Below are 91,171 nucleotides of genomic sequence, written 5' to 3' on the forward strand. Positions count from 1 at the left end.
GATGGGTGAAGTCCTCGACGATCGAGGAGGGTCCGTCCTCCGCGGCGGCGCCGCTGCCGGCGGTCAGCGCCAGGCCGCCGACGGTCGCGAGTAGAGCAGCTCCGCAGAGCGCACCGATAACCTTCATGGTTCCTCCCCGTGAATCCCCGTTGTGTCGCCCGGAGTGCACGCGGGCCGACGGCGAGACGATATCGGTAAGGAACTATGGCCACAAGGCCGGGTCGCCCGTCGCGGCGGGCCGTGCTCATCCGGCGGCGTGCGGCACCGCGTCGAAGGCCACCGTGAGCAGGTCGCGGAGGGGCACCGTGCCGCGGCTCCGCGTCCAGGTCTCGCCGGCGGCGTCCAGGCAGGCGATCGCGCTGGCGATGACGGCCCGCGCGCGCAGGGCGGCGGTGGCCTCGTCCGGGGCGGGGGGCAGCCGCCGCAGGACCTCGGGGAGCAGATCGGCCTGCCACTGCAGGTGCTTCTCCACGCTGCGCGCCCGCAGCGACGGTGTGCCGTACATCATCTCGGAGATCTTGAGCAGTCGCTCGTGGTCGGCGGGCACGTCGTCGATGCTCAGGAAGACGTTCCGCAGCGCCGTCCAGGCCGGCTCGCCGGCCGGACGGGCGGCCAGCGCGGCACCGGCCCGGGCGCCGTCGCCGGCCAGGTGGCCCAGGACGATGTCCTCCTTCGTGCCGAAGTACCGGAAGAACGAGCGCCGGGAGATCCCGGCCGCGGCGGCGATGTCGTCGATCGTCGTCGCCTCGAACCCCTTCTCCAGGAACAGGTCCATGGCGACCTCGGTGACCTCCGCGTACGCCGCCCGGCGGGTGCGGCTCCACAGGCTCTCGGTGCTCATCCGGCCTCCCTTCGCGCCGAGCCTATCCGACGGTTGCCCACGATGACTTCTTGACACCGAGTGCCAGAGAGTCATAGCGTGACAACCATGCGACCTGTCGACTACCGCAGCCAGACCGTTCTGATCACCGGTGCCAGCTCCGGCATCGGCGCCGAGTTCGCCCGCCGGCTGGCCGAGCGCGGCGCGGACGTGGTGCTCGTCGCCCGCCGCCGGGACCGGCTCGAGGCGCTCGCCGCCGAACTGACGGCACGGCACGGCGTGGCCGCCACGCCCATCGCCCTCGACCTCGCCACGCCGCGGATCGGCGCCGTCCTGGACCGGGAGATCACCGGTCGCGGCCTGGAGATCACCAGCATCGTCAACAACGCCGGCTTCGCCACCCACGGCGAGTTCCACACCGAGGACCCGGACCGGCTGGCCGCCGAGATCGCCGTCGACGTCACCACCGTGGTCGACATCAGCCGCACCTACATCGAACGGCTGCGCCGCCGCGGCGACGGTTTCCTGCTGAACGTCGCCAGCATGGCCGCCTACCAGGGCAACCCCACGATGGCCGTGTACGGCGCCACCAAGGCGTTCGTGCTCAACTTCACCGAGGCCCTGTGGTACGAGTCGCGGGGCACCGGCCTGCGCGTCCTCGTGCTGTCACCGGGCGCCACCGAGACGGAGTTCTTCGCCGTCGCGGGCGACGGCGCGAGTGGCGGCGCCCGCCGCATGGCCGCCGCCGACGTCGTCACCGCCGCGCTGACCGCGCTCGACCGCCGCAACCCGCCGCCCAGCGTGATCGCCGGCCGGACCAACCGGATCGCCGCCACGCTCGGCCGGCTGGTGAGCCGGCGCCGGGCCACCATGCTGATCGGGTCCCTGATGAGCCGCCCGGAAACGGCGACCTGACCGGTCTCTTCGACCTGCCCCCAGCCATGGCCGGCCGCTGCACCGGCTCAGGCCGGCATCGCGTCGCCCCGACGCGGGTCAGCGGTCCGTCTCGTCCTGCCAGCCGTCGGGTTCGGGGTGGTATCCGTAGGCGGCGGCCCGTACCGCTTCTTCGTCCTCGAGTCCGGAGCCGATTGCTCCGCCGACGGTGGCCAGGGAGCTGATGATCCAGGCGAGGGTCAGGTAGTCGGTGGCGTGGGTGGGTCGTTGCAGGGTTTGTTCCAGCACGGAGGCGTCGATCAGCAGCGCCGCGGCGAGTGCCGTTCCGGCGAAGAGCACGAGGTAGGACACTGCGGTGGCCAGGGCGAGGGTGATGGTGGTGCCCCAGTTGAACAGCCGGGTCAGCTCGGGCGGCGTGTGTGCGTCCGGCTTCTCCCACAGGTCGTGCGCGATGATCAGCCAAGCCACCAGGGCGGTCAGCCCGAGCAGCATGATCACCGTGAGGCGTAGGGGGCCGAGGGCGTCGCCGATCTTCCAGATGGTGTTGGTGGTGAGCGCGAACGCGGCCGTGCCGAACGCGCCGACCAGCAGTTTGGACAGCCCGAGCAGGGCGCGTCCGGGGCGGTTCGCGCGGACCATTCCGGTCAGCAGCCGTACCGGGCCGGTCAGGCGCGAGGCGACGTAGCGCAGTTCTCCGGCGTCGCCCCCGCCGTCCACCCGGTGGACGGCGGTGATCCGGCCGGCCGGTTCGGCCGGTTCGCGATCGACCGGCGGTACCCGTTGATCGGAGGCGTCGGTGAGGATCCGGTCCACGAGGTCCGGGACGACCGCGCGGACGGCCGGGAACTGGCGCAGTCCGAGTGCGGGCAACGAGACGAGCGCCGCTCGGCGCTGGGCTGACGTCTGCGCGACCAGCGGCATCCGGTCGGCGTGCAGCGGCAGGTCGGTGAGACAGACCGCGATGTCCCAGTGGTCGTCGATGCGCCGCCGAGCGAGGTCATCGAGCAGCGCGTCGGCGCCGCCGTCGCGTCGCGGCGCCACGTCACCCCAGCCTTCCCGAACGGTCCAGCGCACGTCGGCGTCCACCCGTTCGGCGAGCCGGTCGGCCAGCTCGGCGCGGAGCTGCGCGGTGACCTGGGCCGGGTGGTCCGGCGGGGTTGCCACCAGTCCGACAACGATCTCCGGACGGTGGGGTCCACTGTGGGTCATCGTCGCCCCTCATTGTCGACTGGTCTTGCTCCGGCAGTGGCGGCCCGGGTCTGGGGCGCACTGCCCTGGTCTACTCATGAGCTTCCCTGCGGCCAACCCGGGAAACGTCTGTCTATTTCGACCCGTAGTCATCGACACACCCACGGTGATGCATCCGTTTGGGTGGGATTTCGCTGGGTAGGCGGCGTCAGACCAGACGCGCCCCGGGTCTTGGAGTACCGGGACGTTCGGCAGGTGCGATCGGATACGGAGGCTGCCATGACGTCACTGGCAACTCGAGGAACAGAGGCACGGCAGACGAGGTACGGCGGCGCAGCCGCAGCCTGGGCTGGATGAGTCTGGGTCTGGGGGTGGCCCAGCTGGCGGCGCCGGACACGGTGCGCCGGATCAGCGGTGTCGACGACTCCCGGAGATCACGGACTGTCGTACCCCTGGTCGGCGCCCGAGAGCTGGTCCACGCGGCCGGGCTCCTGACGAGCCGCCGAAAGGGCGTCTGGGCATGGACCCGGGTCGCGGGCGACGCGATGGACCTGACTTCGCTCGGCATCGCCATCGCCCACCGTGGCGGGCGCCGCCGACGGCGGCTTCTCGCGGTCACCGGTGCCGTCGCGGGGATCACGGCGCTGGACGTGCTGACCGCCGTGCGGGCCACCCAGGCGAAGAAGATCCGCTCCGTGCCGACGGTACGGAGCGCACGCAGAGCAAGCCAAGGAGGGGTCATGGAACTGACGGCCGCGACAACCGTCCGTAAACCGGCGTCGGAGGTGTACGCGTTCTGGCGGGATCTGGAGAATCTGCCGACGTTCATGGCGCATCTCGAGCAGGTTCGTACGACCGGGGACCGGACGAGTCATTGGGCTGCCGCCGCTCCGTTCGGCCGCAACGTCGAGTGGGACGCGGAGATCATCGAGGAGACGCCGGGCGAGAGGATCGCGTGGCGTTCGATCGGTGACGCGGACGTGCCGAACGCCGGGACGGTCCGGTTCGTGCCCGCCCCGGACGGGGTGAGTACGGAGGTGCATGTCGTGCTGGTGTACGAGATTCCGGGCGGCAGCCTCGGCAAGGCGGTGGCGAAGTACTTCGGCGAGGAACCGCACCAGCAGCTCGACGACGACCTGCGCCGGTTCAAGCAGGTGCTGGAGACCGGGGAGGTGGTCCGCTCCGACGGCGCCCCGTGGGGCAAACGCGCCCGCAAGGAGTTCCCGCAACGCCCGGCGCAACCGCTGTCGGACGCCGAACTCGAGAAGGGAGCAGACGCATGAGGGCCAACACCTGGGCCGGTCGCAACTCCGTCGAGGTGCGCGACGTGCCGGACCCGAAGATCCTGAACAGCCGCGACGCCATCGTCCGGATCACCTCGACCGCGATCTGCGGCTCGGACCTGCACCTGGTCGACGGCTACGTCCCCACCATGCAGGACGGTGACATCCTGGGCCACGAGTTCATGGGCGAGGTCGTCGAGGTCGGATCCGGGGTGCCCGCGGACAAGCTGCGTATCGGCGACCGGGTCGTCGTGCCGTTCCCGATCGCCTGCGGCGCGTGCGCGGCCTGCGCCGCCGAGCTGTACTCCTGCTGCGAGAACACCAACCCCAACGCCGGCATCTCGGAGAAGATGTTCGGCCACCCCACCGCGGGAATCTTCGGCTACTCGCATCTGACCGGCGGCTTCGCCGGTGGTCAGGCCCAGTACGCCCGGGTGCCGTTCGCCGACGTCGGCCCGCTGAAAATCGAGTCCGACCTGACCGACGAGCAGGTGCTGTTCCTGTCCGACATCCTGCCCACCGGCTACATGGGCGCCGAGATGTGCGACATCCAGCCGTCCGACGTGGTCGCGGTGTGGGGCGCCGGCCCGGTCGGCCAGTTCGCCATGGACAGCGCCCGGGTCCTCGGCGCCGCGAAGGTCATCGCCATCGACAAGGAGCCGTACCGGCTGCGGATGGCCGAACAGGCCGGTCACGTCCCGGTGAACTTCGACGAGGTGGACGTGCGGTCGACGCTGCTGGAACTGACCGGCGGTCGTGGACCGGACAAGTGCATCGACGCGGTCGGTATGGAGGCCACCCACGGCAGCGCGCACATCGCCGCGTACGACCGGGTCAAGCAGGCCGTACGGTCGGAGACGGAGCGCCCGCACGCGCTGCGCCAGGCGATCATGTCCTGCCGCAGCGGCGGCGTGGTCTCCGTGATCGGCGTCTACGGCGGACTGATGGACAAGTTCCCCACCGGCGCCTGGATGAACCGGGCCCTGACCCTGCGCACCGGGCAGTGTCACGTCCAGCGCTACATGAAGCCGCTGCTGCGGCGCATCGAACGCGGCGAGATCGATCCCACCCGCATCATCACCCACACCCTGCCGCTCGACCAGGCGCCGCACGGCTACGACATCTTCAAGAACAAGCAGGACAACTGCGAGAAGATCGTCCTCAAGCCCTGACCGACCTACGGCATTCGGCCACCGCTCGCCTCCGGTGGCCGAATGCCCACCACATCCGGTGGGGCCGGCCCTACGTCGCCGGTCGTCGAAGCCCCGGGTGCACCCCGGGCGGGTTTCCGGTCTGGTGGGCAAGGCGTTGCAGGAGGGCGATCAGCGCGGCTCGTTCCGGCTCGTCGATGCCGGCGAGAAGTTCCTCCTCCAGTGCGTCGGCGATGGCCCGGGCCTCGGGCAGGAGGTCGTGGGCCCGGCCGGTCAGATGGATCGCGTGGGCCCGCCGGTCGGCCGGATGGCGCCGGCGTTCCGCGAGCCCGCGATTCTCCAGGTCGTCCAGCAGGCCGACCATCACCTTGCGGTGGATGCCCATGGCGTCCGCGAGTTGCTGCTGGGACTGGCCGTCGTCGCGCTCCAGGTGCATGAGCAGCCCGAAGTGGTTCGGCTGGATGCCCAGGGGCGCGAGCCGCTCGGCGAACCGGTGGGCGCTGTGGAAGCCCAGCTGCGACAGCAGGAAGTTGGCCCGGGCGTCCAACGGTCGGGGCGGCGGGACGTCGGGCACGGAGGCATCGTAACTCACCTGGACTGTTCCCATCAGTAACTGTTACCGTCACTCCCTATATTCGACCAGGGGAGTGGGGCGGACACATGAAACTGACGATCTTCGGGGCCACCGGAGGGATCGGCCGGCAGATGGTGAGCCAGGCGGTGCACGCCGGGCACGACGTGACGGCGGTCGTCCGCGACCCGGCGAGGCTGGACGTGACCCACCCGGCCCTGCGGGTGCTCACCGTTCCCGGCCTGACCGACCCCGACCTGCTCCTTCCCGCACTGCACGGCAGCGACGCCGTGCTCTCCGGCGTCGGCCCACGCGGACGCAGGGACGGCCCGGTGGCCTCCACCGCCACGCGCGGCATCCTGCTCGCCATGGCGTGCGGCGACGTGCGGCGCTTCGTGGCGGTCAGCGCGGTGCCGGTCGGGCCGGTCCCGGCGGGGGAGAGCTTCGTCAACCGCCGGATGCTGCTGCCGTTCGTCCGTACCGTCCTGAAGGATCTGTACGCGGACCTGGCGGTCATGGAGGAGGCGGTGGCCGGCAGCGGTACCGACTGGACCGTCGTGCGGCCGCCCCGGCTGGTGAACCGGCCGCTGTCGGAGCGGTACCGGACCGCCGTCGACGACAACGTCGCCCGCGGATACACGATCTCCCGCGCCGACGTGGCCCACGCGATGCTGGCGGCGCTGGGCGATCCGGCGACGGTGCGACGGTTCGTCGGGATCGCGTACTGAACGGTGGCTGTTGTCGCCGGTCCCGCCCGGTCGGGGCGGCCCGGGGGCGAGAGCTTTCAGAGGCTCATCGTGGCGCGAGCTTCGCGAGGAAACGGAAGAAGTGGGGATCGAAGCGGGACCGGTCGGCGTCCCGTAGCTCGGCGGCCGTCCACCACCGTACCCGGCGGAATTCGCTCTGATCGTGCTTCAGGGGCTGGTCCCGCCGGCAGTGCAGCACGTACCAGAGGCTCACGTCGGTGTGCCCGGCGTCCAGGCCGACGGTGCGGGTGACGGTCAGGAAGATCGGCTGTTCGTCGAGAGCCTGATTCCCGGCGACCAGGCCGAGTTCCTCCCGCACCTCGCGCCGGGCGGTCCGCGCCGGATGCTCGTCCACCTCGACATGCCCGCCGGGCGGCAGCCACAGGCCGGCGTTGATGTGGTCGACCAGCAGGATGCTGCCGTCCGACGGGTCGACCGGCACCACGTACGAGACCAGGTGCTGCGGTGGCACCGCCGGCTTGACCCGCCGGAACACGTCATCGGTGTGGCTCAGCCAGCGCAGCACCTGATCGCGGTGTGTGTCCTCCACCGCGTCCACCGGCTGGAGCTGCGAGACCGCGTCGTGCACGGCCGTGACTGAGGAACGCATGCGGAATGCCCCTGTCCCACCCTCGTCGTCGTGATCTGCACGCGGCCGTGTGCCGTGCCATGTGCGCCGTCACCAGTGTGCCGTGGTGGGCGTGCGATGTGTTCCGGGGAGTCGAACCCCCGCGCCTGCGTCCCCGGTCGCGGTGTCTTCGGCCGGCGCCTCGCCCTCCTGGTGGCGGGCGCTGCCGGTGATGCGGGAGCGGAGTCGCTCGGCGCGGCGCGCCGCATCCGCGCGCAGCGCCAGGGCCTCGGCAAAGTTTCCGGGTCGGCAGGATGGCGGACATCGATCCACCACGCCCCCCATTTCTGGGGAATGGGGACGTGGGCTCCACTGCATTCCTTACCGGGCGCCGTGCCCGGGAATGCATATCGGTGTCGGCATTCTTCCGGGTGTTGCGGGTGGTTGGCCGGTCGACGGCGCACGGCACCGGGCGGGTCGACGGCGCACGGCACCGGGCGGGTCGACGGGCCGGGTGCACCGCGGTCAGTCGGTGATCAGGACCGAATCGAACGACGCGGTGGTCCAGGTGGTCACGAGTCCGGCCGGCCCGCCGTGCAGGAAGCCGTCGGAGGCGGTCACGGTGACGCCACCGACCGTGCCGGTGAGCCGCTGGCCCTCGACCTGGAGCGAGAGCCGGTACCAGGTGCCCTGTTCAACGGCGAACCGAGCGGTGTCCAGTGTCTGCGTGGTACCACCCACGGTGCGGGTCAACGCCACGGTGTCGTCCGGGCGCAGCACCAGTGCGTAGTAGTTACTGGTCGAGTTGGCCCGCGCCACCACGCCGGCGAATCCGGGCATCCCGTTGAACGACTCGGGCCGCACCGAGGCGGTCACCGTGTAGTTCCGCCAGCTGATCGCGCCGGTGCGCGCCAGGGCGTTCGCGGCGGTGCTGGACTGGCGCAGGACCCGGGTCGACCCGTCCCGGTTCACGATCCAGGTGCCGCCGGTGGTGGTCCAGCCGGCGGAGTTGCCGTCCTCGAAATCGTCGGCGCGCAGCGTTGCCGCCGAGGCGGTGCCGACCCCGGTGAACCCGACCAGCAACGCGGTCAGAATCACCAGTGGACCGCTGAAGCGAGCCCATCTCTTACCGGATGAAGTCATCGCAATTTGCTCCCTTGTTCGTTAGGGCATTGACAAGGGTCGATTGTGTTCCTGGATTCGATGACCGTCAACCGGCGGCGCTGCGCGCACCGGGCCGGCCGTCCGCGCTGGTCAGGGTGTCCAAGCCGAAGGTCGGACAAACTCCGCATCACGCGCCTCGAAACACGACGTGGAAATGATACGGGCAAAACGTTTTGTTAAGCCACTTAGGAATACTTTCTTCGACAGATGGGCGTACTTCGTCACCGGCCCCGGCCGGGGTGTCGGCCGGTGCCGGGGGCCGGCGGCTCTACGCTGTGCGCCGTGACCGATGTGGAAAGCAAGATCGAAGACGAGACGACCGGCGAGCCGACCCCCGAGCTGATCGCCACCCACTACCTGTCCAGCGTCGACGAGCTGGTCGAGCACCTGCGCGCGGCCGACCAGCTGGGCCTGGGCGTCCGGGTCAGCTCGTACCTGGTGGCGGACGAGGACGCCGGAGGGTTCGCCGGCCGGTGGGAACTGGAGCTGCTGATGTCCTCCCCGGTGCATCAGGAGGACGAGGCCGAGTAGACCGCCGTCGCCGACCGCACGGTGTCCCCGAGACGGGATGCCGTGCGGCCCGGGGACGACTGCGGGTCGCTCCCGGATGTGCCCGCCGCCGTCGACGTCGATGCTCGTGGCATGGGACGAAGACTTCTCGCCGGACTGGCCGCCGTGCTGCTGTCCGGGTCGCTGGTCGCCGGAGTTCCGGGCCCGGCCGCCGGTGCACCCGGCGCCCGGGTGATCGCCGAGGCCACGGTCGGTGACCGGCTGGTCGACCTCACGATCGACTCTCCGGCACTGGGGCGTACCGCGACGGTCCGGCTGCTGACACCGGCCGGCTGGGACCGCCGCGACCGGGACGATCGATGGCCGGTGCTCTACCTTCTGCACGGGGTCTCCGGGTCGCATGCGGACTGGACCGCGGACTCCGACGTCGAGGACATCGACGCGCTGCGCGACGTCCTGGTGGTGATGCCGGACGCCGGTGAGGGCACCTACACGAACTGGTGGAACCGGGGCCGCCACGGGCCACCGGCCTGGGAGACGTTCCACCTCGACGAGCTGCGCACGATCCTCGAGGGGCGCTACGGGGCAGGCACCGCCCGGGTCGTGGCGGGCCTGTCGATGGGCGGTTACGGCGCCCTGCTGTACGCGGCCCGCCGGCCCGGAATGTTCCGCGCCGCGGCCAGCTACAGCGGCCCGGTCCACCTGCTGCACCCCGAGTCCGTGTCGCGGTGGCGGGCGGTGTTCGCCGACCCGGAGTACGCGCGCTACCTCGACGTGTGGGGCGACCCGGACGCCCGGCGCGGCAACTGGGCGCGGCACGACCCGTACCATCTCGCGGACCGCCTGCGGCCCACGCCGATCTTCCTGGCCTGCGGCGACGGCACTCCCGGGCCGCTGGACGTGACCGAACCCGACGAGTGGGACATCGACGCCGAGACGTTCGACCGGGCGCTCAACGAATCGCTCCTGCCCCGCCTGCGCCGGGCCGGGGTCCGCGTCGTGACGGACTTCTACCCGGGCACCCATGTTCCGGCGTACTGGGAGCGGGAGCTGCACCGGTCGCTGCCGCTGCTGCTGGACGCCGTGCATGGGAGAACCATCATCCAGCGGTAGGCCCCCTTCGATATGTATCGACAGGCGTCATTTTGTCGCTACGGTTTGGCCGGGCACCCCGCCCGCCGTCATCCCCCAACGGCACAGACAGGACGACGCCATGCGTACGCTCGCCCGAACCCTCCTCGCCGCCGCAACCACCGCCGTCGCCGCCGGCCTCCTCGCCCCCGCCGCCGCCGTCGCGGCCGAGCCGCCCAGCCCGCAGATCGTCAACGGCCGGCCCGCCAGCGAGAACTACTCCTTCATGGTGTACGTGTCCGGCTGCAGCGGTTCGCTCATCAAGGCGAACTGGGCCGTCACCGCGAAGCACTGCCCGACCCCCGGTTCGGTCCGGGTCGGCAGTATCGACCGCAGCAGCGGCGGCACCGTGGTCGCCGTCCGGCGGGCGGTGAACCACCCGCAGATCGACGTCAAGCTGCTGGAACTGGCGTCGTCCGTGAGCTACGCCCCGGCCCCGGTCCCGACGTCGTCCGGTGCGGTCGGCACCGCCACCCGGATCATCGGCTGGGGCCAGACCTGCCCGACCCGGGGATGCGGTTCGGCGGCGCGCGTCGCCAACGAGCTGGACACGTCGATCGTGGCGGACGGCCGTTGCTCCGGGATCAACGCGGCGTACGAGATCTGCACCAACAACACCAACGGCAACGCCGGCGCCTGCTACGGCGACTCCGGCGGACCGCAGGTACGCCAGGTCAACGGCCGCTGGGCGCTGATCGGCGTGACCAGCCGCTCCGGCAACAACAACGCGACCTGCGCCACCGGACCGTCGATCTACGGCGACCTGTCCTCCGTCCGCGCCTGGGTCGACCAGCAGGTGGGCGGCCTGCCGGCGGCCTGATCCGGGCGGGCCGGGGCGATCCGTCGCCCCGGCCCGGTCAGGGCAGGTACCGGGCGATCGTGTCGGCGACCTCGGCCCGCATCGGGTCCGGATCGGCCCAGCTCCAGTTCGGGTGGGCGCGGTTGGTCAGCAGCGCGAGCACCAGCTTGCGGCCCGGATGCACCAGCAGCGAGGTGCCGGTGAACCCGGTGTGCCCGAACGTGGCGGCCGAGGAGAGCCGTCCCATGAACCACGGCTGCCGCAGCGTGACGCCGAGGCCGTGATCGGAGGGCCGGCCCGGCCGGTCCGGGTCGACCGCGGGCCGGCCGCCGTTCTGGTTGGTCAGCATCTCCCGGACGATCGCCGCGGACAGCAGGCGCTTGCCGCCGTAGGTCCCGCCGGCCAGCAGCATCTGACCGACGACGGCGACGTCCCGGGCGGTGCCGAACACCCCGGCGCTGCCGATGATCCCGCCCATCTGGTTGGCGACGTCGTCGTGCACGACACCGCGCAGCAGGCCGCGTGAGCTGCGGGCGTCCGTGGCCACCAGCCGCGCGGCCTGATCGGCCCGGCTCAGCCAGCGCAACGGCGTGAATCCGGTGGTACGCAGCCCGAGCGGATCGGTGATGCCGGCCCTCAGCGCGGCGTCGAGCCCGGTGCCGGTGACCTTCTCGACGAGTTGCGCGGCCACCATCAGCCCCACGCTGGAGTAGCGGAAGGTGGCGCCCGGCACGGCGCCCCGGACCAGCGGCGTGGCCAGCACCGCGGCGCGCTTGGCGGCCGGCGACGGCAGCCCCCGCACGGTGGCCCCGACCGGCAGGCCGCTGGTGTGGGTGAGCAGCATCCGTACGGTCACGGCCGCCTTGCCGCTGCCGGTGAAGCCGGGCAGGTACCGGGCGACCGGCGCGTCCAGGTCGACGGCGCCCCGGTCGACCTGTTGCAGCAGCAGGATCGAGGTGTACACCTTGGTCAGCGAGGCGAGGTCGAACACCGAGTCGGTGCGCATCGCGACCCGTCTCGCGGCGGGCAGCTCGACCGGACCGGCGCCGTACCGCAGCGCGTGCCCGACCGCCACGCTGACGGTCGTGGTGTTGTTGACCATCACCCAGGCGACCGCACCGGCGTACGTCGGATGCCGGGGGTTGGCCGTCGTGGTCTTGAGGTACTTGGTGAGCACGGCCTTCAGCGGCGCGGCATAGGGCGGGACGGCCGCGGCTGCCCGCACGCCGGACGCACCGGCCCGGACGCCGGACGCGGCGGCTCCCTGACCGCCGGCGCCCTGCTCGACCCACGAGCCGCCGCCGGAGTTGCCGCACCCAGCCACCACGGCCGCCGCACCGGCACCCAGGACGCTACGACGAGTAATCGACACGACGCAGATCATGCCACGGCGCCGCTCAGGACGGCTGGAGCCGGTCCAGCCAGTGGTCGATCGGCGCGGCCACGTCGGCCGCGGCGCGCCGGGCCCAGGAAAAATGATCGACGGGTACGCCGGGCACGCGCACCTGCCGCCGCTCGGCCCGGGCCGCCCGGCGGGCCAGCAGCGCCACCGCCCGCGGGTTGATCAGGTGGTCGCCGTCGATGCCGAGCAGCAGCCGCGGCGTGGTCATCTCCGACAGCGCGCGCTCGTAGTCGAAGGGGTCGCCGTGCAGGCGGAACCGGCCGTGGCTCGCCTCGTACGCCCAGTCGCGCATCACCGTGCTCGGCTGCCGGCCGCCGAACCCGAAGCGGTGCCCCGGCCAGTAGCCCAGCGTGCCGGTGATGGCCCGGACCACGCGCACCCCGACATGCCGTTGCGCCCGCCGCAGGGCGCCGAACTCGGCGGCGCACCAGCTCGTACCGGTGGCGATGGTGACCACCGCGTGCGGTGCGACCAGGCCCGCGGCGGTCGACAGCAGAGCCAGCGCACCGCCCATGCTGTGACCGACCAGCACCACGCGGGGGGCCTCGCGCACCTGCGGGACCGCGAACACCGCGGGCAGGTCATGGCGGACCATCTCGCGGTAGCCGAACCGGCCGCGCCGGATGCCCGCGATCGGGCTCAGCGGCTGACCCCGGTGCTCCACCCCGACCACCCGCCGGCCACCGCCGGCCCAGACGTCGAACAGCCGCGTGTAATAGGACAACGGGACCCCGAGCGCGGGCAGGAACACCACGGTCGTCGGCGGGTCGCCGGGACGGGCCGGCTCGCGGACCTCGTACCCGATGGTGTGCCCATCGCCCGCCACAACGGTCGCGGTGTTCGTGCTGCCGGTCCGCATGCCGTGCCTCCGCCCGCCGGGTCGTCGCAGAAGCATACGGTGTACGGGTGCGATCACGGACCAAGGGCATGTGGTGGGGCACCGCGATCGAGGCGCCGGACCCCGGCGCCCTGGCGCGGTTCTACGCTGACCTGCTGGGCTGGACCATCGGTCACGAGGAACCGGGCACCACGATCCTCGCCGCCCCCGAGGGCCCGGTCTACGTGGTGTTCCAGCAGGCGGCCGACTACCGGCCCCCGGTGTGGCCGCCCGCGGAGGGACGGCAACGCCCGATGATGCATTTCGACTTCCAGGTCGGTGACCTCGAGTCCGCGGTCGCCGAAGCGGTGGCACTCGGCGCGTCGGTTGCGGAAAATCAGCCGCAGGAGAACGTCCGGGTGCTTTTCGACCCGGCCGGCCACCCGTTCTGCCTCTGCCGCGACGACGGCTGATTCACCCTGCCTCTGTCTCGCCGCACTGGCGGCTGATTCACCCCCGCTTCTATTTCCCGCGCGGCGGCGGCTTTTGCTTGTCGAATGCGGGATTCGGTCAGCGCTTGCTGTGGAACGCGTCGACGATCGCGCTCGGGATGCGGCCGCGCTCGGACACCTCGTAGCCGTTCTTGGTGGCCCATTCCCGGATGGCCTGGTTCTGGTCGCGGTTGGTCCGGCTGGGTGCCGCAGCCGTGCTCCGGGCCGGAATGCGCCCGCTGTTGGTCCGGCCGACCCGGGACGCCGCGGTCAGGTACGGGTCGAGTGCCTTGCGCAGCTTTCCGGCGTTCTTCTCGGAAAGGTCGATGGTGTACGTGACGCCGTCGAACCCGAATTCGACGGTGCGATCGGCGTCGCTGCCGTCGATGTCATCAGTCAGCAGGGTGACGATCTGCTTCGCCATGGTGTGGTCACTCCCGAAATTCGGCATCGTGAGGCACCGTGTGAATGCCCCATTCCGATAACCATAGCGGTCGACCGCCGGAAGATCCGTTGGCGCGCTGAATAACACTGTTCCGTTACCGCGACATCACGCAGCGGTAGTTCGGCAATCGGGAACGGCCGGTTCGCTTTTGCCCTTCGTCGATCGATATCAGGCTCTTTCTGCCGATCGTTCGGTGGCGGGGTCCGCGCCGTGGATCCGCACGGCGTTGGTCGCTCACCGGGGCGTGTGCAATTGCGGTCAGGACCGTGCCACGGGCCCACACGGTGCCGGCGGCCCCTGAGGCGTGTGGAGCAATGGTCGGCTGTGCGCCGCAGATCCACACGCGCTGTTGACGTTGGTCACCGCGTCTGCGCGGCCGTCGCATTGGCCAGAGCGCCCCGGTCCATCCCGTTTCCGGGCCACTGTGGACACTTCGTTGCGCTGACGGCGTGACGGCGATCGGGCACCGAGCCGAGAAGGGGATCGAGGCGGCGGAGTGCCGCCCCTACGATGCTGTGCATGGCGTTGCTGCACCGGGCGGACATCTCACCCTCCAAGCTTGAACTCGTCGGCGCGTGGCTGCCCGGCCGGTCCTGGTTCGGCGGGGGTCCGGTCGACGGCCTGGTGCGGGTCGCGGCCTACCGGTTCGACGACCCGGCGGGCGAGGTGGGCATCGAGACGTTGCTGGTCCGGGCCGGCGACGGGCCGATCTGGCAGGTGCCGCTGACCTATCGGGGTGCACCCCTGGACGGCGGTGACGCATTTCTGATCGGCACCACCGAGCATTCAGTCCTCGGCCGGCGCTGGGTGTACGACGGGTGCGGCGACCCGGTGTACGCCGCCGCCCTGGCCACCGTGATCCTCACCGGTGCCGGGCAGGCGGAGGAGTTCGTCGACGTCGACGGCCGGCTGGAACGCCGCGAGCCGAGCATGACCGTCGCCGTGGACGGCGCCGCGCGATCGGCGGGCCCGGACGTCGGCCCGATCCGGCAGGTCACCGAGGGCGATCCCACGATCGTGGCGACGGACGCCGTGCGTCTGTCCATCTTCCGCCACCTCGAAACCGCCACCGGCGCCGGCACCGGCCCGGATGGCAGCCCGCGCGGGGGCCCGGGCGCCAACACGAGCCCGGGCGCCAACACGAGCCCGGGCGCCGACACGAGCCCGGGCGCCGACACGAGCCCGGACGCCGACACGAGCCCGGACGCCGGCACTGGCCCGGACGGCGAGGCCGGTGCGCGGGCCGGGGCCGGTGGCGGACTGGCCGGCACCTGGGGCGGGCGACCGACGCCCGTCACGCTCGCGCGCGCGTCACTGCGCTGACCTCCACGTCCAGCCCCGCCCGACCGACGTGCGGCAGGCGTCGGGGTCGTCCCCGGTGCCGATGAACAGCGCGGTCAGGAGCGGGATGCCGTGGTCCAGCGTCTCGCGGGGCAGCGGCCCGGTGGCGACCAGGGAGACCAGGCCGTGGCCGATCACCCAGCTCTGGATGGCCAGTTGCAGCGGGTCGGTGTCGGCGCGGAAGCGGCCGGTGTCGCGACCCCGGCCGGCCGCGCGGACCAGGTACTCCAGGGTGTCGTCCGCGGCCTGGAGGTCCTCGAGTTCGACGGTCGCGTCGAACATCACCCGGTACAGGTCGGGGTGATCCAGGGCGTTGCCCAGGTACGCGGCGACCAGGGCGGTGAGGTCGCGGACCGGGTCCCGGGTGACCGGCACGGCGGCGAGCCGGCCGGCCAGGCGGGTGAAGCCCTCCTGCCGCAGCGCCTTCCACATGCCGTCCATGCCGCCGAACCAGGTGTAGACGGCCATCGTGGACACCCCGGTTCCGTCGACCAGGGAGCGCAGCGTGATCGGCTCGCGGGTGCGCAGCATTCGCGCGGCGCGTTCGAGGAGCAGGGTGCGGACCGCGGGGTCCTTCGTCCTCGCCATGCCACCAGAATACATAGCATTGCACTGCTATAGTATCGCGGTACGGAGCCGGTCCACGGCTCCCCGAGCGAGGAGGCAACATGGCCGTCACCCTGGTGAACCCCGAAGGACTGCCGAAGGTCGACATCTACCGGCAGGTGTCGGTGGCCACCGGTTCGCGGATGGTGTTCATCGCCGGCCAGGTAGCCCGGGACGCCGACGGTGGCAGGGTCGGTGAGGGCGACCTCGCCGCGCAGGTCGAGCAGTGCTACCTCAACCTCGGCACCGCGCTCGCCGAGGTCGGCGGCTCCTTCGACGACGTGGTGAAGCTGACCGTCTACCTCGTCGACTGGACGCCGGACAAGATGCCGCTGTTCGGCGCGGGGGTCGAGCGGGCCGCCGCCAAGCTGGGTGTCACGCCGGCCGCACCGCTCACCGGGGTGGGCGTGTCCGCGCTGGCCGAACCGGATCTGCTGGTCGAGGTCGAAGCCGTCGCGGTGCTCGACTGAGCGTCCGCGCCGAGGGTCAGGCGCCGGACGCGGGGTCGCGCAGCAGATAGCCGACCCCGCGCACGGTGTGCAGCACCGGTGGCGGGCCCAGCTTGCGGCGCAGCTGCGCGATCAGCACGTCGAGCACGTTGGAGTTCGGCTCGACCAGTTCGTCCCACGCGGCGGCGATCAGCTCGGACCGCAGCACCGGCGCCCCGCGCGCCGACACCACGCGTTCCAGCACCGCGAACTCCTTGGCGGTCAACGTGAGCGGCCGGCCGCCGCGGCGTGCCTCGTAGCGCTCGGGATCAATCTCCACCCCGGCGTGCCGCAGGGCCGGCGCGGTGACGGTCGCGCCGCGGCGGCACAGGCTGCGCACCCGGACCACCAGTTCGGCGGTGGCGAACGGCTTGCTGAGGTAGTCGTCGCCCCAGGTGAGGCCGGCCACCCGCTCGTCGGTGGCGCCGCGGCCGGTGAGGAACAGCACGGGGACCTGCCAGCCGGCGCGGCGCCGCCGGGCCACGTACTCCAGCGCGTCGCCGGCCGGCAGCATGCGGTCGAAGACCGCGCAGTCGTACACGTTGACGCTCAGCGCCTCGTCGACCTCGGGCAGGTCACCGGCGGTGTCCACGGCGAAGCCCGCGCCCCGCAGCGACGCATCGACGGCGACGCGCAGATTGTCGTCGTCCTCGGTGACCAGAACCCGCACGATCCATGACGATACGCGTCACCCGGCGTGGGCGAGGAGCCCTCGGTCGGCCGCCTTCAGTCCGGCCTGGAAACGGCTGCGTGCACCCAGTCGCGTCATGATCGCGGCCATCATCCGGCGTACCGTGCGGACCGAGATGCCCAGCCGCGCCGCGGCCGACTCGTCCGTGCAGCCGGCCGAGAGGAGCGCCAGCAGCTCCCGCTCGCGGGCGGTCAGCCCGGCGCCGGTGGCCGCCTCCGGCGTGGTCCACGGCGCCGCCGTCACCCACAGCTGATCGAACAGGGCGGTGACCGCACCCACCACGCTGGACAGCCGGACGATGGCGAGGTCGTGCGGCCGCCGCTCACCGGGCAGCATCGCCAGCGCGTCGTCCACGACGGTGGCGTCCGTCGGCACCACCGGCAACGTCCGTACCTCCACGCCGGTCAGCGCCAGCCGGCCCAGGCGCAGGCCCAGCACCGGCTGCGTGCGGACCTGGTCGGGCAGCAGAATGCGGTACCGCACCCCGCGCCGCAGGTTGTCGTGGTCGGCCCGGCGCAGCGGCTCCGCCGGACCTGGCGGCCGGCTGCGGGCGACGAGCACCTCCCGCGACGCGACGGCCAGGGCGGCGTCGATGCCGGCGTCCGTGCAGAGCAGGGTCGGCCGGACCACCGGCAGGGTCTGGACGGTCATCGACGGGTTCCTCCGATCGGTAGTGAAGCGGTGACGGCCGGTCCGTGCCGGCCGTCCAGCCGGTGCAGGCGCACACCCAGGTGCGCGCCGAGGTCGACGAGCCGGGCGACGGCCCGGTCGGCCGCATCCGGTGAGGCGGCGGCCACCCGCAGCACGCCGTCGCCGCCGGCCCGGACGGCGGCCGTGACGGTGGCGTCGCCGGCTCCCACCAGCAGGTGCCGCAGCGCGGGGGAGGGCCCGGCGGCCAGGCCGAGCCGCAGCGTGACCTGGGTGACCGGGCCCGACTGCCAGTAGCGCCAGGTCTCCCGGGACGGCCCGGCATGCGCGAGGTGGGCAAGCGTGCTGCGCAGGTCCGGCGATGACAGCACCCCGATCTCCCGGCCGCTGCGGCGCAGCCGGCGCAGGGCGTTGCCGAGCGTCACCCGCAGCGTCTCGTCGTCGGGGGCGTCCGCGTCCCGCCGCACGCCGACCGCCAGCCAGGCGGCCGGCTCCGCCAGCCGCGCACCACCGTGCATCACCAGCTGCAGGTCGAGCCCGGGACCGCGGGCGTCGGCCTCGAGGGCCGGGATCTCCCACCTCCGGGTACGGGCGACGACCGCCAGGCCGCCCGCACCGACCAGCACGCCGTCCGGCGCGATCGCGGTGCCGGCCGGCAGCGGCAGACAGGTGCCGTCGTGCACCCTGCGCCGCACCATGAATAGCGCCCAGTGCCCGGCCCAGGCGGAGAGCCAGGTCCCGCGGATCCGCACGGCGCTCAACGCCAGCAGCGCTGCGGCCGCGAACCCGATGGTCACCCCGACCGCCCAGCCGCGCCCGGCGGCGATGAATCCCAGCACCACGGCCACCTGCCAGGCGGCGATCCGCAGCGCGGACACCGGCTGGGCCGCCCCGGAGGCCGCCGGGACGGACGCGGCGAGCGGCGCGAGCGGCAAGCCGGCGGGTGCGAGGGGGCTGGTTGCGGAGGGTCCGACGGGTGTGGAGGGCGAGGGTCCAGTGGTTGCGGCAGCGCCGGGCGTGAAGGGTCCGGCGGGTGCGGAGGGGCTGGTTGCGGAGGGGACGGTCGCGGAAGGGCCGGCGGTTGAGGGGCCGGCCGCGGAAGGGTCGACTGTCGAGGTGCCGGCCGTTGCTGGGGTGGCCGCGGCGGGGCGCGCCGGTGTGCGGGCCGCCGCGACCACGAAGCGCGCCGCGGGGCGCGGCTGCGGGGGATCGGCGCTCATACCGCGACCCGCCGCCGCGCGGTCGCCGTCGCCGCGGCCTTGAGCAGTGCGCCCGGCACCCCGCCGCAGGCCCGGATGCGCAGGTCGTCGGTCCAGCCGGCCGCGGCCGCGAACAGCGACGCCGCCGCGCCCGGCCCGAGCGGTCCGAGCGGTACCCGGGTGGCGCCGTCCAGATGCAGGCCGGGCCCGCGCGTGGTGATCAGCGTCAGGCCGCCGGCGCCGGCCGGCAGCAGGGGCCACACCTGGTCGCGGTCCGGCGCGCCGTCCAGGACCAGCAGCAGCCGGCGCCGGGACACCTCCGAACGCCACAGCGCGGCCTTCTCGTCCGGATCGGACGGCAGGTCGGCGGCCGGTACGCCGATGCCGCGCAGCAGCCGGTCCAGCAGCAGCTCCGGGCAGAGCCGCATGCTGACGAAGAACTGCCCGTCCGGGTACGCCGGCGCGAGGAGATGCGCGGCGTGCACGGCCAGGGCGGTCTTGCCGATGCCGGCCGGCCCGTCGATCAGGATCACCGGCGCCGACCCGGACGCGGCGTGCCGCACCGTCGCCAGTTCCGCGGTACGCCCGAACAGGCGCACGTCGCGGGGCAGCTCCCGGCGGATCGGCGAGGTCCGCGATCCGGCCAGCACCAGGCGTTCCGCGGCGGCCAGCGCGGGACCGGGCGCGACGCCCAGCTCCGCGGCGAGCACGTCGGCCGCGCGCCGGCAGGCCACCAGGGCCTCGGTGCGCAGACCCGAGGCGTGCAGGGCGCGCACCAGGTGGGCCCAGGCCGACTCGCGCAGCGGTGCGTCGGTGGTGACGCCGCGCAGCGTACTCACCGCCCGGTCGTGCTGACCCAGCCGGAGTTGCAGCTCGGCGAGGTGCTCGCGCAGCTGCAGATGCAGTTCGTCCAGGGCGGCCGCGGCCGCGGCGGCCGCCTCGACGCCGCAGAACGGCCGGCCGCGCCACAGCGCCAGCGCCTCCTGCACCAGGTCCAGCGCGGCCGGTGCGGCCAGACCGGTCCGGCGGGCGGCCACCGCGAGGGTCCGGGCCCGGTCGGCATCGATCTCGCCGGGCGCCACCTGCAGCCGGTACGCGTCCGCGCGGCGCTCGATGCGGCCCCCGGTGTCCGGGCCGGACAGCAGGCGGCGCAGCTGCCACACGTACGTCTTGAGGTTCGCCTCGGCGGACGCCGGCATGTCCGGTCCCGGCCAGGTCGCCTCGATCAACTGGTCCACCGTGACCCAGGCGTTAGGCTGCTGCAGCAGGGTGGCCAGCACGGTGGCCGGTTTCCCGGCGCCGAGGTGGTGCACCGCGGTGGTGTGCACTTCGAGTGGTCCGAGTACGCGATACAGCACTTGCCTGCCCTCCTGCCGCTCCGGTGCCCATCACGATCCGCCGGCGCGCATGAGAATCCGATGACACGTCCGAGGGGAGGCGGCGGTGCGGGTGATGGTGGTCGAGGACGACGACAATCTGCGGCTGGCGGTGACCATCGAGCTGGCCCGGGCCGGCCTGAGCGTGGACCAGGCGGCGGACCTCGCGGCCGCGGACGCCGGGCTGTCCGGCGGCGGCTACGACTGCGTGGTGTTCGACCGGATGCTGCCGGACGGTGACGCCATCCACTACGTGCACCGGCGCCGGCAGGAGGGCTGGGCGGTACCGGTGCTGTTCCTGACCGCGCGGGACAGCATCGCCGATCTGGTGGCCGGCTTCGAGCACGGCGGCGACGACTACCTGGTGAAGCCGTTCGCGGTGGCCGAGATGACGGCCCGGGTGCTCACCCTGGGCCGGCGCGCCGGCAGCGGGCGGCCGTCCGTGCTGCGCCACGCCGATCTGGAACTCGACTCGGCGCGCCGTCAGGTGCGCCGCGCGGGTGTGCTGCTGGGCCTGACCGCGAAGGAGTTCGCGGTGCTGGAGCACCTGATGAGCCGGCCGGGCCGGGCGGTGAGCCGCACCGAGCTGATCGAACACTGCTGGGACAGCAGCACCGACCCGATGTCCAACGTGGTGGACGTGGTGATCAAGCGGCTGCGCGGCAAGCTGGGCGAGCCGGAACTGCTGCACACCGTGCGCGGGCGGGGCTACCGGATCGGCGGCGGGGACGGCTGACCGGCGTCGGATGGACCGGTTCTGTACGCCCGGTTCCTAGGCTCGGCCGGTGACCAGAACATCCCAGCTGATCCGGGCGCTGCGCCCGCGCCGCGGGGGCCGGCTGCCGCTGGCGCTGCTCGTCGCGGTCGGCGCGGTGGGCGTGACGGCCGCCGTGTCGGACGCCGGCACCGCCCCGCCCGGCCTGCGGTTCGCCCAGATCGGACACTGGATCGCCAGCCCGGCGCAGGGCACCGTCTTCCACGTCAACGGCGCCTCCCGCACGGTGGACGCGCAGGCCCGGGTCGACGGCATGGACCGCGGCAGCCAGGTGGTGCAGGGACCCACCAGCGGGTACGTGGTCAGCAAGGACAAGATCCTGGAGTTCGGCAAGTCCAGCCTGGCGGTGGAGCAGTCGATGACGCCGCCGACCGGGGAGCAGCCGGTCGCGGTGGAGGCGAAGGGCGGGCCGTACCTGGTGTACCGCGAGGCCGGCACCGTGGTGCGCCTGGGCGGCGGGGAACCGGCCACCATCCCGGCCGGCCGGGGCCTGGGCCAGCCGGTGGTCACTCCGGACGGCACGCTCTGGTTGCAGCGCACCGACAGCAACGTGCTCTGCCTGCTCACCGCGGACACCGACCGGTTGTCGTGTCCGGCGTCCGCGCCGGTCGGGCACACCGGCGCGCTGAGCGTGGTGGGGCGGCAGGCGGTGTTCGTGGACACCCGCGACGACACGCTGACCCCGGTCTCCGCGGGCGGGCTGGGCCGGGCCACGAAGGCCGGCGTGGACCTGCCGGCCGACGCGAAGATCGCGGGCGCGGACGTGGGTGGCCGGATCGCCGTGGTCGACCCGTCGGCGGGCCGGCTGCACCTGGTGGACGGGTCCGGGGTGCGCGACGGCCGGGCCGGCCGGCCGCTGACCCGGGAGCTGCCGGCCGGCGAGTACGCCCCGCCGGCCGCGGGCCGGTCCTCGGTGGTGCTGCTCGACCTGCGCGGCAACACGGTGCGCACGTACGACCGGGAGGGCCGGCCGCAGCGGGTCACCGCGGTGCCGCCGGAGGCCGGCGAGGCGCGCCTGGGCCGGGGCGAGGACCAGCGGGTCTACGTGGACGGTGGCGAGGGCCGGCACGTCCTGGTGGTCGGCGACGACGGCAGCGCCGGCGCGGTCCCGCTGATCGGCACGCCCACCTCCGGCGCCGCACCGCGCCCGCAGGCCCCGCCGACTGAGAAGCCGGCCGGGCCCGCCACCCCACGGCCACCTACCCCGGCGGCCGGGCCACCGGCGCCCGGCGCGCCCCGGCCGCAGGTGGAGACGCCCACCCGGGACCGCGCCCCGCGCCGGCCGGCGACCGCCGACCGGCCACGGTCCCGCACGACCAGGCCCTCCGGGGCGACCGCCCGGCCGCCCCGGGCGACCGCCCGGCCGCCCCGGGCTACGGCCACGCCGCCGTCCCGGCCCGGCATGCCGCGCGGCCTCGCCGCCTCGGCGCAGGGCACGACCATCCGGGTGACCTGGCGGGCCGCCGCCGCCAACGGCGCCGCGGTGACCGGCTACCGGGTGACCTGGACGGCGGCCTCCGGCGGGGGCGGCGGCACCGTCAACCGTTCCGGCGGCAGCCGGTCGGCCACGCTCACCGGCCTCACCCGGGGCGTGTCCTACCGGATCACGGTGGCCGCGCAGAACTCGGCCGGCCGGGGCGCCGCGGCCACCACCCGCGCCACCGTGCCGCGCCCGGCCCGGTCGGTCACCGTCTCGCGCGGTCGGACCACCTCCCACTCCGACGACTGCACGCCGCCGGACTGCGCGTACATCCGGGTGGAGATGCGCGGGTTCGCGCCGAACCGGTCGTACCAGATCGAGGTCTTCTCCTCGGAGTGGGGGAACTTCAACCCGGGGGCGCGGCTGCGCACCGACCGCAGCGGAACGCTGATCGTCAGCGACCGGTTCCCGTTCAACGGCGTCGGGCAACGGGTCTGGGTCACGGTCGACGGCCTGGAGTCCAACCACTACCGCTGGCCGCGCGGATGAGCGCCGCCGGCACCGCCGCGGCGATCGCGGAGAACGTGCAGCGGGTGATCCGCGGCAAGGCCGAACTGGTCCGCCTCGCCGTGGCCGGGCTGCTCGCCGAGGGACACCTGCTCATCGAGGACGTGCCCGGGCTCGGCAAGACCACGCTGGCGCAGGCCGTGGCGCGCAGCATCGGCGGGCGGTGGAGCCGCATCCAGTTCACCCCGGACCTGCTGCCCGGCGACATCACCGGGGTCAGCGTCTACCGGCAGAAGGAGGAACGGTTCGCGTTCCACCCCGGCCCGGTGTTCGCCAACGTGGTGATCGCGGACGAGATCAACCGGGGTACGCCGAAGACCCAGTCCGCCCTGCTCGAGGTGATGAGCGAGCGCCGGGTCACGGTGGACGGCGAGACGCACCGGGTGCCGCGGCCGTTCCTGGTGGTGGCCACGCAGAACCCGATCGAGCTGGAGGGCACGTACCGCCTGCCGGAGGCGCAGCTGGACCGTTTCCTGATGCGCCTGTCGGTCGGCTACCCGGACCGCGGGTCCGAGGTCGACGTGGTGCTGGGCGACGCCGCCGCCGCCACTCCGGACGACCTGAGCGCGGTGGTCGACGCGGCCACCCTGGAGCGGGCCGTGGCGGAGGTACGCGCGCTGCACGTTGCGCCGGGAATCGCCGACTACGCGGTACGCCTCGCGGAGGCCACCCGGGAACACTCCGCCCTGCGTTACGGCGCCAGCGTCCGGGGCAGCATCGCGCTGATCCGGGCGGCCCGGGCGGTGGCCGCCGTGGACGGCCGCGGCTATCTGACGACGGACGACGTCAAGGCCGTGGCCGTCCCGGTGCTGGCCCACCGGCTGGTCCGGACCGCGGAGGCCGAACTCCACCAGCGCGGCACCGCCGGGATCGTCGCGGAGGTGCTGGCCGCGGTACCCGTGCCGACTGCGAGCGGGTAACCGTGCGGCCCACCCGCCGCGGCGTCGCGGTGACCGCCGCCGCCGGACTGCTGCTCGCCGCCGGGCCGGCGCTGCGCTACCCGGGGCTGACCGTGCTCGGCGCGATCCTGGCCGCCGCGGTGCTCGCCGCCGTCGGGTCGACCGCCCGGAAACTGCGCCTCGAGGTGCACCGTTCGGTGCACCCGGACCGGGTCGAGCGTGGCCGGCCGGCGCTGGCCGAGCTGCGGGTCCGCAACACCGGCCGCCGCCGCCAGGCCGGTTTCCTGGCCACCGACGCGGCCGGCGGTGCGGCCCGCACGGTCCGGCTCACCGGCCTGCTGGCCGGCGCCGAGGCGGTCCGCCACTACGAGCTGCCGACCGGCGCCCGCGGCCGGGTCACCGTCGGCCCGCTGGTGCTGCAGCGCGCCGACCCGTTCGACCTGGCCCGGCACCGGCTGTCGACCGGCGTCACCGCCACGCTGTGGGTGCATCCGCGGCAGTTCCCGGCGCGGCCGCTGACCGCCGGGGTGCCCCGGCACCACCACGAGGGCCGGCCGGACGGCGCACTGCGCGGTTCCGCCGAGCTGCTCGACGTGCGCGAGTACGTGCCCGGCGACGAGGTGCGCCACCTGCACTGGAAGGCCACCGCCCGGACCGGCCGGCTGATGGTCCGCGACCTCACCGACCCGCACCGCGGCCGGACCACCGTGCTGCTGGACAACCGGCCGGGGGTGCTCGGCGACGCGGAGTTCGAGGAGGCGGTGGACGTGGCCGCCTCGCTGCTGTCCGGGTCGGCCCGCGCGGCCCAGGACACCCGGCTGCGCACCTGGTCCGGCCTGGACGTGGCGGTGCCGGGCGGCCCGGACGGGATCCGCCTGCTGCTCGACGAACTGAGCCAGGTCCGCCCGGAGACACCCGGCGCCGACCCGGTGATCCCGGCCGGCGGCGGCCTGGTCGTGGTCACCGGCGCCGGCGCCGCGCTGGAGGCGGTCACCGCCCGGCGGCCGCGGTTCGGCACGGTGGTGGTGGTCGCGCTGGGCGGGCCGGTGCCGGTACCGGCCGGCATCCGGGTACTCCGGGCGGACAGCGCGAAGGAGGCGGTACGGCTGTGGAACGAGACGATCGCCTAGCCACCGGTGTGGTGCTGGCCGCCGCCGTCGCCGGGTTGCACTTCACGCCGGTGTACGGCCTGGTTCCGCTGCTGCTCCCGGTCGGCGTGCCGGCCGCCGCGGTGCTCACCGCCACCTGGCTGTGCGCGCGCCGGCCCGGCCTGGTCGACTGGCGTCCGCTGCTGACCGCGCTGGCCGGGTTGCTGACGGTGGCCGAGACGGCGCTGTGGCACACCACGCTGGCCGGGCTGCCCACCGGGCGGACGGTGCGCGCGCTCGTGGCCGGCGCGACCGGCTCCGGGGAACTGGTGCTGCAGTCCACCTGGCCGGCCCGCGCCGACCCGGAACTGGTGCTGTTCGTGCCGCTGCTGGTGACCCTGGCCGCGGTGCTCGGCGTGGAGGTGCTGCTCCGGTTGCGGTCCCCGCTGGTCGCGCTGCTGCCGAGCCTGGCCGTGCTGGTGCTCGGCCAGGTGTACGCGCCGCTGCCGCCCGGGCCGGCCGGGCTCGCCGCGCTGGCGTACGCGGCGGCCGGCGCGACACTGCTGGCGGCGCGGGCCACCGTGGTGCGGATCGCGGCGTCGGCCGCGGTGGCCGTACTCGCGGCGGGGTTGACCGTGGTGCTGCTGCCGGACGGGCCGGCCCGGTACACGGTGCGCGACGCGCGGGCCGCCCCGCTGGACGGGACGCTGCCGGCGAACCCGCTCGACGAGATCGCCTACCGGCTGGCGCATCCGTCCGCGGAGGCCTTCCGGGTCGACCGGGCACCCGCGGTGGACCGCTGGCCGCTGGTCGTGCTGGACGGCTTCGACGGGGTGAACTGGACCGCGGCCGGGTCGTACCGGCGCCTCGGCGCGGAACTGCCCCGGGACGGGTCGGTCACCGTCGGCGTGCGCCGCGAGTCGGCGGACCTGACCGTCACCGACACCGGCGGGCCGTGGCTGCCGAGCCAGCCCGGACTGGCCGCCGTGGAGGGCGCCTCGCCCCTGGTCGCCGAGCGCTACCGGACCCTGGTGCGCCCGGACGCGGACGGTGCCCTCCGGTACCGGCTGAGCTGGTGGCAGCCGCAGGTGGACGCGGCCACGCTCGGCGACGCCGCGGTCGACCCGGACGCGCCGGGTGGCCTGGACGGGGTCGGCGAAGTCCCGGACGCGGTCGCCGACCTCGCCGAGCAGGCGGTGCGCGGGCTGCGCCCGTCCTTCCGGACCGCGCTGCTGCTGGAGAACCATCTGCGCACCAACTACCGGGCGGCGGTCGGCCAGAACCTGCCCACCGGGCACGCCTGGCCCCAGCTGACCGACTTCCTGCTGGTCAGCAAGCGGGGGACGAGCGAGCAGTTCGCCGCCGCCTACGTCGCGCTGGCCCGGGTCGCCGGCATTCCGGCCCGGCTCGCGGTCGGTTACCGGATGCCCGCGCGGCGCCCGGCGGACGGTCCGGTGGTGGTCCGCAACGGCGACGTGCTGGCCTGGCCGGAGGTGGCGGTGCGCGGCGTCGGCTGGGTGCCGCTGGATCCGATCGGTGCGGCCGCGGGCGCCGCCGCGGGGGCCGGGCTGGCCGCACCGACCGAACAGGCCCGGACGATGCTGGCCGCGCCGGACGACCTGCGCGATCCGCCGCCGCCGACCGCCGCGCCCGCGCCGGCGCCGCGACCGGACCGCGGCGCCGGGCTTCCGGTGCCGTGGGCGGCGCTGCTCGCGGCGCCGCTGGTGCCGCTGCTCGGCTGGCCGGTGGGGGTGCCCGTGGCCTGGCTGGTGCGGTCGTGGCGGCGCCGGCGACGGCCCGGCGCCGCGGCGGTGGTGGGCGCGTGGGAGGAGGTCCGGGACCGGCTCCGGGCGTACGGCGTGGCGACGACGCCCGCGATGACCGTCCGCGAACTGGCCGTGGCGGCGGGCGCGGTGGCCGACGCCGGCACCGTGGGCGAGATCGGGCGGCTGGCCACGGTCGTGGACCACACCCTGTGGTCGGCCGCCGGCGACGTGGACGACGACGTGGTCCGGGCGTGGGCCTCGGTGCGGGTGGTGCGGCGCGGGCTGGCCCGCCGGGACCGGCGTACCCGCCTGCGGGCGCTGCTCGATCCGCGCCCGCTCCGGCCGCCGCGTCCGGTCAGCGGCCCTCGATGATCCGGCGGATCTCGTCGCGGGCCGAGCCCGGATCGAAGGACGCGCTGTGCGGGTCGATGCCGCCCGCGGCCGTCTCGAACACCCGCGCACCGAACTCCCGGTCGGTCGGGTTGTTGCCGTACCGCCAGGTGCCCGCGGCGGAGAGCGCGTCATCGGGGGCGGCCGTGGCGTGGACGTGCTCCCCGATCCGGTCCGGCGGGACGCCGTCCAGGCGGTACTCGCCGGCGTTGTCGACACCGGGATCGGTGCTGGCGACCAGGATCAGGTCGTCGGCGGCCAGCCCGAAGTCGCGGGCCGCCTGGCCGGCCACGGTGGTGCCGTAGCTGTGTGCCACCACCGTGTTGTGCGACGGCTCGCCGTTGTGCGTGGTGCGCAGACCCTCCTGGAAGCGGGCCAGATCGGCCTTGGCGGCCTCGGCCCGGCCGTCGTCCAGCACCGAACCGAAGCCCGGCAGGCCCATGTCCGGCGTGTCGTAGCCCAGCCAGGCGATCGACGACGTGTCCGCTCCGGGCCGCAACGAACCCGCGCGGTCGATCAGCGGGCCGACGTCGCCCAGGTCGTTGTAGATTCCGGGCACCAGGGTGGCGACGTTGCGCGCGGTGTCCGGGTTGCCGACGGCCACGATGGCCCGGCCGTCGCCGGTGGTGTCCAGGCCCAGCAGCAGCGTCTCGGCGCCGGGCGCCTGCACCCGTAGCCGCTCGTCGATGGCCCGCAGCCCGGTCAGCCGGTCCCGCACCTGGTCCAGTTCGCCGTCCGCGGCGGGCGGCCCGGTGCCGCCGGTGATCTCCCGCTCCCGCTGTTCCAGCCCGGCGATCCCGGCCGCCAGCACCGGCAGGTTCGCCTCGTGGCGCACCGACGCCGGAATGCCGTCCAGGTTGCGGATCGCGTCGGGCAGGCCGCGGGCGTAGGTCTCGCGGTCCTCGTCGCTCAGCCCGTCCCACCAGGCCCGCACCTCGTCGGGCGTGCCGCCGACCGGCGGGCCGGGCGGGAACGGCGGCCAGTCCGCGAACGCCTGGACCGGGGCGGCGCCGGTGCCGGCGGCCGCGATCCGGTCGGCCGCGTCGCGCATCATGGTGTCGACCATCGCCGCCACCTGCTGCACGAACGCCGCCTGCGCCGGCGCCTGGGCCTCCGGTGCCAGCGCGGCGATCTGCGCGTACCCGGCCGCGTTGGCCTGGATCAGCGCGTTGATGCCGGCCTTCACGCCCATCACCTCGGCGGCGTAGGTGTCGGCCATCCGGGCCATCTCACCCATGCGTGCGCCGAGATCCGCGGTGGTGCGCAACTGTTCCCCGGCGCGGGTCTGGAACGCCTGGCCCGCCGCGTCCGGCCACGCCTCGGCGACCGGCGCCACGTCGTACCCGCCGGCCCGGGCGAAGCGCTCACCGCCGCCGCGCCAGCCCGACGACAGTGCCCGCAGCGCGTCCTCGTCGGAGTCCGGCCAGCCGGTGAGGGCGCGTACCCGGGGCCACAGCTGCGGATCGGACGGCTCGGCGATCGGCATGCGGTCACCAGCCCCCGGCCGGGCCGGCCGGCATCGCGGCGGCCGCCCGGCGGTCGGCTTCGAGATAGTCCGCGCAACAGGCCAGGCCCACGCCGCCGGACTCGCTCAGCGAACCGGGCATCCGGCCGGCGCCGGCCCGCAGCTGCTCGGCGGCGCCGCCGTAGACGCCGCGGAACGCCTGGCCCAGCAGGTCGCCGCCGATGCCGGCCTCACCGGCGTCGATCTCCGCCCGGCACGCCTGCCAGGCGGCATCCAACTCGTCCCCGACCGCGGTGAGCCCCCGCATCACCGGCTCCGTCAGGTCCGTCTCCATGTGCACGAAGTCGCTGCCTGCCATGGGGACCACCGTGCCGCACGATCCGGGCCGGCGACGCCGGCTGGCCGCAAGATGCCGCTACTGGGCACAGGTGGCGCCGCGGATCGCCTTCGGTGGGCTGATGAACAGGCCCTGCCCGTTGGTGCCGCGGATCTCGAAGCAGTAGCGGCGCACCGGATCCACCTCGACCCGGTACGTGGTCGCCTGCTGCACGATGATGGTCCGGCTGGACTCGCCCTCCGGCGCCACGGTCACCGCGAACTGCAGGTCGGCGCTGCTCGACCAGGACAGGTCGACTACGTTGCCGCGGTCGGTCGGCTCGGCCAGCTCCAGTTGCACCGCCGGGCCGCTCGGTCCCGGTGCCGCGCTCGCGGTGGCCACCGGCGGTGCCGCCGATGGCGGTTCCGGGTCGCCGGGCCGGCTCATGAACAGCAGGACCGCCACGACCGCCACCAGCGCGACCACCGCCGCGCCGGCCAGCACCGGCCGCCGGCGACCGCCCCGGTCCGGCCCGAACTCCAGGATCGGCCTCCCGGCCAGGACCGGCGCGGGGAGCACCGGCGCGCCGGCCGGCCCGGCCACGGCGGGCTCCACCGCGTCCGGTGTGGCCAGTCGCGCCGCCACCGCGGACGCCTCCGCGGGCCGCTGCTCCGGGTCCTTGGCGAGCAGCGCGGTCACCAGCTCGCCGAGTCCCGGCGGCAGGTCGTCGCGCTCCGGGCGGGGCGGCGGCTCGGTGAGCACCCGGAGCAGCCGGTCGCCGTCCGGCTCACCGGGCCGGGCCGGGAACGGCGGCTGCCCGGTCAGCGCCAGGTACAGCACGGCGCCCAGCCCGTACAGGTCGGCGCGCTCGTCCAGGACCCCGTCGCGTACCGTCTCCGGCGCCCGGAAACCCAGCTCCCGCGCCGGATCGGTGGGGAAGGCCCGGCGCAGCACCGGCCCGAAGTCGGTCAGCACCGGCTCGCCGGACGCCCGGAACAGCACGTTGCCCGGCGTCACCCCGCCGTGCGGGACCCCGGCCGCGTGCGCCGCGGACAGCGCCTCCGCCAGCGCCGCGCCGAGCGCCAGGGTGTCCGCCACGGACAGCGGCCCGAAGCCGGCGATCAGCTCCGGCAGCGACTGCGCGCACAACTCCCGGCGCAACGCCCGGCGGCCGTCGTCCAGCTCGACGATCCGGTCCGCCACCACGATCGGCGCCCGCGCGGCCGCGCCGGCCAGCCGGCGCAACTCGCCCTCCACCTCGGTGCGGGTACGCCGGTCCAGCCGTCCCGGCAGCACCTTGAGCGCCCAGGCCTGCCCGCTGCCGGCGTGCACCCCGGCCAGCGCCGAACCCGCCTCGTCGCCCAGCGGCACCAGGTCGCGGTACTCGTCGTCGGTCGTCATGGTGGCGCTCATCCTCGTGTCCGCTAGCGGCCGTGCCGGTTCCGCGGCCCGTCCGGCCCGACCATCGTAGGAAGGCCGCCACCACGGCGGCACCACCCCGGCAGGATGCTGCCGAGTCCGGAAGGGACAACCTCGACGATGACGACCGCCAGCGTGGTGCGGGTGACCATCGCGGCACCCACCCGGCGGATCGACCTGGCCCTGCCGGAACGCGCGCCGGTCGCGGAGATGCTGCCCGGGCTGCTGCGCCGGGCCGGGCAGACGCTCGCCGACGACCTGCCGGACGGCGGCTGGCTGCTGCGCCGCGCCGACGGTACGCCGGTGGACGCCGCCCGTACGCTCGCCGCCCAGCACGTCCGCGACGGCGAGGTGCTGCACCTGGTGCCGGGCACACTGGACTGGCCGGAACTGGAGTACGACGACCTGGTCGACGCGATCGCGGACGGCGCCGGGCGTACCGGGCGGCGGTGGGCCCCGCGGCACACCCGGCTGGCCGGGCTGACCGCCGCCGCGCCGGCCGTGCTGCTCGCCCTGACCGCGGTGCTGCGGGCCGGCCCGCCCTGGCCCGGGCCCGGCCGGGCGGCGCTGCTCGTCGCGGTGCTCCTGCTGGCCGGCGGGATGCTGCTGGCCCGGGTGGCCGGCGACGCCGGTGCCGGGGCGGTGCTCGCCGCGCTCGCCCTGCCGGCCGCTTTCCTCGCCGGGGCGTTGCTGCTCGGCGGTCCGCTGCCCGGCGGTCCACCCCGCGACGGTCCACTGCCCGGCGGCGCCCTGTTCGACGGTCTGGCGCGGGACGGTTCGCTGCCCGGCGGTCCGCTGCCGGACGGAGCCGGCCCGCTGCTCGGCGGATGCGCGGCGCTGCTGGTCGCCGCGGTGCTGGCCGGGCTGGGCGTGGTGGACCGGCTGCCGTTCTTCGTCGCCGCCGCCGTGGCCGGGCTGCTCGGCGCCGCCGCGGCGGCCGCGGTGACGCTGGGCTGGACCGGCCCCGACGGTGCCGCGGCGGTGACCGCCACCGTGGTGTTCCTGTTCTCCCCGCAGCTCGGGCCGCTCGCCGCCCGCCTCGGCCGGGTACCCACCCCGATGCTGCCGCGCACCGCCACCGACCTGGTCCGCGACGACCCCCAGCCGTCCCGGCGGGCCGTCGACCTCGCGGTGCTGCGCGCGGACGCCCTGCTCACCGGCATGCTCGCCGGTGGCGCGCTGGCCGCCGCGGCAGCCGCCACGGTCCTGGTGCCGGACGCCGGACTGCCGGCCACCCTCCTGCTGGCCCTGCTGGCGCTCGGTTTCGGCGTACGCGCGCGTCTCTATCCGGCCGTGCGCCACCGCCTGCCGGTCCTGCTCGCCGCGGCCGCCACCACCGCGGCGCTGGCCGTGGCCGGCCTGGCCGGGCAACCGCTCAGCGTCTCGGTCCCGGTCCTGCTGGCCGCCGCCGGGCTGGCGACCGGCGCCGCGCTCCGGTACAGCCGGCGCCCGGCCGGCGCCGCCCTGGCCCGCTACGCCGAGGTGCTGGAGGTGCTGCTCGTCCTGGCCTGCGTGCCGGTGGTCTGCGCGGTGCTGCAGCTGTACGGCCTGGTCCGCGGGCTCGGCGGCTGACATGGCCTCCCGCCGCGACCAGTTGCAGGCCCAGCGTTTCCTCGCCCAGCGCGTGCACTCGGCCCTGGTGATCTGCGAGACCGACCCGGAACAACCGCCGTTCCGGCGCCCCACCGGCGCCGCGTTCGGCAGCGTCGCCCTCGCCCTCGTCGCCCTGCTCGCGGTCGGCGCCTACGGCTTCCTGCACCCCGGCGCCAACCGCTCCTGGCGCACCGGCGACGCGGTGATCGTGGTGAAGGAGACCGGCGCCCGATACGTCTACGTCGGCGCCCGCCTGCACCCCGTGCTGAACTACACGTCCGCTCTGCTGGCCCTCGGCCGGCACGCACCCACCCGGTCCGTGTCCCGCAACTCGCTGGTCGGCGTGCCCCGCGGCCCGCGCATCGGCATCCCCGACGCACCCGACGCACTCCCCGAAGCCGGCCGCCTGCTCACCGCCGCCTGGACGCTCTGCTCCAGCCCCGCCGCCGACCGTACCGGCGCCGCGGTCGACGAGTCGGTCCTGCTGGCCGGTGCCGACCCCACCGGCGCCCGCCCGCTCGGCGACGCCGCGCTGCTGGTGGAGGTGCCCGAGTCCGGCGACCAGTACCTGATCTGGCGCGGCCACCGGCACCGCATCCGCCAGCCCGACCGGGTCACCGTCGGCCTCGCGCTACGCGCCGAAGCCCGGGCCCGGGTGGGCCCCGCGCTGGTCGACATCCTCCCGTCCGGCGACCCGATCGCCCCCCTGGCGGTACGGGACGCCGGCAAACCGTCCCGCGCCGTGCCCCGCCGTACCGACCTCCGGATCGGGCAGCTGCTCGTGGTGCAGACCCCCGGCGGCGGCGTGCAGCACTACCTGGCCGAGGCGGACCGGTTGCGCGCCATCACCGAGCTGCAGTACGACATCCAGCTCGCCGCCCGCTCCACCGCCGCCGCGTACCCCGGCGACGAACCGGTCGGGCTGCCGCTCGGCCTGACCGCCGCCGCCGAGGCCCGCCAGGAAGCCGTCCCACCCGCGGCACCGGCGGCCGCGCCGGCCCGCAGACCACCCTTCGCGGGTACCGGAACCGGCCCGATCCCGGTATGCGTGACGTACGACGACGGGATGCCCGTACCCCGCATCCGGGTCGGCGGACAACTCCCGCCACCCGGCGCGACCGTCGCCACCCCCGGCCGGACCGCGGCCGGCCTGCCGCTGGCCGACCGGGTGCACCTCCCCCCGGGCCGGGCCGCCGTGGTCGAGGTGCTGCCGAGCAGCCAGGCGCCGTCCGGGACGCTGGTGCTGGCCACCGATCAGGGTCGCGCCCACCCGCTGGCGTCCCGGGAGGTGCTCGGCATGCTGGGATACGGGCGGGCGCGTCCGGTGCGGCTGCCCGCCTCCCTGGTCACCCGCCTGCCGATGGGCAGTGGCCTGGATCCGGCGGTCGCTGCCACATCTCCGCGTTGAGGGTCCGCTTCGCGCTCACCGTGGCACGCTGTCGCGCAGATCTTGGAGGCGACCGCAGATCTTGGAGGCGGAGGCAGATCTTGGAGGCGTGCGGCCCCCAGGAGGGCGTTTTCGCTCCAAGATTCGACCGAGCCTCCAAGATCGGCGAGGAACTCGATAGCGGTATCGTGCTAAATAGCCATCAATTACCGCACCCGGCGACCACTTGAATCGACGGCTGGCTGATCGCCGCCGACCCCCTGTGCTGCCGCGGATCCCCGTGCCGCCGGCGACTCGGTGAGAGCAACGTGCCCCTGCGGCGGCGGTGCGTGGCAAGCGGTGAGGCGCCCGCCGCGCCACGTTTGCGGCGGCGGTGCGTGGCAAGCGGTGAGGCGCCCGCCGCGCCACGTTACTGAGATCACCCCACTAAGGGCGATCTCAGCAAGGCCGGTGCTGCTGCCGCGGTCTCCGGGCATGCAGCGCAACTTGGCGTCGGACGTCCCCGGGCGGTCGGTCTGCCGCGAATGCGCTACCTCGGGACTCCGGGGCGCAGCCATCCGGCACGGCAGGCCTTGTGGGGACACAACCACACTGGTGTGCCACCGAGGCCGGTCGTGGCCGCCGACCTTACTGAGATCACCTCTTTGGAGCACCAGCGCTGTTGGCGGGCGCAGTGTGTGGTGGTGTGTCGCGTGTGGAACTGCGGTGCGGCCCCTGTCCGAACTCCGCACGCGCCGCCGTCCTCGAAATCCGCACGCGCTCGTTCGTTGCCGCGACGCGGCCGTGCCGGTCAGGGACGGCGGCGTGGTGACTCGAGCGGGGTCGCCGGTGGCGGCGTCTGCCACAGCTCCTCGTCCAGGGGTTCCGCCGCCTGCTCCTCGTCGTCGCGGCGTGATCCGGTGAGGAACGTGGGGGTGCCGGACAACGTGCCCGCGCGGCCACGCAACTCCGGCGGCACCCCCGGCAGCGCCCGGAGCGGCCGTTCGTGGTGGTCGCTCTCCCGGTTGCCGGGCCTCGGGCCGAGGGAACCGCCGCCGGGGGCGTGCAGCCCGGAACCCAGCATCGGCGGAACGGAACGCGAGGACGTGGTCGCCGACGAGCCGGCCGCCGCCGAGGTGGGTGGGACCGCGGCGGACGGCGGCATCTGCGCGGCGGCCAGTGGCATGCCGCCGACGGGACCGCCTACCGCGCGGGGGATCGGACCGCTCGCCGCCTCGGGGATCGCTGCGGTCCGCGCGCCCCCGATACCGGCCGCGGATGCACCCCGGATCCCCGCCCCCGATCCGCCCCCGATCGGCGAGCCGCCGAGCCCGGCAACCGGAACGCCCACCCCACTCACCGGCGGCACCACAGCCCCCTGCCCGGCAACCGCCGAAACCGGCGGGATCCCGGCCGGAGCGATCGGCGTCGGCGCGCCCACTCCGGCCAGACCAGGCCCGCCACCGTTCACCACTGAAGGAACCGGCCCGGCACCGCCGGTCGCACCGGCACCGCCCCCACCCGCGGATTCGAGCCCCGCGGCAACCGGCACGGCCGCCCCGGCCCCGCCGGCCCTGGCCATGTCGGCTCCGGCCCCACCAGCACCGGCCCCACCAGCACCGGCCCCACCAGCACCGGCCCCACCAGCACCGGCCGCGCCCGCACCGGCCGCGCCCCCACCAGCCCCGCTCGCGCCAGCCCCGCCCGCGCCAGGCGCAGCCCCACCAGCCGCGCCCGCCCCGGCCGCCACCATCGAAGCGCCAATCGCCGCCCCAGCCTCAGCCCCGGCCCCAGCCGGGCCGTCCCAAGCCGTCCCGTCTCCCGCCCCGGCCACCCGCCGGGCGGCGTCCGCGAACTGCTGGTCCAGCCCGCGCAACAACTCCGCCGCCTCCGCCACGATTCCCGACAGCTGCGCGACGATCGCGTCCACCGCGGCCGCCGCCCCCGCCCCGGCCGCTACCCCGGCGACCTGACCGACCAGCGCGACGAACTGTTCCCAGAGCGCCCGTACCCCATCCACGGTGGCCCGGACCGCCGCCGCCAGGTCGGTGACGACCGTGGGCAGGTCCGCCGCGGCGAGGGTCTCCGCCCACGCCTGGACCGTGGCGGAGCTGTGTTCGAGCCGTTCGGCGTACCGTTCGCCGGCGAGGTCCGGCCAAACCGATCCGACGTCGCCGGACTTCTGCCGCAGCAGTGCCGACGTGTCCCGCAGCCCGGTCTCCACCGCCGCCCACGCCTGGCGGCTGCGCTCGAGCGGTTCGACGTGCTGGAGTTGTGCTTCGGCGCGGCGGTACAGCTCCTGCATGAGCCGGATCAGCTCGGCGATGCCCATGGTCCACTCCTGAACGTGACGCGTGCGGTGTCGTCGGCGGTGCGGTAGCGGTCGGCGGTTTCCCGGGCCACCGCGGCGTACGCGGCGATGCCCTGCTCGACGTCCGTACCGAACGCGATGATCTGGTCGGTCAGCTGGACCACCGCGGCGCCGAACGCCTGGCAGCCGGGTGTCGGGTCGCCGCAGGCGGGCGCGGATTGCCGTGCCTCGGCGGCGGCCGTCTTCGCGCCGGTGGCCGCCGCCGGGTCGAGCTGGTCGGCGAGGTCGAGCAGATAGCCGGTGTCGGCTTCGAGAAATCCCGCCATGGTTCCTCCCGGGCGATGTCCTGTGTGCCCAGCCAATCAGCCCGCGCCGCGGCGCCGGGGTGGACGGCCGCAACCGGCCACGGTCACTCGGATTCGGGGAGCCAGGCCAGTTGCAGCAGGCGCGGTGGCTCGCCCCGGGTCAGCAGCCGGCCGCGTCCGGCCGGCAGCACCTCGGGTTTGAGGCCGCCCAGCAGCGGGCCCTCGCCGCGGTCGCCGGAGAGCATCAGGCCGGGTGAGCCGATGTCGCGCAGCCGGGCCAGGAACGGTTCGAACAGGGCCCGGCCGGCGCCTCCGCTGCGGCGGGTCACCACCACGTGCAGGCCCAGTTCGCGGCCCTGGGGCAGGAATTCGAGCAGCGGCTGCAGCGGGTTGTCCAGGGCGCTGACCACCAGGTCGTAGTCGTCGATCAGGAGGAACAGTTCCGGGCCCTGCCACCAGCTGCGGCGGCGCAACTGGTCGGGGGTGACGCCGGGGCCGGGGGCGCGTTCCCGCATGCCCTGGGCGGCCTCGGTGACCAGGCGGCGGGTCGCGGCGCCGTCGGTTCCGTGGCCGAGCAGGTGGGTGTCCGGGATCTCGCCGAGCAGGCCGCGCCGGTGGTCGACCAGGACGATCCGGGCCTGCGCCGGGGTGCGGGTGGCGGTGATCCGCCGGGCCAGCATGCGCAGGAAGCCGGTCTTGCCGGAGCGGGCGTCGCCGAGCAGCAGCAGGTGCGGGTCGGCGGCGAAGTCGAGGCGTACCGGGGCCAGGTCCGCCTCGCCGATGCCCACGCTGACCGCCAGGCCGTCGTCGCGGTCCGGCAGCGCGCTGAACGGTACGGTCGCGGGCAGCAGGCGTACCCGTGGGGCCCGCTCCTGCGGCCAGTCCGCGGCGACCGCCCGCACCAGCGCCGCGGTCGCGTCCCGCAGCCCGTCCTCGGACCGGACCCCGTCGGTCCGGGGCAGCGCCAGGTGCATCTGGTGTTTCGTGGCGGCGACGCCCCGGCCCGGTGCGTCCTTCGGCACCCGCTGCGCCGCCTCCCGGTCCACCGCGGTGTCCACCGGGTCGCCCAGCCGCAGTTCCAGCCGGCTGCCGAACAGGTCGCGGACCGCCGGGCGCAGGTCGAACGAGCGGGCGCAGGCGGCGACCACGTGGACGCCGTACGCCAGCCCGCGGGCGGCCAGGTCGACCGCGGTCTCCTCGAGGTCCTCGTACTCCTTGCGCAGCGTCGGCCAGCCGTCCACGATCAGGAACACGTCGCCGTACGGGTCGTCGGGGAAGTCGCCGCGGGCCCGCGCCGCGCGGTAGGCGGCGATGCCGTCCACGTCGTGTTCCGCGAAGCGCCGTTCCCGTTCCGCGAGTACGCCGGCGACCTGCGCCACGGTGCGCCGGACCGCGCCGGTGTTCTGCCGGTGCGCCACCCCGCCCACGTGCGGCAGCCCGCGCAGCGCCGCCAGCCCGCCGCCGCCGAAGTCGAGACAGTAGAACTGCACGTCGCGGGGCCGGTTGGTGAGTGCCAGCGCACTGATCAGGGTGCGCAGCGCGGTGCTCCTGCCGCTGCGCGGGCCGCCGGTGACCAGCACGTGGCCGGCGCCCGCGGACAGGTCCAGGTCGAGCGGGTCGCGGCGCTGGTCCAGCGGCCGGTCCACGATGCCGGTCACCGCGTGCAGCGCGCCGGTCAGGTCGTCCCGGCCGGCGAGCAGGCCGTCCAGGGTGGGCGGGTCGTCCAGCGGCGGCAGCCACACCGGGTGGGCCGGGGTGCCGTGCCCGGCGAGCCGGCCGACCAGGACGTCCAGCAGGCTGTCGCCGTGGTCCGGCTCCTCGGCGGCCGGCGGGGCGGTCGCCGGCGGCGGCAGGTACGCGGTGGTCCACTCCAGCATCTGCACGTCGTCGTCGGGGTCCGCTGAGCCCGGTGCCGTACCGGGCCGCCGGTGCACCCCGGACACGTACGCGGACCGGAAGCGGACCAGCGGCTCGGTGCCGTACAGGAAGTAGCCGTGTCCGGGTGCGCGGGGCAGCTGGAACGCGTCGGTCACGCCGATCACGCTGCGGCTCTCCGTGGCGGAGAAGGTGCGCAGCCCGATCCGGTACGACAGGTGGCCGTCCAGCCCGCGCAGCCGGCCCTCGTCCAGCCGCTGGCTGGCCAGCAGCAGGTGGACGTCCAGGGACCGGCCGACCCGGCCGATCTGGACGAACATGTCGATGAAGTCGGGCTTCTTGAACAGCAGTTCGCTGAACTCGTCGCACACCACCAGCAGCGTCGGCACCTCGGGCAGCGGTGCCCCGGCGGCCCGGGCCCGGTCGTAGTCGCGGAACGAGGAGAAGTTCCCGGCCGCGCGCAGCAGTTCCTGGCGCCGGATCAGCTCGCCGTTCAGCGCGTCGGCCATCCGGTCCACCAGCGGCAGCGCGTCGGCCAGGTTGGTGATCACCGCGCTGGTGTGCGGCAGGGCGTCCATCCGGGCGAACGTGGCGCCGCCCTTGAAGTCGATCAGCGCGAAGTTCAGCGTGCTGGGGGAGTGCGTGACCGCGAGCGCGAGGACCAGCGTGCGCAGCAGTTCGCTCTTGCCGGAACCGGTCGCCCCGATCAGCAGCCCGTGCGGTCCCATGCCGTCCTGCGACGACTCCTTGAGATCCAGTTCCACCGGTACGCCGTCCGCGCCGATGCCGAACCGAACCCGCAGCCGGTCCCGTCCGGGCCGGGGCCGCCAGGCGCGGTCCGGGTCGAACGTCCACGGGTCGCCGAGGTCGAGCAGGTCGGCCAGGCCCAGGTCGGCGGCGAGTACCGGCTCTCCGGCGTCCGCGCCGCTGAGCCGCAGCGGCGCGAGCTGGCGGGTGAGTGCCGCCGCACCGGTCGCGGCGAGCCCGTCGGCCGCGCCGATCCCGGTCCGCCCGGCGTGGGTGACCACGCCGAGCCCGCCGCGGGCGTCCACGTCCAGCACCAGCGTGGACCGGTCGAGGGACCGCAGCGGCGCCGGGCTCAGGTCGAGGACCACCACGCCCTCCAGGCCGCCGCCGGTGCCCAGGTGTTCCGAGCCGTGCGTACCGCCGCCGTCGCACACCACCACCAGGTGCGGGCCGCCGGCCGGGTGCAGCGCGTCCGGGTCGAACCGGGGTCGCGCGGCGAGCAGGCCGGCCAGCACGGTCTCCAGCACCGCCAGTTCCGGCGCCACCAGCCGGACCGGCCCGGCCGCGTCGGTCAGCTCCGGATGCCCGGCGTGCGGCAGCCACTTCACCCAGTCCCAGGCCGGCAGCCGGTCCGGTGCGGCGCACACCGCGACCCGGAGGTCGTCCGGCGCGTGCATCGTCACCGCCTGGCCGAGCATGGCCCGCACCAGGGCCACCGCGCGTTCCCGGTCGCCCTGCACGTGGACCCGCGCGAACCCGGTGAGTGGCATCGCCAGCGGCAGCCCCGGCACCTGCGCGTACGTCCGCAGGAACCGCCGCAGGGCCAGCGCGGACAGCGGTTCCAGCATCTCCCAGGACTGCGTGCTGGGCGGCACCAGCGCGGTGGCCGGCTGCTGCGGACCGGTGCCCACCCGGACCACCGCGAAGTCCTCGTCGTCGCCGCGCCGCTCCCACAGCCGCGGGCTGGCCGCCACCGCCCACAGCTGGTCCGGTTCCGGGTGCAGCCACGCGGTCGCCGCCCGCTGCCGGCCGATGTCGCGCCGGATCCGGCTGCGGTGCTGTGCCAGCCGCCGCAGGTAGAGCCGGCGGGCCTGGGCCATGCTCGGCCCGCTCGCCCCGCCGCCCCGCAGCAGCGTGACCAGCAGCATCACCACGATCACCGCGCCGAACAGCCCGTAGATCACGAGCCGCCCGGTGCCGGTCGCCGAGCCGGCCGACATCAGCAGCACCGCGGCCAGGACGACCACCATCGGCAGCAGGGTGAGCAGCTGCGTCCACTGCCGCTCGGCGGGCGCCGGAATCTCCGGCGGCGCCTCCAGCACCAGGTCGCCCGAGGGCATCTCCGGTGCCGGGCGCCGGGCCGGTCGCCGTACCGTCACGGTAGCCATCCCGGCATCCTCACCCGCCCGGCGGCGGCGTCTGCGCGACTGGCAGGAAGGTGACGGCGCCGGTCGGCCGCTCCCGGACCCGCCTAGCTTCGGTGCAGACCAGACGTACCAAGGGAACGGGAGAAGCTTGTGGCGGGAGACCAGCTGCACGGTATGACCGAGACCCTCGAGCGGGCCGCGTCCGTGGCGGGCAACGTCGCGGGCAGCATCGACGGCCACCGCGCCTCGCTGCGACCCACGGTGGAGGCGCTGCGGGGCCAGTGGGAGGGCACCGGCCGGGTCGCCTTCGAGGGCGCACACCAGACCTGGGAGGAGGGCATCAACCGGCTCGTCGCGGCGCTGCGGGCCCTCGGTGAGAACACCGCGTACTCGGTCAACACGTACGTCGCGGCGGACGAGACCAACCGCGCCAACTTCGAGAAGGTCCAGAACCTGGGTGCCTTCGGCGGCGCTCTGCGGTCCTGACGGAAGGGGACGAGACATGCTGATCAAGGGAAACTTCGGGCAGTTGGACGGCCTGGCCGACCAGATCGTCGCCACCGTCGGCCGGGTGCAGCAGGAGATGGACACCTGGGGCAGCACGGCCGGGGCCACCTCGGCCGACTGGCTGGACCAGGCGGGCGGGCAGTTCGAGGAGGTCAACGCGGCCTGGAAGCAGGTGTCCGAGGCGCAGCAGACCATGCTGGACGCGCTCAAGGGCGGCGTGCAACAGGCCAATCAGGAGCTGCAGCAGGCGCTTTCCGCGGCGGTCGCGCGGGTGGGCAGCACCACCATTTAGGGGTACGCCGAACGAAAAGGGGAACCGCCGCCGGCTGGTTCCCCTTTCGTCGTGCTCCGGGCCGCGTCCCACTATCGCGTGCCGTCGTGGTCCGGCCCCCACCCGAAACCCCCCGACACCGGAGCCGCGCGCCGCACCTGCCATCGCCTGCGCCGGCCCCGCCCGAGCAGCGCGGCGCCGAGCAGCGCGAGTACCGTGACCGCCACCGCGGTACCGAGGATCCGCAGCGCGGGCAACGGTTCCGGCGCCGGTGGCGCCGGCTCCCGGCGCAGCGGTGGCGGCACCGCCGGCGCCGTGTCGACCAGCCCGTCGGTCACCGCCCGGTACGGGTTCACCAGCCCCGCCCCGTAGGCCGCGCTGCCCGGGCCGCCGGGCGCCGGCGTGGCCGTGGCCCGGATCCGCGCCGCCACCTGGTCGGCGGTCAGTCCCGGCCAGGCCGCGCGCACCAGGGCCGCGGTCGCCGCCACGAACGGCGCCGCGAAACTGGTGCCCTGCCAGTACTGGTGGCCGCCGGCCCGGGTGGCCGCGAGCACCCCGCCGCCCGGCGCGACCAGGTCCACGTGCGGCCCGATCTGCGAACCGGGCAGCCGCACCCCGGACTCGTCCACCGCGCCCACCCCGAGCACCCCGTCGTACGCGGCCGGGAACGACCGCCGCGGCGTACCGCCCTCCTGCCCGTTGCCGGCCGCCGCCACCACCAGCACGTCGGCGTCCCGGGCGTGCGCCACGGCGTCCCGGATCAGCGGGCTGTCGCCGGTGCCGGCCAGGGACAGGTTGATCACCTTGGCGCCGTGGTCGGCCGCGTACCAGATGCCCCGGGCCAGCACCGCCGGGTCGATCATCGTGACCCCGCCGGTGTCGGTGTAGCCGCGGTCGCTGACCCGTACCGGAAGGATCCGTGCCCCGGGCGCCAGCCCGGCGAAGCCCACCCCCGGCACCGGCCGTGCCGCGACGATGCTGGCCACCGCCGTGCCGTGCGAGTCGCAGTCGAAGTCGCCCGGCAGGTCGCCGACGAGATGGAAGTCCTCGCCGCGGCGCACCACGCCGTCCGCCCGCAGCTGCGGATGGTCGGCGTCCACGCCGGAGTCGACCACCGCGACGGTGACCCCGGCGCCGGTGCTGAACGGCCACACCGACGCCGGGTCCAGCACCTGCTGCGCCCACGGCCGCGCGGTGACCGCGGGCCGGGCCGGGTCCGGGTCGGCGCAGGCACCGGCCGGCGGCGCCCGCAGCGGTACCGGGCCGGCCGTCAGCGTCACGGACAGCAGAACATGCGCGAGCCCCATGACCGGCCATCGTCTCGGCCCGCCGGCCCGGGCGACGCCCACTGGCCGCAACCGGCCACGGCCGGCCGCGTCACTCGAGCGTCACCAGATGTGCCAGGTCGTCGCGGTCGCCGGACAGGTGAATCATCACCCGGTCGTCCCGCTGCGCCAGTTCGATGCAGGCGGTGGTCCGGTCCAGGAGCCACCCGGCCCGGCGGCAGCCGCGGCCCCAGCCGCGGTCCGCGACGTGCCGTCGCACGGCGGCGTACACGTCGGCACCGGGCTGACCGGGAGGGCCGGTGACCGTGATGGTCTGCGTGCACGAGCCGGTGCCACAGCTGCCGTCGTCAGGCGGCTCGACGGCGGCGTGCAAACCCGCCGGCAGCGGCAGCACGGTGTCGGTGGACGGCAGGAACGGCCCGGGGCGGAGTACCACCGCGATCGCGCACAGGCTCATCACCAGCAGACAAGCGGCGATCCGGAAGGGCCACCGCGCCCACGACGCCGGTGCCGGGCCGAGCCGCCGGCGCTGCCGGGCACCCGCCACGGCGACCACCACCATGGCGACCGCCATCGACATCAGAGTGATCTCCACAAGGGCCGGCGGGAACGCCGTGGCGAGCAGGGCGGCGGCGGCGGCCAGAGCGGCCAGCCCCGCGGCGACGAGCCACCGCAGTCGCCGGGTCCGAGCCGTCGACAGCCAGAGCACGAGGACGAGACCGATCAGGACCGAGGGAACCATGCCCCCGATCATGCCGACGGGACACAACCTCCACGACCGGGGATTGATCCCCGGCCACCCTGGCCGATCAGACGGTCGACGCGACGATCGAGGTCACCGGCACGTTCGACGGGGCCGGCGGACGGTTCGTGGCCGGACCGGAACTCGGCGACGGCGGCCAGTCCGAGGGCCAGGACGCGACGTTCGAGCTGGCCGACGGTGCCGCGCTGACGAACGTGATCCTGGGCGTGCACTGCCTCGGCAGCTGCACGCTGCGCGACGTGACCCGGGAGGACGTCGGCGAGGACGCGGCCACGTTCACCGGCTCCGGCGCCACCGTGCTGGTGGAGGGCGGTTCCGCGGCGAAGGGGACCGACAAGGTCTGCCAGGACAACCGGCTGGCCGGTGGTTCGGTGACCATCCGGGACTTCGCGGTGAGCGACTTCGGCAAGGCGCTCACCGGTGCGGGCGCCGACGACATCGGCCTCTGCGACATCTTCGAGGGCGACGACACCGGCGACGAGCCGACCAAGATCGGGTCGGAGCCGGACGGCGTCACCTGCGTCGCGGAGGGCGTCACCGTCGAGTGACCGGGCTCAGAGTCCGTCGCGTTTCATCGCCGCGACGATCAGCACGTGGCGTTCCGCGCTGGTCTGGCTGAACTCGTTCTCGTAGTTCAGGCCGTACGGCCAGAAGTGCCCGCCGCCGGTGTGGATGACCGCGCTCGCTCCGTCGTACTGGCGGACGAGCGCGGTGGCCTGCGCGCCGCGCCACGGACCACCGGCGGAGAGCGTCTGCCAGCCGCTGCTCAGGCCGACGCCGACGGTGTGCGCGATCTCGTGCAGCGCGGTCCGCTCGGTCATGTAGCTGCGGTTGCCGCCGAACCGGATGGAACCGTTGAGGTTGCCGTCCGCGGTCGGCACGCCGGGCACGTAGGAGACCGTGACGACCTTGCCGAGGTCGCTGAGCGCGTTGTAGCGCGCGACCGCCGCGTCCATGGCCGCACTGATCCGGGCGTACGCGTCCTGCTGGTCCGGGGTGGGGTTCGGTACCCGGTTCAGGGTCCACGTGATGACCTCTTCCGCGGCCCGGGCCGGGACGGCGTGCGCCACGCCGGGCGCGGCCAGCGCGGCGGCGGCGAGGACGGCGACCGCGACGTACTTGAGGCGGGACAGGGTCACGGACGTCCTCCGCTGCCGAGAAGATATTTATCGACATGAATGTAGCAAACGCCTGGCCCGGCCCGGGAGACGCGGAATCCGTGCGGGGCGGCCGCCGCGGAGCCGGACCGCTATTATGTGTCGCATGATAGCGGCGGACGATCCGGCCTCCGACGGCGACCGGCAGACCCAGCTGCTGCGCGGTGCGCTGGACATGTGCCTGCTCGCGCTGGTGGCGAATGCGCCCGCGCACGGCTACGAACTGGTCCGGCGGATGGAGCGGGCCGGCTTCGGCGCGGTCGGCTACGGCACGATCTATCCGCTGCTCACCCGGATGCGGCGGCTCGGGCTGGTCGCCGACGAGCAGCAGGCGAGTGCCGCCGGCCCGCCCCGCCGGGTGTACGCGCTCACCGACGCCGGCCGGGCGCGGCTGGCCGGGTGGCGGCAGCAGTGGAACCGCTTCAGCGGCACCGTGGACGCGATCCTCACCGACTCAGACGAGCGATCCTCGAGGAGCTGACCGTGAATCCGATCGACACCGCCCTGACCGAGGCCGACCGGGCCTGGCGCCGGTACGGGATCAGCCCGGCGGACCGGGCGAGGCTCGCCGCCGACCTGCGCGCCGACCTGGAGTCGGCCGCCGCCGACGGGCGCGGACCCGGCGAACTGCTGGGCCCGGACGTGGCGTCCTTCGCGCGCCGGCTCGCCGCCGAGGCCGGTCTTCCGCGGGTGGTCCCGGAACGCCGCCGCCTTCTCGAGACCACGTTCTTCGGCGCGGCGGTGGGCGCCTTGATCGGCTTCTTCCTGCTGGAGTGGGCTGCCGGGGCCTTCACCCGCGCGATGATGCCGCCGGAGCCGGTGCCGGTCCAGGTGGCCGTCACGGTCTACTACGGCATCCCGGCCGCCGTCGTGGTGGCCGGCGCGATCATCGCCGTGCGGGTCCAACTGCGCGACCTGTCCCGGATCGGGCCGATCGCCCGGCGGATGACCGTGCTGCTGCCCCTGGCCGGTGCCCTGATCACTCCGGTCACCATGGCGTTCGCCTGGTCCACCGGCTACAGCACCGCGGCGCCGGTCATCCTCGCCGAGGTCGCGTTGGTGCTCGGCGCGCTGGCCGGGGCGACCGTGCTGGCCCGGGCGTGGGCCCTCCGGGAGAGCCCGCCCACCGTCTCGCCGGCCGGTGCCCGGTGACGACCGGGCGCTCCCACCGTCTCGCCGGCCGGCGCCCGGTGACGACCGGGCGCTCCCACCGGTGATCACCAGCTGACCACCGGCGCCGACGTCGCCGGTGGCGGTGGTCCCGGTGCGCGTACTCAGCCGTCGGCCGGGTCGGATTCGTCGGGGTCCTCGACCGGCGGCGGCGGTGCGGTGGTCGGCGGCGTCACGGTCGGTGTGGTGGGCGGCAGGGTGGTGGGCGGGGTCTGCGTCGGCGTGCCGGGCGCCGGCGGGGTCGGGGGCCGGCTCGTCGTGGGCAGCGTGGTCGCCGGCGCGCCGGCCGAGCCGCCCCGGATCCACACCTGGAGGCTGCTGTGCGGGATCCGGACCGCCGCGGAGTGGCACGGGACGGCGGCGCCGCCGGTCGCCCGGAAGGTGATCGCCATGGTGCTGGTGGTCAGCGCCGCACCGGCGTGGAGTCGGCCGGCGTAGGCGTCGTCCTCGTCGACGGTGAACGTGCCGATCGTGGTGAGCGGCGCGAACGTGACGGTCAGGACCCCGGTGCCCGGCGCGCAGGAGACGCCGGTGAGACCGCTGCCGCGGAAGACGCCGCCGGACACGATCGCCCACCGGCGGGCGGAGGAGTCGTACCGGACGATCCCGTACCGCTCCCCGACGGCCGTGTCCGGTGTCCCGGCGGTCGGCGACCGGCCGTCCGACGCGACCGCCAGCGAGGCCGGCGCCGCGGCGGCCGTACCGATCAGGGCGGTGATGAGCAGAATCCGGCTGCGCCGCATGCGACGGCCTCCTCGGTGGGGGTGGGTGACAGCGTCCTTTGTGTACGCGACGCGCCCACCCCCGGGCCAGGAGACGCGCCCGAAACTGGACCAGGGGGTGCATCTCTCGGCCGGACGGCGGCGGACCCGGAATTCGGGGTCGGAGATCCGTCCACTCGGCGCATTGCGCCGCCGGGTCATCCGGCCGGCGGATGCGCGCTCAGCCAGGCCGCCGCGCGCCGTGCCGAGGCGCGGGACAGCCACGCGTCCTGGATCACCTCGGCGAGTTCCCGGTGGGTCAGCTCACCGATCCGGCCGGCCCGCAGCAGCACCGTCGGGTAGCCGTCGAAGTGCGCGGTGGTGAAGAACGGCGAGTCCGGGTCCTGCACCAGCGCCTGCTTGTCCGCCTCGGACCCCACCCGGAACACCACCACGTCCGGGTAGCGCTCGCCGCTGACCGGGTCGACCGCGTCCGGACGCGGGGGGCGGAAGAACACGAACCACTTGCCGCCCACCTGATAGGCCGGCCTGTCGTCGGTCCCGTGCACGACGGTGACGTGCGGCATGGCCTCGGCCAGCTCGTGCACGTCCTCGACCCGGGCGGGCCGGCTCCGGTCCTGGGGCATCCCGTCACGGTAGTCGATGCGGACGGTCATCCGGGCCGTACCGGGCGGGACGCCGGGCGGACGGCGACCAGCGCCGCGGCGGCGAGCGCGCAGGCGACGGCGACCGCACCGAACACCGGCGCGTAGCTGTCGGCGTAGGTGTGCGCGGCCGCGGCACCCAGCGGTGCGGCGGCCTTCGCGACGGTCATCGGCACCACCAGGACCCCGGCGATGGTGGCGTACCGGCGGGTGTCGTACCGGTCGGCGAGCAGGACCGGCCTGGCGATCGACCCGACCCCGAAGCCGAGCCCGAACCCGATCACGCCGGCGACCGCCGCCACCGCGTCGCGCCCGGTGAGCGGCAGCCCGGCCGCCGCCACCGCCTGCACCGCGAAGACCGCCGCCACGACGCCCGCCAGCCGGTGGCGGCGCTGCAGGCCGGTGACCGCGAGTCGGCCGGCGACCGAGAGGACCCCGAACAGGCCGGCGGTGGTGGCGGCGAACGTGGCGGAGTGCCCCCAGCTGGTCAGCGCGGCGACGAGGTGGACGTTGACGACGCTGACCGCGGCGGTGTGCGCGGTGAAGCCGGTCCCGAGCAACCAGAAGCCGCGGTCGGCGAGCACCGCCCGGAGGTTCGCCGGACCCGGCCCGGTGACCGGACCGGGCGCCACGGCCGGGCGCGGAACGGCCCGGAGCACGACGGCGTGCAGCGGTACGGTCAGCACCGCCTGCACCCCGGCCAGCACCAGCAGCGCGGCGCGCCATCCGTGCCGGTCGACCAGCCAGCCGGTGAGCGGCAGGAAGATGGTGCTGGCGAAGCCGGCCACCACGGTCAGCGCGAGCAGTGCGGCGGACCGGCCGGCCGGGGAGTGCCAGGCGATCACGACCGCGAACGCCGCCTCGTAGAGGCTCGCCGCCCCGGCCGCGCCGAGTCCGATCTGCACGGCGTACAGCTGCCAGGTCTCGGTGATCTGCGCCCAGGCCAGCAGGAGCAGGGCGCCGGAGAGCGAGCCGGCGGTCATCAGGGCCCGGCCGCCGTGGCGGTCGAGCCACCGGCCGACCGGCACGGCGAGGGCCGCGGAGGTCAGCACCGAGGCGGTGAACGCGCCGGTGACCGTGGTGGTGGACGTGCCCAGGTCCGCGGCCACCGGGGTGAGCAGGACGGCGAAGGCGTAGTGGAGCGTGCCGTAGCCGACGGTCTGGGTGACCGCGAGCGCCGCGACGATCCTGCGCCGCCGGGACCGGCTCACCCGGCGGCCGCCCGAGACGTCAGCCGCAGCAGCCACCGGTTTCCGCGCCGTCGGTGCCGGCACCCAGCGACACCAGGGTGAGCGGCGCCGCGAGCAGTCCGCCCGGGACGCCGGTCGCCAGGCCACGGCCGGCCGGCGCGGCGGAACTGTCCGCCGCCGGGCCGCAGCAGTCGTCGCCGACCGCGGAACCGCTGCTGCAGACGCCGGTCTCCGGCAGGTCCAGTTGCACGTCCCGCGCCGCCGCCCAGTCGCCGTCCAGGGCGGCCACCACGGAACGGGCCTGCTCGTACCCGGTCGCCAGCAGGAACGTCGGGGCGCGGCCGTAGCTCTTCACGCCGACGGCGTAGTAGCCGGCCTCCGGATGGGCCAGCTCGTCGGCGCCGTGCGGCGGGACCGTGCCGCAGGAGTGCTCGTTCGGGTCGATGAGCGGGGCCAGCGCCCGGGTGGCACCCATCACCGGGTCCAGGTCGAGGCGCAGTTCGGCGGCGAGCGTGTGATCCGGCCGGAAGCCGGTCGCCGACACGATCCGGTCCGCGGTCACGGTGCGGCTGCCGTCGGAGACCTCCACGGCCCCCGCCGGCGTGCCGGTGAGCCGCTGCACGCCGAAGCCGGTGAGCAGCGTGATCCGGCCCGCCTGCACGTGTTCGCGCAGCCGGCTGCCGAGCGCCCCGCGGGCCGGCAGGGCGTCGGCGCTCTCCCCGCCGTAGGTGCGGGCCGGCCCGGCCGAGCGGATCGCCCAGGCGACCGTGGTGCCCGGCACCTGCTCGGCCAGCTCCACCAGGGCCAGCAGGGTGTTCGCCGCGGAGTGCCCGGCACCGACCACCAGGGTGCGGCGTCCGGCGAACCGGTCGCGGTCGCGGCCCAGGACGTCGGGCAGGGCGTTCTCGAGGTACGCCGCGGCGTCGGCCTCGCCGTGCGCCGGGATGCCGGACGCGCCCAGCACGTTGGGGGTGTACCAGCTGCCGGAGGCGTCGATCACCGCGCGGGCCGGCACGTCGTCGCCGGTGGCGAGCCGGAGCAGGAACGGGGCCGCGTCCCGGCCGGTGGTGCGCAGCCGGTCGAGGCCGAGGCGGGTGATCGCGGTGACCCGGGCGGCGTACCGCACGTGTGGCTTGATCGCCGGCAGGTCGGCCAGGGGCTGGAGGTAGTCGGCGACGAGGTCGGCGCCGGTGGGCAGCCGGTCGTCGTCGGGTCGCACCCAGCCCGCGTCGGACAGCAACCGGGCCGCGGCGGCGTCGATGTCGAACCGCCACGGGGAGAACAGCCGGACGTGCCCCCATTGCCGGATCGCCGCGGCCGGTCCGTCGCCGGCCTCCAGCACGGTGAAGGCGATGCCGCGCTCGGCCAGGTGGGCGGCGGCGGCCAGGCCGACCGGGCCGGCGCCGATCACGACGACCGGGAGGGTGGTGGTCTCGCTCATCGCAGGCTCCTCGGTGGAGAGGGGGCGGGTCACGGCCGGAACCGGACCTCTCCTAGACCCCCTTCGAACTGACGTGCCCACCTTGCCCGAGGGTTAGACATCTGTCAAGCTAGTGAGCGGCTTCAAGGGGCCATTTTCGTGCCGTAGGGCGAGATACGCATCAGGATCTAGTGATATCAGAGAACGCTGATGAGGGCTGCCCATGAGCTCCGGATAGTGCGGTTTCCGCCCGGTTTCGGCGGGTGCGACGGTACGTTGCGCGTAGTCCGTGGGAGGCCGGGGTCGCTGTGGTGCTGACGTTGATCGCTGAGGCGCTGTTCGCCGCTGTCTTCGCCCGGGTCCTGCTGGCCTACCTGCGCCGGCGGGACCCGTTGCAGGCGGCCGTCGCGGTGATGTTCTCGGCCGCGTCGGTGTTCTTCGTCCTGGCCGTGCTGCGGCAGACCGTGGGCGAACCGCCCCGGCTGGTCACCCTGCTGGTGTCCGCGCTGCTGCTGGGCCAGGCGTTCCTGACCATGCGGGTGGTGCGGCGGGTCGGCCCGCTGCCCGGCTGGGTCTACCACGGCGCCCTGGTCGCCTGGCTGGCGAGCGCCGCGGTGCTGGTGTCCGGACAGGCGAGAACCCGCGCGGTGGTACTGACCGTGGTGGCGATGTTCGTCGTCGCCGAGCTGTGCGCGGCGGCGTTCCTGGCCCGGCTGGCCGGCAGCCGGCGAGGCTCGCCGCGGACCCGGTTGTGGCTGGCGACCGCGGCCACCGTGCTCTTCGCGGCGGCGGTGCTGGTGGCCGGCGTCGGCAGCCTCGACGCGGACCGCGTCGCGTCGGTGCGTCAGCTCACCCAGCTGCTGGTGCTGCTGTCGGCGGCCGGGTACGTGATGGCGTTCACGCCGCCGGCGTTCCTCCGCCGGTCCTGGTCCAGCCGCGCCGCCTACGGCGTGGTCCGCCGCCTGCTCCAGGAGCCGCCGGACGCGGAACCGGAGCAGATCTGGCGCTGCTACGCCGAATCGGTGCGCGCCGCCACCGACGCCGGCGCGGTCGTGGTGCTGGTCCGCTCGCCGGAGGACGACGTCCGCGAGCTGGCCCGGGTGGGTGTGCCGGCGGCGGCCGTACCGGGGCCGGCGGTCGGGGAGGTGACGACGTTGCGGGGCCTGACCGGCACGGTCGACCTGTCCGGTGGCGGACCGGCCGCGGAGGGGTTGCCGGCGGCCCGCGCGTACGCCGGCCTGATGGACGCCCGGTTCATCACCACGGCGCCGATGGACCTGCCGGCCGGGCAGGGCGTCCTGCTGCTGCTGCACCAGTACCGGAGCCTGTTCGCCGCGGACGACGTCCAGCTGCTCGGTGATCTCGGCGGGCAGGCCGCGGCGCTGGCGCAACGGGCCGTGCTGCTCGCCGACCGGGACCGCCTCACCGCGGAGCTCTCCGCGTCGGTCACCGCGCTGACCGCCGCCAGCGAGGCCAAGAACGACTTCATGGCGAACATGAGCCACGAACTGCGGACGCCGCTGAACGCCATCATCGGCTTCAGCGACCTGATGCGGATCGAGGAGTCCGTCGACGGCGAGACCAGGGTGCCGACCGACTGGATCCAGCACATCCACTCCAGTGGGCAGCACCTGGTCGGGCTGATCAACGAGGTGCTCGACCTGGCCAAGATCGAGGCGGGCAAGGTCGAGCTGCGCCGGGAGACGCTGGACCTGTCCACCGAACTGGGCGAGGTGGTGACCACCCTGGCGGCGCTCTCCCGGCACAAGAGCCTCGAGGTCACCGTGGCGGCGGCGCCGTTGCCGGTGTTCGCCGACCGGGTGCGGCTGCGGCAGATCGTCACCAACCTGCTGTCCAACGCCATCAAGTTCACCCCCGAGCACGGGCGGATCTACCTGGCCGCCCGGCGGGTCGGCGCGGACATCGCGATCAGCGTCGCGGACACCGGGCCGGGCATCGCCGCGGCGGACCAGCAGCGGGTCTTCGACGAGTTCCAGCAGGTCGGTGAGCCGCACGCGGCGGCCGCGGGTACCGGCCTGGGGCTGGCCCTCGCCCGCCGGCTGGTGCAGGCGCACGGCGGGCGCATCGAACTCGAGTCGATCGTCGGGCACGGCGCGAAGTTCACCGTCTACCTGCCGGCCACGTCCGCGCACACCGCGTCGCCCGGGGACCTCGCCGGTGCCTGCCCCGGCGTCCTGATCGTGGAGGACGACCCCGCCGCCGCCCAGCTCCTCTCCGCCTACCTGGAGAAGGCCGGCTACCGGCTGCACGTGGCGCGCACCGGTGAGGAGGGGCTGGCCGCGGCCCGCGCCTGCCCGCCCGAGGTGATCCTGCTCGACGTCCAGTTGCCCGGCATCGACGGGTGGGAGGTGCTGGCGCGCCTGAAGGACGACGAACGGCTGCGCAACGTTCCGGTGGTGATCGTCAGCGTGCTGGACGACGCCGAGGTGGGACTGGCGCTGGGGGCCGCGGACTACTTCGTCAAGCCGGTCGACCGGCGCGCGCTGCTCAGCTGGCTGGCCCGGCACGGGCTGGTCCCGCCGGGCGGTGGCCCGGAACTCTCCGTGCTGGTCGTCGACGACGATCCGGTGTGCCTCGAGCTGATCGAGGCGGCCCTGAGCGGTTCCGGCATCCGGGTGACCCGCGCGGGCGGCGGCGCGGACGGCGTCCGGCAGGCCCGCAGCCACCGTTTCGACCTGGTGATCTGCGACCTGCTGATGCCCGAGGTCGACGGTTTCGACGTGGTGGCCGCCCTGAACGCCGACCCGGCCACGCGGGACGTGCCGGTCCTGATCCTGACCACCCACGACCTCGACGACGCGGAGAAGGAGCGGCTGCGGGGGAGGGTCGTCGGCGTCACCGCCAAGGACCGGGCGGAGAACCTGACCGACCTGGCGCGAACCGTCGCGGAGCTGACCGGCGTGGCCGCCGCCCGGGACCCGGTGAGCGCATGAGCTCATGCCCGCCCGTTTTAGACCGATGAGAGTAGTAACAGGTGCGTGCGGCGCAGGCCGGCGTGATGGAAGGGGACGCGCGGTGCGGAACGGGCTCACCATCGGTGTCCTCTCCACCTCGTTCGGTGGCACGTACTTCGGGCGCATTCTGGGCGGCATCAAGCGCGCCACGGTCGCGGCCGGGGGCCGGATCATCGCCATCCAGACCCTCGACGCCGGTACGGTCAACGTCGACCTGTCCGACCCGCCGGAGTTCCGCCACCCGGTGGCGTGGGACCACATCTCCGCCTTCGTCATCGTCCTCAACGCGGTCGACCGGGAGTACCTGACCGCGATCCAGGCGACCGGCAAGCCGGTGGTCATGGTGAGCGACGACCTGGACGGATTCCCCTGCCCGGTGGTGCTGCCCGACAACCGCGCCGGAGTCCGCGAGGCGGTCATGCACCTGGTCGAGCACGGCCACCGGACGATCGCGTTCGCCGGCAACCCGGCGCAGCGCGACCTGCGGGAGCGGTACGAGGCGTACCGGGAGGCACTGCTCGAGGCCGGCATCCAACCTCGGCCCGACCTGCTCTTCGACACCGGCGACAACCAGGAGACCGGCGGCGAGCGGGCCGGCCGGGCGATGATCGCCGCGGGCATGCCGTCCACCGCGGTGATCGCCGGCAACGACTACAACGCCATCGGCCTGATGCGCACGCTGACGACCGCCGGTTACCGGTTGCCGCAGGACCAGGCGATCGTCGGGTTCGACGACATCGACGGCGTGGTGTACCTGACGCCGAGCCTGTCCAGCGTGCGGCAGTCGTTCGACGAGATCGGCAGCCGCGCCGTCGAGATCCTGCTCACCCAGCTCGACGGCCGGGAGGTACCGGCCGGGTGCTACCACGTGGCGACCCCGTTCGTGCCGCGCGAGTCGTGCGGGTGCCCGGACACGCTGGCGCTGGGCAACCCGGCGGCCACCGCCCCGCGCTCCGTCACCGGCGCCGACGACCTGGCGGCCCACCTGGCCGCGATCCTCGAGGGGACGCAGGTCGACCCGGGCGCCGGCGCCGCGATCCGCCGCGGCGCGGACCGCATCACGGCGGCGATCCAGGCCGCCGCGGACGGGGTGCCCGGGCCCGACTCGTTCGAGTTGCGGAAGGTCCTGGCTGATCTGCACGGGCTCCAGCAACGACCGGAGAGCCTGGTCGAGATCATGCGCTGTGTCCGTACGCTGGGCCGGCACATGGTGGCCACGGCCCGCAACGCCGGGGACGACGTCACCGCCGAACGGGTCGAGAACTGCACCGACGAGATCGTCGCGGCCCTCGGGCAGAGCGAGGCCCGGGCGCAGTACTACGCCGGCAACGCCTTCGCGCACACGCTGAACACCCAGTACCAGGTCAGCATGAACCTGCTGCGCAGTCACGAGGAGGGACCGCGCACGCTGGCCTGGATCGAGGGCACCCACGCCCGGGGCGGATGCCTGGGCCTGTGGTCCGCGCAGTCGGCCGACGCCGCGCCGGCCGACCGGACGCTGGACATCGTCTCCATGTTCCAGCGCGGCGGGCCGAACGGGATGCTGCCGGCCCTCCCGGTCTCCACGCCGCGGTCGTTCCCGCCGCCCGAGGTGATCCGCTGGGCCGAGCTGACGGCCGACGACATGGTCTTCGTGGCGCCCATGAAGGTCAACGCCAGCGACTGGGGCATGCTGGCGATCGTCGGCCCGATCGAGGCCTGGCTGTCCACCGGCCGGGAGATGATGAACCAGTGGACGGCGTTGCTGACCATCGCGCTGGACCACGAGGCCGTCCTGGAGTCGCTGCGGGAACGGGAGGAGTGGCTGCAGTACGCCGCGCTCTACGACCAGCTGACCGGGCTGGCGAACCGGACCCTGTTCATGGAGCGGCTCCAGCAGTCCATCGCCCGAGCCGAACGACGGTCGAACTACCAGTTCGCCGTGCTCCTCCTCGACCTCGACGGGTTCAAGCGGGTCAACGACAGCCTCGGCCACCTGGCCGGCGATCAGCTGCTGGTGCAGGTCGCGCAGCGGATCAAGGAGTGCACCCGGGACGCCGACACCGCGGCCCGGTTCGGCGGCGACGAGTTCGCCATCCTGCTGCACGGCCTCGCCGGACCGGAGTGGCCGGTCGCCGTCGCGGAACGCATCCACGCCGCCCTCACCGCGCCGTTCCGGCTGGGTGACGAGGAGGTGGTGGTGTCGTCGAGCATCGGCATCTCGCTCAGCGCCACCGGTTACGCGCAGGCCGAGGACATCATCCGGGACGCCGACACCGCGATGTACTCGGCGAAGGGCGGCGGCAAGGGCTCGCACACCATCTTCAACGTGGACATGCACGCCAAGGCGGTGGCGCGGCTGCGTACCGAGGCGGACCTGCGCCGGGCGCTGGAACTGGACGAGCTGGAGGCGCACTACCAGCCGATTGTGCGCCTGGACACCGGCGAGGTGGCGGCCGTCGAGGCGCTCATGCGCTGGCGCCACCCCACGCTGGGGCTGATCCCGCCGGCCGAGTTCCTGCCGATCGCCGAGGAGACCGGCCTGATGCTGCCGATGGGGCGGTGGATGCTGATGGAGGCGTGTGCCCAGCTGCGGCGGTGGCACGGCGTCGTACCGGACGCCCACAACCTGCGGGTCAGCGTCAACGTGTCGAACCGCCAGTTCTGGCACGGGCGCCTGCTCGAGGACGTCCGCGACTGTCTGCGGATGGCGGACCTGGAGCCGCACCGCCTGGCGCTGGAAATCACCGAGGGCGTCATCATGCACGACGTCAAGCAGGCCCGCCGGATGCTCGCCGAGCTGCACGAGATGGGCGTCGAACTGCACATCGACGACTTCGGCACCGGATACTCGTCGCTGGAGGCGCTGTACCACCTGCCGATCGACGCGCTGAAGATCGACCGGTCGTTCGTCTCCCGGCTCGGCACCGACGAGCGGAGCGCCGAACTGGCCCGCACGATCGTGCAGATGGGCACCAACCTGGGCCTGGAGGTCATCGCGGAGGGCATCGAGACGACCGGCCAGCGCGACCAGCTGCGGCAGACCGACTGCACCTACGGCCAGGGCTACCTGTTCTCCCGCCCGGTCGCTGCCGACGACGCGGCCGAGTTCCTGTGCTCGGCCGCACTGCGGAACCACCACGCCCACTACGCCGTCGAGTACCGGGTATAACACCTAGCGGGCCGGGCAGACCACCAGGTTCGGCGGCGCGGGTACCCGCGCCGCCGGGGCGCAGTCGAACCGGGACGCGATCAGTGACCGCACCACCGGATCGGCCCCGGTCAGGTCGAACCATCCCGGCTGCCACACCAGATAGCGGGCCCGCCGGTCGCCGGTCAGGCAGCGCAGGTTGTCGGCGTAGCTGGGGTAGTCCCGCACCAGCGGATGCCGGGACGCCCGCTGCAGCCACTGCGGCGACGGATACCGGCAGGTCGTCGGATTGCCCATCACGTGCCCGACACTGCCGAACGCCAGGTACAGCACCGGCGTGTCCCGGCCGATCCGGTCGCTCAGCCGGTCGTACCCGTAGCTGGTCGGCGGCTTGTTGACGATGGTGTGGTTGTGCGCGCTGAACGCGACCGCGCTGCCGGGCAACGACGCCGGGAGCAGCACCGCGCACATGGCGACGGCGCACACCACCCACGACGGACGTTGCGGCCCGGCACCGGCGGCGCGCCCGGCCGCCACCCACACCACACCGGCGGCCACGGCCGCCACCAGCGCCGCCCCGGCCATCACCGGTTGCAGGTGGTGCAGGCGCCAGTCGGCCGGCAACCGGAGCAACACCACCGCGGGTACGGCGACCAGCACCGTGGCGACGACCAGCGGCACCCGGGCCGGGGCGCAGAGCGCGAACGCGGCGCCCCAGACCGCCGCCGCCAGAACCGGGACGACCGCGAAGTGGTACATGAAGAACTCGCCCTGCCCGTACGCCGAGGCGACCGACACGCCCGCCGCCAACACCGCGAAGCCGGCGGCGAACCAGCGCCCGCGCCCCGGCGGCAGCCGCCGGATCAGCGCCGCCACCGCGGCCGGCGCCACGACCACGACCGGGCTGAGGATCGCCACGTTGCCCACCGCGTCGCGCAGGTGGTAGGCGTCCCGCCAGCGGAGCCCATGATGGATCGGCGACTGTCCGACCAGGCTCGCCTGATCCCGCAGCCACCACCACTCCCACGGCAGGAACTGTTCGGTCAGCACGTACCAGACGACCGTGACGACCGCGGTCACCGCCGCCGCCCACCCGGCCCGGCGCCGGCTCAGCACCGCCACCAGCAGCAGCGCCAGCAACCCGATCGGCGCGGTGGCCAGCTTGACGGCGACGGTCAGGAACGCGGCGGAACCGCCGAGCAGCGCACCCAGCCAGACCCGGCGGGGAGCGCACGCGGCGCCGACCGCGAGCACGGCCGCCAGCGCCGCCGCCCAGTCCGGCTCCAGGAAGTGCCAGGGCGGCGCGGCCACCAGCGCCAGGCCGGTGGCGACGGCGATCACGGCGGCCGGCCGGGTGCCCAGGAAACGCCGGACGCCGAGGAACAGCACCACGGTCACGGCCAGCACGAGCAGCCCGGCCTCGATCCGTACGACCAGATGCGAGACGGTCAGCGAGGAGTCACCGACCAGCACGCTCCGGCCCGCTTCCAGCCCGCCCACCAGCAACCGGTACGCCAACGGCCGCGCCACGAACACGTCCCAGACGCTCACCCCGCCGCGGCCCGCCGTCGCGATGCCGCCCAGCGCGTACGTCACGTCGCCGTTGAGCGCCGACCACCACGTCAGCGCGAGCGTGGGCACCAGAACCAGCGCCGCGACGACCAGGCCGACCGTGCGGTGGAGGCGCGTCCGGCCGGCGCTGCCCCCGGCGTTCAGCCGAGCACCTGGTGCGTCACACCGGCGGCCACGGTGACCGCGCCGGCGGCGAGGAAGGCGACGGTGCACCGCTCGGTGTGGCGGTCGTCGCGCGACTGCGGCCGGTCGAGGGCGGCCAGCAGGACGCCGTAGCAGGCGGCCAGAACAATGACGACGAAGGCAATCATGACCGTCGCTCGCTGGTGGGTCGGCGGAGGTAAGGAACGAACGCCGTCCATGGTGCCCCTCCGCCGGCGCCCGCGGGCGACCGTGGGCTGACCAGAAGATGAACGTCACTGTCCCGCCGGGCCCGGCTCCGTCCCGCGCGCAGATCCCGGCGGCGGACCTTCTTGCGGGGGGGGGGGGGGGGGGGGGGGGGGGGCCGGGGGGGGGGGGGGGGCGCGCGGGCGCGCGGGGCGGCCGCCCCCCCCGCCCCCCCCCCCCCCCCCCGGCTCCAGGATTCGGCCAGCCGTCAAGATCCGGCCTGGCGCCGCGGACGGATCAGGACCAGCCGGGGTGCCCTTCGCGGGCGTTGCCCGGGGTGAGGACGCGCTCGTCGGAGCCGTCCGCCTTCACGATGGTGATCTTCGGCCGGGCCAGGTCCCCGCGGGCCAGCCCGATCCAGCTGCCGTCGGGGGAGTAGGTCGGGTCCATCTCCCGGTCCGGATGGTCGGTGAACTCGCGGGCGTTGCCGCCGTCCGTGTCGACCAGCCAGATGTCGGACTTGTCGCGACCGGTGATGTGCGTGTACGCGATCGTCGAGCCGTCCGGCGACCACGCCGGGTCGACGCCGGGGCCTGCGTCGCCGGAGGTGATCTGCTGTCCCGGCTCGTCCGGGTCGTCCACCGACAGCAGGTGGAGCTGGGGTACGCCCTTGATCTGCACCCAGTACGCGATGGTCGAGCCGTCCGGCGACCACGCCGGATCGTCCTTCACCGCGTCCGACCGGGTGAGTTGCTTCGGCTCGGACTCGCCGATCGTGATCGTGAACAGTTGCGAGACGTCGCCGACCCGCCGCATGAAGGCCAACTTGGTGTCGTCCGCGGACCACGCGACCCGCCCGGCGACGTCGTCCACAATCTTCTTCGCGTTGCCGCCGTCGGCGTCACGGACCCAGATCGACGCCGTGTCGCCGTCGCGTTTCGTGGTGGCGATCCGGGTACGGTCGTTCGACCAGTGCGGCAGCGCGTGGCCCTCGGTGCCGGGCAGCGTGGTGCGTTCGGCGGCGCCCGGGGTGAAGCTGACGATGTGGTAGCTGCTCGCCGGGAACGCGTCGCCCTGGTCCGCGCGGGCCAGCATGGTGTCCGTCGGGAACGGCGGCGGTTGCGCCGGGGCCGACGCGGATGCGGCCGCCGAGGCGGGGCCGCCGGGTTTCGGGTCCGGGTCGTCGCTGCGGCTCATCGCCACCGCGGTAGCCGTGCCGGCCGCGAGCACCGTCACCGCGGCCGCGGCGATCATGATGAGCTTGCGGCTGTTGCCCTTGCCGCCGCCGCCGAATGTGGTGCCGGTCGCCGGCGGAACGGGCGGCGTGGGCGCGTAGTCGATCGGGCGGCCGGGGGCGAACGGCGCCGCGACGAACCCGGGCGGGCTCTGCTGGGCCGGGTCGGCGAAACCCGGGCCGACGGATCCGGCGGGGTGCGGGTTGCCGATCGGCCCGGCCCCGGCCGTCGGCGCGCTCCCGGCTGCGGGCACGGCCCCGGCGGTGGCCCCGGCTGTGGGCGTGGCCCCGGCGGTGGTCCCGGCTGTGGGCGCGGTCCCGGCGGTGGCCCCGGCTGTGGGGGCGGTCCCGGCGGCGGCGCCACTCGGCTGAGTGTCACCGGGTCGGGCCGGAGCGGGTCCGGCCGGGTTCTGGACCTGCGTCCGGCCGGCCGTTCCTGCCACGACCGGGGTGTTGATCCGGGGCGCGTCCGTGCCGCCGCCCGCACCGGAAGGACTGCCGGGAGACACCGCCGGACCCGTGCCGGACTGGACGACCCGCCCCACCGCCGCACCGCCACCCGCCGCAGCAGTCTGAGCCGCACCGGCCGGCGTCAGACCGCCGCCCGCCGCTCCACCGGCACTCGCCGGCGCACCGCCGCCCGCCCTCGCCACCCCGGAAGCCGCGCCCGCCGAACCGGCGGCGCCCGCAAGCCCAGCCGCACCTACCGCGCCAGCACCAGCAGAACCAGCGCCAGCAGCAGAACCAGCGCCAGCAGCAGAACCAGCGCCAGCAGCAGAACCAGCGCCAGCAGCAGCAGAACCAGCGCCAGTAAGCCCAGCCGCACCAGCGCCGGCAAGCCCAGCCGCACCAGCAGGGCCACCCCCCGCGCCCCGCTCGGGTTCCGGCGCCACCGCCGCCGCGAACGGCGACGCCCCGCCGACCACCGCCGCCGTAGCCACCGCCGCGCCCAACGCGATGCTGTGCTCCGGATGCGGATCGGCGACCACCGGACGTTCGAACGCGGTGGACAACAGCTGCGCCACCAACGGGATCCGGGACGAGCCACCGGCCAGCAGCACCGCGCTCAGTCCGGGGGCGTCCACCTGGGCCGAGCGCAACGCCCGGCGCATCGCGTCCACCGTGTCCTCCAGGGACGGCGCGATCATCGACTCCAGTTCGGAGCGGTTCAGCCGGACCCGGGTGTGCAGCCCGGGCAGCGCCACCGGGATCATCACCTCGGTGTCGAAGGAGAGCGCCTCCTTCGCCTCCACGCAGTCGCGCCGGAGCCGGGCCAGCGCGGTCACCGCGTCGGGGTCGTCGGCGTCCAGGCTTTCCGCCCGGCTGCCCAGCACGCCGATCACGTGGCCGAAGACCGCTTCGTCGAAGTCGATTCCGCCGAGTTGTTCGATGCCCTCGGGCTCGCCGAGCAGCACGAAGCCGTCGCCGTCGCGGCGCAGCACCGCGGCGTCGAACGTGCCGCCGCCGAGGTCGTACACCGCGACCGTCTCGCCGGAGGCGATCCGCCGGGCGGTGGCGTGCTGCAGCGCGGCGGCCTCCGGTTCGGTCCGCAGCACCACCGGCCCGGCGTCGGCGAGCCGCACCGCCTGGTCCAGTTGCTCGCGCTTGTACGGTCCCCAGTTGGCCGGATGCGTCACGGTCACCGCGGTCGGCGGCCCGTCCTGGAGTTGCTGCACGCTGTCCAGCACGTGCCGCAGAAGCTTGGCGGTGAGCGCGTGCGCGGAGAACGGTGAACCGCCGACCAGGATCGGCACCGGGTCGCCGATCCGCCGCTTGAACTCGCGTGCCAGCCGGGCGGGCTCGGCCTGGCCGCGGCGTTCCGCGGCGTCGCCGATGAGGAGTCCGCCGTCCGGTTTCACGAACACCAGCGAGGGAATCTCGGGACGACGGGCGCCCAGGCGCACGACGTCGACCCGGCCCTCCGCCCGGACCGCTGCCGCCGTCTGGGTGGTGCCGAGGTCGATGCCCAGGCCGTACTGAATCACCACGGTGTCGACCTTAGGCCCAACCACCCGGCTCCGGCACCGCCGGACGGGCGTCCGTAGGTGCATGTCGCGGTCACGGCGTGACCGCGCACTTGGGCGCCACCACCCGCCACTGTGTGCAGAACGCCTGTGCCGCCTCGGGGTTGGCGAATCCGTCCTGCAGCAGAACCCAGAAGCCGGTGCCCTTGTCCTCCAGCACGTCCGAGGCCAGGCTGTCCACCAGCTTGACCGGCATGCCGGCGGTGTCCAGCCGGGCCCGTTGCGACTCGGCCTCGGCCTTGCCGCCGTCCGGGCCGCGGTGCGGGAACACGTCGACGAGCGCGTAGGGGCGGGACACCGCGGGGGTGGTCGGGGTGGCCGCGGGTTTGGCGGCCCGTTTGGTGCCGGGGAGCGGCAGTCGGACATCCGACAGGGCGACCGCGGCGGTGGCGGCCAGCGCCAGCACGACCGCCGCGGTGCCGGCCATCCAGGACCGGACCCGCGGTTTGCGGCTGCCGTTGCCGGTGGCGGTGAACAGCGGCGGGCGGTCCGGGTCGTGGGCGTCGGTGACGGCGACGACCACGAAGTACGGCTTCGGCGTACCCATGAAGGGTCTGGCGGGTTTGGCGCGCACCAGCGCGGTGCGCGACTCGCCCGGCTCGAGACGCACCGCGGCCGGCTCGGCCGCGATGCTGCCGGCCGGCGGATCCAGCTCGGCCGTGATCCGGACCGGTGCGGGGCGGTCGCTGTCGTTGACCAGACGCAGGTCGAACGCGTGCGGTTCGCCGGTCCGCGCGGTCAGGGCACCGGACACGGGTACGGGCAGCGCCACCGTCAGCAGCCCGGTGGCGAATCCGGCCGGCTCGCCGGTGGCGGCGTCCAGCGCGTGCACCGTGAACGGCACCAGCGACGGGCTGGGCGGCTGGTCCGGCGGCGTCTGCAGGACCAGGTCGACGCCGGTGGTGGCGTACGGGTCCACGGTGACCGCGGGCGGGTCGACGGCCCAGCCGGCGGCCCGTCCCCGGGCCACGGCGAGGCGGAGGGCGGCCGGCGCGGCGGCGAGGTTGCGGAGTTCCACCGGGACCCGGGTGACCACGCCGGGTGCCAGGGTCACCGGCTCGGCCGGCAGGGTGAGTTCGACGGTCACGGCACCGGGTCATCGGTCGCGGCGCCACCGGCGGCGGTGCCCCCGGACGGCAACGGCGCGCCGGCCGGGGTGACGCCCGGCAGGCCGGTGCCGGGCAGCTGGCCGATGGCGAGCGGGTCGGTGCCGGGCTGTCCGGTGCCCGGCTGGGCGGTGCCGAGCGGCTGGGCGGTGCCGGGGCGGTGCATCATCGGCGTGTCCAGGGCGTTCATCGCACCGGCGCCGGAGCGGTACTCCAGGCCGTCGCTGAAGCCGTCCGAGTCGCTGTCGCTGAGCTTGGCGTTCAGGCCCATGACCTGTTCCAGCGCGTCGTCCATGCCGTCCGCGTCGGTGTCCACGCGCAGCGGCGCGAGGCTGCCGTCGAGGTGACCGTCGGCGTCGCTGTCCGGCGCCAGCGGATTGAGGCCCTGCGCCAGTTCGAACGCGTCGTTGAGCTGATCGCCGTCGGTGTCGGCCTTGCGCCCGTCGGTGCCGTGGGTGATCAGCTCCTGGGCGTCGGTGAGGTTGTCGCCGTCGGTGTCGGCGCGCAGCGGGTCCAGGCCCAGGCGGCGTTCCAGCGCGTCGCTCAGGCCGTCCCGGTCGCTGTCCGGGCCGCCCAGTTCGGGTGGTGGCGGCGGGGGCAGCGGCGCCGCGACCGGCTCGACCACGGGAACCGGTGCGGGCACGGGCGCCGGGCCGGCCAGCGGTGTGGCGGTGCCGTCGGAGATGCCGGGCAGCACGGCGGCGTACTCGAAACGGTCGCCGGCGGTGGACTCGCGGACGCCGGCCCGGCGGTTCGCGGCCTCCACGATCTTGCCGTCGCCGAGGCTGATCGCGACGTGGGCGCCCGGCGTGCGGCCGTCGCCGGGACGCGGCTCGCGGTCGAACGAGAACAGGAGGGCGCCCGGCGTGTCCTTCGCCTTCTCGACCGGGATCAGCATCCCGCGTTCCTTCAGATGGAGATATTGGGCGGTGGCGCCGTCCGGGATTTTGGTCCCGGCCTGGTGGGCGGCCCACTGGGTGAATTCCGAGCAGTCGAATACGTCCGGGTTGTCGTCGGAGAGCTTGACCTCCGCGCCGAACACGTACGGGTCGCCGACCTGCGCCCGGGACACCCGCAGGAAGGTTTCCAGTGCGGCGTTGTCCCCACCGCCCGGATTCGCCTGCGGAGCGTCGTTCGTCCCACTGTCCGAACTGGACCCGCCGGACGCCGCGACCGGGTGGCCGTACCCGGGGGTGCCGGTCCAGACCCCGCGCCCGGGCCCGTCACCGTTGGCCACCGCGGCGTTCTGCGCCTCGTCCTTGTATCGCAGGTAACGCGCGCTGTTTCCGCCGTGCGTCACCGTCCACGGCGAAATGTCCTCGCCTTTGCGGGACACCAGGAACGCCGCCTTCGCGTTGTCCTGCGGGTCGAACAGGTTGAACCGGGCCACCAGGTCCGGATGGGCGCGGCCGTTGATCTGCCACAGCCCGCGCGAGTCCTCGCCGCGGGGGTTGTGGGCGCGGCTGTTCCCGCCGGACTCGGCCAGCGCGATCGCGGTCATGGTTGCCGCTTCGTCGGGGTTGAACCCGGCCCGGCGGGCGAAACCGTAGATCTGTTCCGCTGCGTACCTTGGCATGAGCGCCAGCGTAGGACCCACAATCCACCGGTGTATAGCAGCCATTCATCTTGCACCCTAAGAATGCATTATTACCCGTCCGAGTTGGATCACCGACACAGCCGAAAGAGCTATTGTTCTGATCGACTCGCGGGGCGCATCATGTCCAGGCGTGCGGCGGGGGGCGCCGCCTACCAGGGGGAAACATGCCTTCGCAACGGCCGCCGACGGTCTGGATCGATGACAGTCATGCCATCGTCCGACGCGGGATGGCGGCGTGTCTGCAGAGCGCGGACTTCGTCGTCCGCGGCGAGAGCGCCACGCTCGCACCGGTTCCGGTGCTCACCGGGCTCGACATCCTCGTGTTCGAGTACGCCGGACCGACGCTCCGGCGCGCGGTGCGGCTGGCCGACGGCGGTCCCACCCGCCTCGTCGCCACCGTGCGCGACGTCAGTGAACAGGCGGTCCGGGAGATCGTGGACGCCGGGGTCGGCGCCGTCCTGCCACACACGACGCTGACGCCGGAGACGCTCGTCGCCAGCCTGCGCGCCGTGGTCGCGGGCACCGTGGCGATGCCCGCCGACATGCTCAACCGTCTCCTGCTGCACGTCACCCAGACGTCCCACTTCGGCCCCACCGGACTCAACCCGCGGGAGCGCTCGGTGCTGCGGCTGCTCGCGGACGGCCTGGACACCCGCGGGATCGCCGAGGACCTCTGCTTCTCCGAGCGCACCGTGAAGAACGTGGTGCACGACGTGCTCACCAAGCTCAACTGCCGAACCCGGGCCCAGGCGGTCGCCGTGGCCACCCGCGAAGGGGTGATCTGACCGGCCATGGTGGCATCGGCGGAACCCTGGGCCACGCTGGCCGACACGCTGCTCCAGCGGGAGGCCCTGATCTGCCGGCTCGCCGAGGGCCGCCCGCCGCGCGACTTCGCCGGCCTGTACGTCGCCGACGAGGAGGTGGACCGCGTCCTGGCCGCGCTGCCCGGCCTGGACGGGCCCGGACCGGACCGCGCCGCCCGGGTCCGCGCCGGGCTGGCCGAGCAGGTGGACGCGGCACGCCAGGCGTTCGCCGCGTCGCTGCGCGGCAGGTCCCGGTTCGCCACCGTGGTCCGCACCGCCCATCTGCCGGCGGGCGAGGCCGAGGTGCTGGCGCTGCTGCTGGCGGTCGAGCTGTCGCCGGCCCGGCAGCGGCTGGTCGCGTACGTGCAGGACTCGGTCCAGCTGCCCCGGGTCACGCTGTCCACGCTGGCCCGGCTCTTCGTCGAGCCGGACCACGTCGGCGACCGCGCGCTCGCCCCCGCCTCCCGGCTGCGCCGCGCCGGGCTGGTCCGGCTGGGCGGCGACGGTCCCTGGGCCACTCTGGTGGGTGAACCGGCCGCCCGGCTGGTCTGGCATCTGCGCGGTGACGCCTCGCCCGACCCGCAGCTGCCGCCCGGCACCACGGTGTCCGCGGCCGCCTCGCCGCGCCGGCCCGGCGGCCTGCTGCTGGTGCACGGCGGCGACCGGATGAGCCGGCTGCGGGCGGTCCGGGCCCACCGGCCCGGCGCCGGACTGCTCACCTGCGCACCGCCGGCGACGCCGGAGGAGTGGGAGGCGGTGGTCCGCGAAGCCACCATCGGCAACCTGGTCGTGGTGCTCGACCTGGTTGCGCCGCTGAGCCCGGCGGGACGCGACGCGGTCACCCGGGCCGGGCATCTGGACTGGGTGCTGTCGTCCACCGGCGAACAGCCGCTGGAGTCGGTGCCGGACCGGCCGTGGCGCGAGGTCCGGGTGGACGACGGCGAGGCCGACGCGGACGACTGGCAGCAGGCGCTGGGCACCGGGCCGGACCCGGCGTACCGGCTCAGCCGGGAACAGCTGCGGCTGGTCGCCGCGGCCGCCGCCGCGGACTCCGGGCAGATCGCTCCGGCGGTACGCCGGCTGGCCGGCGGTCACCTCGACGGCGTGGCGGTGCGGATCCGTCCCCGTCGTGCCTGGGACGACCTGATCCTGCCGGCCGACGAGGCCAGCCAGTTGCGCGAACTCGCCGCCCGGCACCGCGGCCGCGACACCGTGTACGGCCGGTGGCAGTTCAGCCCGCTCCCGTCGGTCGGTGTGGTGGCGCTGTTCGCCGGCCCGTCCGGCACCGGCAAGACGCTCGCCGCCGAGGTGGTGGCCGGCCACCTGGGCCTCGATCTGTACAAGGTCGACCTGTCCGCGGTGGTCAGCAAGTACATCGGCGAGACCGAGAAGAACCTGGAACGCATCTTCGGCGCGGCGGCGGCCGGCGACCTGGTGCTGTTCTTCGACGAGGCGGACGCGCTGTTCGGCAAGCGGTCCGAGGTGAGCGACGCGCACGACCGGTACGCCAACATCGAGGTGGCGTACCTGTTGCAGCGGCTCGAGACGTACGACGGCCTGGTGGTGCTCGCCACCAACCTGCAGCGCAACATCGACCCGGCGTTCCTGCGCCGCATCTCGGTGGCGATCGACTTCGTGGCGCCCGAGGAACCGGAACGCCGCGCGATCTGGGCCCGCGCGTTCCCGCCCACCGCGCCGACCGCCGACCTGGACCTGGACTTCCTGGCCCGGCAGTTCAAAATCACCGGCGGCATCATCAGCAACGCGGCGCTCGGCGCGGCGTTCCTGGCCGCCGCCGAGGACAGCCCGATCACCATGCGGCACGCCGTGCTCAGCGTGAAACGGGAGTTCCAGAAGCTCGGGCGCCTGCGCACCGAGAAGGAATTCGAGCGCTACTTCGATCTGGTGAACAGGGGAGTCGATGCTGCACCTGCTCGATGAGACGCTCGAGGCGTTTCTGCGGTCCGTGGTGCCGCTGCCGGCCCGCGACGTCGACGTCGCGTTCGACGCCCCGGACGGCGAGTGGTCCGCCGCGCTCTCCTCCCGGCCGACGGTGGACCTCTACCTGTGGGACATCCGGCCGAACCTCACCGAGCGCGACTTCGGCGAGATGATCGTCGAGGAGGCGGACGGCCGGCGGTTCCGGCGCGACCCGCTGCCGCGGATCGACTGCCGCTATCTGGTGACGGCCTGGACCAGTGAGGTACGCGACGAGCACTCGCTGCTCGGCGACGTGCTGTCCGCGCTGCTGCTGCATCCGGTGATCCCGGCCGAGCATCTGCAGGGCGTGTTCGCCGAGGTGCGGCCGCTGCCGGGCCTGCGGTTGCGGTCCGGCGACGGCAGCGAGAACTCGGACTTCTGGTCGGCGCTGGGCGGGCAGCTCAAGCCCGGCCTGGACCTGGTGGTGACGGTGACGCTGGACGCGGCGCTGCGGGCGTCGGCCGGCCCGCCGACCGAGCGGATCACGGTACGCACCACCGGCGTCAGTTAGCCTCCGCCGCCGCGGCTGAGGCCCAGCGTGGCGATCAGGTCCTCGTGCAGCTCGAACCAGACCACGTGGCAGGAGTCCGCGCCGGACCGGTCGACCCAGGACGGCTCACCCGCGGTGGCGCGGGCCAGGGCGGCGGCGAACCTGGTGTCGTACCCCCGGAATCTCTCCAGGGTCGCGGTCAGCTCCGCGACCAGCGGGGCGACCTCGGCGGCCAGCGTGCCCAGCTCGCGCAGCACGCGGCCGTCCCAGGCCGGGTCCCGGTGGTCGTTGGTGGCCAGGGGCGCGCCGGGCGCCGGGCGGATCTGCCAGTCGGTGCAGGCGCGCTGGAGGCGCCCGTTGAGCGGCAGGAAGGCCGCGTGCACCCGGCGGACCGTCGCGTCGCCGCCGGGCACCTCCCGCAGCTCGGCCGCGAGCCGGCGCTCGTTCTCGGCCCGGCCGCGCCCGGTGAGCGACCAGCCGCCGGAGCCGGCGAACTCGGACCAGGTCACCCACCCGTACGCCTGGTGATCGAGCAGCAGTTCGTCGGTGGCCGCCGGGTCGAGTCCGAACCGCCGGGCCACGGCGCGGTTGCCGGCCATCCCGCCGAGCCGGACCGCGTGCAGGACCAGCAGGTCCGGCGGCGAGGTGCGGCTCACGGCGCGCTCCGCCGCTCCTGGCGGGACAGCAACCGGTCCAGGCGCTGCTGGGCCGCCTGGGGGGAGTGCAGCCCGAGCGCCTGCGCGGTCTGCGCCCAGGTCAGGTCGAGCCCTCGAGCGGTGAACAGCAGACCGGCTTCGAGCTGGTCCAGCTCCGCACGGGCCGCCGGGAGCAGTTCCAGCGCGGCCACCGCGGCCGCGCGCCGGTCGGCGTCGTCGCCGTGGTCGGGCCGGCCCGACCACCAGAGGAAGAACTGGATCAGGTCCACGGCCGAGGGCGGCACCGGCGGCGGGCGCCACGGTCGCGGATCGAGCCGGCCGGCGCCCAGCCCGGTCAGGAGTTCCCGCGCGGCCCGCTCGCGCTGAGCGGCGGCCTGGTCGAGTCGGTGGTTGTCCGGCACGTACCGACCGTGCATCATCAACGAAGTGTTGTCAACATTCTGTTGAAGGTGGTGCGGGTGATCCTGGATCTGCGCGAGGCGACGGCGGGGACCGGGGGTGCCAAGGGCGGTTCCCTGGGGCGCCTGGTCCGTGCCGGTGCGCGGGTGCCGGCCGGATTCGTAGTCCCGCTCGACGCGTACCGGGCGGCGGTCGCCGGGCTGGACCTCTCCGCCGCGGACGCCCGCCGGCGGGTCGAGACCCGGCCGCTGCCGGCCGGTCTGCACGGCGAGGTGGCGCGGTGGCTGGCCGCGCGGGGCGACCCGCCGGTCGCGGTGCGATCCTCGGGGAGTACGGAGGACACTGCCGCCGCATCCGGGGCCGGGCAGCACGACAGCTTCCTCGGCGTCGTCGGGGCTGGACCGGTCACGGCGAAGGTGCGCTCGTGCTGGGGCTCGCTGTGGTCGCCGGGCGCGGTCGCGTACCGCCGGGCCCGGCGGCTGCCCGCGGACCCGGCCATGGCGGTGGTCGTCCAGCGCCACGTCGACGCGGACGTGGCCGGGGTGCTGTTCACCGGGGACGCCGCGCGCGTCGAAGCCTCCTGGGGTCTGGGCGAGAGCGTGGTGTCCGGCCGGGTCACGCCGGACTCGTGGACCGTGTCGCCGACCGGAGTCACCCGGCACACCACCGGGGACAAGCACACCCGGATCGACCGCGCACCGGCGGGCACGGTCACCCGGGCGGTGCCGACCGCGGACCGGCGGCGGCCCTGCCTGGACGACGCCGAGGTGAGCCGGCTGGTCGCGGCGGGCCGCGAGGTGGCCCGGCTGTTCGGCGCGCCCGTGGACGTCGAGTGGGCGCTGGCGGACGGCGAGATCTGGTTGCTGCAGGCCCGCCCGATAACGGCGGCGCCACCGCCCGCACCGGCCGGTGGTGGGGCGGCGGCTCGCGCTGGTGGTGCTGCGGTGCTTGCCGGCGTACCCGGAAGTGCCGGCATCGCGACCGGCCCGGCCCGGCTGATCGCCGGGCCGGGTGACTTCGGCCGGGTCACCGCCGGCGACGTCCTGGTGTGCCGCTTCACCGATCCGGCCTGGACGCCGCTGTTCGCCGTCGCGTCGGCCGTCGTCACCGAGATCGGCGGGGTGCTGTCACACGCCGCGATCGTGGCCCGGGAACATCGCATCCCCGCCGTGCTCGGCGCGGTGGGCGCCATGGCGACCCTCCGGGACGGGCAGACCGTCGTGGTCGACGGCGACGCCGGCACGGTTCACCCGGAGCGAGACCGCTGAGGGCGGCGGATCAGCCGAGCGGAGTCGCCGGGATCATGAAGACCGCCCCGTGCGAGATCATCGCGCAGCTCACCGCGCCCTGGGTGGCCGCGTAGTCCAGCGCGGTGCCGCGCCAGATGCCGCGGACGGCGATCGTGACCGGCTCCCAGACCGGCAGGCAGCCCATGGTCCGGTTCGGCGGTACCGCCGCGATGTCGCCGCCCGCGGCCGCGATCTCGTCGCACGCCTGGGCCGCCTTGGGGTGGGTACCGCCGGCCGGGTCGCAGGTCAGCACGGCGTACCGCGGTGTGCTCGGCATGCCGCCGGGCAGCGGGGTGATGGTGATCGCCAGGACGGTCTGCTCCGGGCCGGCCGTGGCCGGTGCGGCGGCGACCAGACCTCCGGCGACGACGGCCAGGACGGTGGCGGCGAGCAGGCGGATCATGCGCATGTGGGGTCCTCCGTGAGCGATGGTGCAACACATTGACAAACATCATTGCATTGCGTGCCCAGCGGCGGGATCGGCCGCGCGGTCTACGGCCGGGCGCCGATCACCCGGTCGAGTGCGGTGCGCAGCCGCGGGGTGAGCGTGCGGGCGTAGGTCGCGGTCAGGTGGTTGCTGTCCCGGTAGACCAGCGCCCCGCCGATCACCGAAGCGCACCGGTCGGCCGGGCAGATCGCGTCGGTCAGGTCGATCATCGCCACCTTCGGCAGCCCGCGCACCGCCTCCGCCTGCGCGGACGCGGCGCTCGCGCCGACCGCGACCTCCCGGGGGGTGGTGCACCGGGTCAGCTTCCTCGGGTTCGCCGAGACGCACTCCGCGACCCGGACGTCGAGATGCGGCGTGTCGCGCAGCACCACCGTACGGATTCCGGCGTCGGTCATCGCGGTCCAGGTCCGGCGCATGGACTGGACCGTGACGTCGTGCGCCGGGGGTCCGCTGATCGGCCTGCCGTCGCGGATCGGCAGGTAGAACGCGCCGGTGGTGAGCAGCACGTCGGGCCGGTTCGCCCCGGTCAGTTCCGCCCGCACGTTGCGGTTCCAGGTGGTGCACGCCGGCGCCGGCCGCAACAGCACGGAGATCTCCAGGTCCAGGAAGGGGCAGGCCTGTTTCAGGTACGTCACCAGCCGCCACTTCCGCTCGGCGGCCACCGCCTGCAGCGCCGGGAACCAGTTGCCGACGTGCGAGTCCCCGACGGCGGCCACCGTGAAGTCCGCGTTCCGGTCCCCGTACACGCAGGTCAGAACGGCGGTCTTGGTGGTGTCGGAGAAGCACCCGTCCCGGTGTACGTCGGGCAGGTCGTCCTTCGCGGCGAGTGCGTCCGGCACGAAGCCGGGCACCTTGTCGACCGGCACGCCGGCCCGGCTGGTCCGGGGGTTGCCGCCGAGGGCCGCGGCACCCGGCGGGCCGGACGGTGTCGCCGGTCCCGCGGCTCCGGGAACGGTGGCCGCCCACGAGATGCCGGCGTCCGGCGCCGGGCGCGGCGGCCAGACGGTGAACTGGAACATCTGCCCGGCCAGCACCGGCACGGCCGTGAAGATCAGTCCCAGCCGCAGCGCCTGGACCGGGTGCAGCGCCAGCCGCTTCGATCGCCGGATCGGGTTCTCCAGGTAGTGGTACGTGGCGGCGGCCGGCAGCACGGAGAACAGGACCACGGCCAGCCCGGCGGTCACGCTCAGCTCGCCGAACCGAGCCTCGGCGGTGACCAGCAGCGGCCAGTGCCACAGGTAGAGGGAGTAGGACAGGGCACCGATCGCGCGCATCGGGCGCCGGTCGAGGAGCCGTCCGGGGCCGGCCGGGGCCGTACCGGCGGCGATCACGGCGGCGGCGCCGAGCGTCGGCACCAGGGCCAGGTAGCCGGGGAACGCCGTCGCCGGTGTGATCCAGAGTGCGGCGGCGACGATCGCGCCGAGTCCGGCCCAGCCCAGGCCGGCGGCGACCCGGTGGGGTAGCCGCGCCAGCCGGTGCCCGAGCAGGGCCAGGGCGCCGCCCAGCGCCAGCTCCCAGATCCGGGTGGTGCTGACGAAGTACGCGCGGGCCGGGTCGGACGCGGTGAGGTGGACCGACCAGGCGAACGACGGGACGGCGATCAGCGCGAGGGCGAGCAGCAGCCCGCGCGGCCGGCCGGTCCACGGACGGCCGGCATCGCGGCCCCGGCGCCGGCGGGCGGTCCAGCCGACCGCGAGCAGCAGCAGCGGCCAGGCCAGATAGAACTGTTCCTCGACCGCGAGCGACCAGTAGTGCTGCAGGATGCTCGGCGCGTCCCCGATGGCGAGATAGTCGACCGCCTGCTCGGCCAGCCGCCAGTTCATCGCGTACAGGCCGCTGGCGACGACGTCCCAGCCGGTCTCCGCCCAGCGTGTCCTCGGCAGGAAGAACAGGGTGAGCAGCATGCTGACGACCAGGACCAGCCCGGCGGCCGGCAGCAGGCGCTTGGCCCGCCGGGCGTAGAACCCGGTCAGCGAGATCCGGCCGGTGCGGTCCCACTCCGCGACCAGGAGCCCGGTGATGAGGAACCCGGAGATGACGAAGAAGACGTCCACCCCGACGAAGCCGCCGGGAAGGAAGTCCAGGCCCGCGTGCGACAACAACACGAGTACGACGGCCACCGCGCGTAGCCCTTGGATGTCGCCGCGATAGGGGATGCGGCGGTCGGCCTCCGTGTCCCGGCCGGTGTCCCGGTGAGTCATGTTCACAGCGGCACACTAATCGCTAAACCGGCCAATGCTACATATCGGACTAGTTGCCTCGCGTGTCGGGCCACCCGCCGGACCGGCCCCACCCTGGAGGAGCCGCACCCGAACCCTTACCGTGAGCGGCGGAGCGGCCCGACCCGGTGGCCGCCCGACGAAGAGCGGGGATCATGGTCTCGACAGGAGTCCGCCGGCGTCCGACCCTGGCCCGGGCCGGTGCCGTACTGGCGGCAGCATGCCTGGCCGCCGCGGGGTGCACCGCCGACAGCAGCGAGCCGGCCGAGGAGATCGACTGGAGCACGCGGGTCCAGGCGTGCCCCAACCCCGGCCAGCCGGTCATCGTCCAGCACGTGGCCACCGGCGACGTGGACGGCGACAGGGAGCCGGACACCGTGGTGGCCCGCACCTGCGAGCCGTCGACGTCGTACTGGCCGTCCACGGTCGAGGTGTTCGGCTCCGCCGAGGACAAGCGCCGGCGGCTCGGCGTGCTGCTGGAGGACGTCGGCGCCACCGACCGGCCGTGGGTGACGAAGGTGGCGGTCGACAACGGCACCGTGGTGGTCGAGGCGTACGGCGTCGACGAGACCAGCGAGGGCAACTGCGCGGACCTGAACTTCACGTACCGCTTCCGCTACGCCGCCGGTGCGTTCACCCGCGAGGCCCGCGACGTCGGCAACGCCAACAAGTGCCAGCCGGTCGGCTGAGCGGACGGCACCCGCCCGCACCCCCTCCTTGCGGAGGTGGTCAGGACATGAGTGCGGCGGCGTGCGGCTCTACGCCGACTTCCGGATTGACGACGACGTTCCCGTTGAACAAGCGCTGGAACTGGGCGACCACGAATGCGCACGACTCGCACATCCGGTAGTCGGTGTGCATCTGCACCATCCCGTGCACGTCGTCGTACCGCTCGGTGTTCCGGGCGTAGTCGGTGCCGGCTGCTGCCCGGGGTGTGAACTTCTGGGCGACGTACTCCAGGATCTTGAGTTCGCTGTCGGTGTGCCGGGGCACCATCGCGGGAGTGGCGCCCTTCCGGATCGACTTCTTCGACGGCAGGATCAGGCTGCTGAAGAACAGGTTCATGCCCTGCTCGTACTCGACTTCCTCGGCCTGCCCGCTCCGGGAGACCGGCTGGTCGATTCCGCTGCCACTGACCGCGGCGACGGTGCCCCGCTGTCCGTTGATGTCATACCAGGCCGTACCCACGCTCTTGCTGCGGGCATTCGGCAGCTTCTTGTAGTCCATCATCATGACGAGTCGCTTGATCAGACCGGCCAGGACGCCGAGCAGCATCCGGCGCTGGGTGGGGTCGACCGTGGTGGCGATGCTGGGTAGGACCCCGTAGATCTGGGCGGCAACCTGGCGGGCCTGTGCCTCGCGCGGTGGCCATACCGCTTCCAGGATGTTGGCCACCAGCTGTGGGACCGGCTGCGGCGTACTCGACACGATCAGGGCGCCGCCCTCAAGAGAGACCTTGTGGTCGAAGCCGTCAACGTCAAACGGCGCGACGTTCTCCGTCGTTGCGGCCGGATTCTCCGCAGCGTCTGCGGGCCGGCCCACACCGAGCGCGTTCAGCGCCGCCCGCCCCAGTCGCATCGCCTGCTGGAACAGCCAGTCCAGCGCCTTGTCCACCAACTCCCGCAACTGCCCGATCAGCTCCACCAGCTTCTCCGGCACGTTGCCCAGCCCGGCCTGGTTCGCCAGGAAGCCGATCGCCACCGGGATCGCGTTCGCCAGCCCGCGTTCCACCTTCGCGGCACCCGCCGAGATGTTGCCGGCCGCCACCGCCGCCAGCGTGGTGACGTAGTCGTTGACGATCTGCAGGATCTCCCGGACGTACTCGATCACCGACTGCACCGCGTTGAAGAACGCGATGCCGCTGTTGACCACGGCCATGATGCCGGTCGGGTCCAGCATGGACAGCAGCTTCGCGGTGGCCTTCTCGATGATCGTGGTGACGATCCAGTCCTTGGCCATGCCCAGCAGCGTGTCCCACAGGTTGCCGAGCTGGCTCTCGATGTGCTTCCAGATGGCGGCGACGCCGTTCTCCTGCACGTCGGAGATGAACTCGAACGCGTCGTCGGCCAGGTCCAGGCCGGCCCGGATCTTCTGCACCGTCTCCGGGCCGATCTGCTCGCCCAGCTTCTGCCAGAGCTTGTCCGCGGTCACGTCGAGCACCTGCAGGACCAGGGTCAGGATCGACCGGAACGACAGGTCCGGCGGCTTCTGGATGCCGAGCGCGCCGAGCCCGCGGAACAGCCAGTCGGCCAGCCCGCTCAGCAGGTAGTCGAGCACCTTGTCGAGGAAGCTCAGGAAGCCGCTCTTGAGGGCCGCGATCAGGTTCAGCAGGAACGCCACCGGGTCGCGCTTGATGTCCTCGATGGCCGCCATCGCGTTGCTGATGATGCTGCCCAGCAACTCCGACGGGAAGTTCATCAGCTTGAGGATCAGCGTGATGACCACCTTGATCACTTCGCCGGCGAACTCGACGATGCGGCCCAGCGGCTCGCCGAACTTCTCCAGCACCCGCAGGAACGCGCCGACCGGGTTCAGCAGGTCCTCGAGCGTCAGCGAGTTCCACACGCCGAGGAACGTGTTGACGATCAGGTCGAGCGAGATGCCCAGGCGCGACATCGCGCCCTCGATCTGGGCCGCGGCGTCCGCGATGACGCCGGCCTCGGCGAGTTTCCGGTACGTCTCCTCGCCGCCGGGAAGCAGCGCGATGAAGCCGCCGATCAGATTCTCCGCGGTACGCGGCACCGCCCGGTGGGTGAACGGGTCCTCGCCGATGATGACCGTGAGCAGCCGGAAGCCGCGCATCCCGGACGCCTCGCGGGACAGCCAGTCGAGCAGCGCGTCCTTGATCAGCTTCAGGACGGTCACCATGATCTCGCCGGTGAACGCGCCGACCCGCTGCACCAGGCCGACCGCGTCCCGGGCGAGCTTGCTCAGGTTGTCGGCCAGGTTGGCGAGGTTGGCCGGCTGGATCGCGTTCCAGCCGGCCTCGAACAGCGCCATCAGCTCGCCGATCAGGCCGAGGAAGCGGGGGATCTGCACGTCCAGCCAGTCCGCGGTCTTCTGCAGCGTCCCGCGTTCCTGCATCTGGGCGAGCGTGTCCTGCTTGCCGATGAGCTTGAGGAAGTCGGCCAGGATCTCCACCGTGGTGGCCGCCACCGGCGTGCCGCGCAGCGGGTCGTGGTGCAGCACCTTCTTGGCCAGGTCCCACACCGGCGTGCCGACCAGGTAGGTCTCGGCCAGGCCCACGGCCGCGTCCCGGATCAGCTGCACGATCGCGTCGAGGATGCCGCGGACGAACGCCAGCGCGTCGTTGTACAGGCCCTCGACCCGCCGGGTGATGACCGCGACGTTGCCGTCGATGCCCTTGTCGATGGACAGCTCGTTCCAGGCCTGGTCGACCTCCCGCTGGATCCGCTCCAGGGTCAGGTTGTGGCTGGTCAGACCGGCGTCGATCAGGCGGAAGGCGTCCTGCAGGATGCCGAGTTCGAGCAGCTTGGCCGCGACCACGTTGCCGAACGGCACCAGTCCCATGACGCCCCGGACCAGGTTCTCCGGGCTGCGGTCGACGGTCCGGTTGGCGATCGGGTCGTAGCCGGCGACCACGGTCAGCATGTCGTAGCCGGGCACCGCGCGGGCGAGGTCGCGGACCCCGTCCATGATGAAGTCGGGCAGCAGGCTGTCGCTGTCGCGCTGCAGCCGGAACACGCCGACGGACTGCTGCTGCACCACGTGCGTGGCCTCGTGGGCCATCAGCGCGAGGTCGCTCGCCGACTCGCCGGGGCCGAGGAAGATGTGCCCGCCGGAGGTGAACGCGCGGGCGCCGAGCTGCGTGGCGGCGGCCTGGGCGCGCTGGTCGCCGTGCACCTGCACGGCGCCGAGCCCGAAGCCCAGGTGCGGTTCGATCCGGGCCCGGACGTCCGGCGGAATCGCCGCGCCGGGACCGGGATCGGCCAGCAGCGCCTCCAGGCCGGGCGGACCGGACGGGTCGCCGGGCGCCGCGGCCGGCGCGCTCAGCCGGGCGACGGCGGGCGCCGGACCGGCCGGCGCGTCACCCAGACCGACCTGGGCGGCGACCGCGTCGGCCTGCGTCTCGAACCGGTCGCCGGGCTGGCTCACGCTCAGTTTGGGCTGCACGGGCGCGTGCAGCCGGCGCAGCGCCCGGCCTCCGCCGGCGGAGAGCAGGCCCAGCGCGGCGGGCGCCGGGCCGTGGCCGGTGGCCAGGCGCTGGATGGCGGCATTGCCGCCGGCGGCCGGCGCCAGGGCAGGTGCCGAGACCGACGGGGTACGCGGAGACCGCGCGACCGCGTGCACCGGTTCCGGCGCGTGCACCTCACCCAGCGGTTCCTGCCGCGCCGACAACGTCACCTGGCCCGTCCCTCCTCGCCGGTCCAGCTTCGGCCCCTCGCGCCCGCGCGAGCAAGTGTTCTCCGACGGACTGCACCTTCGGCTGCACTGCCGCACCTTCTCCCGGAGCGCCGCACAAGGCACGCTCAGCGGCGGCGGCGGAGTCGGAAGGTGAGGCGGCGATGACGCGGGTCCTGATGGGCGACTTCAGTGCCCTGCACCGCCTCGGACTGGAGGAGATCCTGCGGGTGGACGGCATCGAGCTGATCGGCACCGAGGGCAGCGACGTGCTGGCCCGGGTGCTGGAGGCGCTGCCCGACGTCGTCGTGCTCGACCTCGACAAGCGCACCACGACCGATCTCGTGCACGTGATCGTGCACCGGTTCCCCGCCGTCAAGGTGGTCGCCTGCTCGGCGAGCCACCCGACCATGCGGATCTTTCCACCGCTGCACTACGGCGAATTCTACGAGTCCGACCTTGACCCCGCGCTGCTGACCAGCGCGGTGCAGGCCTGAAGACGAAGGGTGTCACCCAATGGCCGCGTCGTACGGAGCCCCAGGCGTCTACATCGAGGAGCAGCCCAGCGGCTCCATGCCGATCGAGGGGGTGGGTACCGCCGTGGCGGCGTTCGTCGGCTTCACCGAACGCTACGACCGTGACGAGGGCGACCCCACCGACCCCGACGGCGTGAAACCGCAACTGGTCACCAGCTGGCCGCAGTACGAACGGGTGTACGGCGGCTTCGTGCGTGGCGCCATGCTGCCGCACGCGGTCCGCGGGTTCTTCGAGAACGGTGGCAGCGCGGCGTACATCTGCCGGATTCCGGGCACCAACGGCGGCGAGGACGGCGACGGCGGCCGGCCCACGCTGATGCTGCCCGCCGCGGAAAACCCGCAGACGCCCAGCATGCGGCTGGCCGCGGTGCAGCCCGGCGCCCACCTCGAGGTCGAGGTGGTGGCTCCGGCTCCGCCGCCGGCACCGGCCGAGGGCGAGGGTTCCGGCGACGGCGCGGCCGCCAGCAACGGCGGCGGCGAGTACACCCTGCGCGTCTACGAGGGCGGGCAGCTCCGCGAGGAGCTCGGCGGCCTGCAGTTCAGCGGACGCAGCACCCGCACCGTGGAGCGGACCGTCAACGAGCGCTCCAAGTTCCTGCGGATCGAGATGCAGCCGCTGCAGGGCGCGTCGCTCGCCGAGCGCACCCCGGCGGCCGGCCGCTACACGCTCGAGGCGCCGCCGGTGTCGACCGTCTCGGTCACCCCCGCGGATCTGGCCGGCAACGAGTCCGACCGCACCGGATACCAGGGCCTGGCGATCGCCGAGAACGTCACGATGGTGGCGATCCCGGATCTGATCACGGTGGCCTCGCGCGAGGACGGTTCCCTCGACGAGGAGGTCTACCTGGGTGCGCAGAAGCAGCTGATCGACTTCTGCGAGGCGAGCCACAACAAGATGGCGATCCTCGACACCCCGCCCGGCCTGAACGCGACCCGCGCGCTGGAGTGGCGGTCCCGGCTGGCCCGCGACTCCGCCTTCGCGGCGCTGTACTACCCCAACGTGGTGGTACCGAACCCGCTGGCCCGCCCGGGCGCCACCAACGGTGAGCTGTTCCTGACCGTGCCCACCGCCGGGCACGTGGCCGGGGTGTGGGCGCGCACCGACGCGGCCCGCGGCGTGTGGAAGGCACCGGCCAACGAGGCGGTCCGCGGCATCGCCCGGCTCGAGACCAACGTGACGAACGGCGAGCAGGACCTGCTCAACCCGGAGGGCGTCAACTGCATCCGGTCGTTCGGCAGCTACGGCACCAAGATCTGGGGTGCCCGTACCCTCGCCAAGACCGACCCGAGCTGGCGCTACATCAACGTCCGGCGGCTGTTCAACTTCGTCGAGGAGTCGATCCAGCGGGGCACCCAGTGGGCGGTGTTCGAGCCCAACGACTTCGACCTGTGGCAGCGGGTCAAGCGCAACATCACCTCGTTCCTGCGCGGGCTCTGGACCCAGGGCGCGCTGGTCGGCGCCACCCCGGAGCAGGCGTTCTACGTCCTCTGCGACGCCAGCAACAACCCGCCGTCGTCGGTGGACGAGGGCAAGCTCATCGTCGAGATCGGCATCGCCCCGGTGAAGCCGGCCGAGTTCGTGATCTTCCGGATCAGCCAGTGGCAGGGCGGCGGAGCCGCAACCGACTAATCGAAGGGGGCCTTTATGCCTGACCTGATGACTACCTTCAACTTCGTCCTGGAGATCGGCGGAGTGGAGATGGCCAGCTTCCGCAAGTGCTCCGGCGTCGAGTCGGAGACCGAGACGATCGAGTACAAGGAAGCCACCAAGGACGGAAAGATGATCATCCGGAAGGTTCCGGGGGCGATGAAGTGGAGCGACATCACCCTGGAACGCCGGATCGACGAGTCGAAGGCGCTGTGGGAGTGGCGCAAGCAGGTCGAGGACGGTGACGTGGACTCGGCCCGCCGGGACGGTTCCATCGTCATCAAGGACTCGATGAAGGCCGAGGTCGCGCGCTGGAACTTCGAGCGCGGCTGGGTGTCCAAGTGGACCGGCGCCGAACTCGACGCCGGCGGCAACGAGGTGGCTACCGAGAAGGTGGTCATCACCCACGAAGGACTCCACAGGGCTTGATGGCCTCACTTCGTTCGAGGAGCAACGCAGCATGAGTTTGCAGACCGAATTTCCCTTCACCCTCCCGAAGGGGTATGTCGACGAGCACGGCACGTTGCACCGCACCGGCGTCATGCGGCTCGCGTGCGCCCGCGACGAGATCGAGCCGTTGCGCGACGGCCGGGTCAAGGAGAACGAGGCGTACGCGACGGTCATCGTGCTGTCCCGGGTGGTGACCGAGTTGGGTACCGTGCAGCGGGTCACCACCAAGACGATCGAGTCGTTGTTCGTCAGCGACTTCAGCTATCTGCAGGACCTCTACCGGATCGTGAACTTCCAGGACCCGAGTGTCCTCGACGCCCTGGAGCCGGGCGCCCCTTTCCCGCTGACATCCGTGGAGGTGGGTTAGGGCACTACGCCCACGACGAGCTGTGGCAGGAGATCGCCTTCCTGGCGTACCACCTGCACTGGGACCTCGACCGGCTGCTCGACCTGGAGCACGGGGACCGCATCCGGCTGCTGCAGGAGGTCGGCGGCCTGAACGAACGCGCATGGCAAGGAGTGCAAGGTGGCTAAGGCGTACACCGTCGATCCGCCGTTCGTCGGCAAGTTCAAGTTCGAGATCGACGGCACCACCATCGGCGCGTTCACCGAGGTGTCCGGGTTGTCGGTCCAGCTCGACGTGGAGGAGCTCGCCGAGGGCGGGCAGAACGGGTACACGCACAAGCTGCTGGGCCGGATGAAGTGGCCGAACCTGGTGTTCAAGCGTGGTCTCACCGACACCGACGCGCTGTTCGAGTGGCTGATGACCGCGTCCGGCGAGGGCCTCACCGCGGCGGGCAACCGGGTGAAGCCGCGCAACGGCCGGATCAGCGTGCTGAACGCCGCGGGGGAGAGCATGCGGACCTGGTCCATCCTCGAGGCCAAGCCGGTGAAGTGGACCGGTCCGCGGCTCGCGGCGTCGTCCCGCGACCTCGCCATCGAGGAGCTGGAGGTGTGTCACAGTGGCTTCCGCTCCGGCACCTAGGCGCCGGCGCCCGGTGTTCCGGCCGCGCCTGCTGCGCAGCGTGGTCCGCCGCCTCGTCGGCCGCCTGCTGACCGACCGCCGCCCGGCGGCCGGTCCGCCCCCGGTCGCGGCCGGGGTGGTGCAGCGCGCCCCGGTGCGGGCGTCGTGGCCGGTGCTGCGCTGGTGGCATCGGGTACGCCAGGAGTCCGCGCCGGCCCGGCCCGCCGGTGCGGAGGCCGCCACGACGCCGCCGCGCCGCCCGATCGGGGCGGCGCCCACCATGCTGCGCGCGACCCGCCCGATGCTCGGACACGGCCCGATGCTCGGACATGGGCGGATGCCGGGTCCCGCGACCGCCGCACCGGCCCGGGGTGGTCCGCCGGCCGCACCGGCTGGGGGCGGTCCGCTGGCCGCACCGACCCGGGGTGGTCCGCTGGCCGCACCGGCTGGGGGCGGTCCGCTGGCCGCACCGACCCGGGGTGGTCCGCTGGCCGCACCGGCCGGGGGCGGTCCGCTGGCCGTGCCGCCGAACGCCGGGCCGGACGTGCGGCCCGGCCACGAACTGGTGCTGCGGCCCGCCTTCGGGCTCCCGGGCGGCGACGGCCGGGCACCCGGGCCCGCCGGCCGGAACACACCCTCGAGCGGCCGGGCCACACCCGCCGGCGAGCATGGATCCGGCCCGGTCGGGACGACCACCGGCGGGCGGAACGACGCCGAGCCGGCTCGCCGCGGCGGCCGGGCATCCACCGGGTCCACGACGACCACCGGCGGTGCCGGACCGGCGGCCGGCGGATCGTCGTCGGCCGCGTCGATCGGCGCCGCCCTCCCGGGCGACGACGGCCGCGGGTTCGGACCGGGCGGCGCCTTCGCGGGCGGCGCGCGGCTGACGGCGGGATCCCGCCGCGGTTTCGCCGGTGAGGCCGCCGGAGCCGGACTCGGCGCCGGAGCCGGACTCGGACCTGGACACGGCGCCGGAGCCGGACTCGGACTCGGACTCGGACTCGGAGCTGGACACGGCGCCGGAGCGGGACCTGGGTCCGGGGCTGGAGCCGGCAGCCTGCCCGGTGAGACGTTCGGTGCCGACCTCGCCGGCGGGCTCCCGGTGGCCGGCGTGCGCCGCGGCGCCGACGAGCCCGGTTCGCTCCCGGCAACCCCGGCCGGCACCGCCGCCGGCCGGGCGGCTCCGGGCTCGACAACCACGGGCTCGACAACTACGGGCTCGACAACCACGGGCTCGTCCAGAGCGGGCACCGCGAGCGCGACCACCGGCGCCACCGCAGGCCGCCGGCCGGTCACCGCCGCGGCGTCCATCGGCCGGTCCGGCGCCGGCACACCCGGCCCGGACACCGCGATCGGCGCCGCCACCCGGCTGCGCCGCGCCGTGACCCGGGCCGGCGGGCTCGCCGCCCGGCTCTCCCGGATCGCCGCCGGACCCGTTCGCCGGGACGGGTCCCTCGCCCGGCCGCCCGCTGCCGGCCCGTCGGTACACAGCCCCGAACCGGTCGGATACCTGCGGGTCCTCGGCGCCGCGCCACTGCCGCCGGGCCAGGTGCCCGATCCGGCCGGCGCGGTGCGGCTCAGCCCGGCGGCCGGGCATCGGCCGGGAGGGCCCGCGGACCGGGCCGGTGGCGGCGGTCACCGGACGTCCCCCGTACCCGGGATGTCTCCGCGGCAGCGGTGGGAAGCGGCCGTCGCCGCACGGCCGCTGGAGGCGCCCCGCTCGCTGCCCACCGCCCTGCACGCGATGGCCACGGCGATCACCGGGCGCACCCGGCCGCCGCAGTACACCACCGGCCCGGCCACCCGGCACGCGCTCGCCGCGGCGGGCGCGCTGGGCGCCACCACCGGCACGGTCGTGCACCTGCCGGGCCCGCCCGCGCCGGGGCCGTCGGTCTCCGCGGTGCTCGCCCACGAGCTGACGCACACCCGGAATCCGGTCCGGCGCCCACGGTTCTTCCTCGGCGGCGCGTCCACGTTGCTCGACGACGACGAGCGGTCCGCGCTCAGCGCCGGGCGGCAGGCCCTCGGCGGCACCGTCGACCAGGGCCGGGAGGCGGCCGCCGGGATCGTGAACCAGCTTCCGGTGGGCGGCGGCCTGGGCGCGGTCGGCGAGGTCGCCACCCGCGCGGCGCGAGCGGCGGTGCTGGAGGCCACGGCCGGGCCGATGGCGGCGGCGTCCGGGCTCGCCGGCGACGCGACGGGCGCGGTGTCCGGCGTGCTGAACAGCGCGTCGGGGGCGGCGAACACGCTCTCCGGTGCCGTCGACTCGATGTCCGATGCGGCCTCGGGCGCGGTGGACACGGTGAGCGGCGCGGCGTCCGGGGCGGCGTCGCAGGTCGCGGGCGCGGCCGGCGGGGCGGCCGCGGCGGCGAAGGCGGCGCTGGACCCGGACAAGGTCGTGGAGATCGTGGAGCAGCGGCTACTGCGCGAGATCGAGCGCCGTGGCGGCCGATGGGCAGGAGTGTTCTGATGACCGCACCGAGTGCGCCGGTGAAGGCGTTCCTGCTGACCGAGAAGAAGGTGCAGATCGACTGCCTGTTCAACCCGGCGGAGCTGACCATCGCCAAGTCGAACACCTGGAACGCCGCGGAGAACAAGGGCGGCAACGCACCCGAGCTGCGGTTCCAGGCCGGGCAGTCGGGCACGCTGACGCTGAGCCTGACGCTGGACACCACGGCCAAGGGCGAGGACGTCACCACGTACACCAACAAGCTGCTCGACCTGCTGAAGGTGGACCAGTCGCTGGCCGGCTCGGACCGGCAGCGCAACAAGGCGCGGCCGCCGTGGGTGGAGTTCCACTGGGGCAAGTTGCACTCGTTCAAGGCCATCGTGGAACGGCTGCAGATCAAGTTCACCTACTTCGCCAGTGACGGCATGCCGTTGCGGGCGAAGGCCGACATGACGTTGAAGCAGTACAAGGACGAGGCCGAACTGCCGCTGCAGAACCCGACGTCGCACACCCCGACGCTGCACACCGTGCACCGGCTGGGCCACGGCGAGACGCTGGACCGGGTGGCCGCGCAGCACTACGCGGACTCGACCCGGTGGCGGCTGATCGCGGAGGCGAACAACGTGGTCGACCCGCTCGCGCTGGAACCCGGCGCCCTGCTGGTCATCCCGGAACTCCCGGTGCGCCGCCGTGGCTGACGCGACGCGCCGCCTGGACGGCGTGGTGCTGACCGTGGACGGGCGACCGCTCGCCACCGAGTTGTACCCGCGGGTGTCGCTGGTGCGGGTGGAGGAGTCGGTGCACCTGCCCGACTACTTCGTCATCCACTTCGACGACCCGCACTTCGAGCTGTTCGACCGGGGCACCTTCACCATGGGTACGCGCGTCGAGATCGCGTTCCGGGCCGAGGGCGACCCGACCGTGGTGACCGCCGGCGAGATCACCGCGGTGGCCGTCGAACCCGGCTCGTCCGGCCGGCACGAGCTGGTGCTGACCGGCTTCGACCTGACCCACCGGATGGCCCGGGAACCGAAGTCGCGCAGCTTCCAGCGGGTCACCGACGCCGACATCGCCAGCCGCATCGCCGGCGAGTACGGCCTGGACGTGGACGTGGACGGCACCGGCGCGCCGCACGACTACGTGCTGCAGGCCGGCGAGACCGACTACGCGTTCCTGCGGCGGCGCGCGGCCCGGATCGGCTTCAACGTGTGGGTCAGCGAGCGCACCTTCCACTTCAAGCGCACGCCCCGGTCCACCGCCACCCCGCCGCGCCTGCGGTACGGGCAGAACCTGTCGAAGTTCGCGGTCCGGTTCTCCGCCGCCGAACGCAGCGACGAGGTGCAGATCCGCGGCTGGGACCAGCTCGGCAAGGAAGCCATCGCGGGCCGGTCCACCGAGACCGACCCGGGCACCGAGGCGCCCGCGGCCCGGGAGATGACCGACGCCGCACGTCGCGCGTTCGGTCAGGTCAAGCGCAACGCCGGACAGTTCCCGGTGACCGACCAGTCGGAGGCCGACGCGCTGGCGAAGTCGTTGCTGCTGCGCGCGTCCGGCGAGGAGGCGGTGCTGCGTGGCGAGGCGGCCGGTGACCCGCTGATCGGCGCCGGGGCGAAGATCCACATCGAGGGCATCGGTTCCCGGATGACCGGCGACTGGCGGGTCACCGGCGTCGAGCACGTGTACGGCGCCGGCCGCCCGTACGTGACCCGCTTCATCTGTGGCGGCAAGGAACCCGGCGGGCTGGCCGACCTCACCACCTCCGCACCGGCCGGCGGCGACCGCCGCGGCTGGAACGGTCTGGTGATCGGCATCGTCACCAACAACGACGATCCGGAGAAGCTGGGCCGGGTCCGGGTGAAGTTCCCGACGTTGTCCGCCGACGACGAGAGCGCGTGGGCGCGGATCTCCACCCCGGGCGGCGGTAAGCAGCGCGGCCTGCAGTGGCTGCCCGAGGTGGACGACGAGGTGCTGGTGGGCTTCGAACTCGACGACCACACCCGCCCGGTGGTGCTGGGCGGCCTGTGGAACCGGCAGGACGCCCCGCCCGACCCCGGCGCGGTGGCCGGCGGCGTGGTCAAGCAGCGGTTGCTGGTCAGCCGCACCGACTCCCGGCTGGTGCTGGACGACGACCAGCCCTCGGTGTCGCTGATGCTCGGCAACAGCCCCTGCCTGGTGAAGCTGGAGAAGTCCGAGTCGTCCCTGGTGGGTGACCAGAAACTGGTCGTGTCCGCCAACCAGATCGAGATCAAGGCGACCCAGAAACTGATGCTCAGCGGGGCCCAGGTGGAGATCACCTCGTCCGGTCCGCTGACCGCGTCCGGCAAGCCGATCCGGCTCAACTAAGAGGTGCACCGTGCCCCAGCCCGCCGCCCGACAGAACGACCCGGTCACCGGCACCGACACGCACATCCTGATGGTGCCGTCACCGGGCGGACCCGTGCCCACCCCGACACCGTTGCCGTTCGTCGGGCAGCTGATGACCGGGCTCTCCACCGACGTGCTGATCAACGGCCGGCCCGCCGCCGTGCAGGGCAGCATCGCGCAGAACATGCCGCCGCACATCGCGCCGCCGCCGGCCACGTTCAGCAAACCGCCCACCAACCAGGGCCGGGTGATGATCGGCTCGCCCACCGTGCTGGTCAACGGCAAGCCGCTGGCGCGGGTCGGCGACCAGGTCGCCACCTGCAACGATCCCGCCGACCTGCCGGTGTGCACGATCACCGCGGGCTCGGCCGACGTGCTGGTCGGGTGAGCATGCGACGCGACGACTTCATCGGCAGCGGCTGGGCGTTCCCCGCGGCGATCTCGCGTACCGGGTCGGTCCGGCTGGTCACCGGCGTCGACGAGATCGACGCCGCGATCCGGATGATCCTGTCCACGGTGCCGGGGGAGCGGGTGATGCGCCCCGACTTCGGCTGTGCCATGTGGGAGATGCTGTTCGCCCCGATCACCGCCGGCACGCTCGGCCTGGTCGAACAGGCGGTCCGGGAGGCGCTGGGCCGCTGGGAGCCGCGGATCACACTGCAGTCCGTGCTGGCCACCGGCGAACAGGGCACCGGCACCATCCACATCACCATCGGCTACCGCGTCCGGGCCACCAACGACGTCCGCAATCTGGTGTTCCCGTTCTACACCATCCCCACTGAGGAGCCCGCGCCATGAGTGAGCGAAGCGAACTCATCATCCAACTCAGCGTCGTAGTGCCTCATGCCGGCGCGGAGCGAAGCGGAGCGCCGGCATGAGCTTGCCCGCGCCCGACCTGGATGACCGCCGGTTCCAGGACATCGTCGACGAGGCGAAACGGCGCATCAACCGGCTGTGCCCGGAGTGGACCGACCACAACGTCTCCGACCCCGGCGTCGCGATGATCGAGCTGTTCGCCTGGATGACCGAGATGACGCTGTACCGGCTCAACCAGGTGCCCGACCGGCTGTACGTGAAGTTCCTGGAACTGGTCGGGGTGGAACTGTTCTCCGCCGTCCCGGCCCGCGCCGACCTGCTGTTCACGCTCACCGCCCCGCGCGACGAGGCGGTCCGGGCACCGGCCGGCACCCAGGTCAGCACGGAACGCCGCGACGACGAGGAACCGGTCGTCTTCCTCACCGACTCCGAACTGGAGATCCGGCCGCCGAAGCTGGTCGCCTGCCTGACCCACGCCGGTGACCGGTACGCCGACCACTGGGAGTCGCTGCGCCGCGAGGCGTCGTCGGTGCGGCTGTTCCCCAACGTCCGTCCGGACGAGGCGGTCTACTTCGGGCTGGCCGACCCCGCGGGCGGCCACCTGCTGCGCCTCGACGTCACCACCGGCCCGGAGGGTGCCGGTGTCGACCCGCGCCGCCCGCCCCGGGTCTGGGAGGCGTGGGACGGCCAGCAGTGGGCGTCGGTGCGGATCCTGGAGGACACCAGCGCCGGGTTCAACAGCCCCGGCCAGGTCACGCTGCTGCTGCCGGCCCGGCACGAGGCGCTCGCGCTCGGTTCCAAGCGGGCGCACTGGCTGCGCTGCCGGCTGGTCCGCGCGATCGAGGGCCAGCCGGAGTACACCAACCCGCCGGAACTGGAGTCGCTGTCCGCGGTCGCGCTCGGCGGGGCGGTGCCCGCCCACCACGCCGAACCGGCCCCGGCGGAACTGCTCGGCACCAGCACCGGCAAGCCCGGTCAGGTCTTCCAGGTACGCCGGGTGCCGGTGCTGCCCCGCCGGCACGACGAGACGGTCCGGGTGGTGCTGCCCCGCCACGAACGCACCGGCGAGCCGGAGGAACAGGAGTGGACCGAGGTCGCCGACCTGGCCGACGCCACCGCCGACGACCGGGTGTACACCTGGTCCGGCGCCACCGGTGAGATCCGGTTCGGGCCGCGGGTGCTGGACCGGCACGGGCAGGCCTGGCAGCACGGCGAGATCCCGCCGATCGACGCGCAGATCTACGTGACCGGGTACCGCTTCGGCGGCGGTCGCCGCGGCAACGTGGCCGCCGAGCGGCTCACCGTGCTGCACACCTCGATCCCGTTCGTCGCGTCCGTGGTCAACCTGGACGCGAGCGTGGGCGGGGTGGACGCGGAGACCGTGGAAAACGCGAAGATCCGTGGCCCGCTGCTGCTGCGCGGCGGCCGGCGGGCGGTCACCGCGGAGGACGTGGAACGCCTGACGCTGGACGCCGCCCCGAGCGTGGCCCGGGCGCGGTGCCTGCCGCCGTCGTCGCCCGGGGAGCCGGCCCGGCTGCTGGTGGTGCCGCGCGTCGACGTGGCGCCGGAGAACCTGACGCTGGACGACCTGGGGCTCACCGACGAGCTGGAGGAGCAGATCAAGGCGTACCTGGAGCCGCGCCGGCTGCTCACCATGCGGCTGCGCATCGAGGCGCCGCGCTACCAGGGGGTCAAGGTGGTCGCGGAGGTGCGGGCCGGTCCGGGGGTACGCACCGAGACCGTGCGGGAGCGCGCCGAGCGGGCCCTGTACGAGTACCTGAACCCGCTCACCGGCGGGCCCAGCGGTCAGGGCTGGCCGTTCGACACCGACCTGCGGCTCGGCGACGTGTACGGCGTGCTGCACGGCTCGTTCGGCGTGCAGGGGGTGGAGGCGGTGCACTTCTTCTCCGCCGACCTGCGCCGCAAGCAGACCCTCGACCAGGTGGAGCAGCGGCTGCGGCTGCAACCGGAGGCGCTGTTCATGTCGTACGAGCACCGGGTGGTGGTCCAGCAATGAGCGGAGCGGGGAGGCTACGGTCTGTACCGGCGCGGTGGATGAGCGCCGAGTCGCGGAGCGGGGGCAGGCAATGAGTTGGCTGGTGTCCCAACTGCCGCGCACCATGGCGCTGGATCCGGTGTTGCACGACTTCGTCTCGGCGTTCGAGGAGGTGGCCGACACCGTCCGGGAACGCATCGACAGCATCGAGCACCAGATGGACACCGGGCTGGCCAGTCCGGAGATGCTGCAGTTCCTGGGCGCCTGGCTGGGTCTGGAGCTGGAACCCACCGACCCGGCGGAGTACCGCCGCTCGATGGTCCGCGAGGTGGGCCGCCTGCTGGGCTGGCGCGGCACCCGTTACGGTGTCGAGGCGCTGCTCGAGGCGGCCACCGGCGCGCGGGTCACGGTGATGGACGTGGGCGGCGTGTACGGCCGCAACGACACCGTCCCGGAGGAGAATCCGGTGGTGGTCGTGCAGATGGATCACACCGGCCACCTGACCGAACGTCAGGTGCTCGGCTTCCTGCAGAGCGAGCTGCCGCTCGGCGCGCAGGTGCAGCTGGACGTGCGTTTCCAGCCGCAGAAGGCCCAGGGCCGCGCCCGTCCGACCACCGGTGGTGAGTGAGATGACCGACCAGTACGGCGCGGCACGCCAGATGCCCTGCCCCGACTGTGGTTCACCGGTGCGCCCGGACGCCGAGCAGCTCTGCCCGACCTGCGGCTACCCGCTGATGTTCCTGCGCCAGTCGGCGGAGAACGACGCCCGGTCCATTCCGCGTTCGCCGAACGAGCAGCTGGACCCGACCGGCATGACGTCGCTGGGCCCGCGGCCGACCGACACCCGCCAGTTCCCGGCGGCCACGTACGGCCGGGGACCGGCGCCGGCCGGCCAGGTGTCCTGCCCGGCGTGCGGGTATCCGAACGAGACGGCCCGGATCCGGTGCGAGCGCTGCGGATACGAGCTGCGCACGGCGCAACCGCGGGCGGTGGTACTGGGGCCGCCGGTGAGCCAGGCGCCGCCCCGGCGTTCCGGGATGTGGTGGCTGATCGTCCTGATCGTGCTGGCGGTCCTGTCCGTGCTGACGCTGGTGATCACCCTGATCGTGACCCGCTGACCTCGGAGCTTCCGGCTGCCCGCCACGGTGCGTCACTGAACCGTGGCGACCTGGCTGTTGCGCGGCGGTACCGCCTGCTGGATAGTGAACCCGACACCAATTGACAGTTGTCAATCGGCTATTCGTCGGAGGTCCAGGTCATGCGCCGCAAGGTCGCCTTCTGGGGCACGCTCGTCGCGTTGTCGTTGCCCGGCTCGGTCGCGGTCGCGCAGGCCGCCGAGGGCCCGCCGCCCCGGGCCGCCGCGCTCGCCCCGGACTTCGGTGCGCCGGAGGTCGTGGCGACCGGACTGACCGTACCGTGGGGCCTGGGGTTCCTGCCGGACGGCAGCGCGCTGGCCGCGGAACGGAACAGCGGCCGTGTCCTGCAACTGCGGCCCGGCAGCGCGCCGACCCCGGTGGCCACCATCAGCGGGGTGGTCCCGGGCGGCGAGGCCGGCCTGCTCGGCCTCGCGGTGTCGCCGACGTACGCCCAGGACGGCTTCGTCTACGTCTACTTCACCGCCGCGTCCGACAACCGGATCGTCCGCTTCCGGCTCGACGCGCCGCAGAACCAGACCGTCATCCTCAGCGGACTGGCGAGGGCGAACTTCCACGACGGCGGGCGCATCGCGTTCGGCCCGGACGGCATGCTCTACGCGGGCGTGGGCGACGCCGGTGACACCGCCAGCGCGCAGAACCAGCAGAGCCGCAACGGCAAGATCCTGCGGATGCGGCCGGACGGCGGCGTCCCCGCGTCCGGCAACCCGTTCGCCGGCTCCCTGGTCTACAGCCTCGGTCACCGCAACGTGCAGGGCCTGGCCTGGGACGCGCAGGGCCGGCTGTACGCCTCGGAGTTCGGCCAGAACACCTGGGACGAGGTGAACCAGATCGTGGCCGGCGGCAACTACGGCTGGCCGACGGTCGAAGGCCGCGGCAACGATCAGCGGTTCCGCAACCCGATCGTGGTCTGGTCCACCGCCGAGGCCTCGCCCAGCGGCGCCACGATCGACGGCAGCACGCTGTACGTCGCCGCGCTGCGCGGAACCCGGCTGTGGGCGGTGCCGCTGGACGGCAACGGCGGGGCCGGTACCCCGACCGCGCTGCTGCAGGGCCAGTACGGCCGCCTGCGCACGGTGGAACGGGCGCCGGACGGATCGCTGTGGGTCGCCACCAGCAACCGCGACGGCCGGGGCAGCCCCGCCGCCACCGACGACCGGGTGATCCGTTTCCCGGCGGCGGGCGGCGCCACCCCGCCCAGCACGCCCCCCAGCACCCCGCCGTCCACCCCGCCCAGCACGGGGCCGTCCACCCCGCCCAGCACCCCGCCGTCCGGCGAGCCCGGGCCCGCCGCGTGCGCGGTGACCTGGGAGACCGACGAGTGGGGCAGCGGCTTCGTGGCGAGCGTGGCGCTGACCAACCGCGGCGCACCGCGCACCGGCTGGACGCTGACCTTCACGTTCCCCGGCAACCAGCGGGTCACCAACGCCTGGAACGCCACCGTGACCCAGTCCGGGGCCCAGGTGACCGTGCGCGACGCCGGCTGGAACGGACCCCTGGCCACCGGCGGCACGGCCACCTTCGGATTCCAGGCGACGTACAGCGGGAGCAACGCCCGGCCCACCGACTTCAGCGTCGACGGCACAGCCTGCACGGCCGGCTGACCGGCGGGCTACCGGTCGGCCGGCTGACCGGCCTCGTCGAGGTCGGCGGCGAGTTCGTCGGGCGCCCGCATCCGCCACGCGTCGGTCACCAGTTCGCGCAGGCGGCCCACGTCCACCCGGGGCAGCCGCAGCATCACCAGCGGCAGCCCGTCGTACCCGGTGGTGGTGAAGAAAAGGTCCGGTTCGCCGAGCAGCAGCGCCTGTTTCTCGGCCTCGTCGCCGACGAACAACACCGCGACATCGGTACGGATCGTGCGCGGCTTCCCCGGCCGGCGTTCCGGATAGGACCAGACGAAACCCTTGCCGCCGACCCGGAAGTCGAAGCCGTCGCTGTCGATCTCCACGGTGTGCGGCAGGGCAAGCGCCAACCGGCGTACGTCGTCGGCGTCTGCCACCGCAGTTCCTCCCCGGGCGAAGGTGCCCGCGACGCGGGCCTGCCGAGATGGTACGGCGAAGCCGGCCGGGAATCAGCAGGGCCTGGTCTGCAGGTGGTACTTGACGCCGTACAGGCCGTGGAGTGAATCCAGGCCGGCGAAGCTCGTCTCGGTCGTCGGGTCCGAGGTGCCGGCGTCCAGCCGGAGGATGAAGGCGGTGTTGAAATACGGATTGGTGCCGCACGGCGGGAAGTGGAGTTCCTCGGCGGGGATCGGGTAGACGGCCTGCCACACGTCGTCGAACGGACCGGTCCAGCTGTGGTCCGGCGCGGGCTGCGGGGATTGCCCGCTGCGATAGTGCCGGGACCGTTGGGTGAATACCGCTCCCGGGGCGAGCGCGGCGTAACCGCCGTATTCGACCCGGTCGATCGCATAGGCGGCGCCGTCCGGCACGTGAATGCTGAGCACGACCTGGCAGGTCTTTCGCGCGGCGGTAGGGTGGACGTCCGGGCCGATCTGCACCTGGATGCTGTGGAACGAGAGGTGGACGGTTGCGTTGTCCGTCGAGCCCGCGACCCCGACCGAGCCGAGGGGGCAGCCGGCCACGGTCACGAGGTCGACCAGGAGCTCGTCGGTGTGCGCCGGGCCGGAGGCGGTCGCGGAGGCCGGGGGCGCCGCCGCCGAGGTAGCGGCCAAAGCCGTCAGAATAGTCGCGATAAGTGCCGTCTTTCGCATGAAAGTACCTTCCGCCGAAAGATAGGATTCGGGGACGCCCGGCGACCATAACATAATTGATTTGCGTCAATGTAGATCAATGTATTACGCATTCTCGAAACGATTCCACCGAGGTATGGCGATCATCGCAGGTCTAGGGGCGGCGTGCGGATCGTGGACGAGGCGACCGGTGCGCCAGCGGTGAGACGCCCGCCGCAGCACGCCGCTGACGCGACCTGACCGGAAACCAACTTGAGTGGGGGCATGGGTGATGGCCCGGGGTGGCCCGGGTGGTGGAGAGGTGTTCAGGCGGCGGCGGGGGTGAGGGTGACCTGTAGGCCCAGCGCTTCGAGTTGTTGGATC

At 73.9% G+C, this 91,171-nt stretch carries 83 protein-coding genes; 44 read left to right on the top strand and 39 right to left on the bottom strand.

The features are described from left to right. Window positions 1-244: 244 nt before the first annotated feature. The gene (locus tag LDL48_RS35725; protein ID WP_225259571.1) at window positions 245-841 is read right to left on the bottom strand and encodes a TetR/AcrR family transcriptional regulator; all 597 of its coding nucleotides are present in this window, start codon (window positions 839-841) and stop codon (window positions 245-247) included. 87 nt (window positions 842-928) lie between these two features. Here LDL48_RS35725 and LDL48_RS35730 point away from each other — a divergent pair, with 87 nt between their 5' ends. Then, window positions 929-1,735: an SDR family NAD(P)-dependent oxidoreductase gene (locus LDL48_RS35730; RefSeq protein ID WP_225259572.1), complete on the top strand. Its 807-nt coding sequence runs from the start codon at window positions 929-931 to the stop codon at window positions 1,733-1,735. A 78-nt stretch (window positions 1,736-1,813) separates the two neighbouring features. Here the strand turns inward: LDL48_RS35730 and LDL48_RS35735 are convergent, their stop codons facing one another. Beyond that, entirely contained in the window at window positions 1,814-2,878 is a 1,065-nt protein-coding gene (locus tag LDL48_RS35735; protein ID WP_225259573.1) for a hypothetical protein, read from the bottom strand. A gap of 377 nt (window positions 2,879-3,255) precedes the next feature. Here LDL48_RS35735 and LDL48_RS35740 point away from each other — a divergent pair, with 377 nt between their 5' ends. Beyond that, window positions 3,256-4,185, top strand: a complete 930-nt coding sequence (locus LDL48_RS35740) for an SRPBCC family protein (RefSeq protein WP_225259574.1) — start codon at window positions 3,256-3,258, stop codon at window positions 4,183-4,185. Continuing rightward, entirely contained in the window at window positions 4,182-5,357 is a 1,176-nt protein-coding gene (locus LDL48_RS35745; protein ID WP_225259575.1) for a zinc-dependent alcohol dehydrogenase, read from the top strand. Before LDL48_RS35740 ends, LDL48_RS35745 begins: the two co-directional genes overlap by 4 nt. A 70-nt stretch (window positions 5,358-5,427) precedes the next feature. Here the strand turns inward: LDL48_RS35745 and LDL48_RS35750 are convergent, their stop codons facing one another. After that, window positions 5,428-5,910, bottom strand: coding sequence for a MarR family winged helix-turn-helix transcriptional regulator (locus LDL48_RS35750; RefSeq protein WP_225259576.1), 483 nt, complete (start codon window positions 5,908-5,910; stop codon window positions 5,428-5,430). An 86-nt stretch (window positions 5,911-5,996) separates the two neighbouring features. Between LDL48_RS35750 and LDL48_RS35755 the strand changes: the two genes are divergently transcribed. Then, the gene (locus LDL48_RS35755) at window positions 5,997-6,635 is read left to right on the top strand and encodes an NAD(P)-dependent oxidoreductase (protein WP_225259577.1); all 639 of its coding nucleotides are present in this window, start codon (window positions 5,997-5,999) and stop codon (window positions 6,633-6,635) included. Between the two features lie 64 nt (window positions 6,636-6,699). Here LDL48_RS35755 and LDL48_RS35760 read toward each other — a convergent pair whose 3' ends face one another. The 3 genes from LDL48_RS35760 to LDL48_RS35765 form a co-directional block, all read right to left on the bottom strand. Next, window positions 6,700-7,263 carry an NUDIX domain-containing protein gene (locus tag LDL48_RS35760; protein ID WP_225259578.1) on the bottom strand — a complete coding sequence of 188 codons (564 nt, stop codon included), beginning with the start codon at window positions 7,261-7,263 and terminating at the stop codon, window positions 6,700-6,702. A 69-nt stretch (window positions 7,264-7,332) separates the two neighbouring features. Next, a complete protein-coding gene (locus tag LDL48_RS45250; protein WP_372472268.1) occupies window positions 7,333-7,599 on the bottom strand; it encodes a DIP1984 family protein in 267 nt (88 codons plus the stop codon). A 147-nt stretch (window positions 7,600-7,746) separates the two neighbouring features. Beyond that, window positions 7,747-8,319, bottom strand: a complete 573-nt coding sequence (locus LDL48_RS35765; protein WP_225259579.1) for a 3-keto-alpha-glucoside-1,2-lyase-like domain-containing protein — start codon at window positions 8,317-8,319, stop codon at window positions 7,747-7,749. Between the two features lie 348 nt (window positions 8,320-8,667). On the opposite strand from LDL48_RS35765, the gene LDL48_RS35770 reads away from it, so the two are divergent. The 3 genes from LDL48_RS35770 to LDL48_RS35780 all read left to right on the top strand — a co-directional run bounded on the left by LDL48_RS35770 (window position 8,668) and on the right by LDL48_RS35780 (window position 10,846). After that, a complete protein-coding gene (locus tag LDL48_RS35770; RefSeq protein WP_225259580.1) occupies window positions 8,668-8,916 on the top strand; it encodes a hypothetical protein in 249 nt (82 codons plus the stop codon). A 111-nt stretch (window positions 8,917-9,027) separates the two neighbouring features. Continuing rightward, the gene (locus LDL48_RS35775; RefSeq protein ID WP_225259581.1) at window positions 9,028-10,008 is read left to right on the top strand and encodes an alpha/beta hydrolase; all 981 of its coding nucleotides are present in this window, start codon (window positions 9,028-9,030) and stop codon (window positions 10,006-10,008) included. 100 nt (window positions 10,009-10,108) lie between these two features. Continuing rightward, complete coding sequence (locus LDL48_RS35780; protein ID WP_225259582.1) at window positions 10,109-10,846, top strand: S1 family peptidase; 738 nt, start codon at window positions 10,109-10,111, stop codon at window positions 10,844-10,846. A 37-nt stretch (window positions 10,847-10,883) separates the two neighbouring features. Here LDL48_RS35780 and LDL48_RS35785 read toward each other — a convergent pair whose 3' ends face one another. After that, window positions 10,884-12,197, bottom strand: a complete 1,314-nt coding sequence (locus tag LDL48_RS35785) for a serine hydrolase domain-containing protein (RefSeq protein WP_225259583.1) — start codon at window positions 12,195-12,197, stop codon at window positions 10,884-10,886. A gap of 25 nt (window positions 12,198-12,222) precedes the next feature. Further along, window positions 12,223-13,086: an alpha/beta fold hydrolase gene (locus LDL48_RS35790; protein WP_225259584.1), complete on the bottom strand. Its 864-nt coding sequence runs from the start codon at window positions 13,084-13,086 to the stop codon at window positions 12,223-12,225. 68 nt (window positions 13,087-13,154) lie between these two features. Between LDL48_RS35790 and LDL48_RS35795 the strand changes: the two genes are divergently transcribed. Further along, window positions 13,155-13,517 (top strand): VOC family protein, encoded by a 363-nt coding sequence (locus tag LDL48_RS35795; protein WP_225259645.1) that lies wholly within the window; start codon window positions 13,155-13,157, stop codon window positions 13,515-13,517. A 97-nt stretch (window positions 13,518-13,614) separates the two neighbouring features. Here LDL48_RS35795 and LDL48_RS35800 read toward each other — a convergent pair whose 3' ends face one another. Then, a complete protein-coding gene (locus LDL48_RS35800) occupies window positions 13,615-13,959 on the bottom strand; it encodes a histone-like nucleoid-structuring protein Lsr2 (protein WP_225259646.1) in 345 nt (114 codons plus the stop codon). Window positions 13,960-14,499: 540 nt separating this feature from the next. Here LDL48_RS35800 and LDL48_RS35805 point away from each other — a divergent pair. After that, window positions 14,500-15,303 carry a CG0192-related protein gene (locus LDL48_RS35805; protein WP_225259585.1) on the top strand — a complete coding sequence of 268 codons (804 nt, stop codon included), beginning with the start codon at window positions 14,500-14,502 and terminating at the stop codon, window positions 15,301-15,303. On the opposite strand, the gene LDL48_RS35810 is transcribed toward LDL48_RS35805, so the two are convergent. Then, window positions 15,292-15,909: a TetR/AcrR family transcriptional regulator gene (locus LDL48_RS35810; protein WP_225259586.1), complete on the bottom strand. Its 618-nt coding sequence runs from the start codon at window positions 15,907-15,909 to the stop codon at window positions 15,292-15,294. The genes LDL48_RS35805 and LDL48_RS35810 overlap by 12 nt on opposite strands. A gap of 80 nt (window positions 15,910-15,989) precedes the next feature. Between LDL48_RS35810 and LDL48_RS35815 the strand changes: the two genes are divergently transcribed. Next, on the top strand, window positions 15,990-16,397 hold the full coding sequence (locus LDL48_RS35815) for a RidA family protein (protein WP_225259587.1): 408 nt from the start codon (window positions 15,990-15,992) through the stop codon (window positions 16,395-16,397). 16 nt (window positions 16,398-16,413) lie between these two features. On the opposite strand, the gene LDL48_RS35820 is transcribed toward LDL48_RS35815, so the two are convergent. From LDL48_RS35820 to LDL48_RS35835, 4 genes are all read right to left on the bottom strand, one after another. Further along, window positions 16,414-17,085, bottom strand: coding sequence for a response regulator transcription factor (locus tag LDL48_RS35820; protein ID WP_225259588.1), 672 nt, complete (start codon window positions 17,083-17,085; stop codon window positions 16,414-16,416). A gap of 18 nt (window positions 17,086-17,103) precedes the next feature. Continuing rightward, a complete protein-coding gene (locus LDL48_RS35825) occupies window positions 17,104-17,757 on the bottom strand; it encodes a helix-turn-helix transcriptional regulator (RefSeq protein WP_225259589.1) in 654 nt (217 codons plus the stop codon). Further along, window positions 17,754-18,689 (bottom strand): hypothetical protein, encoded by a 936-nt coding sequence (locus LDL48_RS35830; protein WP_225259590.1) that lies wholly within the window; start codon window positions 18,687-18,689, stop codon window positions 17,754-17,756. The genes LDL48_RS35825 and LDL48_RS35830 overlap by 4 nt, the downstream gene beginning before the upstream one ends. Before the next feature lie 281 nt (window positions 18,690-18,970). Beyond that, complete coding sequence (locus LDL48_RS35835; RefSeq protein ID WP_225259591.1) at window positions 18,971-20,311, bottom strand: AfsR/SARP family transcriptional regulator; 1,341 nt, start codon at window positions 20,309-20,311, stop codon at window positions 18,971-18,973. 94 nt (window positions 20,312-20,405) lie between these two features. Between LDL48_RS35835 and LDL48_RS35840 the strand changes: the two genes are divergently transcribed. The 5 genes from LDL48_RS35840 to LDL48_RS35860 are packed head-to-tail and all read left to right on the top strand — an operon-like array spanning window position 20,406 to window position 27,216. Beyond that, window positions 20,406-21,065 (top strand): response regulator transcription factor, encoded by a 660-nt coding sequence (locus LDL48_RS35840; protein WP_225259647.1) that lies wholly within the window; start codon window positions 20,406-20,408, stop codon window positions 21,063-21,065. A gap of 49 nt (window positions 21,066-21,114) precedes the next feature. Further along, the gene (locus LDL48_RS44795) at window positions 21,115-23,073 is read left to right on the top strand and encodes a fibronectin type III domain-containing protein (protein ID WP_225259592.1); all 1,959 of its coding nucleotides are present in this window, start codon (window positions 21,115-21,117) and stop codon (window positions 23,071-23,073) included. Beyond that, window positions 23,070-24,011, top strand: coding sequence for an AAA family ATPase (locus LDL48_RS35850; protein ID WP_225259593.1), 942 nt, complete (start codon window positions 23,070-23,072; stop codon window positions 24,009-24,011). Before LDL48_RS44795 ends, LDL48_RS35850 begins: the two co-directional genes overlap by 4 nt. 2 nt (window positions 24,012-24,013) lie before the next feature. Next, window positions 24,014-25,120: a DUF58 domain-containing protein gene (locus LDL48_RS44800; RefSeq protein ID WP_225259594.1), complete on the top strand. Its 1,107-nt coding sequence runs from the start codon at window positions 24,014-24,016 to the stop codon at window positions 25,118-25,120. After that, a complete protein-coding gene (locus tag LDL48_RS35860; protein ID WP_225259595.1) occupies window positions 25,099-27,216 on the top strand; it encodes a transglutaminase-like domain-containing protein in 2,118 nt (705 codons plus the stop codon). Before LDL48_RS44800 ends, LDL48_RS35860 begins: the two co-directional genes overlap by 22 nt. Here the strand turns inward: LDL48_RS35860 and LDL48_RS35865 are convergent. From LDL48_RS35865 to LDL48_RS35875, 3 genes are read right to left on the bottom strand one after another with little or no spacing between them, the layout of a single operon-like run. Further along, window positions 27,200-28,720, bottom strand: a complete 1,521-nt coding sequence (locus tag LDL48_RS35865; RefSeq protein WP_225259596.1) for a WXG100-like domain-containing protein — start codon at window positions 28,718-28,720, stop codon at window positions 27,200-27,202. The two genes, LDL48_RS35860 and LDL48_RS35865, sit on opposite strands and share 17 nt — an antisense overlap. Window positions 28,721-28,724: 4 nt before the next feature. Continuing rightward, complete coding sequence (locus LDL48_RS35870; RefSeq protein ID WP_225259597.1) at window positions 28,725-29,057, bottom strand: hypothetical protein; 333 nt, start codon at window positions 29,055-29,057, stop codon at window positions 28,725-28,727. Window positions 29,058-29,114: 57 nt separating this feature from the next. Continuing rightward, window positions 29,115-30,416 (bottom strand): serine/threonine-protein kinase, encoded by a 1,302-nt coding sequence (locus LDL48_RS35875; RefSeq protein ID WP_225259598.1) that lies wholly within the window; start codon window positions 30,414-30,416, stop codon window positions 29,115-29,117. Between the two features lie 138 nt (window positions 30,417-30,554). Between LDL48_RS35875 and eccD the strand changes: the two genes are divergently transcribed. Further along, window positions 30,555-32,006 (top strand): type VII secretion integral membrane protein EccD, encoded by a 1,452-nt coding sequence (gene eccD / locus LDL48_RS35880; RefSeq protein WP_225259599.1) that lies wholly within the window; start codon window positions 30,555-30,557, stop codon window positions 32,004-32,006. Between the two features lies 1 nt (window position 32,007). Further along, on the top strand, window positions 32,008-33,435 hold the full coding sequence (eccB, locus tag LDL48_RS35885; protein ID WP_225259600.1) for a type VII secretion protein EccB: 1,428 nt from the start codon (window positions 32,008-32,010) through the stop codon (window positions 33,433-33,435). Window positions 33,436-34,204: 769 nt separating this feature from the next. On the opposite strand, the gene LDL48_RS35890 is transcribed toward eccB, so the two are convergent. The 3 genes from LDL48_RS35890 to eccCa form a co-directional block, all read right to left on the bottom strand. Then, window positions 34,205-35,725 carry a hypothetical protein gene (locus LDL48_RS35890; RefSeq protein WP_225259601.1) on the bottom strand — a complete coding sequence of 507 codons (1,521 nt, stop codon included), beginning with the start codon at window positions 35,723-35,725 and terminating at the stop codon, window positions 34,205-34,207. After that, entirely contained in the window at window positions 35,707-36,030 is a 324-nt protein-coding gene (locus tag LDL48_RS35895) for a type VII secretion target (RefSeq protein ID WP_225259602.1), read from the bottom strand. Before LDL48_RS35895 ends, LDL48_RS35890 begins: the two co-directional genes overlap by 19 nt. Before the next feature lie 83 nt (window positions 36,031-36,113). After that, window positions 36,114-40,019, bottom strand: coding sequence for a type VII secretion protein EccCa (eccCa, locus tag LDL48_RS35900; protein ID WP_225259603.1), 3,906 nt, complete (start codon window positions 40,017-40,019; stop codon window positions 36,114-36,116). Between the two features lie 129 nt (window positions 40,020-40,148). Between eccCa and LDL48_RS35905 the strand changes: the two genes are divergently transcribed. Next, window positions 40,149-40,484: a WXG100 family type VII secretion target gene (locus LDL48_RS35905; RefSeq protein ID WP_308016535.1), complete on the top strand. Its 336-nt coding sequence runs from the start codon at window positions 40,149-40,151 to the stop codon at window positions 40,482-40,484. 16 nt (window positions 40,485-40,500) lie between these two features. Then, complete coding sequence (locus tag LDL48_RS35910) at window positions 40,501-40,797, top strand: WXG100 family type VII secretion target (protein WP_225259605.1); 297 nt, start codon at window positions 40,501-40,503, stop codon at window positions 40,795-40,797. A 71-nt stretch (window positions 40,798-40,868) separates the two neighbouring features. Here LDL48_RS35910 and mycP read toward each other — a convergent pair whose 3' ends face one another. Both mycP and LDL48_RS35920 read right to left on the bottom strand, forming a co-directional pair. Next, the gene (mycP, locus tag LDL48_RS35915; protein WP_225259606.1) at window positions 40,869-42,083 is read right to left on the bottom strand and encodes a type VII secretion-associated serine protease mycosin; all 1,215 of its coding nucleotides are present in this window, start codon (window positions 42,081-42,083) and stop codon (window positions 40,869-40,871) included. A gap of 70 nt (window positions 42,084-42,153) precedes the next feature. Beyond that, the gene (locus LDL48_RS35920; protein ID WP_225259607.1) at window positions 42,154-42,804 is read right to left on the bottom strand and encodes a hypothetical protein; all 651 of its coding nucleotides are present in this window, start codon (window positions 42,802-42,804) and stop codon (window positions 42,154-42,156) included. Window positions 42,805-42,863: 59 nt separating this feature from the next. Here LDL48_RS35920 and LDL48_RS35925 point away from each other — a divergent pair, with 59 nt between their 5' ends. Then, window positions 42,864-43,373 (top strand): pectate lyase, encoded by a 510-nt coding sequence (locus tag LDL48_RS35925; protein WP_225259648.1) that lies wholly within the window; start codon window positions 42,864-42,866, stop codon window positions 43,371-43,373. 6 nt (window positions 43,374-43,379) lie between these two features. On the opposite strand, the gene LDL48_RS35930 is transcribed toward LDL48_RS35925, so the two are convergent. Then, complete coding sequence (locus LDL48_RS35930; RefSeq protein ID WP_225259608.1) at window positions 43,380-43,964, bottom strand: hypothetical protein; 585 nt, start codon at window positions 43,962-43,964, stop codon at window positions 43,380-43,382. A 124-nt stretch (window positions 43,965-44,088) separates the two neighbouring features. On the opposite strand from LDL48_RS35930, the gene LDL48_RS35935 reads away from it, so the two are divergent. After that, on the top strand, window positions 44,089-44,463 hold the full coding sequence (locus LDL48_RS35935; protein WP_225259609.1) for a PadR family transcriptional regulator: 375 nt from the start codon (window positions 44,089-44,091) through the stop codon (window positions 44,461-44,463). A gap of 2 nt (window positions 44,464-44,465) precedes the next feature. Continuing rightward, window positions 44,466-45,134: a DUF1048 domain-containing protein gene (locus tag LDL48_RS35940; protein WP_225259610.1), complete on the top strand. Its 669-nt coding sequence runs from the start codon at window positions 44,466-44,468 to the stop codon at window positions 45,132-45,134. Window positions 45,135-45,256: 122 nt separating this feature from the next. Here the strand turns inward: LDL48_RS35940 and LDL48_RS35945 are convergent, their stop codons facing one another. The 4 genes from LDL48_RS35945 to LDL48_RS35960 form a co-directional block, all read right to left on the bottom strand. After that, window positions 45,257-45,895, bottom strand: coding sequence for a hypothetical protein (locus LDL48_RS35945; protein ID WP_225259611.1), 639 nt, complete (start codon window positions 45,893-45,895; stop codon window positions 45,257-45,259). Window positions 45,896-46,071: 176 nt separating this feature from the next. Further along, window positions 46,072-46,500 carry an MmcQ/YjbR family DNA-binding protein gene (locus tag LDL48_RS35950; protein WP_225259612.1) on the bottom strand — a complete coding sequence of 143 codons (429 nt, stop codon included), beginning with the start codon at window positions 46,498-46,500 and terminating at the stop codon, window positions 46,072-46,074. A 26-nt stretch (window positions 46,501-46,526) separates the two neighbouring features. Next, a complete protein-coding gene (locus tag LDL48_RS35955; RefSeq protein WP_225259613.1) occupies window positions 46,527-47,765 on the bottom strand; it encodes an MFS transporter in 1,239 nt (412 codons plus the stop codon). Continuing rightward, window positions 47,749-49,149 (bottom strand): FAD-dependent oxidoreductase, encoded by a 1,401-nt coding sequence (locus LDL48_RS35960; protein ID WP_225259614.1) that lies wholly within the window; start codon window positions 49,147-49,149, stop codon window positions 47,749-47,751. The genes LDL48_RS35955 and LDL48_RS35960 overlap by 17 nt, the downstream gene beginning before the upstream one ends. Window positions 49,150-49,439: 290 nt before the next feature. On the opposite strand from LDL48_RS35960, the gene LDL48_RS44315 reads away from it, so the two are divergent. Next, window positions 49,440-52,082 carry a response regulator gene (locus tag LDL48_RS44315; RefSeq protein ID WP_308016536.1) on the top strand — a complete coding sequence of 881 codons (2,643 nt, stop codon included), beginning with the start codon at window positions 49,440-49,442 and terminating at the stop codon, window positions 52,080-52,082. 82 nt (window positions 52,083-52,164) lie between these two features. Continuing rightward, window positions 52,165-55,254, top strand: a complete 3,090-nt coding sequence (locus LDL48_RS35970) for an EAL domain-containing protein (protein ID WP_225259615.1) — start codon at window positions 52,165-52,167, stop codon at window positions 55,252-55,254. Window positions 55,255-55,257: 3 nt separating this feature from the next. On the opposite strand, the gene LDL48_RS35975 is transcribed toward LDL48_RS35970, so the two are convergent. The 5 genes from LDL48_RS35975 to LDL48_RS35995 all read right to left on the bottom strand — a co-directional run bounded on the left by LDL48_RS35975 (window position 55,258) and on the right by LDL48_RS35995 (window position 63,072). Continuing rightward, a complete protein-coding gene (locus tag LDL48_RS35975) occupies window positions 55,258-56,874 on the bottom strand; it encodes a hypothetical protein (protein WP_225259616.1) in 1,617 nt (538 codons plus the stop codon). 71 nt (window positions 56,875-56,945) lie between these two features. After that, a complete protein-coding gene (locus LDL48_RS35980) occupies window positions 56,946-57,116 on the bottom strand; it encodes a hypothetical protein (RefSeq protein WP_225259617.1) in 171 nt (56 codons plus the stop codon). A 313-nt stretch (window positions 57,117-57,429) separates the two neighbouring features. Further along, on the bottom strand, window positions 57,430-60,354 hold the full coding sequence (locus LDL48_RS35985; RefSeq protein WP_225259618.1) for an Hsp70 family protein: 2,925 nt from the start codon (window positions 60,352-60,354) through the stop codon (window positions 57,430-57,432). Window positions 60,355-60,424: 70 nt separating this feature from the next. After that, entirely contained in the window at window positions 60,425-61,477 is a 1,053-nt protein-coding gene (locus LDL48_RS35990; protein ID WP_225259619.1) for a COG1470 family protein, read from the bottom strand. Next, complete coding sequence (locus LDL48_RS35995) at window positions 61,474-63,072, bottom strand: NlpC/P60 family protein (RefSeq protein ID WP_225259620.1); 1,599 nt, start codon at window positions 63,070-63,072, stop codon at window positions 61,474-61,476. Before LDL48_RS35995 ends, LDL48_RS35990 begins: the two co-directional genes overlap by 4 nt. A 248-nt stretch (window positions 63,073-63,320) precedes the next feature. On the opposite strand from LDL48_RS35995, the gene LDL48_RS36000 reads away from it, so the two are divergent. From LDL48_RS36000 to LDL48_RS36010, 3 genes are read left to right on the top strand one after another with little or no spacing between them, the layout of a single operon-like run. Continuing rightward, window positions 63,321-63,878 carry a response regulator transcription factor gene (locus LDL48_RS36000; protein ID WP_225259621.1) on the top strand — a complete coding sequence of 186 codons (558 nt, stop codon included), beginning with the start codon at window positions 63,321-63,323 and terminating at the stop codon, window positions 63,876-63,878. A 6-nt stretch (window positions 63,879-63,884) separates the two neighbouring features. After that, on the top strand, window positions 63,885-65,837 hold the full coding sequence (locus tag LDL48_RS36005; RefSeq protein ID WP_225259622.1) for an ATP-binding protein: 1,953 nt from the start codon (window positions 63,885-63,887) through the stop codon (window positions 65,835-65,837). Next, window positions 65,818-66,387 (top strand): Pvc16 family protein, encoded by a 570-nt coding sequence (locus LDL48_RS36010; protein ID WP_225259623.1) that lies wholly within the window; start codon window positions 65,818-65,820, stop codon window positions 66,385-66,387. The genes LDL48_RS36005 and LDL48_RS36010 overlap by 20 nt, the downstream gene beginning before the upstream one ends. Here LDL48_RS36010 and LDL48_RS36015 read toward each other — a convergent pair. Together LDL48_RS36015 and LDL48_RS36020 are read right to left on the bottom strand one after the other, a co-directional pair. After that, window positions 66,384-67,022: a transcriptional regulator gene (locus LDL48_RS36015; RefSeq protein ID WP_225259624.1), complete on the bottom strand. Its 639-nt coding sequence runs from the start codon at window positions 67,020-67,022 to the stop codon at window positions 66,384-66,386. The genes LDL48_RS36010 and LDL48_RS36015 overlap by 4 nt on opposite strands. Continuing rightward, window positions 67,019-67,441 carry a DNA-binding protein gene (locus LDL48_RS36020; RefSeq protein ID WP_225259625.1) on the bottom strand — a complete coding sequence of 141 codons (423 nt, stop codon included), beginning with the start codon at window positions 67,439-67,441 and terminating at the stop codon, window positions 67,019-67,021. Before LDL48_RS36020 ends, LDL48_RS36015 begins: the two co-directional genes overlap by 4 nt. Before the next feature lie 39 nt (window positions 67,442-67,480). Between LDL48_RS36020 and LDL48_RS36025 the strand changes: the two genes are divergently transcribed. Then, window positions 67,481-68,689 (top strand): PEP/pyruvate-binding domain-containing protein, encoded by a 1,209-nt coding sequence (locus tag LDL48_RS36025; protein WP_225259626.1) that lies wholly within the window; start codon window positions 67,481-67,483, stop codon window positions 68,687-68,689. Window positions 68,690-68,699: 10 nt separating this feature from the next. Here LDL48_RS36025 and LDL48_RS36030 read toward each other — a convergent pair whose 3' ends face one another. Both LDL48_RS36030 and LDL48_RS36035 read right to left on the bottom strand, forming a co-directional pair. Then, window positions 68,700-69,119 (bottom strand): SSI family serine proteinase inhibitor, encoded by a 420-nt coding sequence (locus tag LDL48_RS36030; protein WP_225259627.1) that lies wholly within the window; start codon window positions 69,117-69,119, stop codon window positions 68,700-68,702. An 83-nt stretch (window positions 69,120-69,202) separates the two neighbouring features. Continuing rightward, window positions 69,203-71,359, bottom strand: a complete 2,157-nt coding sequence (locus LDL48_RS36035) for an acyltransferase family protein (RefSeq protein WP_225259650.1) — start codon at window positions 71,357-71,359, stop codon at window positions 69,203-69,205. A 173-nt stretch (window positions 71,360-71,532) separates the two neighbouring features. On the opposite strand from LDL48_RS36035, the gene LDL48_RS36040 reads away from it, so the two are divergent. Further along, the gene (locus tag LDL48_RS36040; protein WP_225259628.1) at window positions 71,533-72,066 is read left to right on the top strand and encodes a hypothetical protein; all 534 of its coding nucleotides are present in this window, start codon (window positions 71,533-71,535) and stop codon (window positions 72,064-72,066) included. 40 nt (window positions 72,067-72,106) lie between these two features. On the opposite strand, the gene LDL48_RS36045 is transcribed toward LDL48_RS36040, so the two are convergent. Further along, window positions 72,107-75,742, bottom strand: coding sequence for an eCIS core domain-containing protein (locus LDL48_RS36045; protein WP_225259629.1), 3,636 nt, complete (start codon window positions 75,740-75,742; stop codon window positions 72,107-72,109). 161 nt (window positions 75,743-75,903) lie between these two features. Here LDL48_RS36045 and LDL48_RS36050 point away from each other — a divergent pair, with 161 nt between their 5' ends. From LDL48_RS36050 to LDL48_RS36115, 15 genes are all read left to right on the top strand, one after another. Continuing rightward, window positions 75,904-76,236, top strand: coding sequence for a hypothetical protein (locus tag LDL48_RS36050; RefSeq protein WP_225259630.1), 333 nt, complete (start codon window positions 75,904-75,906; stop codon window positions 76,234-76,236). A 19-nt stretch (window positions 76,237-76,255) separates the two neighbouring features. Next, complete coding sequence (locus LDL48_RS36055) at window positions 76,256-77,905, top strand: phage tail sheath family protein (protein ID WP_225259631.1); 1,650 nt, start codon at window positions 76,256-76,258, stop codon at window positions 77,903-77,905. 27 nt (window positions 77,906-77,932) lie between these two features. Further along, window positions 77,933-78,352: a phage tail protein gene (locus LDL48_RS36060; protein WP_225259632.1), complete on the top strand. Its 420-nt coding sequence runs from the start codon at window positions 77,933-77,935 to the stop codon at window positions 78,350-78,352. 31 nt (window positions 78,353-78,383) lie between these two features. After that, complete coding sequence (locus tag LDL48_RS36065) at window positions 78,384-78,740, top strand: hypothetical protein (protein WP_225259633.1); 357 nt, start codon at window positions 78,384-78,386, stop codon at window positions 78,738-78,740. Further along, window positions 78,722-78,907 carry a DUF6760 family protein gene (locus LDL48_RS45255; RefSeq protein ID WP_364154272.1) on the top strand — a complete coding sequence of 62 codons (186 nt, stop codon included), beginning with the start codon at window positions 78,722-78,724 and terminating at the stop codon, window positions 78,905-78,907. Before LDL48_RS36065 ends, LDL48_RS45255 begins: the two co-directional genes overlap by 19 nt. Then, window positions 78,900-79,358 carry a phage tail protein gene (locus LDL48_RS36070; RefSeq protein WP_225259634.1) on the top strand — a complete coding sequence of 153 codons (459 nt, stop codon included), beginning with the start codon at window positions 78,900-78,902 and terminating at the stop codon, window positions 79,356-79,358. The genes LDL48_RS45255 and LDL48_RS36070 overlap by 8 nt, the downstream gene beginning before the upstream one ends. Then, a complete protein-coding gene (locus tag LDL48_RS44805; protein ID WP_225259635.1) occupies window positions 79,336-81,807 on the top strand; it encodes a DUF4157 domain-containing protein in 2,472 nt (823 codons plus the stop codon). Before LDL48_RS36070 ends, LDL48_RS44805 begins: the two co-directional genes overlap by 23 nt. Next, on the top strand, window positions 81,807-82,484 hold the full coding sequence (locus tag LDL48_RS36080) for a CIS tube protein (protein WP_225259636.1): 678 nt from the start codon (window positions 81,807-81,809) through the stop codon (window positions 82,482-82,484). Before LDL48_RS44805 ends, LDL48_RS36080 begins: the two co-directional genes overlap by 1 nt. Then, on the top strand, window positions 82,477-84,129 hold the full coding sequence (locus LDL48_RS36085) for a VgrG-related protein (RefSeq protein WP_225259637.1): 1,653 nt from the start codon (window positions 82,477-82,479) through the stop codon (window positions 84,127-84,129). The genes LDL48_RS36080 and LDL48_RS36085 overlap by 8 nt, the downstream gene beginning before the upstream one ends. Before the next feature lie 10 nt (window positions 84,130-84,139). Further along, window positions 84,140-84,538: a PAAR domain-containing protein gene (locus LDL48_RS36090; RefSeq protein WP_225259638.1), complete on the top strand. Its 399-nt coding sequence runs from the start codon at window positions 84,140-84,142 to the stop codon at window positions 84,536-84,538. Window positions 84,539-84,540: 2 nt separating this feature from the next. Further along, window positions 84,541-84,948, top strand: a complete 408-nt coding sequence (locus LDL48_RS36095; protein ID WP_225259651.1) for a GPW/gp25 family protein — start codon at window positions 84,541-84,543, stop codon at window positions 84,946-84,948. 76 nt (window positions 84,949-85,024) lie between these two features. Then, window positions 85,025-86,983 (top strand): putative baseplate assembly protein, encoded by a 1,959-nt coding sequence (locus LDL48_RS36100; RefSeq protein WP_225259639.1) that lies wholly within the window; start codon window positions 85,025-85,027, stop codon window positions 86,981-86,983. 82 nt (window positions 86,984-87,065) lie between these two features. Then, the gene (locus LDL48_RS36105; RefSeq protein ID WP_225259640.1) at window positions 87,066-87,590 is read left to right on the top strand and encodes a phage tail protein; all 525 of its coding nucleotides are present in this window, start codon (window positions 87,066-87,068) and stop codon (window positions 87,588-87,590) included. 1 nt (window position 87,591) lies between these two features. After that, window positions 87,592-88,080 carry a hypothetical protein gene (locus tag LDL48_RS36110; RefSeq protein WP_225259641.1) on the top strand — a complete coding sequence of 163 codons (489 nt, stop codon included), beginning with the start codon at window positions 87,592-87,594 and terminating at the stop codon, window positions 88,078-88,080. A gap of 140 nt (window positions 88,081-88,220) precedes the next feature. Beyond that, window positions 88,221-89,720, top strand: a complete 1,500-nt coding sequence (locus tag LDL48_RS36115; protein WP_225259642.1) for a PQQ-dependent sugar dehydrogenase — start codon at window positions 88,221-88,223, stop codon at window positions 89,718-89,720. 8 nt (window positions 89,721-89,728) lie between these two features. Here the strand turns inward: LDL48_RS36115 and LDL48_RS36120 are convergent, their stop codons facing one another. Further along, a complete protein-coding gene (locus tag LDL48_RS36120; RefSeq protein WP_225259643.1) occupies window positions 89,729-90,115 on the bottom strand; it encodes an MmcQ/YjbR family DNA-binding protein in 387 nt (128 codons plus the stop codon). A gap of 72 nt (window positions 90,116-90,187) precedes the next feature. Further along, a complete protein-coding gene (locus LDL48_RS36125; protein WP_225259644.1) occupies window positions 90,188-90,829 on the bottom strand; it encodes a DUF4360 domain-containing protein in 642 nt (213 codons plus the stop codon). Between the last annotated feature and the right edge of the window lie 342 nt (window positions 90,830-91,171).

This window comes from Jidongwangia harbinensis, assembly GCF_020216025.1.
Lineage (GTDB): Bacteria > Actinomycetota > Actinomycetes > Mycobacteriales > Micromonosporaceae > Actinoplanes > Actinoplanes harbinensis.

What these genes read in the sequence shown, in the direction of transcription:
- LDL48_RS35725 (WP_225259571.1), bottom strand. Translation starts at nt 841, where the DNA reads ATGAGCACCGAGAGCCTGTGGAGCCGCACCCGCCGGGCGGCGTACGCG.
- LDL48_RS35730 (WP_225259572.1), top strand. Translation starts at nt 929, where the DNA reads ATGCGACCTGTCGACTACCGCAGCCAGACCGTTCTGATCACCGGTGCC.
- LDL48_RS35740 (WP_225259574.1), top strand. Translation starts at nt 3,256, where the DNA reads ATGAGTCTGGGTCTGGGGGTGGCCCAGCTGGCGGCGCCGGACACGGTG.
- LDL48_RS35745 (WP_225259575.1), top strand. Translation starts at nt 4,182, where the DNA reads ATGAGGGCCAACACCTGGGCCGGTCGCAACTCCGTCGAGGTGCGCGAC.
- LDL48_RS35755 (WP_225259577.1), top strand. Translation starts at nt 5,997, where the DNA reads ATGAAACTGACGATCTTCGGGGCCACCGGAGGGATCGGCCGGCAGATG.
- LDL48_RS35760 (WP_225259578.1), bottom strand. Translation starts at nt 7,263, where the DNA reads ATGCGTTCCTCAGTCACGGCCGTGCACGACGCGGTCTCGCAGCTCCAG.
- LDL48_RS45250 (WP_372472268.1), bottom strand. Translation starts at nt 7,599, where the DNA reads ATGCAGTGGAGCCCACGTCCCCATTCCCCAGAAATGGGGGGCGTGGTG.
- LDL48_RS35775 (WP_225259581.1), top strand. Translation starts at nt 9,028, where the DNA reads ATGGGACGAAGACTTCTCGCCGGACTGGCCGCCGTGCTGCTGTCCGGG.
- LDL48_RS35780 (WP_225259582.1), top strand. Translation starts at nt 10,109, where the DNA reads ATGCGTACGCTCGCCCGAACCCTCCTCGCCGCCGCAACCACCGCCGTC.
- LDL48_RS35790 (WP_225259584.1), bottom strand. Translation starts at nt 13,086, where the DNA reads ATGCGGACCGGCAGCACGAACACCGCGACCGTTGTGGCGGGCGATGGG.
- LDL48_RS35795 (WP_225259645.1), top strand. Translation starts at nt 13,155, where the DNA reads ATGTGGTGGGGCACCGCGATCGAGGCGCCGGACCCCGGCGCCCTGGCG.
- LDL48_RS35800 (WP_225259646.1), bottom strand. Translation starts at nt 13,959, where the DNA reads ATGGCGAAGCAGATCGTCACCCTGCTGACTGATGACATCGACGGCAGC.
- LDL48_RS35805 (WP_225259585.1), top strand. Translation starts at nt 14,500, where the DNA reads ATGGCGTTGCTGCACCGGGCGGACATCTCACCCTCCAAGCTTGAACTC.
- LDL48_RS35810 (WP_225259586.1), bottom strand. Translation starts at nt 15,909, where the DNA reads ATGGCGAGGACGAAGGACCCCGCGGTCCGCACCCTGCTCCTCGAACGC.
- LDL48_RS35815 (WP_225259587.1), top strand. Translation starts at nt 15,990, where the DNA reads ATGGCCGTCACCCTGGTGAACCCCGAAGGACTGCCGAAGGTCGACATC.
- LDL48_RS35825 (WP_225259589.1), bottom strand. Translation starts at nt 17,757, where the DNA reads ATGACCGTCCAGACCCTGCCGGTGGTCCGGCCGACCCTGCTCTGCACG.
- LDL48_RS35840 (WP_225259647.1), top strand. Translation starts at nt 20,406, where the DNA reads ATGGTGGTCGAGGACGACGACAATCTGCGGCTGGCGGTGACCATCGAG.
- LDL48_RS35850 (WP_225259593.1), top strand. Translation starts at nt 23,070, where the DNA reads ATGAGCGCCGCCGGCACCGCCGCGGCGATCGCGGAGAACGTGCAGCGG.
- LDL48_RS35865 (WP_225259596.1), bottom strand. Translation starts at nt 28,720, where the DNA reads ATGCCGATCGCCGAGCCGTCCGATCCGCAGCTGTGGCCCCGGGTACGC.
- LDL48_RS35870 (WP_225259597.1), bottom strand. Translation starts at nt 29,057, where the DNA reads ATGGCAGGCAGCGACTTCGTGCACATGGAGACGGACCTGACGGAGCCG.
- LDL48_RS35875 (WP_225259598.1), bottom strand. Translation starts at nt 30,416, where the DNA reads ATGACGACCGACGACGAGTACCGCGACCTGGTGCCGCTGGGCGACGAG.
- eccD (WP_225259599.1), top strand. Translation starts at nt 30,555, where the DNA reads ATGACGACCGCCAGCGTGGTGCGGGTGACCATCGCGGCACCCACCCGG.
- eccB (WP_225259600.1), top strand. Translation starts at nt 32,008, where the DNA reads ATGGCCTCCCGCCGCGACCAGTTGCAGGCCCAGCGTTTCCTCGCCCAG.
- LDL48_RS35890 (WP_225259601.1), bottom strand. Translation starts at nt 35,725, where the DNA reads ATGGGCATCGCCGAGCTGATCCGGCTCATGCAGGAGCTGTACCGCCGC.
- LDL48_RS35895 (WP_225259602.1), bottom strand. Translation starts at nt 36,030, where the DNA reads ATGGCGGGATTTCTCGAAGCCGACACCGGCTATCTGCTCGACCTCGCC.
- eccCa (WP_225259603.1), bottom strand. Translation starts at nt 40,019, where the DNA reads ATGGCTACCGTGACGGTACGGCGACCGGCCCGGCGCCCGGCACCGGAG.
- LDL48_RS35910 (WP_225259605.1), top strand. Translation starts at nt 40,501, where the DNA reads ATGCTGATCAAGGGAAACTTCGGGCAGTTGGACGGCCTGGCCGACCAG.
- mycP (WP_225259606.1), bottom strand. Translation starts at nt 42,083, where the DNA reads ATGGGGCTCGCGCATGTTCTGCTGTCCGTGACGCTGACGGCCGGCCCG.
- LDL48_RS35920 (WP_225259607.1), bottom strand. Translation starts at nt 42,804, where the DNA reads ATGGTTCCCTCGGTCCTGATCGGTCTCGTCCTCGTGCTCTGGCTGTCG.
- LDL48_RS35935 (WP_225259609.1), top strand. Translation starts at nt 44,089, where the DNA reads ATGATAGCGGCGGACGATCCGGCCTCCGACGGCGACCGGCAGACCCAG.
- LDL48_RS35945 (WP_225259611.1), bottom strand. Translation starts at nt 45,895, where the DNA reads ATGCGGCGCAGCCGGATTCTGCTCATCACCGCCCTGATCGGTACGGCC.
- LDL48_RS35950 (WP_225259612.1), bottom strand. Translation starts at nt 46,500, where the DNA reads ATGCCCCAGGACCGGAGCCGGCCCGCCCGGGTCGAGGACGTGCACGAG.
- LDL48_RS35960 (WP_225259614.1), bottom strand. Translation starts at nt 49,149, where the DNA reads ATGAGCGAGACCACCACCCTCCCGGTCGTCGTGATCGGCGCCGGCCCG.
- LDL48_RS35980 (WP_225259617.1), bottom strand. Translation starts at nt 57,116, where the DNA reads ATGATTGCCTTCGTCGTCATTGTTCTGGCCGCCTGCTACGGCGTCCTG.
- LDL48_RS35995 (WP_225259620.1), bottom strand. Translation starts at nt 63,072, where the DNA reads ATGCCAAGGTACGCAGCGGAACAGATCTACGGTTTCGCCCGCCGGGCC.
- LDL48_RS36000 (WP_225259621.1), top strand. Translation starts at nt 63,321, where the DNA reads ATGGCGGCGTGTCTGCAGAGCGCGGACTTCGTCGTCCGCGGCGAGAGC.
- LDL48_RS36005 (WP_225259622.1), top strand. Translation starts at nt 63,885, where the DNA reads ATGGTGGCATCGGCGGAACCCTGGGCCACGCTGGCCGACACGCTGCTC.
- LDL48_RS36010 (WP_225259623.1), top strand. Translation starts at nt 65,818, where the DNA reads ATGCTGCACCTGCTCGATGAGACGCTCGAGGCGTTTCTGCGGTCCGTG.
- LDL48_RS36020 (WP_225259625.1), bottom strand. Translation starts at nt 67,441, where the DNA reads ATGATGCACGGTCGGTACGTGCCGGACAACCACCGACTCGACCAGGCC.
- LDL48_RS36030 (WP_225259627.1), bottom strand. Translation starts at nt 69,119, where the DNA reads ATGCGCATGATCCGCCTGCTCGCCGCCACCGTCCTGGCCGTCGTCGCC.
- LDL48_RS36035 (WP_225259650.1), bottom strand. Translation starts at nt 71,359, where the DNA reads ATGACTCACCGGGACACCGGCCGGGACACGGAGGCCGACCGCCGCATC.
- LDL48_RS36040 (WP_225259628.1), top strand. Translation starts at nt 71,533, where the DNA reads ATGGTCTCGACAGGAGTCCGCCGGCGTCCGACCCTGGCCCGGGCCGGT.
- LDL48_RS36050 (WP_225259630.1), top strand. Translation starts at nt 75,904, where the DNA reads ATGACGCGGGTCCTGATGGGCGACTTCAGTGCCCTGCACCGCCTCGGA.
- LDL48_RS36055 (WP_225259631.1), top strand. Translation starts at nt 76,256, where the DNA reads ATGGCCGCGTCGTACGGAGCCCCAGGCGTCTACATCGAGGAGCAGCCC.
- LDL48_RS36060 (WP_225259632.1), top strand. Translation starts at nt 77,933, where the DNA reads ATGACTACCTTCAACTTCGTCCTGGAGATCGGCGGAGTGGAGATGGCC.
- LDL48_RS36065 (WP_225259633.1), top strand. Translation starts at nt 78,384, where the DNA reads ATGAGTTTGCAGACCGAATTTCCCTTCACCCTCCCGAAGGGGTATGTC.
- LDL48_RS36080 (WP_225259636.1), top strand. Translation starts at nt 81,807, where the DNA reads ATGACCGCACCGAGTGCGCCGGTGAAGGCGTTCCTGCTGACCGAGAAG.
- LDL48_RS36095 (WP_225259651.1), top strand. Translation starts at nt 84,541, where the DNA reads ATGCGACGCGACGACTTCATCGGCAGCGGCTGGGCGTTCCCCGCGGCG.
- LDL48_RS36100 (WP_225259639.1), top strand. Translation starts at nt 85,025, where the DNA reads ATGAGCTTGCCCGCGCCCGACCTGGATGACCGCCGGTTCCAGGACATC.
- LDL48_RS36110 (WP_225259641.1), top strand. Translation starts at nt 87,592, where the DNA reads ATGACCGACCAGTACGGCGCGGCACGCCAGATGCCCTGCCCCGACTGT.
- LDL48_RS36115 (WP_225259642.1), top strand. Translation starts at nt 88,221, where the DNA reads ATGCGCCGCAAGGTCGCCTTCTGGGGCACGCTCGTCGCGTTGTCGTTG.
- LDL48_RS36125 (WP_225259644.1), bottom strand. Translation starts at nt 90,829, where the DNA reads ATGCGAAAGACGGCACTTATCGCGACTATTCTGACGGCTTTGGCCGCT.